A 95,025-nucleotide genomic window follows, 5' to 3' on the forward strand; every position below is an offset into this window, starting at 1 on the left:
GTTCCGGGGCGACGTGGGCGAGCGCCGGGTCGTCCGGTGCGAGGGTGGGCGCGGCGTGCAGGTGCGCGGTGACGTCACGCTCGCCCTTCTTGTCCTGCCACAGGCTGACCGAGCCGAGTTGTTCGAGGACCGCCTCCGTACCGAAGTAGCGGAAGCGTGACTCCTTGCCGATGTATCCGACCCTGCGGAACTCGTTCGTGCGGAAGCTGCCGCCACCGGCGACTTCGAACAGCGCGGTCGCGTTGGAGAAGTCGTTGTCGAACTGGCTGATCTCGCGGTCGAACACGCCGTCGCCGCGCTCGTCCGGAACGCCGATCGCCGAGACGCTCACGGCGTGCGTCTGCCAGGCGCCGAGGACTCCGCCGATCGAGTGCGTGGGGTAGAGCAGCGGCGGATAGCTGGCGGTGGACTTCCAGTTCTCGCCGCCGCTGTACTTGTACGCGTCGTAGAAGCCCCAGTCCATGTCGTGGACGTAGTCGCCCTCCGCGTAGAAGATCCGGCCGAACTCTCCCGCGGCGATCCGGGCTCGTGCGTAGACGGTCGCCGGGTGGTAGTAGCTCGTCTCGCCCATCATGTAGATCCGGCCGGTCTCCTCGACCGCCGCGATGATGTCCGCGATCTCGTCCTCGGTCACGCCCATGGGGACCGCGCTGTAGACGTCCTTGCCCGCGCGCAGCGCCTGCACGGCGAGGGGGCCGTGGGTCCAGCGCTGGGTGAAGAGCGCGACGGCGTCGAGGTCGGAGTCGAGCATGGACTCGAACGAGGGGAGCGTGCCGGCGAGGTCCTGCTCGGTGACGAGCCGTTCGGCGCGCTCGGGGAGCAGGTCGGTGACCTTGATGTCACCGACGTTCGGGTGCAGGCGCCAGAGTTTGGCGAACGAGCCGGCGAACTGGCCGGCGCCGACGATGCCGAGTGAGAACACGCGAAATCTCCATCGGGAAGGAGTGGGTGCGAGCTGGTGCCGGCCGCATGACGGTGCGGGCCTCGGCACTGCTCCACGACGATAGGATCCGACTCCACGCGATGTCTGCACCGTTTCGAAGCGAGAACTTCTTGGATCCTCAGGGTGCTCTGGTCGACGAACCCTCGTACCTGCGCGGCTGGTCCGGACGCCCGACGCTGATGGAGGCAGCGCACCGGCACGACGACCTGGAGATCAACTTCGTGTCCGGCGGTGGGTCGATGCTCTACCTCTACGGCGGCGAACTCCTCGAAGTCGCCGTGGGCGGCCTCGCCGTGTTCTGGGCCGCGATCCCGCACCAGTTGGTGGCGAGCCGGGCGACGCGCGCCCACTGGCTGCACGTGCCCTTCGACCGGTTCCTCGCCTGGGGACTGCCCCAACCGCTCCTCGCCCGTGTCCTCTCGGGCGTGCCGATGATCGCTCCCGCGGCCCGTGCCGACGCGAGCGATCCGGCGAAGTTCACCCAGTGGGCCGCCGATCTGGCCGCGGGCGACGACGAACTGCACCGCATCGCGATGCTGGAGGTCCAAGCGCGCGTCCGTCGCCTGGCGCTCGCCGCGGACGGCGATCCGGTACGCCGAGGCGTCGGTGCCGAACCGGCCCTGCGCCAGGCGGTGTCCATGGCGCGGTACATCGCACATCACTTCCGCGAGCCGATCACCGTCTCGGACGTCGCCGCGGCGGCGAACGTCCACCCGGCCTATGCCATGGCCCAGTTCCGCAAGGTCGTGCGTACCACGATCGGCGAGTACGTGAAGCTGTACCGGCTCGCCGAGGCACGCCGGTTGCTGGTGACCACGGACCTTCCCGCGACCCAGGTGGCCGTGGCCGCCGGCTTCGGGTCTGTCAGCCGCTTCTACCGGGTCTTCACCGACGCGTGCGGAACCACCCCGGCACGATTCCGGCACGGGGGAGCTGCGGCGACGGTGCCAACCAGAAGTGAACCGCCCTGACCGCCGGATGACCCCACGTCGTGGAGCTCGGTCGGAAGCGAGCTGTCGAAGCGCTTCACTCCAAGCCCTTGCCCGTCGGAGAACCGGTCCGTTAGCTTACGCCTGGAATGGTGAAGCGCTTCGACAACGAGGAACCGTCCGGCACCGACCTCGAAAGGGCCGCCATGACCGGGGACCAGGGGACCTTTCACTGGGGGCACGAGGCCCTGCGCCTCGACTTCGTCCTCGATGACGACGGCCGCCCCCGCCTCACGCACCTCGGACCGCCCGGCGAAGCGCGGGGAGTCCCCCGTGCGTCCCTCCCCCTGGTGGAGGTGACGGCCGCGGGTCACGGCCGCGACTGGTCGGGCAGCCGTCTGGTCGGGACCGCTCTCGGCGGGAGGCTGCGTTACCGGGCCCACCGCGCGGCCCACGACGGCGACTGGCACACGCTGTCCGTTCAGCTCCACGACCCGGAGACCGGGCTGGTCGCGGAGGTGACCTACCGGTCGCCGGACGGCATCCCCGTGCTCCGCAGCGAAGTGACGCTGCTCAACGAGGGGCAGACCACCGTGCACCTGGAGTCGGTCAGCTCGCTCGTGGTGGGCTGTCTCACCCCACGGGACCCGGCGTCCGTCGACGCCGCCGACCTGATGTGGGCGGACAACGACTGGCTCGCCGAGTGCCGTTGGCGGCGACAGCCGATGCGCCGGACCACACCCGGCGTCAGCGGTCGCGTGACGTACGGGCACGGGAAGGCCGGCTTCGCGCTGAACGGAAGGGGCACCTGGTCCAGTTGCGGACACCTGCCCATGGGAGGCCTGACGGACCGGCGCACCGGCCGCAGTTGGGTGTGGCAGATCGAGCACAACGGCGGCGGCTGGCGCTGGGAGTGCCAGGAGCACGACGAGGCGGCCTACGCCGCGCTGTTCGGGCCCACCGACACCCACCACGGCTGGCGGCACCCCCTGGAACCCGGCGCCTCCTTCCGTACCGTACCCGTCGCGCTGGCCTTCAGCGCCGACGGCGGCCCCGACTCCGCGTTCGCCGCGCTGACCCGCTACCGCCGCGCCCGGCGCCGCCCCCATGCCGACCACCAGCGCCTGCCCGTCATCTTCAACGACTACATGAACTGCCTGATGGGTGACCCGACCACCGACAAGCTGCTGCCGCTGATCGACGCGGCGGCCGAGGCCGGCGCCGAGCACTTCGTCATCGACGCGGGCTGGTACGACGACGGTGACGGCGGCTGGTGGACCAGTGTCGGCGCCTGGGAGCCGGCCGCCTCGCGCTTCCCCGGCGAGAAGGGGATCCACGAGGTACTGGATCACATCCGCCGACGCGGCATGGTTCCCGGCCTGTGGCTGGAGCCGGAAGTCATCGGCGTCCACAGCCCCCTGGCCGAGTCCCTGCCCGACGAGGCGTTCTTCCGCCGCGACGGCGTCCGCCTGACGGAGACCGGCCGGCACCACCTGGACCTGCGCCACCCGGCCGCCCGCGCCCACCTGGACCGGGTCGTGGACCGCCTGGTCGGCGAGTGGGGCGTCGGCTACCTCAAGCTCGACCACAACATCGACCCCGGCTCCGGCACCAGCGCCCACCCCGGCGAGGCCCCGGGCGACGGCCTGCTCGGCCACAACCGGGCGCACCTCGACTGGCTCGACGGCGTCCTCGACCGGCACCCGCACCTGGTGGTGGAGAACTGCGCCTCCGGCGGCATGCGCTGGGACGACGCCATGCTCTCCCGGCTGCAGCTGCAGTCCACCAGCGACCAGCAGAACCTCCACCTCTACGCGCCCATCGCGGCCTCAGCTCCCACCGCCGTCACCCCCGAACAGGGTGCCGTCTGGGCGTATCCCCGGCCGGAGGACTCCCTCGACGAGGTGGCCTTCACCATGGTCAACGCGCTGCTCGGCCGGATCCACCTCTCCGGCCTGCTTCCCGAGCTCGACCCAGAGGCCCGCGCCCTGGTCCACGAGGCTGTGGCGGTCTACAAGACGGTCCGCGCCGACCTGCCGCACGCCGTGCCGTCCTGGCCGTTGGGCCTTCCCGCCTGGGACGACCCCTGGATCGCCCTGGCCCTGCGCACGCCCGCCACCACCTACCTCGCGGCCTGGCGCCGCCCGGGAACCGCCGCCACGGCGACGCTTCACCTGCCCCATCTGCGGGACACCCTCGCCCGTGTCGACCCGCTCTATCCCTCGGCCGGCCGGGCCGACTCCGCCTGGCTGCCCGACGCGGCCGAGCTGAGCCTGACCCTGCCCACCGCGCCGTCCGCCGCCCTGCTCCGCATCACCCCCACGGCCCCCGGCGCGCCCTGACCCCATCCGACCCATCACGCCACGACTCCCCCCCCCCCCCGAATCGACGAGAGGACCCCTCGGGTGCCACTACCGCACCGGCCGGAGCCACGCCCCACCAACCCCGTGATCCCCGGCTTCCACCCCGACCCCAGCGTCTGCCGCGTCGGCGACGACTACTACCTGGCCTGCTCCAGCTTCGAGTACTTCCCCGGCGTGCCGCTCTTCCACAGCCGCGACCTGGTGCACTGGACGCAGATCGGCAACGCCCTCGACCGGCCGGGCCAACTGCGTCTGCCCACCTCCATGCCGTCCTCCGGCGGGATCTACGCCCCCACGCTGCGCCACCACGACGGCCGCTTCTGGCTGATCGTCACCAACTGCTCCGAGGGCGGCGGCAATCTGATCGTCACGGCCACCGACCCCGCCGGCCCGTGGTCGGACCCCATCCTGGCTGCGGGCGTCCCCGGCATCGATCCGGACCTGGTCTGGGACGAGGACGGCACCTGCTGGTGCACGGTCGCCGGGGTCTCGCAGGTCCGTCTCGACCCGTCCACCGGGCAGACGTACGGAACACCGCACCGGCTCTGGTCCGGCGGGCCCGGCGCCAAGGCCCCGGAGGCCCCGCACCTGTACCGGGTCGGCGACTACTGGTACCTCCTCATCGCCGAGGGCGGCACCGAGCGCTGCCACGGCGTCTCGATCGCCCGCGGCCGTACGCCTGCCGGGCCGTTCGAGCCGTGCCCGGCCAACCCGATCCTCACCCACCGCGGCACCGACCATCCCGTCCAGAACACCGGCCACGCCGATCTGGTCCAAGGCCCCGACGGCTCCTGGTGGATGGTGTTCCTCGGCGTCCGGTCCGGCGGCGGCACGCCGGGCTGGCACGTGCTCGGCCGTGAGACCTTCCTGGCCCCCGTGACCTGGGTGGACGGATGGCCGGTCGTCGGCGAGGTCGCCCTGGACCTGCCCGAGCTCCCTTGGCCGCTCTCCCCCGGCCCCGTCGAGGAGCAGCGGGACGACTTCGACCTCGCCGAACTGCGACCGTCCTGGATCTCCGTGCGCGACCGGCCGGCCGAACACTGCACCACCAAGGAGCGCCCCGGCTGGCTGACCCTCCGCGCGCGGGGAGGTTCCCTGGACGAGCCCGACGTGGTGTTCACGGGCCGGCGCCAGCAGCACCGCGCGTGCCGGGCACGCACCCTGGTCGATGCCGCGGAGGGGGACGGCGGCCTCGCCGTCCGGCTCGACGAGCGGCACCACTACGCGATCGAGGTGTCCGGCACGGAGGTACGGGCCGTCGCGCGCATCGGCTCCCTGCGCACGGTCGTGGCCACGCGGTCCGTGCCCACCGGGCCGGTGGGCCTCGCCGTCACGATCACGGAACCTGCGACTCCGCCCGGACCGTGCACGGGACCCGACCTCGTCTCCCTCGGCGTCGAGCAGCCCGACGGCACGTTCACCGAGCTCGCGACCCTCGACGGCCGCTACCTGTCGACCGAGGTCGCCGGCGGCTTCACGGGCCGGGTCATCGGCATGTACGCCGCGGAGGGCACCGTCCACTTCGACTGGTTCGACTACGAGCCCCTCGCCGGCTGAACGGAGGCCCCTCCCCTTGCCGGCAGGAGCAAAGGACGGCCCGTCCATCGAAGCGCTTCAATGCAGGGATGGACAACGAGCTGGGCTGGGGCTAGGGTCGGCGTACATTTCCCGCAGGAATGATTCACCCACATGATCGAAGCGCTTCATAGGGCTGGGAGAGCTGGATGGTAACCCTCGCCGAGGTCGCCCGGCACGCCGGAGTGTCGGCGAGCACGGTGAGCTATGTCCTCAGCGGCAAGCGGCCCATCTCCGCGGCCACCCGGCTGCAGGTCGAGCAGAGCATCCGCGAGCTGGGATACCACCCGAACGCGGGCGCTCGGGCCCTGGCCAGCAGCAGGTCGAACATCATCGCGCTGATGGTTCCCCTGCGCACCGACATGTACGTTCCGGTGATGATGGAGATCGCCATGGCGGTCGCCACGACGGCCCGGACTCACGGGTACGACGTGCTGCTGCTGACCGGTGAGGAAGGTCCCGAAGCCGTGCGCCGCGTCACCGGCAGTGGGCTCGCCGACGCGATGATCCTCATGGATGTCGAGCTCGACGACGAGCGGTTGCCGCTGCTGCGCGGCAGCGGCCAGCCGTCCGTGCTGATCGGCCTGCCGGCCGACACGTCGGGGCTGACCTGCGTCGACCTCGACTTCAGGGCGACCGGCGCGCTGTGCGTCGAGCATCTGGCGACGCTCGGCCATCGCGACATCGCCGTCATCGGCGAGGCCCCCGCGGTCTACGAACGGCACACCGGATTCGCCGAGCGCACCCTCGACGGACTCCGTTCCCGGGCACGGGAGCTCGACATCAGGGTGTTGCACCGGCCGTGCGGTGGCGGCTACGACGCGATAGCCGCCACCCTCACCCGCATCCTCGACGAGCGCCCGGGCACCTCCGGGTTCGTCGTACAGAACGAGCAGGCAGTCGAGCCCCTGCTCGCCCTGCTGCGCCGGCAGGGCCGCGCCGTCCCCGAGGACGTGTCGGTGGTCGCGATCTGCCCGGAACAGGTGGCCGTACAAGCCTCGGTGCGGCTGACGTCGGTCTCCATCCCCGCGCAGGAGATGGGCCGGCTGGCGGTGGAGCGTCTGGTCGCCAAGATCGACGGTCGCGAGACCGACGAAGTCTCGCTGATCAGCCCCGAGTTGACGGTGCGGTCGAGTACCGGATCGGCGCCCTGACAAACGGCCTCCCCAGCCCGTGAGAGCGGCTGGAGAGGCCGTGGACGTCTCCCTCGACGAGTCAGGGCCGGAGCACCGCCACGCCGTAGCGGCCGAGGGTGATCCGGTCGGTGACGGCCGTCCCCGTGAGGAGATCGTGGTGGGTGCCGGGCACCTCGACGGTCACCGGATCGCGGCCGTGGTTGAGCAGGAACAGCGCTTCGCCCCGGCGGACGGCCTCGACCTGCTCGGGGAGGCCGTCGAGCGCCGGCCGGACTCCCGCGGCGGAGGCGATCCGGGCCAGGAGGTCGCGCAGCGCCGCCGGCTCCGGGAGCGTGGAGACGTACCAGGCCCGGCCCTTGCGCAGGACGGCGGGCAGTCCGTCCAGTTCACCGCCCTTGTACGGCACGGTCTCGTCGGCGGAACCGTCGGCCTCCAGCTCCTCCGACCACAGGGACGCCCCGAAGCCCTCGCAGGTGACGGTCTCCCCCGCGTCCAGCGGCCACCACTCGTGCAGGGTGCGGATGCCGAACAGCTCACGCAGCCGGGGATCCATGCCGCCGGGACGGACCCGGTCATCCTCGTCGGCGACGCCGGTCTGGAAGCCGCAGACGAGGGTGCCTCCCCTGCGGACATGGGCGACGAGATGGTCGATCGCCGTGTCGGTCAGGGCGTAGAGCTGCGGCACCACGACCACGGAGTACGGCGTCAGGTCGTGCTCCGGGTGAGCGAAGTCGGTGGTCAGATGTGCCTGCCAGAGGGCCCGGTGCCAGGCGCCCAGGACCTCCGGGTAGTCCACCCGGCCGGACAGGCGGCCGTCCTGGTCGCCGGCCCACCAGGCGTGCCAGTCGTGCAGGATCGCGACGTCCGCGGTGACGGTCCTGCCGGTCGTCTCGGCGGCGATCCGTTCCAGCTCCGCGCCGAGTTGCTTGACCTCCTGGTACGTCCGGCCCTCCTCCCCGGCATGGCTGACCATGCCGGAGTGGAACTTCTCCGCGCCCTGCCGGGACTGCCGCCACTGGAAGTAGCAGACGGCGTCGGCGCCCCTGGCGACGGCCTGCAGGGACCAGAGCCGGTTGAGGCCCCGGGGCTTGGGGTGGTTCACGCCCCGCCAGTTGACGGGCCCGGCGGCCTGCTCCATGAGCATCCACGGCCCGCGTGCCTGGGAGCGGGTCATGTCCTGGATGAGGGCGCCGCTCTGGGCGCCCAGCGGGTCGCCCGGATCGGCGTAGATGTCGATGGAGACGACGTCCTCCTCCTCGGCCCAGCGCCAGGCGTCCTGGCCCCTCCACAGCGGCATGAAGTTGGTGGTGACCGGGGTGTCCGGGGTGTGGCGGCGGACGATGTCCCGCTCGGCGACGAAGCACTCCAGGAGCATGTCGGAGGTGAAGCGCCTGAAGTCGAGGACGTGGGTGGGGTTGGGCATGTAGTGGGGCCGGCGGGGCGGCAGGATGCCGTCCCAGGTGTCGTACCCCTGGCTCCAGAAGGCGGTGCCCCAGGCCTCGTTGAGGGCGCCGAGGGTGCCGTATTTCTCGCGCAGCCAGCGGCGGAAGGCCGCCGCGGCCTCGTCTCCGTAGTCGTAGGTGCAGTACTCGTTGTTGATGTGCCACATCGTCAGCGCCGGGTGGCCGGCGTAGCGGGCGGCGAGGTCCTCGGTGACGGCGGCGGCGTAGCGCCGGTAGGTGGCGCTGGAGTGCGAGAAGTGCTGCCGGCCGCCCCACCACTCGGTGCGGCCGTCCTCGGTGACGGGCAGGGTGTCGGGGTGCAGCCGGCCCATCCACGGCGGCGGCGAGGCGGTCGGGGTGGCGAGGACGACGCCGATGCCGTTGTCGTGCATCAGATCCATCACCGTGTCATGGAGGCCGAACTCCCGTGCGCCGGGCTCCGGTTCCAGCATCGACCAGGAGAAGACGCCGAAGGTGACCGAGTTGACCCCGGCCTCCTTCATCAGCCGGACGTCCTCCCGCCAGGTCTTCTCCGGCCACTGCTCCGGGTTGTAGTCGCCGCCGAAGAGAAGGCGGCCGCGGGTCGCGTCGCTCAGGCCGGGCATCAGACCGGGTCCCCGTACTGCACGCCGCGCCCGTTGGTGCCGAGGTAGACCCGGCCGTAGACGCGTGGGTCGCCGGCGACGACCCGGCCGGTCCAGCCCCACTGGTGCTGGTCGTCGTTGATCCGTACCCAGCTCTTCGCCTCGTCGTCGGAGCGGTGGACGGCGTTGAAGCCCTCGGTCGCGCCGACCATGTAGATCGCCGGGTAGGCGGCGCCCGGGGCGGCCTTGCCGAAGCCCAGGGTGTGCGAGGACCGGCAGCTGCCGACCCGGGTGAAGGTGGCGCCGCCGTCGGTGGAGCGGTGCAATCCTCCCTCCTTCGCGCTGAGCCACAGGTCACCGGAGCGTCCCGGTGCCGCGGTCAGCTGGAACTGTGCGTCGCCCGAGGGCAGGCCGGTGGCCGAGGGGGTGAAGGTCAGGCCGCTGTCGGCGCTGGCGTGGACGGTCCCGGTGGTCGTGTCGTAGGCGTAGAAGCGTGCCGGGTCCACGGGGTCCGCGACCAGGACGGCGCCCTGCGGGACGGACCCGGCCTCGGACCAGGTGGCGCCGTTGTCCGTCGAGCGGTACGCCGGGTTGACGGTGCCGTTCGAGGAGCCGAGGGACCACAGGAGCACGCTGCCGTCGGCGTTGGTGACGATCGGGCCGGGCGCGTCCTTGGCGGCGGCCGGCTGTGAAGCGAAGGGCGACCAGCTCTGTCCGCCGTCGTTCGACCAGGCGCCGTTGCCGCTCCCGCTCCAGCCGGTGCGCACGACGTACGAGGGGCGGGCCGCGGCCTGGGCGAGCCCCGTCGTCGTACCGAACACGGGGTTCGACGCCATGCCGCGCGAGGGGGATGCCGTGAGCGACTCGTGGTACATCACGCCGATGTCGCCGTTGCCGCTGATCAGATGCGCCTCTCCGTCAGGCGGGGAGATCAGCTGGAGGATGGCGGTCTCCTCCAGGCCGCGGATCTGCGGCGCCCAGCGCGTGAGGTCGCGGGTGCCGTACAGGGTCGCGCCGGTGCCGTAGACGACGTGCCCGGAGTCGTACGGATCGAGGCCGAGGGCCTGGATCCACCAGCCGAACTTGGGCTTGGCGTCACCCCACGTCAGGTAGGGGGTCTCGGAGACGTCGAACACGGCGTGGTCCTTCAGGGACGTCCAGCTGCGTCCGCCGTCGGTGGAACGGAAGACGGTGTCGATCTCGGACCAACGGTTGTTGGTGGACACGACGAGCGTCCCGGCCCGGCGGGCGTCGACGGCGACGCCGCCGTAGCCGAAGGCGTCGGTCCCGCCGCCGCTCGTCGTCCCGCCGGGCTTCACGGGGGTCACCTCCGTCCAGGTCCCGTTCGTCGTCGACAGCTTGTGCACGCTGCCGTCGGACTGACCGTTGGGGCCGGGGCCGTTGGCGTACGTGACATACAGCTCGCGGGTGAGGCGGTCGTACGCGGCACGGATCGGCACGGTCGCGGCCCTGCCGGTCGGCTGTCCCGGGACGGGTTCCCAGGTCCTTCCGTCGGACGTTCGGTACAGGTTGGGCCGGCCGGCGGTGCCGTCCGAGTCGCCCCAGCCGGCGTAGACGGTACGGCCCGCGGCGACCAGGAGGGTGATGCCCTGGCCGGTGGCGTTCGGCGTGGCCGGGAAGGCCGCGGGCGCCCATGTGGCGCCTCGGTCGGTCGACTTGAGCAGCCCGTCGTGCCGGGTGCCGAGCCACAGCGTGTCGCTGTTCCGCGGGTCGACCAGGAGCCGTTCACCGCATCCGCGCCCGTCCTCGTTGGCTCCGAGCTTCACGGTGAGGTCCGTGCGCCGCCAGGTGGCACCCCGGTCCTCGGACCGCAGTACGGCCCCGTTGCCGGCCCAGGGCTGCGTGTACGTGCCGAGGGCCAGGTACAGCCGGTTCGGCTGGGCCGGGTCGACGGCCATGGCCTCGACGCCGAGGAGGTTCCAGTCGTCCCAGCCGAGGTGGTCGGTCAGCGGGATCCAGCGGGCGGTGACGTCGTCCCAGCGGTAGGCGCCCCCGATGTCGGTCCTGGCGTAGGCGAGTCCGCGCACCGACGGGTGGAACAGCACCCCGCTGATGAAGCCGGTGCCTCCCATGGCGACGGTGCGCCACCGGTAGACACTCTCGGCGACGGACGGGCGGACGGCGGCCTGCGCCTGCCCCGGTGTGGCGGGTAAGGCGACGGCCGCGGCGGCGGCAGCGGAACCGGCGAGAACGGAGCGCCTGTTGAGACGGTACCTGCTCATGACATACCTCTGTCGTGTCGAAGGGGGGAGAGCACGCTGGGGACCGGGGCGCGGGGCCGTGTCGGCGTACGGCTCCGTCGCGTGAGGGCGACCGGAGCGTCAGCCCTTGATGGCTCCCGTGAGCATGCCCTTCTTGAAGTGCCGCTGGACGAACGGGGAGGCCACGGCGACCGGGATCAGCGCGAGGACCATGACGGCCATCTGAAGTCCGAGGGAGGAGAGTTGGCCGGTGCGGACGGCTTGCTGGAGGCCGGTCGGGGCCTCGGTGTTCTTCTGGACCAGCTGGATGAGCACGTTCTGCAGCGGCATCATCCGCTGGTCGCTGAGGTAGATGGACGCGTTGAACCACGCGCTCCAGTACCCGACCGCGTAGAACAGCGAGATGACGGCCAGCACCGCGCGCGACAGCGGCACGATGATGGTCAGCAGGATGCGCATCTCACTGGCCCCGTCGATGCGGGCCGACTCGGTGAGTTCGGGCGAGATTCCCATGAAGAAGGCCCGCAGGACGAGGATGTTGAAGACGCTGACGGCGCTCGGCAGGATCAGCGACAGGTAGGTGTCGGTGAGGCCGAGTGACTGCACCAGCAGGTACGTCGGAATGAGGCCGGCCCCGAAGAACATGGTCGCCATGATGGCCATCAGGAAGAACCGATGGCCCAGACTCCCCGGCCGCGACAGGCCGTACGCCGCAAGGACCGACACCGTCATCGAGAACAGCGTGCCGAAGAGCGTGACACCGACCGAGACCATGATCGCCCGGCTGACCTGGCCACCGCCGAGCAGTTCCGTGTAGTTGACGAAGGTGATGCCCTGGGGGATCACGACGAGGCCGCCGACCCGGTCGATCACGGGCTTCGGGGAGAGGCTGGTGACGATCACGATCCACAGCGGAACGAGCACCCCCAGACAGCAGAGCACGAGGAAGGCGCCCTTGGCGGTGAGTCCCGCCTTGCTCGGCGGCTCCTCCCACGCGGGGCGGGCGGGGGCCTTGAGGCTGCGGACGAGCTGCGTGTTGAGGCTCACTTCTTGTACACCCCCTGCTCGCCCAGCAGGTGGGCGAACTTGTTGGCGCCCAGGACGAGACAGACTCCGATGAGCCCCTTGGCCAGGCCGACCGCGGCGGCGTAGCTGAAGTCGCCGTTCTGGATGCCGATGTTCCACACGTAGGTGTCGAGGACCTCGCTGGCCCCGGCGCCGACCGCGTACCGCTGGAGCAGGAACTGCTCGAATCCGACGCTCAGCGCGTCGCCCACCCTGAGGACGAGGAGCAGGGCGATCACCGGGCGCAGCGCGGGCAGCGTGACGTGCCACATGCGTCGCCAGCGCCCGGCGCCGTCCATGGCGGCTGCCTCGTACAGGTCGGTGCTGACGGCCGACAGCGCCGCGAGGAAGACGATGATCCCCCAGCCGGCGTCCTTCCACACCGCCTGCGCGGTGACCAGGTACTTGAAGAGGTCCGCGTCGGTCATCAGGTCGAAACCGCTCCACCCGTGCTCCTCCAGGGTCTGGGCGATGATGCCCGCGCCGCCGAGGATCTGCTGGAAGACGGTGACCACGAGGACCCACGAGAAGAAGTGCGGCAGATACATGATCGCCTGTGCCACGGCCCGCACGCGGGGCCGGATCACGCTGTTGATGACCAGCGCGAGGGCGATGGGGACGGGGAAGAACAGGACGAGTTGGAGCACGAACAGGACGATGGTGTTCTTCGTGGCGCTCCAGAACAGCGGGTCGTCGAGCATCCGCGCGAACTGCTCCACTCCCACCCACGGGCTGTGGAAGATCGCCGTGATGCCGTTGCCGGCGGCGTACGGGTCGTAGTCCTGGAAGGCGACGACGTTGCCGAGCAGCGGGACGTAGTTGAAGATCACGAGCAGGACGATCACGGGCGCCGTCATGAGGATGAGGGCGCGGTCGCGGCGCCACCGGACCCGGAGGGGGACCTTGCCCGCCTTTCCGGCCCTGCCCGCCTTGCCGGCCCTGCGCCGCGCGCTCTCCTTCACGGTGGCCGCGGCGACCGCGGCCCTTGGCTCGTCGACGGCCGCGGGGAGACGCGTCCCCTCCGGCCTGCTCCCGGCCGTGAGCGACATCAGTTGCCGCTGCCGTTCTTGTCGAGGAGCTCCTTGTACCAGTCGCGCAGCTTGTCGCCACCGGAGGACTTCCAGGTGGAGATGGCCTGCTGGACGTCGGAGAGCGTCTTGTTACCGCGCACGAAATCGATCTCCAGCTGCTCGAACTGGCTGGAGAGGGTGGCGTACCGGGTCGGCTCGACGATGTTCATGCCGTAGGTGGACGTCTTCTTCACGAAGGTGCCCTGCCGCTGCTGCCACTCGACCTGCTTGCGGGCGATCTCGGGCAGGTCGGGGTGGGCGAGGTAGGGCGCCGGGGCCGCCAGCAGCACCCAGGCGTTGTTCACCTCCTGGATACCCCGATCGTTCTTGACCGGGACGCCGTCCTTGACCGCGTAGTGGGTGCCCTCGACGCCGTAGTCGACGAACATCCGCTCCTTGGTGCCGTAGGGCGCTGCCGCGAAGTCGGCCGCGGCCAGCGCGTTCTCGACCGTCTCCTTCGAGGCGCCCTTGCGGATCATCGACCAGATGGAGGCGGGCTGGCCGGCGTACAGCGTCGGGGTGCCGCCGTCGGCGCCGAAGTAGTCCATGCCGTCGACCTCGAAGTCGGGGTTGGACTTGGCCTGCTCGGCGGTCATGCCGTACCAGCCGGACATGTCGCTGTTGCCGACCAGGGTCTGCCCGGCGGTGAACCGCTGGGTGGCATCGCCCGTGTTCGCCTTGTCGTCGGGGTGTACCACACCCGCGGCGAACAGCTTGCGGACCCACTCCAGGTGTTCGAGGTACTCGGGATGCTCGATGCGGTACGTCAGCTTGCCGTCGCTCCCGATGTTCCAACCGAGCGACCCGGCGGGCTGGACACCGAAGAAGCCCGCCGCCGACCACCTCATGTCACCGCAGGCCCACACCTTGGCCTTGGCGCTGGTGGCCTCCTTGGCCCAGCTGAGGAACTCGTCGGCCGACTTGGGGACGGTGTAGCCCTTCTTGTCGAAGATGTCCTTGCGGTAGAAGGGCACGATGCCGGGCACGGAGGCGGCGGGCATCGGGATGCCGCGCAGCGCGCCGCCGAAGAGGGACATGCGCCAGGCGTCGGACGGGATCGCGGCCAGGTTCGGGTACTTCTTGACGTTGTCGCCGGCCAGGTAGGGGCCGAGGTCCATGAACTTCGCGGTGACCGCGCTGGAGATCTTGCCGACGAGTTCCCAGCCCGGCACGACCACCATGTCGGGTATGGAGCTGGAGGCGAGGACGGCACCCAGCTTCTCCCCGTAGGTCATGCCGTCCTGGTTCTGCCAGGTGATCCTGGTGCCCGCCGCGGCGTCGAGCGCCGTGTAGTACGCGCAGTCGGGCTTCGGCGGGGTGCCCCAGAGAGGGGCCATGATCTTGAGGGGCGCGCCGGTGCCCTGCTTCGTCGGGACCGAGGAGGCGAGGGCCGCCAGGTCGACCTTGCTCGTGTACCCCGCCGACGAGCCGTTCTTCGACGGGATGTCCGGCTTGGCGACCGTACTGGCGACATAGGTCGGGAGCAGCTTGTCCGCGGCCTTGCCCGACGTGGCGCCCTCTCGCGACCCGCCGCCCCCCGCGTCGCTGCAGGCGGTGAGGAGCGGCATCCCCCCGGCCACCGCCGCGGTGGCGACCGCGGTGGAGGCGAGGAAGCTTCTCCGGCTCAGTCCGGAGGAGGCGGCATTCGGCGTCATTGCGTCAACCCTTCGTGGCGCACCTGAACACCCGGCGGTGGGCCGTCGGCTGCGGTGTCGTGACTGGAACTGGCTGAGCTGAAAGCGGATATACGACTACTGCGACGCGATGCATAGTCGAAGCGCTTCAATATTGCAGTGAGGTTAAGTGAACACCCAGGGGCGCACAAGGGTCGCTTCCAAGATTCCTCCGAGGGGCGGGAGGCACCTCCCGACCGTCCCCTGTCCGCCCTCGTGGTGGTGATGGCGCTGCTCTCTTGACAGTCACCCCGGGGCCTGAAGAGCATCGAAGCGCTTCACGAGCACCCACCGCTCCGTCTCGAGGGGATCCCACGTGTCCGCACACACGCCGCACACACCACTTCCTTTCCGCGATCAGCAGCTGCCCTTCGCGAAGCGCGTCGACGACCTCCTGTCACGGCTCACCCTCGACGAGAAGATCGGATTCCTGCACCAGTTCGCGCCCGCCGTGGAGCGGCTCGGCCTCGCCGCGTTCCGCACCGGCCAGGAGGCCCTGCACGGCGTGGCCTGGATGGGTCCGGCCACCGTCTTCCCGCAGGCGGTGGGCCTGGGCGCGACCTGGAACACGGATCTCGTACGACGGGTCGGCGAGGCGGTGTCCAAGGAGGTCCGCGCGATGCGCGCCCGCGACGACCGCGTGGGTCTGAACGTCTGGTCCCCGACCGTGAACCTGCTGCGCCACCCTCTGTGGGGCCGCAACGAGGAGGGCTACTCGGAGGACCCGAAGCTCACCTCGGCCATCGCCACCGCCTACACCCACGGCCTGCGCGGCGAGCACCCGACGTACTGGCGCACCGCGCCCGTCCTCAAGCACTGGCTGGCCCACAACAACGAGACGGGCCGCGACGTCACGTCCTCCTCGGTCCGCCCGCGCGTCCTGCACGAATACGACCTGCGCGCCTTCCGCGAGACGGTCGAGGCGGGCGCCGTGGCCGGTGTGATGCCGGCGTACAACCTGGTCAACGGCCGCCCCAACCACGTCTCGCCCTATCTGCGCGAGCATCTGCGCACCTGGACCGACGAGGACCTCCTCGTCTGCTCGGACGCGGGCGCGCCCTCCAACCTGGTCGACTCCGAGCACTACTTCGACACCCACGAGGAGGCGACGGCCGCCGCGCTCCACGCCGGCGTCGACAGCTTCACCGACCACGGCACCGACGGCTCGCAGATCACCGCACGGGTCCGCGGCGCCCTGGAACAGGGCCTGCTGACGGAGCCGGACGTCGACGCGGCCGTCCGCCGCCAGCTCTCCGTCCGTTTCCGCCTCGGCGAGTTCGACCCGGAGCACGACCCGCACGCGCTCACCACGGCCTTCGACACCCCGGACCACCGAGCCCTCGCCCAAGAGGCGGCCGAGCAGGCGGTCGTCCTGCTCAAGAACAGCGGTGACCTGCTGCCGCTCGCGCCCGGCACCCGGCTCGCGGTGGTCGGCCTGCTCGCCGACGAGTGCAAGCTCGACTGGTACAGCGGCACGCTCCTGCACCGCAGCACGCCGCTGGCCGGCCTGTCCGAGCGGTTCGGACCGGAGCGCGTGCACTTCGCGGAGGGCGTGGACCGGATCCTCCTGAAGACCTCGGCCGGAGCCTTCCTGCACGTCCCCGAGACGGACGCCGACGACGAGGTGCGCGGCGCGGAAGGCGCCCTCGACCCGGCCCTGCTCGCGGGCCGGACGGACCTGCCCCCGCTCACCACCGCGGCGACCGGCACCGAACTCTCCCTCGTCGACTGGGGTGAGGGCGTGCTGACGCTGCGCGCCCCCGACGGCCGCTATCTCTCCGTCGCCGAGGACGGCCGTGTCCGAGCCTCCGCCGACCAGCCCGGAGGCTGGGTCGTCCAGGAGACGTTCCGACTCGAACCGCACGAGAGCGGCCACCTCCTTCGGCACATCGGTACGGGTCACCCCCTCTCTGTCGCCGCCGACGGCCTGAAGGTTGCCGCCGGGGACGGGGACGCCTTCGAGGTCTTCGAGGTCGTCGTCGTCGAGCGCGGCGAGTCCGCGGTGAGCAGGGCCGCCTCGCAGGCGGACGTGGTGGTCGTGGTCGCGGGCAACGATCCGCACATCAACGGCCGCGAGACCGAGGACCGTACGACCCTCGCCCTCCCCGCCCACCAGGAGCGCCTCCTGCGCGCGGCCCGCGCGGCCAACCCGAACACGGTGCTCGCGCTGGTCTCGGCGTACCCGTACGCGGTCGATCACGCGGACGTGCCGGCGCTGCTGTGGACGGCCCACGGCGGCCAGGCGGCCGGCAGCGCCCTGGCGCGGATCCTGGCCGGCGACGTCTCCCCCGCCGGCCGCCTCCCGCAGACGTGGTACGCCGACGACTCGGACCTGCCCGGTCTCCTCGACTACGACGTGATCGGCGGCCGCCAGACGTACCTCTACTTCGAGGGCACGCCGCTCTTCCCGTTCGGCCACGGCCTGTCGTACGCGTCCTTCTCCTACGAGGACCTCACGACCCGCGTCGAGGACGGGACACTGCACGTGTCCTTCACGGTCGCCAACACCGGTGATGTCGCCGCGGACGAGGTCGCCCAGCTCTACACCCGGGCCGTGGAGCCGTCGGTGCCACGGCCGCGCAGGGAACTGGCCGCGCACCGACGGGTGACGCTCGCGCCCGGCGAGGCCACGGAGATCGCCTTCCGGGTGCCGATGTCGGCCTTCGCCTTCTGGGACGTCGCGCAGGGACGTCCGCGCGTGGCACCGGGCCTCTACGAGATCCTCGTCGGCACGTCCAGCGAGGACATCCGCCTGACCCGGACCGTCGGCCTCGACGGCGACCCGTCCGTCCCCCGGCCGGTCATGGTGGGCGGCCTGGAGGCGGTGGACTTCGACGACCAGAGCGACACGGAGATCGTGGACCGCGCGAAGACCTCGGGCGACTCCGTCACCCCTGCGACCGGCCTGAGGGGCGAGCTGGTGTTCCGTGACTGCGACTTCGGAGAGGGAGCCGCCGCGATCACGGTGGAGGCCGCGGGTGCGGGCACGGTCGAGTTCTCGCTGGACGAAGGACCGGTACTGGCGGTGCTCACGCTTTCCCCGGCTGCGGCGGCCGGGCCCTACGACTACGCCACGGCGAGCGCCCCTGTCGTCGCGGCCGGTGTGCACGACGTCCGCCTCGGACTGCACGGCCCGGTGCGACTCGCGCGCGTCGCCTTCACCGGCTGAGGTCATCGAATCGCTTCATCTCCGCCAAAAGACGCTACCGTCTGGGGCTCTTCTCCCTCCTGGGCATTGACATCATGTCTCGCAGGATGACAGCGTCGAAGCGCTTCAACTACACCCATGGGCGAGCTCAGCGCGAATCCGGAACAGGCCGCTCCTCGCCGGCGGCCACCTACCTCTCGCTCACCCGAACGCCCGGGGACAGCCACCACTGACACCGGGGCCCGATCACCGCGCACCGCGCGCGGACGGAGGAAACCAGCCGATGAAGTTCACCGACGGCTACTGGATGATGCGTCCCGGAGTGACCGCGCGCTACGCCACCGAGGTCGCGGACGTCCGGGCCGACGAGCACCGGGTGACCCTCTACGCGCCGGTGAAGCACGTGGGCGGCCGCAGCGGCATGCTCAACAGCGAGCTGCTGACGGTCGAGTGCTGGTCGCCGGCCGAGGGCGTGATCGGCGTACGCGCCACCCACCACGCCGGCTCGGTACGCCGGGGGCCGGAGTTCGCACTGCCCGGCGCGCGACCGGATGCGGGAAAGGTGTACCGGGACGGCACGGTGGTCGAGCTCGGCGCGGGTGAGCTGACGCTGCGCGTGGACACCTCCCAGCCGTGGCGCCTGGAGTTCTCCGCCGACGGCCGGGAGCTGACCTCCGTGGGCGGGCGCGGCATCGGCTTCGTCACCGACGCCGCCGGCCGGCACCACATGCTGGGCCAACTCGGCCTGGGCGTCGGCGAGCTGGTCTACGGACTCGGTGAGCGTTTCACCCCGTTCGTCAAGAACGGTCAGACGGTGGACATCTGGCAGGCGGACGGCGGCACGAGCAGCGAACAGGCGTACAAGAACGTCCCCTTCCACCTCACCAACCGCGGCTACGGAGTCTTCGTCAACCATCCCGGCAAGGTGAGTTACGAGGTCGGCTCCGAGGCGGTCGGCCAGGTCCAGTTCAGCGTCGAGGACCAGTCGCTGGAGTTCTTCGTCGTCCACGGCCCGACCCCGAAGCAGGTCCTGGAGCGTTACACGGCCCTCTCCGGCCGCCCCGCGCTCCCGCCTGCCTGGGCGCTCGGCCTGTGGCTGACCACCTCCTTCACCACCGACTACGACGAGGCCACAGTCAACCGTTTCGTGGGCGGTATGACAGAACGCGGCATCCCGCTCAGCGTGTTCCACTTCGACTGCTTCTGGATGCGCGGCTACCAGTGGTGCGACTTCGACTGGGACTCCGACACCTTCCCCGACCCGGCCGGCATGCTCGCCCGCCTCAAGGAGCAGGGGCTGCGGATCTCCGCCTGGATCAACCCGTACATCGCACAGAAGTCGGCGCTGTTCGAGGAGGGCATGCGCGAGGGCCACCTGGTGCGCCGGCCTGACGGCAGCGTCTGGCAGTGGGACCTGTGGCAGCCCGGCATGGCCCTGGTGGACTTCACCAACCCCGCCGCCCGCGCCTGGTACACCGACAAGCTCCGCCCGCTCCTCGACATGGGCGTGGACTGCTTCAAGACCGACTTCGGCGAGCGCATCCCCACCGACGTCGTCTGGCACGACGGATCCGACCCCGAGCGGATGCACAACTACTACACCCACCTCTACAACGAAGCCGTCTTCGAGCTGCTGCGCGAGGTGCGCGGCGAGGGCGAGGCGCTGCTGTTCGCCCGCTCCGCCACCGCCGGCGGCCAGCAGTACCCGGTGCACTGGGGCGGTGACTGCGAGTCCCACTTCAACGCCATGGCCGAGTCACTGCGCGGCGGACTCTCCCTCGGCCTGTCCGGCTTCGGCTTCTGGAGCCACGACATCGGCGGCTTCGAAGGCACCCCGACCCCCACCGTCTTCAAGCGCTGGGTGCAGTTCGGGCTGCTGTCCTCGCACAGCCGCCTGCACGGCAGCAAGTCCTACCGGGTGCCCTGGGACTACGGCGAGGAGGCCGTCGACGTCACCCGCGAGTTCACCCTGCTCAAGCACCGCCTCGCCCCGTACCTCCAGCGCGCCGCGCAGCAGGCGCACGCCACCGGCGTCCCGGTGATGCGCGCGATGGTGCTGGAGTTCCCCGACGACCCGGCCGCGGCCACGCTCGACCGGCAGTACCTGCTCGGCGACGACCTGCTCGTCGCCCCCGTCTTCACCGACGACGGCACGGTCGACTACTACGTGCCAGAGGGGACGTGGACCAACGTCCTGACCGGCGCCCAGGTCACCGGCCCCCGTTGGGTGCGCGAGCAGCACGGCTTCCACACCCTGCCGCTGCTCGCCCGCCCCGACTCCGTCATCCCGCTCGCCGCTGACGACCAGCGCCCGGTCTCCGCCTGGGCGGACGGCGTCGAACTGCGGGTGCACGCCTTCGCCGACGGCGCCGAGCGCACCGTCGTGATCCCCGGCAACGACGGCCCCGGTGAGACGGCCCGCTTCCACCTGCGCCGCCGTGGGGGCCGCCTGCAGGTGACCACCGACAGCCCGCACCCGTGGCGGCTGCGGATCGGCGGCCCGAACGCGACGTTGCACACCCAGCCGGCCGGCACCTCGAAGGCCGACCTGCCGTACCCGGCCTGAACCCTGCAGTCGGGGTGGGGTCCCCCCGGGCCCCACCCCGATGCGGCTCCTCGCCGACGCCGCCGATGCCCACCGGCGGACCGGCGGACCGCAGGTCTTCCCGGCGGGGGTGCCGACAGCCGAACTACTCCACGCGAGCCTCGCCGAAGAAGCTCGGGTTTGCCGGGTGGGTGCGTTCGCCGATGTGGGTCTGGAGCATCCACAGTGTGCCGTGCTCGATGGTGAACTCGATGTCGCAGAGGTCACGGTGGTGGGCCTCCAGTTGGTCCAGGTAGCCGAGCAGCCGCGTGAACGAGATGGGGTCGAGGGCTGCCAGGTGCTGGAGGGGCACGGTGTCGCGGGTGCCGGATACGACGTCCTCACCCTGGGCGTTGGGCAGGTAGTCGCCGTAGATGCCCGGCCGTCCGGTGGCCGGATCGCGGGTGAGGACGACGCCGCTGCCGGAGTCGGGACCGAAATTGCCGAACACCATGGTCTGGATGGTGACCGCGGCACCCAGGTCGTCCGGGATGTGCTCACGGCGGCGGTAGAGGCGTGCGCGTTCGCTGTTCCAGGAGGTGAAGACCGCGAGGACCGCCCGCCGCAGCTGTTCGGCCGGATCCTGCGGGAAATCCTCACCCGTCCGCTCCCGGATCAGGTCCTTGAAGGTCTCGACGAGCCTGATGAGGTCGCAGGTGTCCAGCTGCGTGTCGTCGCTGCGGTGGTGCTGCTCCTTGACGGCGACGAGGATCTCCTCGAAGTGCGAGCTGTCGACCCCCATGACCGTGCTGCCGAACATCTGCACCAGACGCCGGTAGGAGTCCCAGGCGAAACGTTCGCGCTCAGGCGTCTTGGCGAGGCCCAGGACCGCGTAGTCGTTCAGCCCGATGTCGAGGATGGTCTCCATCATGCCCGGCACCGAGAACTCCGCCCCCGAGCGGACCGAGAGCAGCAGCGGGTCGTCCACCTGCCCCAGCCGCTTCCCCGTCACCCGCTCCAGCGCCGCGAGATGCTCGCCGATCTCGCGGTCGAGGCCGGCCGGAGGCCGGCCCGTGGCGAGGAAGACCCGGCAGGCTTCGGTGGTGACGGTGAAACCGGGCGGGACGGGCAGGCCCATGTCCGCCATCTCCGCGAGGCTCGCGCCCTTGCCTCCCAGGAGACCGGCCGTGTCCCGGCCGCCGTCGGCGAAGTCGTACACGTAGGTGGTCATGCTGTTCGCCTGTCTCTTCGGCGGATTTCGGGTCCCCCGGGGGCGGGGCGGGCCTGTGGCCCGGTGGTCAGGAGCGGTCGGTCCGGTCAGTCGTGCGGCACCACTGCCACGGGTGCCAGGGAGTGGTGGACGACGGCGTGGGTGACAGCCCCGATGTGGGTGCCGATGCGCGCGCGCCGGTTCCTGCGACCCACCACGACCAGCCGGGCGTCTCGCGAAGCCTCCGCGAGGTCCCGTGCCGGCCAGCCCTGGTGGCATTCGCGGACGACGCGGACGCCCGGGTACTTCTGCGTCCAGGGGGCCAGCGCCTCGTCGAGCGCCCGGCGCGCGTCCTGGGCGAGTTCGGACGTGAGCAGCGGCACGGTGGCGCCCAGGTCAGGTCCGTAGAGCGCCGGAAGGGCCCAGGTGTGCAGCACCCGCAGATCGCAGCCGTACCGGTCGGCTTCGGCGAAGCCGAAGCCGAGGACCTCGTCGCCCGGTGCGGACACGTCAAGGCCGACCACGACCTCTCCCGCCGGTCCGTCCTCGTCGCGCGTCGGGCGGTCGCTGGGGCGGACCAGCACGACGGGGCGCCTGGTGCGGGCCAGCACGGCCAGCGAGACGGACCCGGCGAAGAAGCCGGCCAGGCCGCTCAGGCCCCGGGAGCCGAGCACCAGGAGCTCTGCCTTGTCACCGGCGGCGCACAGGGCCTCGACCGGGTCACCGGCGGCCTGTTCCGTAGCGACGTCCAGGCTCGGGTGGCACCGGCGCAGTCGGCTCTCCGCCGTGGCGAGCACCCGCTCGCCCCAGCCGCGGGCCGTCACCGGGTCCACCACGCGGGTACGCGGGTCGTCGTCCGTGCTCCAGACCTGGAGCAGTCGCAGCGGCACCGCGCGGCGCGCCGCCTCCTCGGCGGCCCAGTCCGCTGCGGCGAGGCTCTCACGGGATCCGTCGACGCCGACGGTGACGGTGCGGGACATGAACGACTCCTTGACAGGACGGGGCGGGATTGCACCTCCACCTTGGTCTCCCCGCGACAGGCTGGGGAGGGGCCACTGGTCCCTGCCGCGGGACCTGTGGGCCCCAAGGGCGGGGGCGGCGTCGCGGCCGAGCGGTGCACCCGTGCGCCTGCGCGGTCGTGCCGCACATGAACGTGGCTCGGCCCCGAAGGCGGGGCAGGCACGCGGAAGCAGCCCCTGCCCAGCACCCGCGAAGGGCGCCGAGCAGGGGCTGCACCGTTGGCGTGGGAAGCCCCGTGCTCAGATCCTCGGAGCGGCCGAGCCGACTCGCTCGTCCTGGGCGGCCTGTGCCTGGGTGGCGATGACGGCGGCCTGCACCCGGCGCTCCACGCCCAGCTTGGCCAGCAGCCGGGAGATGTTGTTCTTCACCGTCTTCTCCGCCAGGTAGAGCCGCTTGCCGATCTCCCGGTTGGTCAGCCCTTCCCCGACGAGGGCGAGGATCTGGCGCTCGCGGTCCGTCAGACCGGGCAGGCCCTGCGGCTGTTCCTCCTGGGAGGCTCCGCTGCGCAGCCGCGCCATCACGCGTGCTGTGGCGCCGGGATCCAGCATGGACTGGCCCGAGGCGACCGTGCGCACGGCGTTGACGAGGTCGGTGCCGGTGATCTGCTTGAGAACGTAACCGGACGCGCCGGCCATGATCGCGTCGAGCAGCGCCTCCTCGTCGTCGAACGACGTCAGCATCAGACACGCCAGGTCGGGCATGCGCGAGCGCAGCTCCCGGCAGACGCTCACACCGTCCCCGTCCGGCAGGCGCACGTCGAGAACCGCGACCCGGGGGCGCAGCGCGGGGACCCGTACGAGCGCCTGCTCGGCCGTGCCCGCCTCGCCCACCACGGTCAGATCCGGCTCGGCTTCCAGGAGATCGCGCACGCCACGGCGCACCACCTCGTGGTCGTCGAGGAGGAAGACCCTGACCGGCTCCTTCTCGAGAAGGCCGCCGCTGCTGTCCGTCATCGCACACTCCGTGTTCTCCGAGTTGTTCCGCCAACTGCGGATGCGCCTGCATCATGCCGTGCACGCGGAACCGACGACAGGGCCGGGTGGCTCTCCTGCGCAGCCCGTCCGGACTGGCTCGCCTGCGACGCGTGCCGCCGGGAGGGACCTTCGGCCCTCGTGGAAGGGCCCGCCGGGCCTGTCGCACGAGGGCGCTCCCTTGGTGGACTCCATGCGTCGGCACAGCCGGGGTCGTCAGGACCTCGGGCTTTTCCTGGACGCAGAGAGGCTGCCGCCATGACGACGACCACGATCAGCCTGACCAGGATCAGCTCGCCGGAGGCACCGCCGGCCCGGAACACGGTGGCCGTCGCCCTGGCGGGGGAGCTCGATGTCCACACCGCTGCACGCATCGAGCCGACGCTGACCCACCTGACCCGGAACGCGCAGGCCGAGCTGACACTCGACCTGACGGACATCACCTTCTGCGACAGCTCCGGAGCGGCGCTCCTCCTCCGCGTGCACGAGCGCTCCCAGGCGGCCGGGGTGCGCTTGAGGCTGTCCGGCATCCAGCGGCTCCCCGCTCGCGTCATCCGTGCTCTGGGCGTGGATCGCGTCCTGTCCTGCTCCTTCGCCTGACCGCCGAAGAGTCCGCGCCGCGCCAGGACGGCCTGAATCGTGCGCCCGCAGGTGAGGTCCGTTCGGCCCTATTGCCGGTGGTCGGATCCAAGGGACGCTGGCTGAAGGCACGTAGGGCCCCGGGGCCGAGCCGGAGCAGAAGGTGGGCACGATGAAGGACGAAGCCACACAGCGGGCGGTGGACGACCGCCGTGAAGTGGTGGCGCCACGGCGCATGGCACAGCTCGACCGCGTCGAGGCGCTGCGCCTGCTCGGCACCGTCTCCCTGGGACGCATCGTCTTCACCCAGCACGCTCTGCCGGCCGTCCGCCCCGTCAACCACTTCATGGACGGCGACGACGTCATCGTCCGGCTCCACGACGGCGCGACGCTCGCTTCCATCGTCGCGCCCACTGATGCCGCAGGCGTCGTCGTGGCCTACGAGGCGGACGTCATCGATCCCGAAACGCACATCGGCTGGAGCGCCGTGGTCACCGGGTACGCCCGCAAGGTCACCGATCCCGGCGAGCTCGCGCACTTCGCCACCCGTCTGCGTCCATGGATCGACCACCCCGACATGAACGCCGTATTGCGCATCCGGCCCGACCTGGTCACGGGCCTGCAGCTCACGGCGGAACGCGCCGGCCTGGAAAGGTGAAGCGGGTCCGAGCGCGGCGTCACCCGGGGGTCGGCCGGGCGACCCCCGGGTGACGACCGGCGCCCTACGACGGCGGTGTCACGGGCCGTCAGTCAGCACAAGGCCCGCGGTGAGTGGCGCCCGCCACACGAGCCTGCTGCCGGACTCGTCCGTACGCTCGATCCGCAGTGTGCCGCCCACGCTCCGGGCTCGCTCGTCAAGGTTGCTCAGGCCACTCCGTCTGCCGTCGGCAGGGATGCCACGACCGTTGTCCGTCACCGTGAGAACGACATCGTCGCTGGTGGCCTGCAGGGACACCTCGACACGTGTCGCATGGGCGTGGCGGGCGGCGTTGCTCAGCATCTCGGTGAGGGACGCCATGACGTGTTCGGCGATCTGCGCCGGAACGTCCGTGTCGAGGAGCCCTTCCATGCTCAGACGGGGCGGGAATCCGAGCGTCGTGGCCGCTTCACCCACCGCCCGGGCCGCGCGAGCCCGCAGGCTCGGTCCCGTGTCCCCCTCGCGGGCACGCAGACCGAAGATCGTGGAACGGATGATCTTGATGGTTTCGTCGAGGTCCGCGACGGCGCGCGTGACGCGTTCGGCAGCACCCTCGTGCTGCACGAACCGCGCGGCGCTCTGCAGGGTCATACCCGTTGCGAACAGCCGCTGAATGGCGAGGTCGTGCAGGTCGCGGGCGATACGGTCACGATCCTCCAGGAGCGCGAGCTGCTCGGCGTCGTGCCGGCGTTCGGCCAGCTCCAGGGCGAGCGCGGCCTGTCCGGCGAAGGCCCGGAGAGGTTCCAGCTCCCCTTCGGTGAAGGCGGGTTCGCCGTGGAGCCGGGCCAGCAACAGGACGCCTCGGGTGCCCTCGGCGACGGTGCCCAGGGGGACGGCGACCGCGGGACCGAGCCCGTCGAAGCGGCAGGGGCCGGCCGCGTAGCGGTCGTCTTCCGCGAGATCGACCGTCGTCACGGGTTCGCCGGCCTTGTACGCGGCGCCGGACAGGGTGCCCACGACCGGGACCACCAGGCCGCGGCGGGTGCCGCCGTCCCCGCCGACGGCCAGTTCCACGACAAGGTCGTCCGTACCGACGACGGACACGAAGACGTCGGCGAGCGCTGCGTCCGTGATCTCCTGAGCACGGCGGGCGATGAGCTCGAGGACCGCCGGTCGCGGGCTCCCGGAGAGCAGGCTGTTGGTGATCTCCGCGTTCGCCCGCAGCCACCGCTGCTGGCGCTGCGACGCCTCGTACAGCCGCGCATTGTCGATGGCGACACCGGCTGCGACGGAGAGTGTGGCGATCACCGACTCGTCGTCGGCGTCGAAGTCCAGGCCACCGCGCTTGTCGGTCAGATAGAGGTTGCCGAAGACCTCGTCCCGCACACGGATGGGCACGCCCAGGAAGGTCCGCATGGGGGGATGGTGGGCGGGAAAACCGTACGACGCCGCGTGCGCGCCGAGTTCGGTCAGCCGCAACGGCCGGGGGTCGCGGATGAGTTCGCCGAGGATGCCGTGGCCTGCCGGCAGGGGGCCGATCTTCGCGATCTGCTCCTCCGACAGCCCGACGGTGAGGAATTGCGACAGGGTCCGGCCGTCCGGGCCGATCACTCCCAGGGCTCCGTAGCGGGCGTCCACCAGGAGCGCCGCGGCTTCCACGATGCGTCGCAGCGCCTGGGAGAGGTCCAGCTCGCGCCCCACCGAGACGACGGCCTCCAGCAGGTTGTGCACCCGGTCCCGGGTGCCCCGAGCCGCGTTGATGCGTGCCTCGAGCTCCTCCAGCAGCTCGTCGAGCCGCATCCGAGGCATCCGCGAAAGCGACTCCTCCACACCCACTGGGCCTCCTCTGTCGATCACCCGCTCAGCCTATCGGCCGTGCGGGGCGTCGGGAGGTCACTCGAATGGCAGCGGCCGAGGCGCGGGGTGGTGGACGGCCGGCGATCCGGGGGCGCTGATCGCCGGTCGTCCGTGTCGGGGAAGGCGTCCCTGGATGCGGGTGGCCTCCCGTTCCGGCACCAGAAGCCTCGCTTCGGGGCGGGCGGACAACGACGCGCCGAGGGTCCCCGGGCGAGGCCCGATGGTCTCCGCCCGTCCGCTCACGCGCTCCTGCGGTCCCACTCCGGGGCCACCCTGGCCCATTCCCGGGCCCACCGCGCGCCGTGGCTCCGCTCGTACGTCCGCCGGACGAGCCGATGGACGGTGAGCGCCGCGAGGCCGAGGCCTGCGGCGACGGCGACCGCGGCGACCACGGCGTCGAACCGTGCGGCGACCGGGCCGAGCGGCACGGAGGTCACCTCCCCGTCCTCGTCGGTCCACACCGGAACCCGCGCTCCGCGCTCCACACGACCTTCCACCGGTACACGGGCAGTCCGCGGGGTGCCGTCGGAGGCGGTCCACCGGGCCGTGGCACGCGCGCGCGTGCTGCCGCGGAACATCGGTACCGCGTCCTCCACCAGCGTGGCCGTGGTCAGGTGGCGCTCGGTCCGCTGCTGGGCCCTGCCCTCCAGCACGGCGTCCCATGCCGCCGCGCCGCCGAGGGTCGCGGCGACGAGCCAGGCTGCGATGAGCGCCAGGATGATCCAGCCCTCGGCCGCGTGGGCGCGCAGGCGCAGGGGATTGCATCGCCACCGCCACAGTCGCACACTCCCGGCGCTCACCGTCTCACCCTCCTTGTCGGCCGCTGTTCGCTCATCGGTTGTCGAGGAGGCCGGCGACGTACTGGGTGAGGTCGGCGAGACGGCTGGTGTAGCCCCACTCGTTGTCGTACCAGCCGAAGACCTTGACCAGGGTTCCGTGCGCTTGGGTGAGTGGGGCGTCCACGACGCACGAGGCCGGGTCGCCGATGATGTCGCGCGAGACGATCGGGGCGTGACTCACCCTCAGGATTCCCTTCAGCGGTCCTTCCGCGGCCTCCCGGAACGCGTCGTTCACGTCCTGTGCCGACACGGACTGCTCCAGGACGAGGGTGAGGTCGGTGAGCGAGCCGTCGTCGACCGGCACGCGTACGGCGATGCCGTCCAGGATGCCCGCGAGTCCGGGGAGCACCAGGCCCACCGCGCGGGCGGCGCCGGTGCTGGTCGGGATGATGTTCACCGCGGCCGAACGGCCCCGGCGCGGGTCCTTGTGCGGTCCGTCGAGCACGACCTGGTCGTTGGTGTAGCCGTGGATGGTGGTCATCAGTCCGTCGACGATCCCGAATCGCTCGTCGAGGACCTTCACCATCGGAGCCACGCAGTTGGTGGTGCAGGACGCGTTGGAGACCACGTCATGGCGGAGCGGGTCATAGGCGTACTCGTTGACCCCCATGACGACGGTGGCGTCGACGCCCTTGCCCGGCACCGAGAGCAGGACCTTGCGTGCTCCCGCCGTCAGGTGCCGGCCGGCGTCCTCCCGGGTGCGGAAGCGGCCGGTGGCCTCGATGACCACGTCCACGCCGAGGGCCCCCCAGCCCAGGTCGGCCGGGTCGCGCTCGGACGTGACGACGATGCGGTGCCCGTCCACGGTGATGGAGTCGTCGTCGTGCTCGATGGTGCGGCCCAGCCGGCCGTGGGTCGAGTCGTAGGCGAGCAGGTGGGCCAGCGTCCCCGGGGAGGCGAGATCGTTGACGGCCACCACTTCCACCGGGGTGCCGCAACCGGCCTCCGCGCGTTGCATGACGCAGCGCAGGTAGGCACGCCCGATGCGCCCGAAGCCGTTGATTCCGATGCGTGCGGTCATGTCCGCCGCCCTCCCGAGGGGTGCCGATGCAGGTGGTGCCAGCCTCGGGCTCCCACACTCCCCGGGACAGAGGCCCAAGGGGGTGCCCAGAGGGCCGTTGGTCCCTCCTCTGCCGCGCACCGTCAGCCGGCAGAGGGCGGGCCGAACGGCCCACGGTGCGGGTACTGACCGGTTCTGTCCCTGGCCTTCCCCACGGTCCAGGCTGGCAGCGCAGACGAACGCGAGGAGCGGGCCATGAAGGCGGCAGTGGTGAAAGCACTGGGAGAACCGTTGGTGATCGAGGAGCGTCCCGATCCCGTGCCGGGCCCCGGGCAGGTACGTATTCGTGTCGAGGCGTGCGGGCTGTGTCATACCGACATCCACGCGGCCCGCGGTGACTGGCCGGTCAGGCCCGTCCCTCCGTTCGTCCCCGGACATGAGGGGGTCGGCATCATCGAGGAGCTCGGCGACGGCGTCACGCATCTGTCGGTCGGCCGGCGCGTGGCGGTGCCGTGGCTGGGCTGGGCCTGTGGGCGCTGTGAGCACTGCCTCTCCGGCTGGGAGACGCTGTGCGAGAAGCAGATCAACACCGGTTACGGCGTCGACGGCGGGTACGCCGAGAAGATGCTCGCCCACGCGGACTTCGCGCAGCCCGTCCCCGACGGCATCGACCCGCGCGACGCAGCTCCGCTGACCTGTGCCGGCGTGACCACGTACAAGGCCCTGAAGGTCGCGGAGGTCGGACCGGCCGACCTCGTGGCGGTCTCCGGCGTCGGCGGACTGGGACACCTGGCCGTGCAGTACGCGAAGATCGCCGGTGCGACGGTGGCCGCGATCGACGTCTCCGACGAGAAGCTCCGGCTGGCGGCCGATCTGGGCGCGGACATCCTCATCGACGCCCGCAAGGAGGACCCGGCCGAGGTGCTCCAGCGCTACGGCGGAGCCCATGCGGCCCTGGCACTGGCAGTGAACGAGGAGTCCTTCGCGACGGCGCTGGCCGGTCTGCGGCGTGGCGGCAAGCTGGTGATGGTGGCCCTTCCCGCGGAAGGCACCGTCGAGGTGCCGGTCTTCTCGACCGTGCTCGGCGGAAAGTCCGTCATCGGCTCGATCGTCGGTACGCGGCAGGACCTGGCCGAGCTGTTCCAGTTGCATGCCGCCGGACGTACCCGCGTGGTCTACGAGACGCGGCCGCTGTCGTCCGTCAACGAGTGCATCGACGAGGTGCTGGAGGGCCGGGTCGAGGCACGCATCGTCTTCGAGACGTGAAGCCCTGCGGGGCCATCGCCCCGGGGAGAGGTCCGGGGGATCGCTCCGGCGGCTGCCGGGGCGTCCGCTCGAACGACTGGAGAGGAGAACCGTGGTCACTGCCCGGATGGTGGGAGAGGTGATGACCGGCGAGGTGGTGCAGGCGCACCCGGACACCTCCTTCGAGGAGTTGACACGGCTGCTCACCTCCCACGGAATCAGTGGTCTGCCGGTGGTGGACCACGATGACAAGGTCATCGGCGTGGTGTCCCGGACCGACCTCACCAGGCAACGGACAGCTCGCGGCCGGCCCGAGGACACCCCGGACCCGATCTTGCGGAGGGTGAAGCGGACGGCCCAGGACCGGCCGGCCCCGAGCCGCGCCCCGACCGCCGGCGAGCTGATGACCAGTCCGGCGGTCACCGTGCATCCCGAACAGCGCGTGGTCGAGGCGGCACGCATCATGGAACGCCGTCACATCGACCGGTTGCCCGTGGTGGACGAGGAGGACCGCCTCGTCGGCATCGCCACGCGCCGCGACCTCCTGCGCGTCTTCCTGCGCACCGACGAGGAGATCCGCGCGGACGTCGCCGAAGCTGTCTCGGTCCGTGTCCCGGCGCACGGCGCCGACCAGTTGCGTATCCATGTCCGGGACGGTGTGGTCACCCTGGCGGGCCGGCCGCGGCCCGACGCGGACACATCGGCGCTGATCCGAGCGGCGTGGCGGGTGGACGGAGTGGTCGGTGTGGTGAACCGGCCGGCGGACGGGCACGGAATCGACCACGCTCGACCGGGCGGGGTACCACTGCTGCCTTCCGCGGGCTCGGAGGGAACGCGAGACCACAGGACACCGTGACACCGGAGCCCGTCCGCGGCGGTGGACCGAACGGCCTTCACACGTGTCCGGGAGTCCCCGGCGGTGTCGTGGGTACGGGCGGCCCTCCGCCGCGTGCCCTGATGGCTCTGCCCCGGCAGGGCCGACGACGACGGGCTGAGAGCGATCAAGGAGGAGAACCCATGAGCGGTCTCAAGCCCAGTCAGTCAGTCGGCATCCAGGTACGGATCCGAGGACAGGTTCCGGACGGTGCGGAAACCTATGCGCGGGAGAAGGTGCTCGCGGCGATCAGCCACGTGAGTGAACCGGTGCTGGCCACCCGGTGAAGCTCGCTCAGGCCGCCCACGCTCCGGCGGGCCGCCCGGCACCCGGTGCTGGCGGTGCGGGCGGTGCTCGTGGTCCTCGGCCCGTGGGCCGGGACCGGGAGATCGGGGGCCTGCTGAGCGTCAGCACGGTTCCCGTCACCGCGGGCGATGTGGGCGAGGCCGTTCAGCGGCTCCAGCTCACCGGCCTGCCCTTCGTCTTCTTCAAGGACAGCGGCACGGGTCGGGGCACGGCTCCCGGGGTTTCCGCGGCGAACCCGCCCGGCACCCGGTGCCGATGCACCGGGCCGACCGCCCGACGGCTCGCGGTGATCCGGCCGGCGACCGGCCACGTGAGTTCCCCGGAACCAGTGACCGCGTCGACGCGGGCGCGGCTGCGGAGCCCCGCCGGTCCCGTCGTGCGGTGGACGGCCCCACGACGTCGTACCGGATCGAGTGACGGCTCCGATGGCAAGCGATCCGGGCACGGGGCCCGCCTCCTCGAGCGGTTGATGGGCGCCCTGCCCCCGCGGGGTCTCACTGTCGCGGAGCGACAAGGCGCCGCCCGGGGCCTGTCGGCCCCGGGCGGCACAGCCATGAAACCCGCGTCGCTCCGGCACAGCAGTGGGCGGGCGCGACCTGACTCAGTGCACGGCCGCACCGATGGCCAGGAACCCGGCGATCGCCACGAACAGTGCGCCCATGAGCGGCGCCATGAAGCGCAGGTACTGGTCGTAGCGCACCTTGGCGAGGGCCAGGCCGCCCATGATGACGGCCGACGTGGGCGTGATGAGGTTCACCCATCCGGAAGCCGACTGGTACGCGGTCACCACCAGGGCCCGGCTCACCCCGGCGAAATCCGCCAGCGGAGCGAGGATGGGCATGGCGAGGGCCGCGTGGCCGCTGGACGAAGGGACGAAGAAGGCCAGCGGGAGGTTCACCACGAACATCAGGGCGGCGAACGCGCCGGAGGACGTGCCGGACAGCGCGCTCTGCAGCGCGTCGAGGATGGTGTCGGTGACACTGGCGTTGTTCATGATCACCGTGACGCCTCGCGCCAGCATGACGATCATCGCCGCTCCGGCGAAGTCGCCCGCGCCGGCGGTGACGGCCTGCATCGTCCCCGTCTCTCCCAAGCCGCCGACCAGCCCGACGAGGATCGCCGCGACGATGAACAGGGCGGCGAGTTCGGGGAAGTACCACCCGAGCGTGGGCACGAAGGTGACGTGCAGATCGGACCAGGGGACCACCGCGAAGATCATGAAGAGGAAGGTGGCAGCGAACAGGCACAGGACGGTGCGCTGACGGCCCGTGAGCTCAGCTGTCTCGTCGCCCTCGTTCTTGACGAGGCGGTCGTCCTCGGTGAGTGGCGTCAGCGACCGCGAGGGGTCCTCGGTGATGCGCCGGGCGTAGCGCACGACGTACGCGGCGGCCAGCGCGGTCAGGCAGAACCACATCAGCAGGCGCAGGACGATGCCCTCTCCCGTGCCTATGCCGGCGCTGTCGGACGCCACTCCGGTGGCGAAGGGGTTGATGGTCGAGGCGAGGGTTCCGACCCCGGCGCCGACCATGATGACCGTCGCGGCGACCATCCGGTCGTATCCCAGGCCCAGCATCAGGGGGATCATGAGCCCGTAGAAGCCGAGGGTCTCCTCGGCCATGCCGTAGGTGGTCCCTCCGAGGGAGAACACCGTCAGAAGGACGACGAGGAGCAGGATTCTGTGGTCATGGAGGCGTCCCGTGAGCCGCGCGACGCCGGCGGTGAGGGCGCCGGTGCGCATCGTCACCGTGATGAAGGCGCCCACGGCCAGGATGAAGAGGAACACTCCGGCGGCGCCCGCGAAGGAACCGGTGCCCCCGGGCGCGGTGAGGCCGGTCCCGGCGTCGGTGACACCGTACAGACCGTTGACCGGTGAGAGGAACAGGTCCTTGAGCCGGTCCCAGAAACCCGTGGCGAGCTCCACGGGATGGTAGGTGCCCGGGACGGGGCTGCCGTCCTTCATGTCATAGCGGCCCGCGGGAATCACGAACGTGAGGGCCCAGACCGCCCCGGTGACGGCGATGAGAACGGTGAAGGCGGACGGGAACCGCAACCGCCGTCGGGGGCCGTGGGGTATGTCGGAGTCGGTTCTCTCCCCGGTCGACTCCGGAGGTGTGGGTGCACTGGCGAGGGTCATGTCAGGTCCTTGGGTCCGTCGTGGCCGGCCTCGCGGTGACGGCCGCCGGGGGTGACGACGGTCCCGGTGGCACCGTCGAGGATGGCGCGGGCGTCCTCCAGGGCGCCGATGGCCGCCATGCCGCCCGTGAGTTCGACGAACCGGCACACGGCGTCGACCTTCGGCCCCATGGATCCGGCCGGGAACCGGAGGGCTCGCAGGGCCGCGGGCGTGGTCCGTCCGATGGGCTCGGCGTCGGGGGTGCCGTAGCCGACCGAGACATGGGGAACGTCGGTGAGCAGCAGGAGAGCGTCGGCGTCCAGCGCCTCGGCCAGGAGAGCGGCGGTGAGGTCCTTGTCCACCACGGCTTCGACACCGGTCAGCTGCCCTTGTTCGTCGCGGATCACCGGCACGCCGCCGCCTCCGGCGCACACGGCCACCGCTCCCGAGGCCAACAGCAGCCGGATCAGCCGGGTCTCCACGACGCGTTGCGGGCGGGGGGAAGGCACGACGCGCCGCCAGCGGGTGCCGTCCTGCTTGACGGTCCAGCCTCGTTCGGCGGCCAGTCGCTCGGCTTCGGCCCGGCCGTAGACGGGGCCCACGAACTTGGCCGGGTCGGCAAAGGCGGGGTCGGCCGCGGAGACGAGGGTCTGGTTCAGCAGGGCACAGACCTGGCGCCCGGGCAGGGCGTTCTGCAGCGACTGGAGCAGCCAGTAGCCGATCATGCCCTGGGTCTCCGCCCCGAGGACGTCGAAGGGGTAGGGACTGCTGAGGGAGTGGTCGGCGGCGCTCTGCAGGGCGAGCACGCCGACCTGCGGGCCGTTCCCGTGGGTGATGACGAGTTCGTGCTCGTGCGCGAGGGGCGCGAGGGCGGACACGGCGGCGCGGATGTTGGTGAGCTGTACGGCGGCGTCCGGCCGCTCCTCGCGGCGCAGCAGGGCGTTGCCGCCCAGGGCGACGACTACACGCATGGTGGAATCTCCAGGTTCGACGGGCTGCCGGCTCAGTCGCCGAGGGTGGCGACGAGAACCGCCTTGATGGTGTGGAGCCGGTTCTCGGCCTGGTCGAACACGATGGAGTGAGAGGACTCGAAGACCTCGTCGGTGACCTCCAACGCGGTCATGCCGGTCCGCGCGGCGATCCTGGCGCCGACGGTGGTGTCGCTGTTGTGGAAGGCCGGAAGGCAGTGCATGAACTTGACCTTTGGGTTGCCCGTGGCGTGCAGCGTCTTCGCGGTCACCTGGTACGGCTTGAGCAGGGTGACGCGCGCGTCCCACATCTCCGGCGGCTCTCCCATGGAAAGCCATACGTCGGTGTAGAGGAAGTCGACTCCGGCGACGCCTTCCGCGACGTCCTCGGTCAGGGTGATCCGCGCACCGCTGCGGGCGGCCGCTCGCCGCGCCTCCTCGACGATGCCGGGGGCGTTGCGCAGGGAACGCGGGCCGACCATGCGTATGTCCATGCCGAGCATCGCCGCGGTGATCAGCAGTGAGTTGCCGACGTTGTTCCTGGCATCGCCCAGGTAGGCGAAGGACACCTGGTTCAGGGGCTTGTCGCTGTGCTCTTCCATGGTGAGCACGTCGGCGAGGGACTGGGTGGGGTGCCACTGGTCCGTCAGCCCGTTCCAGACCGGAACGCCGGCGTACTGGGCCAGCTCCTCCACCAGGCTCTGGTCGCTGCCCCGGAATTCGATCCCGTCGTAGTAGCGGCCGAGGACGCGGGCGGTGTCCTTGATGGACTCCTTGTGCCCGAGCTGCGAGCCGGCCGGGTCGAGGTAGGTCACGTGCGCGCCTTGCTGGTGAGCGGCCACCTCGAAGGCGCACCGGGTCCTCGTCGAGGTCTTCTCGAAGATGACGGCGATGTTCTTGCCGAGCAGCCGCTGCTTCTCGCGCCCCTCACGGTGGGCGGCTTTCACGGAGGCGGAGAGGTCCAGCAGGTGGCGGAACTCCTGAGGAGTGAAGTCGAGTTCCTTCAGAAACGGACGGTGGTGCAGGTCGACAGGCATGGTCGGGCTCCTTGACCCCTACAGGTGTACGGGACGGACGGGTGACGGGCTCGGTGTGCGGTCAGGCGGCCTCGCGCTCGATGGGACAGGTCATGCACCGCGGGCCGCCACGACCGCGGCCGAGTTCGCTGCCCCGTATGGTGATGACCTCGATGCCGCTCTTGCGCAGGTAGGTGTTGGTGGTCACGTTGCGCTCGTAGGCGACGACCACACCGGGTTCCACGGCAAGCACGTTGCAGCCGTCGTCCCACTGCTCCCGCTCGGCGGACCGGATGTCCTGGCTGGGCGTGAGGACGTTGACGGAGGGCAGGTCCAGGGCATCGGCTATCGCCTGGTCCATGGAGCCGGGGGCGTGGTCGGTGACCTTCAGTCCCTGCCCTCCGGCGCCGGGTTCGATCGTGGAGGCGGGCAGCAGGCCGAGACCCGCGTAGCGGGTGAAGGTGTCACCGCTGACCATGGTCATGACGGTGTCGAGGTGCATGAAGCTGCGGCTCTTCGGCAGGCTGACGGCCACCACCCGCCGGGCGGAGCCCGACGCGAACATGCGCAGGGCGAGATTCTCCACGGCCTGTGGCGTGGTGCGCTCGCTCATGCCGACGAGCACCGCCCCGTTGCCGATGACCAGGACGTCGCCGCCCTCGATGGTGGCGGGGTATGCCTCCTGCCCATCGGTCCACTGGTGGAACTCCCCCTTCTCGAACAGGGGGTGGTACCGGTAGACGGCTTCGAAGTGGACCGTTTCACGGCGTCGTGCCCGCTTGTTCATCGGGTTGACGCTGACACCGTCGTACACCCAGCACGATGTGTCCCGGGTGAAGAGATGGTTGGGCAGGGGCGCGAGGAGGAAGTCGTCGGGCGCCATGGCATGCAGTCGGACGCTCGGAACCGGGCCCATGCGGTCGAGCAGCTCATCCTTGGTGACGCCACCGATCAGGCAGGCGGTCAGTGCCGCCGGTTCCAGGGAGTCGAAGTACGCGCGAAGCCGGTCCGTTCCGAGGACACCGAACTCCCGCTCGTCGAAGACCCGTTCCAGGACGAGTTGTCGCGCGTCGATCACGGAGAGCGTGTCGGTGAGCAGGTCCGCCAGGAGATGCACGCGAACCCCCCGGTCCCGCAGGACGTCGGCGAAGGCGTCGTGCTCCTCACGGGCACGCTTGACCCACAGCACGTCGTCGAAGAGGAGCGCGTCCTTGTTGGTGGGTGTGAGGCGTTGCAGTTCCAGGTCCGGCCGGTGCAGGATGACCTGCTTCAGTCGGCCGGTCTCGGAGTCGACGTGAAAGGCCATGAGATCTCCCGAGAGAACGAAGGTGCGCCCAACGGGCGCCGCCGCACGCGGATGTGCGGTCGGCCGGGCGTCCGCTGGGGGCGCCCCGGGGGTGCACTTGAACCCTGTCACCGGCGTCCCCTTGGGTCCCCGCCGCGACAGTCCCTGGTGGCGGGCCGATCGGAACCCCTCTCGGCGGACCCGTTCGGTCGGTTCGAAGGGCCCTTCGGCCCTGCCGGCCGACGGCCGGGTGGCATGTGCGGTGGCGGCGCGTACCCGGCGGTCAGGCGCCCTCGTGCTGGGGGCTCCGGGTGGGGGCTCTGTTGTGCCAGGCGGGTGTGAGCCGACGGTCAATGACGGTCGTTTTCCCTTCGGCGCGCCCTCGACATCGCCCACCTGCGGCAGCTGATCGAGACCGGGCGGCTACCTCGTCACCGACGATGCCGAGGCCCTCGCCAGGAAGCCGTGGTCCACTGCGGCGGCTACGAGGGCCGCATGGCACGCCACTTCCCCGACGAGCCGCCCCCGGTCAGCGACCGCGACCACCCCCACCTCGCCTGACGGATGGACGAGATCCGCGCCGCGCTCGCCCACTCCATGATCGACCGGCTCCCCGAGCGTCTCGCCCGCCGCCGTCCCACCTACGACGCCCTCACCACCGCCCCCAGCGGTGTCGACGGGCTGCACCTGCTCACCCCGCCGCCCCGGGGGCGTACACCGGCCAGTTCCCCCCCTTCCGCCTCACCGACGCCGACGCCGCGCAGGTGGAGTCATACGTCGGCGAGCTGTGCGCCGAAGGGATCAAGGCCGTCGCGCTCGGCAGTACGCAGCGGCCCGACGCCCGCACCTTCTGGAACTGGTCCTACCTGCACGGCCCGAATGACGAGACCGCCCGGGCGCTGCTCCCCCACCCCGCTCGTCGCATCGGCCAGACCACCGACATCCCGCCGTCCGCGCACCTCACCGAATGCGACCGCAGCGACCTCCTGCCCGCCCTCGACAAGGTCAACACCGACCACCGACGGCGGCTCGGTACCACCGAGCACGTCTGAGAGCCGGAACCGCACACCACGACCGGCGCCTCGCTACCTGCTCGGCGTGCTGTCCCGCATGACCGTCTCCGCCGGGAGCAGGAGTCCGGTCGTCGGCGTGGGGGTGGTGCCCTCGACCACGGTGATCAGACGGTCGACGAGCGCGTGCGCGATCGTGGCCAGGGGCAGCCGGACGCTGGTGAGGGCGGGCTGGAGCAGGGTGCACAGGGGCATGTCGTTGAAGCCGGTGACGGCGACGTCGGCGCCCACGGTGAGGCCGGCCGCTCGGACGGCCTGATATGCGGTCAGAGCGAGCCAGTCGCTCGCGCAGACCAGGGCCGTCGGGCGGGCGGGGCCGACCAGCAGCCGCTGGATCGCCTGGGAGAGCGCGGCCGGGTCGTCTTCGGGGACGCTGACCTCGAAGGCTCCGTCGGGGGCGGCCGCCGCGGCCTGGAGCAGGCCGGCCCTGCGGTCGGCGAGCCAGGGCAAGGACGCTGCGGAGTTGACGTAACAGATCCGGCGGTGCCCCTGGCCGAGCAGCGTGTGGACCAGGTCGGCGGTGGCCGCGGCGGAGTCGATGTCGACCCAGTTCTGCGGGCGCCCGGGTGCCGTACGGCCGAAGGCGACGAACGGGAACCCCGCCTCGGTGAGCACGTCGACCCGGGGGTCGTCGTGGACGACGTCGGAGAGGACGAAGCCGTCGATCTGGCGGGCGGCGATCAGTCCGTTGAAGGACTTGGCGACCGCCCCGGAGCCCTGCTGGGGGTCGCAGCGGAACAGCAGGACACGGTGGCCCACGGCGTCGGCGGCGCTGACGAGCGCCTGGAGGAAGCCGCCCATCAGGGGGTTCGGGTCGGCGGGGTTGTCGGCGGGTGCGGGGTAGCCGATGACCTTGCGGGTGCCGGTGCGCAGGCTGCGAGCGGACTGGTCCGGCTGGTAGCCGAGCTCCTCGATGGCGGCGGTGACCCTGGCGAGCGTGGTCGCGCGCAGCCGGTGGGGGGCGTTGAGGGCGTTCGAGACGGTCTGGCGGGAAACTCCCGCCGTCCGTGCGACGTCCTCGATGGTCACCTGTTGAGCGGTCATCGTTCCTCTGTGGCTGTGGCTGTGGGCGGTGGGTCGGGGCGGTGTACGGCCGCCCCGACCCACCGTCCGTCGTCCCGTTCAGTCCTCGCGGGTCAGGGTGAGCAGGCCGCCCGTCGGCACGTGCACCGGGTTCACGCCGGCGACGAGGTCGAGGACGGTCTCGGACAGGATCTCACCACGGCAGTCCTGGACGAGGGCGAGGGCTTGTTCGGGCTCGGTGACGCCGATCAGGACGACGGCGTCGCTGTCCGCGTTGGCCACGAGGACGGTCTGCGGGGTGATCAGCGGCTGTCGGGGCGGCAGGGTGACCGGCAGCGGTGCGTAGCGCGCGATCACCGTCGTACGGGCGTCGTGGGCGCGGACCAGCGGGTAGCCGAGGTCGGGGCGCTCGGGTTCCAGGGTGCCTTGCTGGAGGACGTCGGCGTGGCGGCGGAAGACGCCCAGCCAGAAGCGCAGGGTCGACAGCTGGTCCTCGGTCTGGGTGCCGAGGTCCACGGAGATCTGCGGGACCGAGAACAGGGCGTTGACGAGGTGGACGGCCACCGCTTCCGGTGTCTCGGCGGAGTGCCACATGATCATGTCGGCGTGGACGGCGAGCGGGCCCGCGGTGAGGCGGCAGTCGACGGTGCGCTGGCGGTTCTCGGCGGGGCTGAGCGGGCAGTCGGTGGCGCGGACCATGGTGGCGTACGGCCAGAGGCCGGGGCTGACGTACGGCTGACGGTGCTCGATGATCACGTCGGGCCGGGTACGGCGCAGCCGGGCGTCGAGGTCGGCGACGAGCCGCCGTACGCCGTCGTGGACCTCGGCGTGGTCGGCGCCGGCCGGTGCGGGCGGGGGGTCGGTGACGGCGAAGCGGTCGACGAAGTCGATCTTCACGCCGTCCATCCCCCACTCCTCGACGGCGCGGGAGACCTTGTCGATCAGGTAGGCGCGCACCTCCGGGTGGCGGGGGTCGAGCACGGCCGCGTCCAGTTGGGGCTCCTCCCGCAGGATCAGGCCCTTGAAGTGGTCCCAGGCGTCGTTGTGACGGCCGATGAACGGCAGCGCGTACCAGAGGAGGTAGGAGAGGCCGAGACGGTGGACTTCGGCAACGTGGGCGGCGAGGTCGGGGAAGGCGCTCGGGTTGGGATCCCAGTCGCCGCAGTGGCCGTAGCCGCGCGTACGGTCGGAGGTCTGCCAGCCGTCGTCGACGATGATGCTCTCGCAGCCGATGGCCGCGGCCAGGGCCGCGTGGCGTTCGACGGTGGCGGTGTCGACGTTCTGGTGGAGGCTGTACCAGGTGGAGTAGGCGGGCATCCGTGCGGCGGGGGCGATGCCGGGGTGGCCCGCGGCCCCCTCGGCCCACCAGTCGGCGACGGCCCGGACGGTGGTGGCGAAGTGCCGGCCGGTGAGGTCGATCCGTACGCGCAACGGCGGCCCGGCAGGGGTGAGTTCCTGCTCGACGGTGAAGGCGAACTCGCCGCTCTCCTCCACCACGCCGGCGCCGACGCGCACGGGCGCGGCCGTCTCGCCCGCCGCGGCGGTGCACAGGGCGCGGTCGTCGGTGCCGACGAGGCTGGCGACGGGGGCGCCCAGGGCGAGCGAGACCGTTCGCGGGGCGATCCAGGAGGGCGGGAGCCAGCGGCTGGCGTTGGTGTCGGGGGTCCAGTAGGCGGTGGCTCCGACGCAGGGGACGCGCCATTCCGCGCGGACGGTGACCGCCTCCGCCGCCCGGACCTCGATCAGGACGACGCCGTCGGTGACCTCGGTGACGGTCGACTGCCACTGGTCGCTGCCGAGGGCGGTGAGGTGGACGGTGAGCGGGGTGCCGGTGGAGTGGAGCAGGCGGGTGGGGAGGGAGCGGTGGACGACGGTTCGGGGGGCGGTGGCGGGAGTGCCAGTGGTGGCCGAGCTGCTTCCGGGGTTGGGGCGCCAGGCGGGGACGGGCTGCTCGGTGGGCGTGTCCGAGGCGCGCGTGTCCGAGGCGATGGCGGCGGGGGCGTCCGGGGTGTTGGCGTCAGGTCCGGTCGGGTCCGGTGCGGTGGTCACGGGGTCACTCCTTGGTCGCCCCGGCCAGGAGGCCGGAGATGAACTGGCGTTGCAGGACGAGGAAGAGGCCCATCACGGGGAGGGCGGCGATGGCGCTGGCCAGCAGGAGCTGCGCGTAGTTCGTGGTCGAGAGGCCCTGGAGGGTGGCCGTGGCCACCGGGAGCGTGTACATCTCCGGGCTGCGCAGCGCGATCAGCGGCCAGACGAACTGGTTCCAGCCGCCGAGGAAGACGAACAGGGCCAGGGCAGCGATGATCGGGCGGTTGACCGGGACGACGATCCGCCACAGCACCCGCAGTTCGCCGGCGCCGTCGACGCGGGCGGCGTCGAGGAGTTCGTCGGGCATGGAGCGCAGTGCCTGCCGCATCAGGAAGATGCCGAACGGGGTGACGAGACCGGGCAGGATGATGGACTGGTAGGTGTCGATCAGGCCCAGTTCCATCATCATCTGGAAGATCGGGATGAGCATCACCGTGTCGGGGATGACCAGGGTGCTGAGCAGCAGGACGAAGAACAGGTTGCGCCCGCGGAAGTCGAACTTGGCGAAGGCGTAGCCGGCGAGGACCGAGACGACGACGGCCCCGACGGTCTGGACGCCGGCCACCACGAAGGTGTTGAGTAGGACACGGGCGAGGCCGACGGACTCCTGGAGCCCCTGGAGGTTGTCGAGGAGGTGGCCGCCCGGCAGCAGCTTCGGCGGCCAGGAGAACACGTCCTTGTCGTCCTGGGTGGCGGCGATCGCGAGCCAGTAGAACGGGCCGACGCAGAGCCCGAAGGCGCCCGCGAGCAGAACGGTGAGGAGGGGGCCGCGCATCTTCATCGGCGCTCTCCCATCAGGCGGACCTGCAGGATCCCGAGGACGGAGACGATCAGCGCGAGTGCGTAGGCGAGGGCCGAGGCGTAGCCGAAGTCGAAGTACTTGAAGCCGTTGTTGTAGAGGTACATGGTGACCGTGAGGGTGGAGTTGTCGGGGCCGCCGCCGGTCAGGACGTACGGCTCGTCGAAGAGCTGCAGGGTGCCGATCGTGGAGAGCACGACGGTGAGGAGCAGGATCGGCCGCATCTGGGGCAGCGTGATGGCGAAGAAGCGGCGGACGGGGCCCGCGCCGTCGACCATGGCCGCTTCGTACAACTCCTTGGGGATTCCCTGGAGTGCGGCGAGGTACATCACCGCGTTGTAGCCGGTGTAGTGCCAGGTGATGACGAGGACGACGCCGACGCGGGCCCAGAAGGGGGTGCCGAGCCAGTTCACCGGGTCGACGCCGACGAGCGAGAGCACCCAGTTCATGAGGCCGGCGTCGCGGTTGAGGATCACGGAGAACATCACGCCCGCCGCGACCAGGCCGGTCAGGGACGGGACGAAGACGCCGAGCCGCCAGAGGGGCCGCAACCACACCTTGGTGGAGTTGAGGCCGAGCGCGACGAGCAGGGCGAGGCCCAGCATCAGCGGCACCTGGACGACCAGGATGAGCGCGGTGTTCTGGAGCGCGGTCCAGAACAGCGGATCGGCCACGAGCCGCCGGTAGTTGGCGAGTCCGGAGAACTGGGTGGCATCGCCGTTTCCGGTGGTGAGACTGATCCAGAACGACGCGGCGATGGGGTACGCCTTGAAGACGGCGAAGCCCAGGACGGCGGGCATGATCAGGAGGTACGGGAAGGATCTCCGGGTCAGCAGTCCGCGGCGGGCGGGGCCGGCGCTCGGGCGGCGGGCGGGGTGGGCGGCCGCTTCGCTCCCGGGCATCGCCTCTTCACGGGAAGTCGCGCTGGTACGCGGAGTCGCGCTGGTACGCGAAGGCACGCCGTCGCGGGAGGTCGCGCTGTCGCGGGCTGCGTCGTCACGAACGCTTGCGGGGCCCGAGGGGCCGGTGCCGGCACCGGCCCCTCCGGTGGCCGCGGCCCCGCTGTCGGGGGCTCGGTCGGGAGGTGCGAGGGACATGGTCAGGCCGCCTGCTGCCGGCCGGTCTGCTGGGCGAGCTGCTTCGCCGCGGCCTTCAGGGCCTCGGCGGGGTCGGCACCCTTGACGAGGACCTGGCTCTGGGCGTCGCTCGCGAGCTTCAGGGCACGGCTGTAGTCGCCGGTGAAGTTGGTCGCGTCCGACCCGGAGGCGAGCGAGTCGACGAAGGAGCGCAGCACCTTCTGGCCGCCGTAGAAGGGGTTCGGCGCGCTGAACTTCGGGTCCTCGTAAGCCGCCTTGAGGGCGGGGAAGACACCGCCGGAGGCGAACATGCGGTTGATCTCGGCCGGCTTGGTGAGGGCGTACTCGATGAAACGCCAGGCGGCCTTGCGGCGCGGGCTCGTCGCGGAGACGGTCAGATAGGTGGAGTTCACGATGGCGCTGCGCTTGCCACCGGGCACGGCGGCGGGCGGCTGCATGACACGCCACTTCCCGCTCTGTGCCGGGAACTTGGTGGCGAGGTACTCGATGGCCCAGGCCGGGTACGGGGCGGTGGCGAGCTTCCCCTGGCTCAGCAGGCGCTTCCCGGTGCCCGTGCCGGCGGTGTCGGCCATGAGTCCGGCGTCGTTGATCCGCTTGATGACGGTGAGGGCCTGGATCGCCTCCGGGGAGGCGAGGGTGACCTTGCCCTCGTGGTCGAAGTAGAAGGCTCCCTGGAGCTGCATCAGGTTCTGGAAGAAGTCCATGTCCTGGGTGGTGCCGGGCTTGTCGAGGCCGATCAGCTGCGCGCCGGTGGCGGCGCGGATCTTCGGTCCTGCGGCAATCAGGTCGTCCCAGCTGGTGATCGAGGCGGGGTCGACGTCTGCCTTCTCGAAGTAGTCGCTCCGGTAGAAGAGCCCGAGGGGGTTGACCTCCCAGGGCAGGGCGTGGACCGCTCTGTCCTTGCCTATGACGGTCGGCCACAGGCCCTCGACGAAGGCGTCCTTGTGCTTGTCGGCGCCGAGCTTCGACAGGTCGGCAAGGCCCTGGGGGAACTTCTCCATGTAGCCGGGCAGGTAGTCGACGCCGATGTGGAGGACGTCGCCGAGCCCCTTCCCGCCCGCGGCGAGACCGACGGTGATCTTGTCCCAGATGGCGGGGTTGCCGAGGTCCTGGACGTCGACCTTGATACCGGGATTGTCGCGCTCGAAGGACGGGACGACTCCGCGCAGGGCCTCGGCCGCGGTGGTCCAGCTCCAGACGGTGATGGGACCGCTGTCGCCGTCGGCACCCGCGGAGCCGGCGCCCGAACCGCCGCCTCCGCAGGCGGTCAGGCCGAACCCGGCGGCGGAGGCGGTGGCGAGGTGGAGGATCTGGCGGCGGCTCAGGCGGTGGGACATGTCGGCTCCTGGCTACGGGGGGTGTGGGCGTGGGTGTCGGGGTTGACGGCTCTGCTCGTGCTGCTGGTACTGCTGGTGCTCGTGCTGCTGGTACTGCTGGTGCTCGTGCTGCTGGTACTGCTGGTGCTCGTGCTGCTGGTCCGGAGGTGGCTCGTGCGCTGGGTGAGCACGTGCAGCGCTTCGGCGAAGAGGTCCGCTGCGGCGGGCGGGGTGGAGACGTGCGGCGAGAGCCGGATCCACTCGCCGCGGCGCGTGGTGATCACGCCGGCCGCTTCCAGTGCCTGGTGGACGGCGAGGGGGTCGTGGCCGGGGAGTCGGAAGGTGCCGATGCCGGCACGGTCCCGCTCCCCCAGTCCGTCCAGCAGGACCTCGGCACCCGCCCGCCGCGCGCGGTCGAGCAACTCGGCGAGGGTGGCTCGGATGCGGGTGCCGACCGCGGCGGGGCCGCCCCGTTCGAGCAGACCGTCGACGGCGGCGCCGATGGCCGCCGCGGCCGGGAAGTCCGGGTTGGTGGCGAGGTGCGCTGCCGCGCCCGGCAGTGGCGGTGCCGGGTGCCGCGCCGCGAAGGGGTCCGTGACGCCGGCCCAGCCGCCGAGGCCTGGCCCCAGTCGCTCGGCGCACCGGTCGCGGATCAGCAGGAACGCGGCGCCCCAGCCGGCTCGTAGCCACTTCTGGCCTCCGCTGACGAGGACGTCGGCGGCGTCCACGTCGAGAGGGACGGCCCCAAGACCCTGGATCGCGTCGACGACCAGCAGTCGCTCCGGCCCGAGGATCTCCTTGAGGGCGGCGAGCGGCGCCACATGACCGGTGAGCGAGTCGACTGCGCTGACGGTGAGTGCGGTGACGTCGGGGGTGAGGTGCCGGCGCAGCAGGTCGGGCGAGATGTGCCGCGGCCCGTCCGGCTCGACGAGACGCACGTCGGGGCCGCCCCGGCCGGCGAAGCGGATCCAGGGGTAGACGTTGGCGGGGAATTCGCCCCGAGGGACGAGCACGGTGCCGGGCCCGCGCAGGGCGGCGGCCGCGGTGAACAGACCGTTGCTGGTGGAGGGGGCGAGCGCGATCTCGTGGGGCCTGGCGTCAAGGAGCCGGGCCGCCGAGACGCGGGCGGCGTCGCTGAGGGCGAAGAGCCGGTCGAGGTCGGCGGGCCCCGAACGACCGGCCAGCGCGGTCGCGTCGGCGAGCGCGGTGGTCGCCTCCGGGGCGAGCGGACCGACGCGGGCGTAGTCGAGGTAGCCGACGGTCGGACCGCCCCCCAGGGCCGCACCGGTGGCCGTTTGGGAGGCCGGTCCGGGGGCGGCGCGCCTGCTGGTCTCCGGCGCCCGCGCACGGATTTGATCGTTCAAAATGCATCCCTCAAGAAGCTAGGGTCATGGGTTCCCTGGAATTTGAAGGTTCACAGTAGAGACGAGAAGGCGCCCCGACAAGAGGTCGGACGATGTCGACATGAACAGGAAGCCGGGCGGCGCCCAGGAGATGAGGGACCGTCTCGACGCCGTCCGATCACCGACGGCGCCTCCGACGCAGGCACGAAGGAGGATCCCGTCGATCCTCACCCTCGATGCGGGCGGCGAACGCGAGGACGCGTACTGGTGCAGGCCCAGATCGAAGCTGCGTCGGATCGCCGATGGCGTGAGGACCACGACGCCGAGGGGTAGTTCCCCTACGGGCATCGGCACGGCGAGCCAGGAGCGCACATGGTCGCGTGCCATTTCAGCGGCCCGCTTGTTCTCACTGTCGGCGGTGGCCGAGGCCGGCTCCCCGCCGGTCAGGAGCACCGGACTCCGGCTCGCGAGGGCCCGCAGCACCGGCCCGCCCGGAATGGACGCGAACGAGTCGGCCTCCCCCACCTCCGAGACCGTCCGGGCGGCCGCCGGCCGACGGTTGCGGTCGCCGCTCCACGCGGCGTTCCGACGAGACGGAAGCGGAGGACCGCGGCGGCGACACGCTGCGTTCCTGCTCGCCACGGCGGCCCTCCCAGTGGTGGCGCTGGTGGTGGCCACGGCGACGACTGCCGCGGCGTCGCCCGTGGCCGTCACCTTCACGGCGGGCGCCGATCAGCCCTTCACCGTCCCGGCCGGTGTCACCCAGCTCGACATCACCGCCACCGGCGCCGCCGGCCAGAACGGGTGCGACGGCGGCGCAGGCGGGATCGGCGTCACCGTCAGCGGCACCCTCACCGCGGGGCCCGGCACCACCCTCTACGTCAACGTCGGCATTGGCGGCGGCACGATTGCCCCCGGTTCGGACTCGGGCGGCGGAGGAGGCGGGGGAAACGGGGAGGCCGGTCTGTTCGCTGTTCCCCAGGCCACCAGCGGAAACGCCGGAGACACCGCGCCGGCCGGCGGCGACCGGCCGAAAGCCCTGGAGTGGGCCGAACGCGGCCTGCGGGAGGCCGAGTCCGCCCGGGGACCGGACGAGGAACTGGCCACCTTCGTCTGCGAACGGTACGCGCGGGCCGGCCACCCGGCTGACGTGGTCGCCGTCCGCCATGACCTGCGGCGGGCCCGCCGGCCGCGTACCAGCAGCTGCCAAGACACACCGGGCTCGACGCCTCCTCAACGGGCGCGGCGGACGCGGGCGAGGACCAGAACCGCGTCGTCGGCCGGAGGGGCGGGCAGCAGGCTCGCGAGGATGCGGTCCGCCGTCGCTTCCAACGGGCCTGGTGCCCTGCCCAGTTCGGCGCGCAATGCCTTCAGACCGACCTCGAGGTCCGCGCCTCGTGTCTCGATGAGGCCGTCGGTGTACAGGGCGAGACTCGCGTTCCCGGGGAGTTCGATCTCGATCGTACGGAAAGGAGAGCCGCCGACGCCGAGAGGGATTCCCAGGACGTCGTCGATGCTCTCCACCGTGCCGTCCGGCCGGAGTACCAGCGGCGGGGGGTGGCCGGCGCTGGCGATGCGGGCTCCTCCGCTTTTCGGGTCGTAGACGATGTACAGGCACGTCGCCAACTCGATGCCGGCCTCCTGGGCGCATGCGTCGAGCTCGGTGAGGAGGTCGTCGGGCTCGCTGTCGTGCCTGGCCAGAGCCTTGGTGGTGATACGGAGGCGGCCCATGGCTGCGGCGGCCGACACACCGTGCCCCATCACGTCGCCCACCACCAGAGCGACTCGGCCGTCGGACAGGCTGATCACGTCGTACCAGTCTCCGCCGACCTCGGTGATCCGACTGCCGGGCACGTACCGGTGGGCCACGTCCACGTACGGGCTGGTCGCCAACGCGCTGGGCAACAACGCCCGCTGCAAGGTGAGGGCGATGTCCTGGACGCGGCTGTACAGACGGGCGTTGTCCAGGCAGATCGCAGCCCGTGAGGCGAGCTCACCGGCCAGGCTGACATCGTCCCGGGTGAAGGCCGGCCGGCCCGTGGACCGGCCGAACATGGCGATTCCCTGGACCGTACCCCTGGCGATGAGCGGGGCAACGAGGAGGGAGGCCAATCCACTCCCGGCGAAGAGCTGCGCGCGTGACTCGATGAGGACGGTCCGGGCCAGGAACTCCTCGTTCACCACGGCGGAGATGGCGCGGCCGGTCCTCAGCATGTCGTGGATGACCGAGCCGGGCGGATACCGCACCGTCTCCACCCCGCTCACGAGTTCGGTGGCCGGAGGGGGCAAGATCGTCCCGGAGGCGATCCTGCGGGTGAACAGCGGTCGCGCCGGGTCGAAGTCCTCCACCTCGTCCATCCGCTCCACGACTTCGACCACGGCGCCGTCGCAGAAGTCCGGCATGGAAGCGTCGACCAGCTCCTGGGCGGTGAGGTTCACGTCCAGGGTGGTCCCGATGCGAGTGGAGGCCCCGTCCAGCAGAGCGAGCCGTCGACGGCTGGCGGTGGCTTCGAGGATGGCCTGTTCCCGGTCGGTCACGTCCAGCATCAGCCCGCCCACTCCGGGGCGCGAGCCGACCGCCTGGCTCAGGGGAAAGAAACTCACCGACCGCACCTGATCACGGTCCGGATGCCCCCGCGGACGCATGCCCACCAGGGTTCCCACGACCGGTGCTCCGCCCAGGGCGACGCCGCGGAGCATGCGCTGGTACTCGCCGCCGTCGGACATGATCATGATTTCGTCCATGCGCCGCCCGAGGTGGGCCTCGATCGACAGACCGTCCATGTCGGCGAGCGCCTGGTTGAGGTGGACGTACCGGAGGTCCTGGTCGAGCATGACCAGACCGATGGGACACGTCTCGAAGAGGGCGTCGAGGAAGGCGAGGTTGGTCTTGACCCGATCGAGCTCGTCACTACGGCTCGCCAGGACCATCACCACCGAAGGTCCGCCGGATCCGGTCACGGAGAAGGCCCGGAAGCCGCAGTCGAAGACGGTGCGGTCACGATGCCGGGCCGGCAGCCGCCCCCTCCAGTAACCCTGGGTCCGGCCTCGCTCGGTCAGCCGGGAGCACGGATCGGGGGCGCCCGGGGGCCCGTCGGCGAAGAGAAGGGCGCCGGGCTTCGACAGGACGGCGGTGGCGTCATATCCGAAGAGGTCCCGCGCGCCCGGCCCCCAGTAACAGACGAGGTCCCCGTCGTCGAGGCCGAAGACGGCCACGGGCACGTGCTCGAGCAGCGTCCCCGGCTCGGACCAGAACGGGCCGTGGGTCTCCTCGCCCCCCGGCCGAGCCGATGGCACGAGATGTCCCCTTCCACTCGCCGATCCATCCATTATCCGGACACCACGGGCATTCCGCGGCGCGAAGTGCGCCGTGGAGAAGACCGAGCCGAGAGAAACGCTCCCGGCCGCCGGTGGCCGGCTCAGCGCAGCAGGGCGGAAACGGCGGCCGGCACGTCGTAGCGCTCGTCCGTCCACTTCTCCACTTCCCTGAACCAGCAGGACTTCCTGCACGGCGTGTGGGCGTGGGGGATCCACATCAGCGCGGCGGCGGCCCGGATCCCGCCCGCACCCCCCACGCGCCGCGCCACACCACGCCCTCGCTCTGCGGAGGGGACCCGGATCGCCGGCTCGGCGAACGCCGCTCCCCGCTGCCGACGGCCCAGAGAGGTTAGAAAATAAAGTATGAGCGACCTTCTTGGACACGTCCGACGTCGGCTGCTCGGCTCGACCACGAGCTCTTCCTCTCCCCCTCGGCGTCCCCGCTCAGGAAGCCACCAGGGGCGTCAGGAGCACGGCCAGCCCCCCAAGGGAGGGGCGCGGCAGCCGCAGCGTCTGTCCTCCCTTCTGAGCGTGCGCAGCGTGGCCGGCGAGGTGTTCCTCCTGCAGCTGGCCGTCGTGGTGCTGCTCGTCGCCGCCGCGGTGGTGGCGCTCGTGGTGCAAGCCCGCAGCGACGGCATGGCGGACGCCCGGCACCGTACGCTCGCCGCCGCCGGAACGTTCGCGGAATCTCCGGGAATCGTCGCGGCCCTCCGAAGCCCCCATCCGAGCGCGGTGCTACAGCCGAGCGCCCAGGCGGCCCGGAAGATCGCCGGGGTCGACGGCATCAACGTGTACACGCTCTCCGGGGTCACCCTCGCCCACAGCGACCCACGGCAGATCGGGAAGCACGTCGTCGGCCCCTTCTCCAAGGCGGCGGCCGGCCAGTCCTTCACCGAGACCTTCGAAGGGTCCCTGGGACAGTCCGTGGTCTCGGTGGTCCCCGTCAAGGACTCCGACGGCCGCGTCATCGCCGTCGTCTCCTCCCCGGTCACGATCCAGAACGTGCAGAGCATGGTGAACCGGCAGCTGCCGGTCGTCCTCGGCAGTGCAGCCGCGGTGCTCGCCCTGTCCGCGGGCGGAACCGCTCTGGTGAGCCGTCGGCTGCTGCGCCGGACCCATGGCCTGGGACCGGCCGAGATGACGAGGATGTACGAGCACCACGACGCGGTGCTGCACGCGGTGCGAGAGGGCGTGCTGATCATCGGCGACGGCGGACGGCTGCTGCTGGCCAATGACGAGGCGCGGCGGCTGCTGCGTCTGCCCGTGGACGCGGAAGGCCTCCCCGTCACGGACCTGGGTCTGGAGGAGGGAATCGCCGAGCCGATCGCATCGGGCCGTTCCGCGACCGACGAGCTGCACATGGCAACCGATCGGCTGCTGTCGGTGAACATCCGGCCCACCGCCCCCTACGGGCAGGCCGGGACCGTCGTCACGCTGCGGGACACCACCGAGCTGCGGGCACTCTCCGGCAGGGCCGAGGTGGCCCGCGAGCGGCTGAAGCTGCTCTACGACGCGGGGGTGCGGGTGGGAACGACGCTGAACGTCGAGCGCACCGCGGAGGAACTGGCGGAGGTGGCGGTCCCGCGGTTCGCCGACGTGGTCACGGTCGACCTGCTGGACCCGGTGCTGCGCGGCGAGGAGCCCCCCGAAGCGAGCACCGAGATGCGCCGCACCGCCGCCGTCGGCCTTCAGGGCGACCACCCGCTCTACCCTGTTGGCGAGCTGATCCGGTTCGTGCCCGCGAGCCCCATGGCGGCTGGGCTGGCCGCCGGCCGTGCGGTCCTGGAGGCGGACCTGCGCGTCACCCACGGCTGGCGGACCCAGGACCCGGCCAACGCACTGCAGATCCTGGACCGCGGCATCCACTCCTTGATCGCCGTGCCCCTGCGGGCCCGGGGGGTGGTGCTGGGGATGGCCGGCTACTGGCGGGGGCAGGACTCCCCGCCGTTCGACGAGGAGGACGTGTCCTTCGCCGAGGAGCTGACCGCCCGGGCCGCACTGGCCGTCGACAATGCCCGCCGCTACACCCGCGAGCACACCATGGCCGTGACCCTGCAGCGCAGCCTGCTGCCCCGGGGCGTACCGGAGCAGTCGGCCGTCGAGGTCGCGCACCGCTATCTGGCTGCCCAGGCGGGTGTGGGTGGTGACTGGTTCGATGTCATCCCGCTGCCCGGCACCCGGGTGGCCCTGGTGGTCGGCGACGTCGTCGGCCACGGTCTCCACGCAGCCGCCACCATGGGCCGTCTGCGCACCGCCGTGTACAACTTCTCCACCCTCGACCTGCCTCCGGACGAACTCCTGAGCCACCTGGACGAGCTGGTCGCCCACATCGACACCGACGAGCAGGAGTGGCAGGGGATCACCGGAGCCACCTGCCTGTGCGCCATCTACGATCCCGTCTCGGGGCAGGTGACGGCCGCCACCGCCGGGCATCCGGGCCCCGCTCTGGTCCGCCCCGACGGAACCGTGTCCTTCCCCGAGGTGCCCGTATCCCCGCCGCTGGGCCTGGGCGAGGGCCTGCCCATGGAGACCATGACGGTCACCCTGCCGGAAGGCTCCCGGCTGGCGCTCTTCACCGACGGGCTGATCGAGAGCCGCGACCGCGATCCGGACGCGGGCCTGACAGCGCTGCGCGCCGCCCTGGCCGGGCCCAACCGCACCCCGGAGGAAACCTGCACCGCGGTGATCGACGCGATGCTGCCCACCAGGCCCAGCGACGACGTCGCGCTGCTGGTGGCCCGCACCCGCCGACTGGACCCCGCGCGGATCGCCGAGTGGGACGTGCGCCCCGACCCTGCGGCGGTGTCGCCGGTGCGCAACGCCTGCGCCCGCCGTCTGGCGGACTGGGGCCTGGAGGAGATCGCCTTCACCACGGAACTCATCCTCAGCGAGCTGATGACCAACGCCATCCGCTACGGCACCGAGCCCATCCGGGTGAGGCTGCTGTACGACCGCAGCCTGATCTGCGAGGTCTCCGACGGGTCCAGCACCTCCCCGCACCTGCGCCGGGCCGAGGCCACCGACGAGGGCGGTCGCGGCCTGTTCCTCGTCGCGCAGTTCGCCGAGCGCTGGGGCACGCGCTACACCGCCCGCGGCAAGATCATCTGGAGCGAGCAGGCCCTGGTCGACGGGGCCGCACCGCCTGCGATGGATCTCGGGGAGGCGCTCCTGGCGGGGTGGGACGACGAGGGGTTCTGAGAACGCGCCGGTACGGCAGCCGCAGGGGAAGACGGCGGACACCACCGTCTGGGACTGCGCTGCCGAGGCCGCCGAACGTACGCTGGCCTCGATCAGTACGTGACCGCCCGTTATGGAGCCTTTGTGCCGGCACCTCGTCCCCGGACAGCCTTCGTCGCCGCCTGCCTGGTCCTCGCGGCGCCCCTCGGCGCCTGCGGAGACAAGCCCGCCACCGCGCCCAGAGCACCCGCGGTGGCCACATCCGCCGCGGACGCCGGCGGCATGGCAGCACTGACCACAGCGGCGAAGAAGGAGGGCTCGCTCCACACGATCGCGCTCCCGAGCGACTGGGCCAACTACGGCGCCATGATCGACGGCTTCGAGAAGAAGTACGGGATCAGGGTCACGGTGGAGAACCCGGAAGGCACCAGCCAGGACGAGATCAACGCCCTGAAGGAGCACAGGGACGGAGGCCGCGCCCCCGATGTGATCGACGTGGGGGACTCCTTCGCGCAGTCCGCGGCACGTCAGGGCCTGCTCGCTCCGTACAAGGTCGCCGCGTACGACGAGATCCCCGAGGAGCAGAAGGACGACCGGGCCCGCTGGTACAACAGCTACGGCGGTTACATCTCGATCGGCTGTGACGCCAAGCGCGTGAAGACCTGCCCCGCGACCTTCGCCGACCTGCGCAAGCCCGAGTACAAGGGCAAGGTCGCGCTCGACGGCGACCCCACCAAGTCCGGCTCCGCCTTCGCCGGGGTCTACGCGGCGGCCCTGGCGAACGGGGGTTCCTTCGACGACGTCCAGCCCGGCATCGACTTCTTCGCCGAGCTCAGCAAGAACGGCAACTTCATCCCGGTCGAATCCACCCCGGCCACGATCGCGAAGGGCCAGACCCCGATCAGCATCGACTGGGACTTCCTCAACCTCGGATACGCCGACGAATTCCGCGAGAATGGCACGGACGTCGACTGGCGGACCGCCATCCCCTTCGACGGCAGCTTCGCCCAGTACTACGCGAACGCGGTGAACAAAGACGCTCCGCACCCCGCGGCGGCACGTCTGTGGCAGGAGTACGTCTTCAGCCCGGAGGGCCAGAACCTCCGGCTCGGCGCCTATGCACGCCCCGTCCTCATGGACGCCATGGAGAAGGACGGCACCCTCGACAAGGCCGCCGCCGAGAAACTGCCGACGGTCGAGGGCACCCCGACGTTTCCGACGGAGGCGCAGCGGGAGAAGGCAAGAGTGACCGTCAACCGCGGCTGGGCCGAGGCCGTCTCGAGCTGAGGACCAAGGGCGCTCCTGACCAGGCGTGCACCCACCGGTCCCGGCCTCACACCGGTGGCCACGGCACTCGCGGCCGCTGTCCGGCCCGACGACAGGCCACGCTCACCGTTTGACGATCAGATCGAGGAGCTCGGCGAGCCGGTCCCTGACCGCTTCACGGTGGTGGGGCGTAAGTACCCAAATGCTGGTGCCGCATCAGGCAACGTTTGCCCTGTTGTCGGCGAGCGGTGCCAGCGCGTGCTGAGCAGCGCGGTTCACTCGGCGTCGAGCTGGTGGTCGGCCCAGACGTAGCTTTCGGGCAGCAGGTCGGTGATGAGGACGGTTCGGATGCGATCGCCTGCGCCAACGATGACCTTGAGGGCCGGGAAGTAGTCGAGGAGGACCTGGCGACACCGGCCACACGGGGGAACAACCCCTCGGTCTCGGTCGCCCACCGCGACGATCGTGTCAAGTTCGTAGGCGCCCTGGGCGGCTGCCGTGCCGATAAGGACCAGCTCGGCGCAGGGTCCTCCCGTGAAGTGGTAGGCGTTCACCGCGGTGACGATCCGGCCGTCCTGGGCGCGGGCCGCGGCTGCCATGGTGTGGTTGTCGCCCCGGCAGCGAGTGCGAGCAACGTGCGCCGCTGCCTGGATGAGCTCATGGTCGACGGGATGGGTCTGCATGGTCATTCTCTCTGCCTTCGTCAGGTGTCACGCGACGTTGACCCGAGTGACGAGGGAGCGCAAGCGAATATCGGCAGTGTGCCTGTTCCGCCAGATGATGTAGCGGCAGATCATGCTGCCCTGCTCCTTGTGGCTGACGTGGTCGGTGCCGTCCAGCGTGAAGTGGCGCAGAGCGGTGAACTGGGCCTCGATCCGGTTCAGCCAGGAGCTGTTGGTCGGGGTGTGGGCGATCTCGACGTTGTTCGCCCCGGCCCAGCTGCCGACCCGCTGGCACTTCTTCGTGTCAGGTGCGGGGAGAAGTTGTCACAGACGATCGCGATACGGACCCGGGACGGATAGAGGCTGCGCAGGTAGCGGCAGAACTCCAGGAACTGGGTCCGCTTCTTGATCGGCTTGATGTGGCCGTAGAGCTTGTCCTTGGCCAGGTCCAGTGCGGCGAATAGATGGCGTACTCCGCCGTAGCGGTTGTAGGGCGCCCGCCGCCTGCGGCGGGGTTCGCGGTCGGGGTCCTTGTGCTTGCCGGCGTGCTCGGCCCACCGCCGGCCCGGGTGGGGCGTCAGGTTGAGCGGTCCGAACTCGTCCATGCAGAAAACGACTTCAGGCTCGCCGTCCTCGGGTATGACGTCGCCGTCGGCGATCGCGTAGAGGCGCTCGACCCGGGCCTTCTCGGCCGCGTAGTCCGGGTCGCGGGAGGTCTTCCAGGTCTTCAGGCGTTGAAAGGAGACGCCTTCCTCGCGGAGCAGGATGCGCAGGCCCTCGTGGCTGATGTCGTCGACCCCCCACTCGGCGACCAGGAAGTCCGCCAGCTTGGTCAGGCTCCAGGTCGAGAACGGCAAGTCGTGCTCGGCCGGCTTGGACTTCGCGATCTTCTTGACCTCGCGCCGCTCGGGCAGGGTGAACGTCTTGGGCCGGCCGCCCTTGTACTTCGGGTACAGGGAGTCGAAGCCGTCGGCGTTGAAGTTGTGGATCACGTCGCGGACCCGGTCTGCGCTGGTGAACGTCACTTCGGCGATCTCCGCCACCAGCATGCCCTGCGCGGACAGCAACACCATCTGGGCCCGCCGCCAGGTCACCACCGACCCCGTGCCCCGGCGGATGATCCGCAGCAGCCGTCTGCCTTCGTCATCGTCGATCTCCCGTACACGTACCCGTTCTGCCACCCGGACAGGGTGACGGCCACGCGCCGTCCGGCACAGCACCGCGACGGCGCGTCACATCAAACAGGGCGAACGTTGCCTGATGCGGCACTAGATGTAGGACTTGTAAGGCCGACGCGGGACACTGTCGGCTGCTCGTTCAGTGCCTCGGGAACGCCAGTGCCGTCGGAGCCGGACCCAGCGTCGTCGTTCCCGGGGGCGAGCGATGGCCCAGACCCGTACGGTACGCGTCCAGGGCGGCCTCGGTGCGGCCGCCGCGGCGCAGAAGGTCGCCCAGCAGACGGCACAGATCGGCGAGGTCGCCGCTCGCGCCGCTGCGCTCCAGCAGTCCGAGCGCCATGACGTAGTGCTCCTCCGCGGTCTCGCTGTCCCCCCGCTCCTCGGCGATCAGCCCGAGCAGCCTGTGCGCACCCCCCGCGTGCACCGCCCCGTGCCGGTCACCCAGCTCAAGAAATGCAGAGAGCAGGTCCGACGCCTCGTCGTGCCGTCCGAGCCGCCGGAGGACATCGGCCAACTCCACCTCCACCTGCGCGGTGAACAGAGCGGCGCGCTTGGCATTCAGCATGTCCCGGGCAGCCCGCAACTCCTTTTCGGCCGAGACCAGTTCGCCTTTCTGAGCCTGAACGTAGCCGCGCATCCAGTGACAGTGCGCGAGATCGGTGCACAGGCTCAGCTGCTGGTAGATCGCCTGCGCCTTGGCCAGTGAGGCGTCGGCGTCGGCCGTGCGCCCCTCGGCGAGGAAGGTGCGAGCCACCTGCCGGTGCATGCCCGCCACCAGCGCAGGATCGTCGACCTGTGGAGCCAGTGCCAGGGCGAGCTCGGCGGCGTGCGCGGCACGGGCGTGTGCACCCATGTCGATGTACGGGCCGATCACGGCTGCGTACAGGATGACCAGCGCCTCGGGGTCGGCCAGGCCGCTCGCGCCGAGCTCGTCGATGGTGGATTCGAGCAGGTAGCAGGCGTAACGCAGCTCCCCCGCCAGGAGGTGTGCAACGGCACGGCCCCGGATCGCGCGTGCGCGGCGGGGCAGCGGTTCCTCGGCGAGGAGCCGCTCGGCGGCCTGGAAGTGTCGGCCCGCGTCGACCAGTTCACCGGTCTCCAGGGCACAGTCGCCGAGCCCGAGCAGCGCCTCGGCCTGCTCGGGAACGAGTCCGAGGTGCTCCGCGTCGGCGAGGAGCCGGCGGTAGCGCACGGCGGCCTCGTCGGCCGTCCCGGTGGCAAGCTGCTGGTGGGCGTCGGAGAGAGCGAGCCGCAGCTCGGTGGCGAGGTGTGCGGGGCGGCCGGTGGCCAGTTCTTCGTACGACGTACCGAGCCGCTCCGCAAGGAAGCGCAGTGCGGTCTCCGAGGGCCTGACCTTGCCCGACTCCAGCGTCGAGACGTACGCGGGGGTGTACGAGGGCTCGGCCAACTGCTTCTGCGTCAGCCCGCGTTGAGTGCGCAGGCGCTGTACTCGGTGGCCGATCGTGGCCGGATCGTCCATGCGGACCCCCTCGTTCGTGAACTCCCCAGTATCCAGGCGCAGTAGGCATTGCGCACCCCATGCCTTGCCTCTAGGTTAAGCAACTTGTTCAGCACATTTACTGAAGCGGTTAACTCGCCTGACAAGGGGCTGATTTGATGCGTTCAGCACGACGCGGAGCCACGGCGGCCGGAGTGGCCGTCGCCCTCGCGGCCGTCCTCGCCGCCGCACCCGGCAGCGCCGCCGCGGACCCGACGGCACCCCCCACGGCCGGAGTCGAGGTCGAGATACCCGGGCCGGAACACGGGACGCTCGCCGGATCCGGCCACACGCATGTGCCGCCGGAGGGCCGGAACCAGCAGACCTCCCGCCTGACGGCGACCGAGGCGGTCGCCGACGGCGAGGTGGCCAAGGTGGTCGACAACGGCCCCATCGCCGACCGGCTCGACATCGTCGTCGTCGGAGACGGCTACACCGTCGCCGAACTGCCCCGCTTCCACGCCGACGCCCAGCAGAAATGGGCCGAGCTGACGGCCGTCGAGCCGTACACCACCTACCGCAACCTCTTCAACGTCTGGACCGTCGACGCCGTCTCGAACCAGTCCGGCGTCTCCGGCGACCCCTCTCCCGGCACCCTCCGGGACACGGCTCTCGGCTCGTACTTCTGGTGCGACGGCGTCGAGCGGCTGCTCTGCGTCGACCAGGACAAGGTCGACGGATACGTGACGAAGGCCCCCGAGGCCGACCTGGTGCTCGTCCTCGCCAACAGCACCAAGTACGGTGGCGCGGGCTACAACGAGCCCAGCAAGACCCTCGGCTACGAGGGCATATCAACGGCCTCGGCGGGCAACGAGAAATCCGGCCAGGTCGCGATCCACGAGACCGGCCACTCCCTGGGCAAGCTCGCCGACGAGTACTTCTATCCCGACTATCCCGGCTACGAGCGCTACGTGGCCCCGAGCCCGCCGACTCCAACATCACGACCCTCACCGCCGACGACATGGCCGACCGGGGCACCAAGTGGCACCGCTGGCTCGGTGAGCAGTCTCCCGACGGCGGCGCCGTCGGCGCGTACGAGGGCGGCGGTTACTACGTCACCGGACTGCGGCGTCCCACCGAGAACTCCATGATGCGCTCCCTCGGCAAGCCCTTCAATCTGCCCGGAGTGGAGGCGATGATCGCCGGCTTCTACCGCGAGGCGCGCATCGCCTCCCCCGTCACGCCCACCGATCGCACCCTCCGCAGGGGCGACACCGCCAAAGCCCTCGTGCCCCGGCTGACGGGGGCGGACGGGCGTCAACTCACGATCCGCTGGTACCTGGACGGGCGGGAGATGAAGTCCCTCGCGGGCCGCACCGACGTACGGGTGTCCGACCCGGCCCTGCGGCTGCTCGACCTTCGGACCCACACGCTGTCCCTCACCGCCGAGGACCGCACGCCCTCGGTGCGGGACCGCGCCATCGCCCGGACGATGAGGACCACGGTCAGCTGGACGGTCCGGCTCTGACGGCCCCGGCGGGCACGGGCGTGATCACGGCCGCGCCGATGCCCATGACGACCCGCCACACGATCAGGTGGCCGGTGATGTCGGCAAAGGACGCTTCGAAGGCGGCGCTCGATCCTGAACGTGCTCAGGTGTGCCCGCTTTGGGTCAACCCTTCCGGCGGTAGGTTCCGGGCGGGGTGCCGTGCGCGCGTTTGAATGTGTGGGCGAAGGCGTACTCGGACGTGTAGCCCACGAGGGCGGCGACCGATCTCAGCGGCGCGTCCGTTGTCCGTAGCAGTCGTGCTGCCGTCGTCATCCGCCACCAGGTCAGGTAGGCCAGGGGTGGCTGGCCTACCAGCCGGGTGAAGCGTTTGGCGAAGGGTGCCCGGGAGAGCCCGGCTTCCGCGGCGAGCTTCGCCACTGTCCACGGCGCCGCCGGGTCGCGGTGGATGGCGTGGAGGGCAGCGGTGACCGGCGGGTCGTTCAGTGCGGCGGCCCATCCGGTGGTGTGGCCCCCTCTCAGGGGCCGTTCGTCGAACCAGATGCGCAGGATGTAGAGCAGCAGTGTGTCCAGAAGTGCGGGGACGGCCGCGTCCGTGCCCAGGCTCGGGGTCTCCAGCTCGGCGGCGAGCAGCTCCACCGCCAAGCCCAACTCGGCACGGCGGCCAGGGTGCGCGGGCAGGTGGATCAGATCCGGGAGGGACAGCAACAGCGGGTGGGCGCGGGACGGATCGAGCTGATAGGCCCCGCAGAGCAATACGGTGACCGGACCGCCTTCTCCGCTCCTATCGACGCTGTCCGATGCGTAGGCGTCGTACGGCTCCGGGTCGTCGGGGTCGCAGGCAGGGGTCGCCACCGGGGTCGCGGGGCTGTCGGCCAGGACGTGCCCTTTGCCGTGCGGCAGGAACACCACGTCTCCCGTGCCGAGGTGGACGGGTTCGGCGTCCTCGGGCAGGAGCCAGCAGGAGCCCTGCAGGACCACCTGGAAGCCAGCCGACCCTGGTACGGAGGAGAACTCCTGTCCCCACGGGGCATGCCATCGCACATACGCCGACCGGGGTCGACCGGTCCGCGTCACCGCGACCACATCGCTCAGTACATCCATGCCCCGAGCGTAGAGCGCGAGACGATCGCGTATGAATGAGGAAGTTTTTGCGCATGGCTCGTCCTCATCCTCCCTCGTAGATTCACGGCATGACGATGATGAAGGCCGCACGCATCCACGAGTTCGGCGATGCTTCCGTGATCCACTACGACGATGTTCCGCGTCCGCGCCCCGCCTCCGGTGAAGTGCTCATCCGTGTAGCCGCCAGCTCGTTCAATCCCACCGAGGCCGCGTTGCGTGCCGGACTGCTGCAGGCGTTCCTCCCCGTGCACTTGCCCTACGCGCTCGGCTGGGACGTCGCCGGCACCGTGGCCGAGATCGGCGCAGGGGCGGAGGGGTTCGCCGTGGGCGACCGTGTCATCGGACGGCTCGACGGCGGCGGCGCGGCTGCCGAATACGTCCGGGCACCCGCCGCCTTGCTGACCGCGGCACCGAAGTCCATCCCGCTCGCTCACGCCGCAGCGCTTCCTGTCGCCGGCCTGACGGCGTGGCAGGCGGTGTTCGAGCACGGGAAGGTGGCCGTGGGCCAACGGGTGCTGGTCAACGGTGCGGGTGGTGGCGTCGGCGGCTTTGTCACGCAGCTTGCCAAGTACGCGGGGGCCGAGGTGATCGCCACGGCCGGTCCCCGGAGTACCGAGGCGGTCCTGCGGCAGGGGGCGGACCACGTCCTGGACTACGCCGCTCGACCGGTGAGCACCGCGCTCGACGGCCCGGTGGACGTCCTGCTCAACCTGGCGCCGTTGAGCCCGCAGGACGCTGCGGCTCTGGCTCCTCTTGTGCGGCGGGGAGGGCGGATCGTGTCGATCGCAACCCCGATCGAGCCGCCTCTCGACGCCGGCGTGAGCGCGATGCACATGGTCGCCCGCAACGATGTTGCGGACCTGGGGGCGCTTGTGGACCTCGTCGACGCGGGCACGGTCAGCCTCGACATCAGCTCATCGCGTCCCCTGTCCGACCTCGCCGACGTCCACCGTCTCAGCCAAGCGGGCCGGACCCGGGGCAAGGTCCTCATCATCCCGTGAGTCCAGGTGGCCGGGCCCGGAATCCGAGTCTCGCAGACGCGCGGCCGTTGGGTCCGTTCCCCCGTACCTGGCTGAGCACGTTCACGTGTCGCCGACAGGCCAGCCGGTTCAGGCCATGACGGACCAGGATCCGGTGCACGATCCAGGCCGGCAAGCCCAGGATCGGGCCGAGCCGGGCCGGGCCGGGTTTGCGGGCCGCGTCAGGCAACGTTCGCCGCGTCGACGATGGCGCGTAGGTGCCGGTCGTCGGCCCATGTACCGACTCGTCGGCCCTTCTTCGTGGTCAGGTGCGGTGAAGCATCGACCGACAAGCTCATCCGCGCAGGGGACCACACCCTTGCCTAGGCGTTCCATCTCTTTCCCTCCACCAGGAAAGAGGCTCACAGCCCGTCACCATCGGCCCGAACACGATCGGCGCCGGCGGACGAGGCCGGCTCACGAGGCAGCCGAACCTCGAGCCGGCGTTCACGTGAGCCAGGTGCGGCAAGTCGGGTGCAAGTGCCATCTGCGACTTCTCGTCCGCGCAGGTTCGATGAAGCGACGCCGCCAGGTGCCGACCGTGCCGGATCAGCGAGTGCCTGCCGAGTCGGCAGTCCGGAGGTGCGCCGGCACCTCCGGCGGGTATTGCCGGGCAGGCCCTACGAACGGCGGGCCAGCAAATAAGCGTCGAGGAAGCCCCGTTCGGAGGCCGGATCGTGGAGCAGTCGGGCAACGGGAACGAGCCCGGCATCAGTCAGCAGTTCGGCGAGGTGGTCCGCCGCCCAGCTGTAGGCAGGTGCCACCTTGTGGTCGAACCGGACCGTCGGTCCCGAAGAAGGAGAGGTCCCCCGAACGGGTTGGGCCGGTGTCGCAGCGAGCAATAGGTAACGCTTTCAATAGAATTGACAACTACGTGAAGCATTGGCGCGCATTTCCCTGAGAGCGCATGCTGGAAACAGCGCACCCGAGTCCTACGGACATGCCTTCGATACCTCCTTGGAGGATTCCCATGGCCGCGCACAGGCTTTCGCTCTTTTCCAACAATTTCCCGGACTTCTTCATCATCGATCGTGACGGCAGTGTCGACATCGCCAAGATCGAGACCGACGGGGATCGTGCCGACGCCACCTTCGAGTGGGACGGAACGAGCCTGGACTTCGGGACGACGGGCCGTTTGCTGCGCGCCTTGCCGCCGCTGGGCTTCTGTTTGCGGTTCATGACGTTCGACGACTTCCGGATGGAGAGCAAGTTCTTCACGGGCATCATCGACCCCGCCGTCGCAGCCGAGGTACGCGAGGACTCGACCTTCGCCCTCGAAAGGGCGGAAATCGATCCGAACCAGGTCTCGTTCCGGTCGGTGAGATTCCCCGATCGCTTCATCCGGCACCGGGACTTCCATCTCTTCGCCGAACCGGTGAGCACTCCCGCAGAGCTCCAGTCCGCGTGCTTCAGGATCGCCGCGCCGCTCGCACCGGTCCCGTAAAGGGTCGCTCTGGCGATACGGAGTCGTCGACGAGTGACCGGAGGCCCGCCCCGACGTGGTCGGGGCGGGCCCGTACGCCGGTCAGGACAGCCCGCCGGGGGCGGCGGCGAGGACGCTGCCCCGGATCGTCGTGTCGCCGCCGGTCGCCATGTCGGCCCACGACAGGAACACGCTGCTGGGAGAGCCGTTGCCGAACACGGCCGCGGCACTGAGGTGGAAGCGGTTTCCCTCGGTGCCGGAGCTGGCCGCGACCTTCGGTCCGATTTCCAGCTGGCTGTCCGAGCAGAGCTGGGCCATCACGGTGGGCACCGTCTGGACGGTGTCCGCGCTCTTCTCCACCCAGGCCAGCACGAACTGCCCGCCCGGAAGGGCCGTCAGCGCCGGGGAGGTGCGGTTGAAGTGCTTCGGTGAACCCGCGGAGGCGCTGATGACGACGCCGTCCGCAGCCGGGTCGATGACGGCCGCCGAGACCGTGCTCTGCATGACTCCGAGGTCGCTATTGACCGTCGGTTTGACGTGTGCGGCGACGAAGCACCCGTTGTCGAGACCCGTCAGCGCGCCACGTCCCGTGAAGCCCGCGATATTGGGGCGCTTCTCGCCGGTCCGGGGGCTTCCGTCGAATGCGAAGACGCGGTAGATGAGCCCTCCGCCCCCTACCGGCTGGCCGTTCGTCCAGGCCACGACGTAGTCCCCGTTGCTCAGGAGCGTCACGGACGCGTCGGTGTGGAAGGCCGCGGTGGTGTTCACGGCGATCTCCGAGCCCGCCTTCTGCCCTTCGGGGGTGAAGCGCTGCGCGCGTACGCGCTTGTCGCTCGAGGCGCCCGTCCAGACGACCAGGCAGCCGCCGTCGATCATCCGGGTGACCGCGGGCGGGAACTGAGGGTCGATGTCGTCGGTGCTGACCTGGACCGGTGGCCCGGCCGGTTGCGCGCCGGTGAATCGGCGCAGCACCACCGCGGGGGTGGGCGGGGGCTGGTTGAAGGGTTGCTCGATCCATGCGGCGAAGGTGTCCGTCCCGACGGAGTCCAGGAAGGGCCACCGGCGGTTCGTGTTGCCGCCGGGCTGGGACGCCACGCTGGCGACGAACTCCGTACCGACCTTCGAGCCCGCGGAGTCGAGCCGCTGCCCCTTGATGCTGGCGTCGCCGTCGTCCGCCCACAGTGCGGTGAACAGGCCGCTGGTGTTCAGTGCGTCCGCGCAGGGCTGCGACTGGCCTCCTGCGAGGGACGTGTTCACGACGAAGTCACCCATGGTCGTCCTCCAGTGGTCGTGGTGAGCTTGAGGTGTTCGGTGCGGTGATGCACGCGGTGGCCCGGTGGCCGGGACGCCGCCGGCAGCGCGAGGCCGGCGACGTCCGTCAACCGCCCGTGAGATCGAAGACCGAGACGGTGTCGTCGGCGCTGTCGGCCGCGTACACGCGCTTGTGGAACGGCTCGTACACCAGGCCCGCCACCGCCCCGGATCCGACGGTGACGCCGGCGGTGACCCCATGGGTCGCGGCATCGATGATCCTCAGCGTGCCGTCCGCATGGCCGACGTAGGCGTTGCCCTGAGGATCCAGCGCCACGGCGACCGGGGGCGCGAGGACGTCGACGTCGAGGACGCCGCCGCTGGCCGTGTCGATCACGGACACGGTGTGGGAGGCGGAGTTCGCGACGTACACGCGCCCCCTCGTGTGGTCGATCGCGATGCCGGTCGGCCGCTGCCCGACGGGGATGGTCACGGGGAACTCACCGGTCTTGGGGGCCAGGACCGAGACGGTGTCGAAGTCGGGCTGGGTGACGTACAAGCGGTGCTTGAAGGGATGCAGTGCGATCCCGAGGGGACGGGGTACGTCGATGAAACCCTGCAGGTGGGGAGGAGTGCCGCTGGTGTGGATCACCGCGATGCGGTCGGCGGCGCGCAGGGTCGCGTAGGCACGGCTCGCGAAATGGTCGACGGCCACCCTTGTCGTGTCGGCTGGTGGAACGGGCGGGACGGGGCCCGTGCCGATCGTGGTGGTGACGGTGTTCGCATGGTCGATGACCGAGACGGTGGCGCCGCCGCCATTGGCGACGTACCCGCCGAACTGCGGGTCGACCGCCACGCTTTGCGGGGCGATTCCGACCTGGACGGTCTTCGTGACGGTGGCGGTCGCGGGATTGATCACCGATACGGTGTTGTCACCGCTGTTGGTGACGAATATCCGGTCGTTGCCGTCGGTGGCGAGCGCGACCGGCTCCGCTCCCACCGGGATGACGCCCACGACGGGGGCGTGCAGTGTGTCACTCATCGCATGACTCACTCGGTTGTGGTGGTCTGGGCGGTTCGGCCGTCCCGCGCGCCGCGCGCACGCGAAGGCGCCGGCGGCATCGAAAGCCCCGGAGTGCGCACCACGAGTCGAGCACCATTATCCCGCCCGCCGTCTCTCACGGCATCCCGGGGATCCGCGCGTCACCCCGCGGAGGACGCTTGGAACGACGGGAGCACGCTGACGGTGCTGAGCTTCACCGGCAGTTGCTGCGCAGTGACGTGCCGGGCCGGCACACTGCCCGACTGGCGCGACCTGGTCGACGCGGCCGACTGGGGTGACCGGCCCCTCGAACCCCTCGATGAGCGAGCTGTCGAATCCGGGTGATCGCGCCGGCACCGGCCGCGGGGCCGGGGCCGGCTCGTGCCGGTGTCGGCGGGCCCGGGCCAGCGGCCCCACGCGGCGCGGGGTGAGCTCCCGTCGCAGGACGGCACCCGTACCGGGCCGGCACCGGGCCGCGGCCAGGGCGAGCCTGAGGGCTCCGCGCCCGACCAGCGGCGGCGCCATCGGTCGTTCGCCCGTGTGCCCGCGTGGCTTCCCCCGTACGTGACCCAGAGGTACGGCTCGATCAGAGCTTGACCTCTGCGGCGGTGGTCACCGGCTCGCCGTCGCGGACGCGACGAGGGTGGGTGCGGACGTGACCTCGAGGTGGCGGGTGGTGGCGGTGGCAGCGGACGAGGTGCGTGCGAACGGCCGAGAGGCGGGCCGTCATACTCCCGGGCCCTGCGGGCAGTACTACGCCGTCGGTCGCGGTCGTTCAGGCGCGCCGCGTCGAGAGCGGTCCTGGTACCCATCCAGGAGACCACCGGACCGGCAGGACCGGTCCACTCGGTCCGCAACCTGTTCAGCGGCCTGTGCCTCTCGGCCGAGGCGGCCCGCACCACGAACGACGCGCCGGTCACCCAGTACCTGTGCGGCGACCGGCAAAGCCAGTTCCCCGACCAGTCTCTGCTCCCGCGGGAAGTCGACGCGGTGGCCGAGCCGTTCAAGGACCTCGACCACGGCCTTCCCAGTGCCGGGGAACATGGTGTCGTTGAAGCAGGTGCTGAACAGAGCGATCCGCATCAGCCCGTCCGCCCCGGGGTCGGTACGTCCTCGGGCAGCAGCCCGCGCTCCTTCACCTCCGCCCACAGTCCGTCGGGGACCGGGCGCCGGAGCATCGCCGCTGCGTGCCGTCGCCCGGTGCCCCGATCCGAAGCAACTTCATGTCGAGCGGTGAGGGACCAGTCCCATGCGGTGTGATCGGTTCAGCGGGGATATAGACGTGCTAGGCCTCGCGCTTTCACGAAGCGGTCTGTCCAGCACGTGATCAGGGATGCGGGAAGCGCCTCTGAACAGCGAGGATGGAGATTACTGAGGTTCTGGTTCCCGTACCAGGCGGCGACACTTTCCAGGTGAAGCGGTGCATCGCCCCGGCAGCTGCTCGCCATCCTCGACGCCGAAGCCACGTCTCTCTGTACAGGGCGGGCCGGAACAACGCCCTGGCCGAACTCCACTCATCGCTCATACGATCCCGGCATGACGAATACGGCGTGGCGCGTCGCTCTCGGCGTGGTGGCTTCCAGCGCGTTCTTCTGGGCAGTCGCCGGGGCCGTTGATTTGGGACTGGAGCGAACCCGTAAGGGCTACGCCCTCCCTGACGGCGGAGGATGGTACACATTCGCCCTGTTTGTCGGATTCATCGTCGCCCACTTCAGCGTGGCCTCTCTCACCGATACGACCGCCGGTCGGCACGCGCCCCTGGTCCCGGCAGCGGGTGCCTGCTTCGGTGCCGTCTCGTGCCTGCTCATGGGCCAGCAGACGCGGCACTGGGTCGCCGCCGTCGTCATGGCACTGATCGGATCTGCCCTGCCGCTCATTGTTCACCTACGGAATCGCACACGGCGTGCCCGGATTGGCGCAGACGCACCGGCCTAGCCTTCTTCTGTCGGGCAGACGGTCGTCCGAGGAGTGATCAGAAACGCGAAGAGTGCTCCTGATCAGCATTGATGAGACTTGTCTAGGGTCCAGGTCGTCGCGCGGAAAGAAGCACTCCTCATGTGGGAAGATCCTGCACCACGGCCCAGCTCGCCCTGGCCCAGCTACCGGAGAAGTACCGGCGCGGACGTCAGGCGCTGATTCGTACCGACTCCGGAGGCGGCACCCGCGAGTTCGTCGCCTGGCTCGCGAAGCGGGGCAGGTGGCTGTCGTACTCGGTCGGCATGACCATCACCGACGCCATCCACCAGGCCGTCCTCAAGGTCCCGCCCGCCGCGTGGGCGGTGGCAGTCGGGCCGGGGCGGCGAGATCCGCGACGGCGCCTGGGTCGCCGAACTCGACGGGGACGTTCTGAAGGGCTGGCCGAAGGGGATGCGGCTCATCGTCCGCAAGGAACGGCCGCACCCCGGCGCGCAGTTGCGCTTCACCGATGCCGATGGGCTGCGGCTCACGGCGTTCGCCACCAACACCACCGACGTCCCGATCGCCGCACTCGAACTGCGCCACCGCCAACGCGCGAGAGCCGAGGACCGCATCCGGGCCGCGCGGGCCACCGGCCTGCGCAACCTGCCCCCCTGCACGACACAGCGCAGAACCGGATCTGGCTGGAGATCGTCCAGATCGCCCTGGACCTGCTGGCCTGGATGCCATGCTCGCCCTGACCGGCGAACCCCGCAGGCGGGAGCCTCGTCGTCTCCGGCTCCGCCTGTTCTCCGCCGCCGCCCAGATCGTCACCACCGCCCGCCGCCACCTGCGATTTGCTCGCCACTGGCCCTGGACCAGCGTGATCACCGACGCCGCGGCACGCTCGAAGCCCTCCCGAACCCCGGCTGACCAGCACGTTCCCGTCCCTGCGAGAAGCACCACCCAGACCGGAGCAGTGGAACCCGACGCACACCCGACGCGACAGCCGGGCTATCGCCCTACCCATCACCGGCCCGAACAACCGAAACGACCCGCCGGATGAACCGACGGGCCGTCACGAAAGATCGAGGCTAGGGAATGTCGCCGGCGTACCACAGCTGGTTGTCCCCGTAGTGGCAGTCCCACTGGCGGGCCGCAGCACCGTTCGCGGTGCTCCAGTCCGCGATCTCAAGGCACTTACCGCTGTTCACGTTGATGAGAGCGATCACGTCGAGTCCGTCGTAGGTCGTGGTGCCGGCCCACTCCCACTGCTGGTTGGCCCCGCCGTGGCAGTCCCACTGCCGCGCCGCAGCACCGTTCGCGGTGCTCCAGTCCGCGATCTCGAGGCACCTACCGCTCTGGGCATTGATCAGCGTGCCGTTGCGCGCGAACCACCATTGCTGGCTGTACCCCAGATGGCAGTCCCACTGCCGGGCGGCAGCGCCGTTCGCCGTGCTCCAGTCCGCGATCTCAAGACACTTCGTCGCGTTCAGGTTGGTGAGTCGCTGCCAGTCGCTGCCGATGGCCGCCGACGCAGACGACGCGGGCAGGCACAGGAACATCAGCACACTCGCCGCCATGATTCCGACAGCGCGGCGAACCCACCCGCCCATTCCCGTCGGTATGCGCATTCTGCTCTCTCTTTCATCTCGGATTGGACAGGCGGGGTCAGGAGTAGACGGTCATCCAGTCACTGCTCCACTCGGTCGGGACCCACGCGATCGTGTCGCCGTAATACGTGGCGAAGGAGCAGGAGTTGTTCCTGTAGAAGGTGACGCTGACCTCTCCCTTCCACCACCATCCGCTGATCCAGGTGTCCCTGCTCGGCGTGAGGAAGCATCCCGACACCGGGTCGCCGTTCTGGTTGTAGCCCTCGATGCGGATCGAGTAGACGACGGTGCTGGTGTCGTGGAAGTGGATCTGCTGGCCGTTCGATCCGGCGAACGACTGACCCGCTGAGCCCACAACCCCGGCGAAGGCCAGGGCGCAGGCCGCGACAGTGGTGGCAGCCTTCTTGGTCACGCTCATTCATGTCCCCCATGAGATGGAGCTCGGACGCCCCCTCGCCGGAAGGCGAGGGGTGTGGAGACACGACTGTCACAGGCCGACGCCACCGTCGATGGCACGCCGGGCGGCGGGCCGGGTCTGTTGTCCCGTGGCTCCGCTCACGCTGTGGTGCTGTCCCCAACGGAGAATGTAGGACCGGGCGGCGCGCCGTGGTGTGCATGGCCTGCCGGGTTCCTGTCCTCTGCGTGCCGCGGGCCGGCCAGGGAGAGGGCACGGTGTTCGACAGGGCTGATTCCGTAGGCTTCGCGGAACGCCCGGCTGAAGCCGGTCGCACGGGGGAAGCCCCAGCGCGCCGCGATCGCCTGAACGGGCTCAGCGCTGCGTTCTCCGGATGCGAGGTCGGCGTGGGCGTGCTCCAGCCAGCTCTGACGGATGTGTGCCGCGACGGTCCGGGGCTGGTCGTCGAACAGGCGGTAGAGACCCCGCACGGACATGTTGTGCCACTCGGCTATCACCTCGGGAGTCAGGTCCGGGTCGCCGAGATTGCTCTCGATGAAGCGGTAGATCCGCTGCAGCGTCTCCCGCGCGCGCGCCTCGGCAGGCGCCTGACGCGGGTCACCGAGCCGCCGCGCGAGAAACGCCGTGGTCAGGTCGAGAGCGACGGCCCCCGCTCCGCGCAGCTCCTCCGGGTCACATTGCGGCCCTCGTGTGAGCAGTGTCTTCAGGAAGTCGGCGAGGATCGCCCCTGATCCCACATCCGTTGTCAGGTCCCGTGCGAGGAGGCGGTCCAGTCGGTCGGCGGTCAGTCCCAGCGACTGACGGGGCATCTGCATGACCACCGACTCGATCTGTCCCTCCGCGCAGACCCCCTCGCTCGGCCGTGAGGTGTCCGTGAGCACGAGTCCCCCCGCGACCACCGCTTCGTTGCCGTACTGGGAAATCCGCACCTCGCCTTGGGTGATGAGTGCCAGCTGCAGGCACTCGGGATCGCCGCGCCGGACATGAGTCGAGGTGCGGCGTGAGACCACCGGCGAGCAGGCCACGGCGGACAGCCGCACCACGCCGAGATCCACCTCCGTCATGCTCGCCCGGAAGTCGGCCGCATGGCGTGTACTGAGCATGACAGGCATGACCGTGCTGGACACCGTCTCGCGGAACCAGTCGAACCTGTCCTCCCCCGCCCCGGCGGCATCCGTCAAAGCCAGCAAACCCACGTGTTCCCCCCACACTTCGGCGCGCCCGCCCAACAGCCTCTCACCCGGCTGTCGCACGGCCGCCCTCCACCCCACCGGGTCGTGAGCCCCTGACAGGCTGCTATGAGGCCGAGTTCACCGAGGAGGGTGCGCTGCCGCCTGGCGCATGAACGGCACCGCCGCGACCTTCGCCGCTCCCAGTGGCAGAAAGACCAGGGCCAGCACGACGGCGAGGGTGATCCGCGCGGCTGTCATGTCGACCGGCCCCGGCGTTCCGCACCCAGGCGGGCGAAGTGGTCGATGAGGTCGGGGGCGTCCACGGCTGCCGGGTTGACGACCTGCTCGACCGGGGCGCCCTGAAGGAGGCGCTTGACGGGGACTTCGAGCTTCTTGCCGGTGCGGGTGTGCGGGATGCCGGGGACTTCCAGGATCTCGTCGGGGACGTGGCGGGGTGAGGCGCCGGTCCGGATCGCCTCCTTGATCTTCTCGCGGAGCGGGTCGTCCAGGGGCACACCGGCTGCGAGGGCCACGAACAGCGGCATCCAGTAGCCGCCGTCGGGTTCTTCCGCGCCGATGACGAGGGCCTCCGTGATCTCGGGGAGGCGTTCGACGACGTCGTGGATGTCGGCGCTGCCCAGACGTACGCCGTTGCGGTTCAGGGTGCTGTCGGAGCGGCCGTGGACGATCACGGAGCCGTGTCCGGTGACGGTGATCCAGTCGCCGTGCCGCCACACGCCGGGGTGGGAGGAGAAGTAGGCGTCGCGGTAGCGGGTGCCGTCGGGGTCGTTCCAGAAGTACAGCGGCATGGACGGCATCGGGCGGGTGACGACCAGCTCCCCGACCTGGTCCACGATCGGGACGCCCTCGGCGTCGTAGGCGGCCAGGGCCACGGCCAGCTGGGGGGCTGAGAGCTCTCCGGCCCACACCGGTGTGTTGGGGGCGCTGCCGGCGAAGCCCGAGACGACGTCCGTGCCGCCGCTGATGGACGCGAGCAGGACGTGGTCGCCGACGTGCCGGCGGACCCAGGGGTAGGCGGAGGCCGGCAGTGCGGAGCCGGTGCAGCCGACCACGCGGATCGACGACAGGTCGTGCACGGAGGGGTCGATGCCGTGCTTGGCCATGCCCAGCAGGTACTGGGGGCTGGTGCCGAAGACGGACACCCGGTGGCGCGCGGCCAGCTCCCACAGGACGTCGAGCTTCGCGAAGGGTGCCGGGCTGCCGTCGTAGGTGCATGTGGTGGCGCCGGTGAGCAGCGTGGAGGCGACCAGGTTCCACATCATCCAGTGGGTGGTGGTGTACCACAGGAGGCGGTCGCCGGGGCCGAGGTCGGAGTGCAGTCCGAGGGTCTTGAGATGTTCGAGCAGGACGCCGCCGTGGCCGTGGACGATGCCCTTGGGCAGGCCGGTGGTGCCCGAGGAGAACACGACCCACAGCGGGTGGTCGAACGGCACCGGTGTGCAGGTGAGCTCCTCGGTGCGCGTGGAGGCTTCCTCCCACGGCACCACGAGTGACGGGTACGCGTGTGACGGCCACGGCAGGCCCACGTGGTCCACCAGCAGGGTGGCCTTCAATGTCGGCAGCGCGCCGACGAGTTCGAGGGTGGCGTCGCGACGATCGTGGGTGGCGCCGTTGAAGAGGTAGCCGTCGGCCGAAATCAGAACGGTGGGTTCGAGCTGGGCGAAGCGGTCGGCGGCGGCCTTGGGGGCGTAGTCCTGCCCGCAGACCGACCAGACGGCGCCCAGGCTCGCGGCGGCGAGGAAGGCGACGATCGCGTGCGGGGTGTTGGGCAGGTAGCCGACGACCCGATCCCCCTTGCCGACGCCCAGGTCGCGCAGGGTGGCGGCGACGGAGGCGACCTGGGCGCGCAGCCGGCCGCCGGTCACCTCGCGGCTGGAGCCGGTCTCGTCGAGGGCGATGATCGCCACACTGTCGTCGGTGAGGTTGCGCAGGGCGTGGTGGGTGTAGTTGAGGGTGGCGCCGGGGAACCAGCGGGCGCCCGGCATCCGCTCCTCCGCCAGCACCTGCTCGTACGGGGAGTACGCGTCGATGTCGAAGTAGTCCCACACCGCGCCCCAGAAGCCTTCCAGGTCGGTGACCGACCAGTGGTGCAGGGCGGCGTAGTCGGTGCCGGCGAGCCCGGCGTGGCGGGCGAAGTCCGTGATGCGGCTGTCGGCGACGACCTGCGGATCGGGCGTCGTGAAGGGTTCCGGGTACGGCCTGGTCATCGTGCGGCGCTCCTCGGCAGGCTGTTCTCTACGGTCCGTGGGGAAGGGTCGGGGCTGCGCGTGGTGTGCAGGAGAGACGCCCAGGCGGCGGTGTCCGTGAAGTCGTGCCGGCCGGCCGGGACGACGTCCATGACGACGCGGTCGGGACGCAGCAGGACGGCGTCCGCCCGGCCGGCGCGCAGCCAGGCGGCGAGGGTGCCGTCGTCACGGAGGTCGCTCACGGGGATCGCCGGGACGCCGAGCCCGTGGGCCAGGGCGCGCAGCGAGGGCCAGGGTTCGGCGGCGGTCAGGACGGTGAAGCTGTCGCCGAGCAGTTCGTCGAGGCGGGTGCGCCGGCCGTCGAGTGTCACCCATGGTTGGGGGCAGTGGGTGCCCACGAGGCTCTTCCGCATACGGCGCCGGACGAGGGGCCCGGCGGTCAGGGGTGGGCTGAGGTCGCGGCCCGCCACCGCGGTGAGGCCGGGCATGCGGCAGGCCACGGCCAGGATCCTGCGGCGCAGCGCGGCGGCGCCGTCCTGGCCTCCGGTCATGGCCCAGCCCATGGCGACCGCGAGCCGGATCGCATGCCGTGCGTGCGGCTTGCGCTCGCTCTCGTACGTGTCCAACAGCCGCTCGTCGCCGCCCTGGCCCAGGACGCGGGCCAGCTTCCAGGTGAGGTTGTAGGCATCACGCAGGCCCGAGCACAGCCCCTGCCCGATGAACGGCGGGGTGAGGTGGGCGGCGTCGCCGAGGAGGAAGACCCGTCCGCTGCGCCACCGGTCGGCCACCCGCGCCCGGAAGGTGTACTGCGTCTCCCGTACGACGTCGAAGTCCCCGTCGTACGAGGGCGACAGCCACGGGGCGATCAGCTCGCGGACCGGTTCCTGCCCTTCTTGCAGCCGGAACTCCCAGCGGTAGCGGTCCTCACCGACGCGCATGAACGTCGCCGGCCGGTGAGGGTCGCAGACCTGGTCGACGCCTTCCCAGCAGCGGACGTCGGCCTTCGTGCGGACGTCGATGACGGTCCAGCGCTCCTCGAAGCGCAGGTCTTCCCATTCGGCGCCGATGGCGGCACGGGTGAGACTGCCCGCGCCGTCGCAGCCGAGGACCGCCTCGGCCCACAGATGATGCTCACCGTCGTCGTCGCGGTAGGTAACGCGCACGGGGCCGGTCGGGTCCGGGCCGACGCCTGTGACCTCGACACCGCCCCGCAGCTCGCACTCCGGGCGCTGGGCGAGGGCGTCGCGCAGCAGTCGTTCCAGCTCGGGCTGGTCGAACATGCTGGTCTGCGGGTAGCCGTGATGGCCGTGCTCGGAGCGCCGGAACTCGGCCATGACCCGGTGCCGGGCGTCAAGCAGCCGAAGTCCGTTCGCGGGGCGGGCGATCGCGGCGAACTCCTCCCCCACGCCTGCGGCCTGGAGGATGCGGCGCACCTCGTCGTCGGTCGCGACGGCACGCGGGAGCGGGTAGACGTCCTGGTGGCGTTCCAGGATGACGGTGCGAATACCGCGCCGGGCGAGAAGGAGGGCGGCGGTCACGCCCACCGGCCCGGCGCCGATGATCACGACGGGTGCGGGGGCTGTCTGTGCGGGGGCTGTCTGTGCGGGCCCGCGTACCGGGGCCGTCTGTGCGGGCCCGGGTGCGGTGTCCCGGGGTCCGGCCTGGTCGGCGGTCATGTGCGGCTCACCTCGGGTCTTGCTTCGTGTCCGTGACGGGCGTGCGCTGCTCGCCGAGGGCGATCCGCCCGTCCGCGGTCGAGATCGTCGCCGTGATCACGTCACCCGTGTGCAGGTAGTGCGGGTTACGCGCCTGGCTCCTGAAGAACGCCTTCCACTTCACGGCGGGCGGCAGCAGCGCGCCGATCTTCTCGACCGCCTTGGGCGGGGCCTTGAGGGCCGTGCCGCCGGGGGTCCCGGTGAGCAGCAGGTCGCCGGGGTCGAGGGTCTGGAAGCGGGCCAGCAGGGTCAGCGCCTGGGCCGGGCGGACGATCATGTCGGCGAGAGTGCGGTCCTGACGCAGCTCGCCGTTGACCGACAGCCGCAGCCGCAGATCGAGGAGGTGGACGAAGTCCTCGGGCTCAAGGAGCGCCAGGTAGGGCCCGGTCGGTGTGAAGGTCGGGTACGACTTGCTCTCGTAGAACTGCGTCTTGGTCAGCTGCACCTCACGGGCGCTGACGTCGTTCGTGATCACCAGCCCGGCGACGTACGACGGCAGGTCGCGCTCCTCGACCACGGTGCCGACGGGCAGGGGTGCGCCCATGACGAGCCCGAGTTCGATCTCGTAGTCGAGGAACTTCACGTGCGACGGCCGGACGATCGCCTCGCCCGGGCCGCTCACCGACCCGGACGCCTTGCGGAAGAAGGCGGGCGGGATGTCGCCGGTGAAGCCCGAGTCGCGGGCGTGGCTGCGGTAGTTGACCATCTGTGCGACCACGCGGCAGGGAGTGGTGACCGGCGAGAGGACGACCAGGTCGGCGACGGGCGTGCCCGCCTCCCCGGAGAGGGCGGCCTCGCGCACCGCCTCCCGGTCGGCGATCAGCTCGGCGGTGGTGGCGGCCTTGGTGTCGACGGGAACGGCCCGGTCGAATGGGGTCTCCCCTGCTCGAGCGGAGTCGAGAGCTTGGGGAAGGAGGACCCACCATCCATCGGCGGTGCGCAGGACGTTGGTGCTCATGTCAGTACCTTCGTGAGGGGGTTGGGGTTCAGGACTTGGCGGCTTTGAGCAGGCCGAGCAGGCGTGCCGGGTCCATCTCGTTGTCGCCTCGCAGGGCTTCGATGACGTCACGGACCCGCTGCGGGGTGGGGCTCGCGCCGAGGAAGTCGCGGGTGGCAGGAGGTCCCCACTGGGCGAGGCCGGTGGTCGACATGGGTGCCCAGCCGGGCTCCAGGTCGCAGGAGAACAGGTCGCCGTCGGCGAAGTGCTCCAGCATGAAGCGGTCGGGGTCGCGCCAGTAGTCGAAGAGCTGGCTGCCCTGGATGTGACGGCCGATGCCCCAGCTGCGCTGGTAGCCGCGCTCGGCCAGGTACTCGCCGCCAGCGGCGATCGAGTCCAGGTCGGTCACCTGGTAGGCGGAGTGGACGTAGCCGTTGCCCGGGCCCAGGTGCATGGCCAGCGTGTGGTGGTCGACGGCCCGGCTGCCCTGGTCACAGCGGATGAACGCCATCGTCGGGCCGCGGCCGCGCTGGCCGTCCAGGAACAGGAAGTCGGACACGATCATCCCGAGGGTGTCCAGGTACCAGTCGAGGGCTCGCCCGAACACCCGTGTCTCCAGGACCACATGCCCCAGACGCTGAATGCGGGAGGGTTCACGCGGCGGGCGCTGGGTGACGTTCGTGCGACGGGGTTCGGTGCCGAAGTTGAGCAGCAGCGGCTGCTGCTCGGGCAGCGCCGGCAGTTCCTCGGCGCAGTGCACGACCCGGACCGGGAAGCCGGAGGGGTCGAGCAGGTCGACCACCTTGCCGCCGCCGGGCACGTCCGCGTCCCGTACGGACGTGCCCGTGGCGCGGGCCAGCCGGTCCAGGTCGGCCCGCTCGGCGGCGCGGAACGCCGGGCCGATGAAACGGGAGGTCCGGCCGCGCCGGATCACCATGCACGGTGAGCCGGCGAAGGTGCCCCGCAGCCACAGCTCGCTCTCGCTCCGGGCGGCGATGCCGAAGCCGAAGTCCCGGGCGAAGACCTCGGCCCGGTCGAGGTCGGGCTTCTCGAACTCCAGCCAGGCCAGGTCGGCCACCTTGATCACGGGGTTGCGGGACCGCCCGGGATGTTCGCCGCGCAGGGCGCCCTGCGCGCTGTGGAGGTCCTGATGGGCCGTCCTGACGTCCGGGACGCCGACTGTGTCGACGCGGGTTTCGGACATGGTGTCCTCCAAGCGACATTGCTTAATGACGAAATCATCAACTGTGAGAGTTCCATCGTCAAGGCGTTCGCGGCAAGAAATGATGGATTCATCAGGACTGCGATGGTCATCGCCTCCGCGGTTAGAATCTGGGCATGCCTACGTCAGCACCGCCCAGTAACCGATTCGAGCGGCGTCGGGCCGAGACCCGCGGAGCTCTCGTACGCGCGGCCCGCCGGATACTCGCCGAGACCGGGGACACCAGCGTCAGCATCCAGGTGATCGCCGAGCGCGCCGACGTCGGCTTCGGCTCGTTCTACAACCACTTCGACTCGAAGACGGAGCTCTTCGAGGCCGCGGTGCAGGACGCGCTGGAGGAGTTCGGCCAGACCTTCGACGAGCACCTGGCCGGCATCGACGACCCCGCGGAGCTCGTCGCGACGGGCTTCCGGCTCAGCGCCCGCATGGCCGAGTCGCACCCGGAGCTGATGCAGGTGCTGCGCCGCCGGGGCCTGGGCCACATCCACTCGGACAACGGCCTGACCCGACGGGCCCTCCGGGACGTCGAGGTCGGCATGGCCTCCGGCCGCTTCACCGCCGTCGACCCGACAGTGGCCCTGTCCGCGCTGGGTGGAACCCTGCTGTCCCTGGTGGAGCTGCGATTCGCCCGCCCCGACGTGGACGGCGACGACGCCGCGGTGAACCTCGCCGAGATGGTCCTGCGCATGCTGGGCGTCCCGCCGGACGACGCCCACGAGGTCGCCCGGCGCCCCCTCCCCGACCTCGCCTGACCGACCCCGGCGCCCGCTCCCCCTACGCGGTGGACGACGAGCTCGGACGGAAGGTGACCGAGCGGCCGGTGAAGCGGGCGTCGATCCCGTTCTCCCTGGTGGTGACCGAGCGCAGGCCAACCTCCGCAAGCCCTACCTTGCGCTCGACCTTGACCGTCCTCGGGGCGGTGACGAAGGAGCAGGGCACGTACGCGTTCGACGGGGCGACGGGTTCACCGCCGGCGGAGGCGGGCGATGCCCAGGAGGGGCACCCGGATCCGGGACCCGATCTCCTGGTGGCGCCTTCGGGCCGGGATGCGGGGTCGATGAGATGCGGGCGTCGTGCCCTCCGGGCAGAGTGGGGAAGGACCTGTTCGTACCGAGGTGGTCCCCCGTGCTGGAGACGGGACGGAGTGATGCGAGGATTGTCGTGACGTCGGAGTGATCGATGTTCCGCAGACGGCCGGCCGACAACAGCGAGGACCTTCTGGTCCGGCTCGGGTCGCTGACCGCCAGGGCTCGGGAGCTGGCCGAGACGCAGCGTTCCCGTGTCGAGCTCGCCGTGGCCCTGCAGCGCGGCATGCTGCCCTCGGACCTGCCCAGTTTTCCGGGCGCCCGGCTGGCCGTCCGCTATGAGCCCGCCAACCACGGGCTCAACGTCGGCGGTGACTGGTACGACGCCTTCTCCCTGCCCGGCGGGCAGATCGGCATGTCCATCGGTGACGTGCAGGGGCACAACATCGAGGCCGCCGCCTTCATGGGACAGGTCCGCGTGGCACTGCGCGCGCTGGCCTCCGTCACCGGAGACCCGGGAGAGCTGCTCGGTCGCACCAACGACCTGCTGATCTCTCTGGGCGCCGACCTCTTCGCCACCTGCACCTTCCTGCGGCTCGACCCCGCTGCCGGCACCCTGGAGTGCGCCCGGGCCGGCCACATCCCCCACATCTGGGCCACCACCGACGGCCGGTCCGGCATCGACGACAGCGAGGGCGGACCTCCGCTCGGTGTGCTCCGCCACGTCGACTACCCGACCACGCGCCACCGGCTCACGTCCGACGGTGTCTTCGTCCTCCTGACCGACGGGGTGGTGGAGGGGCCCTCGCTCCACGTCGACGAGGGTCTGGACCGGGTGACGCGGCTCGCCGGGATCACCGCCGTCGCCGGGCTGGACGTGGACGCGCTCGCCACCGCCGTCATGAAGCTGGCGGCCACGGTGGGGCACGAGGACGACGCAGCCGTCCTGGTCGTCGGCCATGACGGAGGTCCGGCCCGGTCGACGGTCGAGGGGTGAAGTCGACGGTCGAGGGGTGAAGGGGGCTCGCCCCGGCTCGGCCCGCCCCGGTTCAGGCCAGACCTTCGAACCGGTCCGTACTCCACCAGCCGGTCCGGAATCCAGCCGGGCCGGAATCCAGCCGGTCCGGACTCGTGCCGGACGCGGCGCCCGACACGCAGGGGTCCTTGCCCGGTCATGGCGGCCCGGCCGGTGTCTGATGGCTGGCGTGTTGGATATTCGGCAGTTCCGGCCCCTTACCGAGGCGGCGCTGATTTCGCTGGCCGTGGCGGTCTGCTACTACGCGGCCGGACGGCTCGGCCTTCTGGGCCGCCTCGTCGTCGAAGGCGTGGTGGCCACCCCCATCTGGCCGCCCACCGGCGTCGCCGTCGCCGCCCTGCTGCTGTTCGGCGCGCGGGTCTGGCCCGGGATCGCCCTCGGCTCCTTCCTCGTCATCGCCTCCCTCACCACCCCTGGGCCCACCACAGTGGTCACCGTGGTGAGCAACACCGTCGCGCCGCTCTGCGCCTTCCTGCTGCTGAGACGGGTCGGCTTCCGGCTTGACATGGCGCGGCTGCGGGACGGAGTCTCGCTGGTCTTCCTCGGCGGGTTCGGCGCCATGCTGATCAGCGCGACCGCGGGGGTCGGGCTGCAGGTGGTGACAGGCTCCCTCGACAGGAGCGAGTTCTGGGCCGTGTGGCTGGCCTGGTGGGCGGGCGACACCATGGGGGTTCTGCTCGTCGCTCCGCTCCTGCTCGTACTCGCGGGGCCGGCCAGACGGTTCCGGCTGCGGCGCTGGAAGGAGGCGGCCTTTCTGGGCCTGACGACCCTGGTTCTCGTCCCCCTGGCCGTGCTCAGCCCGATGGGCCTGCTCTTCCTCGTCTTCCCCCTGCTGGTCTGGGCAGCGCTCCGCTTCCAGCTCGCCGGCAGCGTGCTGTGCGCGCTCTTCGCCTCCGTATTCGCCACCTTCGTGGCGACCTCCGACCGGGGCGCGTTCTTCCGCCTGTCGGACGTCGAGATCATGGTCAAGCTCCAGACGTTCAACGGTTCCGCCGCACTGACCGCTCTGCTCCTCGCCTCCGTCATCACCGAGCAGCGTGCGACCCGCCGTTCGGTGCGCCGCGCCTGCGAGGAACTGGCGGAGGTCCTGGAGCACCTCGCGGCGGGCGAGCCCTCGCCGGGTTCGCCCGCCGGGCCCCCTACGGAGCCCACCGAGAGCCGGGCGGCCCCACCCGGCGGAAAACAGGGTCCGCACTCATAGGCCCCGGCGGGGCGCCCAGGGTTACCGCCTCCGGCCCCTCCGGTCGTGGCCGGCAACGTGAGAGCGGTACGTTCCGCGCGGGCAAGGGGGCGCACGGCGGGTCTGGCGGCCCGGGGCAACGTCCCGGCGTCATGGTTCCGCCGTCACCGCCGTGCGTCTTGTTCCTGCCTGGGGCGAGGACGGGGAAGCGGAAGGCCGGCCGGCGTCGACCGGCGGGTCAGGGCGACGCCGGTGAGAACGACCGCCATTCCCAGGGCGATCCGGAGGCTGAAGTCCTCGTGGAGGACGACGGCGCCGAGGGCCACGGAGACCACGGGCAGCAGGTAGCCGACGGTGGCCGTGTGGGTGGCGCCTTCGGCCGCGATGTTCCGGTAGGTGAGGTGGAAGGTGACGCCGGTGGCGACGACGCCGAGGATCACCGTGGCGATCAGCTGTCTCGGGGTGATCTCGATCGGCGTCAGGCCGCCCGCCGCCAGGGTCGGCGCGGTGAGGACGGTCGCGGCGGTGAGCTGCGCCGCGGACAGCGCGAGGGTCGGGATGCCCTTGCCGACCAGGTGACGGCTCATGAACAGGAAACCGACCGCGTAACCGGCCGCCGCGCCCACGATGGCGAGGGCTCCCCAGCCGCCCGACTCACCGGCCTGCCACGGCGCGAAGATGAGTACCACCCCGGCGAATCCCAGCAGCAGGCCGACCACCCGTACCGGCCGCAGGCCCCTTTCGGTGCCGACGGCCGCGCCGAGGAGCAGGGACCACAGAGGGGTCGTGGCGTTCAGGACGCCGGCGACGCCGGAGTCGATGCTCTGCTGCCCGAAGCTGAAGAGGGCGAACGGCAGCGCGTTGCAGAAGAAGGCGGCGACGACGATCCGGCCCCAGACGGCCGGCCCGCGGGGCAGCCGCCGGCCGGAAAGCAGGCAGAGGGCCAGCAGGGTGACCGCCCCGATCAGGCACCGGCCGAACGTCACCTGCACCGGTGTCAGGGCCTCCAGGGCCACCTCGATCCAGAGGAAGGTCGAGCCCCAGAGCAGGGCGAGCACGCCGATGCGCACCCCTGTCCGGCTTCTGTCCATGACGCCGTTCACCGCTGCCTCCTGGTCGGTCCCGTGGACATGAACGCTGCCGGACTCTTCTCGGAAGGACAAGAAAAAGGTTCTGCACCTCTTTTAAGCTGTGCTACATGATCGACGTGAGACGCATGCAGGTCCTGCGGGCCGTGATCACCAGCGGCTCGGTGACGGCGGCGGCCGCGCATCTCGGCTACACCCCCTCCGCGATCAGCCAGCAGATCGCGGCCCTGGAGAAGGAGGCGGGGATCGCGCTGCTCGAACGGGCCGGCCGGGGTGTACGGCCCACGGAGGCCGGACTGCTGCTCACCCGGTACACGGCCGTCATCAGCAAGCACCTCGCCGAGGCCGAGACCGCGCTCGCCGATCTGCGCGCCGGGCGCGAGGGCCGGCTGACCGTCCGCTACTTCGCCTCCGTCGGGCCGACCCTGCTGGCGCCCGCCCTGGCCCGCGTGCGCCGCGAGCACCCGGGGGTCGCGATCGACCCGCGGCTGGCGGACCCTGACGACGCGGTGGCGCAGGTGTACGGGGGCGACGCCGACCTGGCCCTGGTCGTCCGGCCGCCGGCCGACGCGCCCCGGCGGGGCCTCCAGGTCGTGCACCTGCTCGACGACCCGTACCGCGCGGTGCTGCCCGCCGGACATCCGCTCGCCCCCAAGCGCGTGCTCGACCTCACCGATCTCGCCCGTGAACCCTGGGTCCGAAGCGAGCCCCCCGGCCCCTGCCTCGCCCCGGTCACCGACGCCTGCGCCGCGGCAGGCTTCAGCCCTGACTTCGCGGCCACGTCGCAGGACTACGCCACCGCACAGGGCTTCGTCGCCGCCGGTCTCGGCGTCAGTCTCGTCCCCCAGCTCGGACTGAGCGCCCGTCACCCCGGCGTCGCCGTCCGACGCGTCAGGCGCCCCGAGCCTGTCAGGGCGATCCACGCCGTGATCCGGGCCGGTTCCGTGGAACAGCCCGTCCTGCGCACGCTCCTCGACGCCTTCCGCGAGTCGGCCGGGGCAGGACGGGCGACGCCGGGTGCGGGGCACCGGTCGTCGGAGGCTCTTCCCGGACTCTGATTTTTCGCCGTGCGCCCGCGGAACCGCCGGCCGTCGTCACTGCCTGTTCGGCATGAGGTGCGCCACAGGGACTTTCGAAGGCAGGTCGGGCACTTCCGTGCGCGCCATGCGTTCTGGTAGACGTGGTGGCGTACTTGTTCGATTCATCCCGAAAGCACCCCATGAACCACGCCCCCCATCCTCGTTCCGACCTGGTCGGCTTCAGCATCGACCTCACCGTCGAGGAGGCACGTCGGCGTGCCGAGGTCGTGGCAGCCCTGGGGCCCGACTGGGACCCCGTGGCCGTGCTGCGTGAGGAGGAGGCGGCGCACGCCCTGCTGTACTCGGGCTTGGACGAGGAGCAGCAGAGCATTCACGCGATGCTGGTCGCGGCCGGTGTCCTGCCCGGGGAGGTGCCGGGCCGTGCGTCTTCCGCTTGACCCCCACGCAGACCCGGCTCGGCGGGCCTGGGCGTCCGGGCTGCGACGACGCCCGTGACTGCGCGACCTGTCTGGACCGCCGGAACTGCCGGAGCCACTGGCGCTACCTGATCGCGAACAAGGGGCCCCGGGTCCACCTGCAGTGCCCGAACTGCACCCACACGTGGACCCTCGACACCTCCCGTGAGCGACGCGGCCGCCGGGCCTGAGCTCAGCAGATCCGCGGCAACTGCTCTCCGAGTGGCATGTCCACGATGCGGGTGCCGCCGAGTCCGGTACGGGCCACGACCATGCCCGGGTGGGTCTCGACCGCCTCGCCGATCACCGCCGCTTCGGTGCCCATGGGGTGGGCGCGCATCGCGGCCAGTACGGCGTCGGCGTGCTCACGCGGGACGAAGGCCACGAGCTTGCCCTCGTTCGCCACGTACATGGGGTCGAGGCCGAGCACCGCACAGGCGTTGCCGACCGCTTCGGGGACCGGGACGGCGCGCTCCTGGATGACGACGCCCGTGCCCGACGCCGCCGCGATCTCGTTCAGCGAGGCGGCCAGGCCCCCGCGCGTGGGGTCGCGCAGCACGTGCAGGTCCGGCGTGACGGCGAGCATCGCCTCGACGAGGCCGCCGAGCGGTGCGCAGTCGCTGTTGATCTCGACACCGAATTCGAGGCCCTCCCGCACGCTCATGATCGCCACGCCGTGCATGCCGATCGGGCCGCTCACGATCACCACGTCTCCGGGCACCACCCGTTGCGGGCGCAGGTCGACTCCGTCGGGGATCAGCCCGATGCCCGAGGTGTTGATGTAGATGCCGTCGCCGTGACCGGCCTCCACGACCTTGGTGTCACCGGTGACGACCTGGACGCCGGCCACGCGCGCCGCCTCACCGAGGGCTTGCGCGACGCGGGCGACCACTTCGGTCTCGACGCCTTCCTCCAGGATGAACCCGCAGGAGAGGTGGCTCGCCCGGGCACCGCTCATGGCGAGGTCGTTCACGGTGCCGTTGACGGCGAGGTCGCCGATGCTGCCGCCGGGGAAGAACAGGGGGCGCACCACGAAGGAGTCCGTGGAGAACGCCAGGCGGGCACCGCCGATCCGGATCTCGGCCGCGTCCGCGGTGTGGGCGAGGGCCGGTCCGCCGTAGGCGGGGGCGAAGACGCCCTCGATCAGTTCGGCGGACAGTGCTCCTCCGCCGCCGTGGCCCATGACGATGCGCGGTCGGTCGCGCAGGGGCGCCGGACAGGTCCAGGCGAGCATGTCGGGTGCCGGTTGCGCGGCGTCGACCGCCGGGGTGGTGCTGACGGTGTCAGGCAAGGGGGCTGCCCTCCAGGGAAGCGGTGACCGGGGACGGGGTGCCGGAGGCCGTGCGGGCCGAGGCGGGAGGCCGCTGTCCCGGGGTTGCCGCGTCGAGCCGCCGGTAGAGGTAATAGGCGGCGCAGGCACCCTCGCTGGACACCATCGTGGCGCCGAGCGGGGAGCGGGGGGTGCAGGTGGTGCCGAACGCCTCGCACTCGTTCGGTTTCAGCAGGCCCTGGAGGACTTCGCCGCTGCGGCACTCGGCGGGTTCGCGGGTGTCGATCCCCTCGACGGCGAAGCGGTGCTCGGCGTCGTGGTCCCGGTAGCGTTCGGACAGGCGCCAGCCGCTGGCCGGGATGACGCCGATGCCGCGCCAGGCCCGGTCGGTGACCTCGAAGACGTCGCCCAGCATCGCCTGTGCCGCCGGATTGCCCGCGGCCGTCACGGCGCGCTGGTAGGCGTTCTCGACCGTGTGCTCGCCCCGCTCCAGCTGGAGCACGGTCCTGCGTACGCCTTCCAGGATGTCCAGCGGCTCGAATCCGGTGACCACGATCGGCACCTGGTGGCGTCGCGCGAGCTCCGGGTACTCGGCCGTGCCCATCACGCTGCAGACGTGGCCGGCGGCGAGGAAACCCTGGACGCGGCACTCAGGTGAACGCATGATCGCGTCGATCGCCGGAGGGACGCGGACGTGGGACACGAGCAGGCTGAAGTTGCGGATGTTCCGCTTGCGCGCCTGATGGACCGTCATCGCGTTGGGCGGCGCGGTGGTCTCGAAGCCGATGCCGAAGAAGACCACCTCCCGGTCGGGGTTCTGCTCGGCGATCCGCAGCGCGTCCAGAGGGGAGTAGACCACCCTGACGTCGCCGCCCTGCCCGCGGACCTGGAACAGGTCGCGGCCCGTGCCGGGGACGCGGAGCATGTCGCCGAAGGAACAGAAGATCACCCCTGGCCGTGAAGCGATCTCCAGGGCCTTGTCGATCATCTCCAGCGGAGTGACGCAGACCGGACAGCCCGGACCGTGGATGAGCTCGATCTCGGGCGGCAGGAGCTGGTCGATGCCGTGCCGGATGATGCTGTGGGTCTGGCCGCCGCAGACTTCCATCAGGGCCCAGGGGCGCGTCACCGTCGCGCGGATCTCGTCGAGCAGCCGGCCTGCCAGGCCCGGGTTCTGGAACTCGTCGATGTACTTCACGGCCGTACCTCCCCGCCGACGCCGTCCTGCGCCTGCCACTCGCCGCCCGCGGCCTCGGCGGCCTCCCACGGGTCTCCGAACTCCTCCTGGAGCAGGCCGAGGGTCTCGAACAGCTCCAGCGTCCGCCGGGCCGACTCCTCGTCGAGCTTCTGGAGGGCGAAGCCCACGTGCACGATGGCGTACTCACCGGGCTTCAGGTCCGGCAGGTACTCCAGGCACACCTCCTTGACCACGCCGCCGAAGTCGACCGTGGCCATCCGGGTGCCGTCCCGGACCTCGACGTCCAGCACTTTTCCGGGTACCGCCAGGCACATGGGTGTCTCCTCAGTTTCGCTCTCGTCGTGGCGTGCCGGGGGCCGCCCCGTCCGTGATCCGGGCGGCCACGACGAGCTGGCCCAGAGCCAGCCCGCCGTCGTTCGGCGGGATCTGACGGTGGCGCAGGACGGTGAAGCCGTCCTCCCGCAGTCCTTCGGCGCAGGCCGAGGAGAGCACCGTGTTGGCGAACACTCCCCCGGTCAGGGCGACGGTCTCCAGGCCGGTCTCGTCGCGGGCGGCGGCGCAGACCACACGCACCCATCGGGCCACGGCCCGGTGGAACCGCGCCGCGACGACGGCTGCGGGGGTCCCGTCCAGCACGTCGGCGACCATCGCCGACAGAAGGGGCGCGGGGTCGGCGGTGAGCGGGGCACCGGGCCCCGGCGAGCCGAGCCGGAAGGCATAGCGGGCGTCCTCGGCCACGACGGGTGCGCGCAGGGCCGCGGCCTCCAGCTCGATCGCGGCCTGCGCCTCGTATCCCGCGTGCTGGCAGATCCCCACGATCGAGGAGACGGCGTCGAAGAGGCGCCCCATGCTGGACGTGGGCACGCAGTTCAGCCCGCGCTCCAACTGCCTTCCCAGCAGGGGCAGTTCTCCGGGTCCACAGGCCCGCGTGCAGGGCAGCGCCCGGTCGGCGGCGAGGCCCGCGGCCCGCAGGTGGGACAGAGCCATGCGGTACGGCCGGCGTACGGCCGCGTCGCCACCCGGCAGGGGTACGTAGGCCAGGTGCGCGAACCGTCGGAACCCGGCGTAGTCCGCGAGAAGGAACTCACCGCCCCACACGGCGCCGTCGAGACCGTGGCCGGTGCCGTCGAAGGCCACGCCGATCACGGGACGCGTGCCGTCGAGACCGTTCTCGGCCATCGCCGCCGCGACGTGCGCGTGGTGGTGTTGTACGGGGACGACGGGCCGTCCCGCCGCGTGTTCGCGGGCCCAGCGGGTGGACCGGTAGCCCGGGTGGCGGTCGGCGGCGAGCAGTCCGGGCCGTACGCCCGTCACGGACTCGAGCCGGCGCACGGCGGAGGCGAGGGCGAGCTGGGTGGCGAGGTCGTCCATGTCCCCGATGTGGGCGGAGGGCCAAGCCTGACGCCCGGCGCCGAGACAGAAGGTGTTCTTCAGGTCACCTCCGACGGCGAGGGCGGGAGCGACGTCGACGGGCAGCGTGACCGGCAGCGGTGCGTAGCCCCGGGAGCGCCGCAGCGTCAGCTGTTCGCCGTCGCAGACGCGGACGACGGAGTCGTCGCAGGGCACATGGATCGGCCGGTCGTGCAGCAGCCAGGCGTCCGCCAGACCGGCGAGCCGGGTCAGCGCCTCCGCGTCGTCCGTGACGATCGGTTCGCCCGACAGATTGCCGCTGGTCATCACCAGCAGGCGGGGCCCTTCCCGGTCCCCCGAGCCGAGGCCGAGGAGGAGGTGGTGGACCGGGGTGTACGGGAGCATGAAGCCGAGGTCCGGGCTGCCCGGTGCCACCGCCCGTGCCGGCGCGGCCCCGTGGCGCGGCCGGGCGTCGTCGCGGCGGCGCAACAGGACGACGGGCCGGACGCGGCCGGTGAGGAGTTCGCGTTCGAGCGTGCCGAGGTGGACGAGGGGCACGACGTCGGCGAGGTCCGCGGCCATCATCGCGAACGGTTTGTCACCGCGCGCCTTGCGGCGGCGCAGTTCGGCCACCGCGTCGGGGTTCGTCGCGTCGCAGGCCAGGTGGTAGCCGCCGAGGCCTTTGACGGCGAGGATCGCGCCGGAGGCGAGCATCCTGCGCGCGGCGGCGACCGGGGCGTCGCCGGGGTCGGAGGTGGGGCGAACATGCGGCTCGGGGCCGGAGGGGGCCGGGCTGCCCGGCGCCGTGACCAGCCTCAGCCGGGGGCCACAGCGGGGGCAGGCGACGGGCTGCGCGTGGAAGCGCCGGTCGGCCGGGTCCGCGTACTCCCGGGCGCAGTCCGGACACATCGGGAAGCCGGCCATGGTGGTGTGGACCCGGTCGTAGGGCAGTCCCGTGACGATCGTGAACCGCGGGCCGCAGTTGGTGCAGGTGATGAAGGGGTGCAGATAGCGCCGGTCGGCCGGGTCGGCGAGCTCCGCGAGGCAGTCGTCGCAGGTGGCCGTGTCCGGCGGGACGAGGGTGCGGACGGCGCCGCCCTGGCGGGAGGGCACGATCGTGAATCCGCTGCCGCCGCTCGCGGTCACCTCGGCCGTCTCGACCGACTCCACCCGGGCCATGGGCGGGGCGTCGGGCGCGAGGCGTGCGCAGAAGGAGGCGACGTCCTCGGGGGCTCCCTCGACCTCCGCGACGACGCCGTCCGCCGTGTTGGTGACGTGACCGGACAGACGCAGCCCGGTGGCGAGGGCGTAGACGAAGGGCCGGAAGCCCACGCCCTGCACGACACCGCGGACGACGACACGGCTGCGCAGCGGGGCCGTGGCGGGTGCGGGTCCGGGTCGCGCCGTGCTCACGCGCCGGCCCGGGCCATCACCGGGGTATGGACTCGGTTCCCCTCGGTCGCGGCGAGGGCCCGGTCGAGGAGTGCCCCGGCGCCCCGGCCGTCACGCACCGAGCTGAGGACGACCTCGACTCCGGGGTTGACCTGCTGCACGTTGGCACGGAAGGCCGTCTCGTCGAACTCCGCGGCTTCGGCCATGTCGGTCTTGGTGATGATCACCAGCTGGGCGAGGCCGAACGCGGTGGGGTACTTGAGCGGCTTGTCCTCCCCTTCGGTGACCGAGGCGAGCACCACTCGGAGGGATTCCCCCAGGTCGTAGCCGGCGGGACAGACGAGATTGCCGACGTTCTCGACGAACAGCAGCCGGGTGGACTCGGGCAGCCAGTCGTGCAGGTGTCGGGCGACCATGTCGGCCTCCAGATGGCAGAGGCCGTCGGTGAGCACCTGCTTGACGGGGGCGCCCGAGCGGGCCAGGCGACGGGCGTCGTTCTCCGTGGCCAGGTCGGCGGTGAGCGCGGCGGCGGCGACGCCCCGTTCGCCGGCGAGGCGCAGTTCACGCTCCAGGAGGGCGGTCTTGCCGCTTCCGGGGCTGGAGAGCAGGTTGACCACCGTGGTGCCGCGGGAGGTCAGTTCGGTACGCAGGATCTGTGCCGCGGCCTCGTTCTTGGCGAGTACGGCGCGCTGGAGATCGACGGCTCGGCACATGCTCAGCTCTCCTCGGTGATCGGTTGACGACGTTCTTCGCGTGCCGCCTCGGGGCCGGCCCAGCGGACCTCCCGGATCTGGAGTTCACGGCCGGAGACCAGTTCCTCGGCTGCGCCGCCGCAGCCGGGGCAGAGCAGCCGGGGCGGCATGCCGACCGTCCAGTCCTCGGCGCACGGTGCGCAGCGCGCGGTGCCCGGGACGGTACGGGTGATCAGCTCGGCGCCCTCGACGACGGTTCCGGCGCAGGCGAGTTCGAAGCAGAAGGCAAGGGCGTCGGCGACGACGCCGGCCAGCTCGCCCACGTCCAGCTCGATGCTGCGGACACCGACGGCCCCGCGGGACTTCGCCGCGGCCTCGACCTGGTCGACGACGGCGACCGCGAGGGACATCTCGTGCATCGGTCTCCGTCCTGGCGCGGGTGGGTCTCGGGCGCCATTAGAGGCCGGGCGGCGGCGGAGTCCCGTCCGGCGCGCCGGGACCGCACGGCGGTGTCGTCCGTTCGGTGCAGCCGCCACCGCCGGACGCGCCGGCGCGTCACATCCTGCTGATGCGCAGATAGCGCCGGAGGTCGGGGAGGACTCCGACGACGACGGCCACGACGGCCAGGGCGGCGGTGGCGGCGACTGCGGCGCCGAGGACGTTCCTGTGCATGGTGCTCTCCGTTTCGGTCTTCATACGACGGCTTCCTGGCGGACCAGTTCGGTCACCATGCGCACGGCCTCGGGCACGGCCGCGGCGACCTGTGGGCTGAGCCCGATGCCCTCGTCGAGGCAGGCCGGTTCGCAGCCGACGACGAGGATCCGCCGTGGCGGCGCGGCCCCGGTTCCCGCGCACAGGGTGTCGAGCAGGGCGAGGACGGCGTCGGGCGTCATCCGGTGGCCGTCGAGCGGCGCGGGCTCCGTGCCGGGGCCGCGGTCGTCGGGCGCCGAGGCGTCGATGAGATAGAGCGTCCCCGGTTCACCGCCGCGGGCGGTGACGTCGACGAGGACGAGGGTGTCCCAGCCGTCGAGGAGTTCGTAGGCGAGGTGGACGCCCCGGACCCCGACGTCGGCCAGTTCGACGGAGGCGGGGAGTTCCTCGCGGGTGAGCCGCCGCAGGGTCTCCACGCCGAAGCCGTCGTCGCCGAGGAAGATGTTGCCCACTCCGGCCACGAGGGTGCGGGCCGTGCCGGGCGCCGGAGCCTCGGGTGCGGAGCCGTTCACACGTCCTCCAGGGCTTCGACCTCGTCGGGTTGGAAGTAGAGGAACCGGCCCTGTTCGCGGCGGATGTCGGCGCCCGGGTCGTCCTCCACGGTCACCGCGATGTGGACTCCGCCGTCGACGTCGTGGAGGACGGCCTCGACCAGGGCGCTGCGCCCGTCGAGGAACAGGTCCTGGGCGTCCGTGCGGCGCAGCCGGGGGCGCAGGAGGACCCTGCTGCCCGCGCGGACCGCGCGCCCGTCGACGAGGACGTGGTCGCTGCCCGGATCGACCGTGGTGTCGCCGCCCGGGTCCCACCAGGGCGTCTCCGGTTCGAGGACGTCTCCGGTCGGCTTCGGGGGCCCGGTGACGCTCTGCAGGCTTCGTACGGCTCCGTGCAGACGTTCGAGGACCTCGGGCGGCATGGTGTCCGCCAGCTCGATCACCGCCGCGGCGCGGGCGTCGGTCCCCCTGGCCTCGCGCTTCTCCTCGTCGGTGAGGGCGGCCGTGCGCAGGGCGAGGATCTCGTCGATCTCGGTCGCGTCGTAGAGGGCGCCGGGGCTCTCGGGCGCGATGGCCGGATGGTCCTCCAGGATGATCGGCGAGGAGAGCACCAGGTCGTCGCGGCCGGGTTCGCCGGCCAGGACGGGCCAGGTGTGCAGGTTGCGGCAGGCGGCGACGGCACCCTTCGCCCACTCCGGCGGGTCGGTCATCGACAGGAACGAGCCGCCGTCGATGCGGAGCAGCGTGTGGGCGGCGACGAGGGAGTACGGCAGTGCCGCGTGGCGGTCGTCGTCCCGCTCGGCGGTCCAGTCGCTGGTGTTCTCCACCGTGACCGAGAGGCGCTCGACGCGGTACGGGCCGTCGAGTTCGGCCGCCGAGATCCGCAGGGTGCCGCTGATCTCCTCGCGGCGGCGTACGAGCCGGCCGAGGACGCGTCCGTCGGCGTCGGTGACCTCCTCCGTCTCCTCGGCGGCGGGGCGGGTGAAGGGCAGGGCGGTGCCGTCGCCCCGCAGTTCGGCGACGGGGGCGACGAGGGTGACGCGCTCCTCGACGCCTTCGTCCCAGGCCACCAGGACCCGGTCGGCCAGCCGGAGTTCGCCGGTCGGTGCGAAGGTCCCGTCCTCGCGGAGTTCCTCGACGGTACGCCGCTGGGCACGCAGGAAGCGGACCTCCACGGCGAGTTCGGCGCCGGTCCTGGGCTCCATGAGGCATTCGGTGAGCTGGAAGTCGTGCTCCTCGGCGGCGGCGCTCCAGGACGGCGGCACCAGGACCCCGAACTGCCAGCGGAGCCGGTTCTTCGCGGCGGACGCACGGTACGGGTAGAGGACGTACCCCTCGAAGAGGACGGCGTCGGCGACGTGCCGGGCGACGGCGAACCGCGCCTCGGTGCCGGGGGTGAAGGCGACGGTGGTCATCGTGTCCCCTCCCCCGCCGCTTCGAGCAGGGAGTCGACGGTGGCCTCCCACGACGGGAGGGCCCGGCGCGAGCGGTAGGCGAGCAGGGCGTCCATCGCGTCGCCCGGGAGCCGGATCCATCCGCAGCCGGGGAAGTGCTGGTCGATCATCTCGCGCCACACCTTCACGGGCATGCGGTGGGAGACCTCCTTGTCCCAGGGGACGGGCTCGACGTGGAAGCCGCCGGCGCCGGTGAAGGCGGTGCCGGAGAAGAGCAGCAGCAGCGGGACATCACCGTCGGAGAGCGCCCGGAAGTAGCGGGACGCGGCGACGTCGGTGTCGTAGGTGCACGGCACGACGAGGTCGGTCTCGATCTCGCCGGTGAAGCCGGGCACCATGACGGAGGCCTGGGCGAACTGGACCGGGTTGAGGCTGCTGCCCCACCGGGAGCGTTCGCCGAAGAGGTCGGCCAGGGCCGCGGCCTCGTGGTCGTCGTAGCCGCGCCGTGCGGGTTCGACGCGGATCTGGCAGCGCAGGGCCATGGCGTGGACCCGGGTGCCGCCGGTGGCGGTGATCCGCAGCCGGAACACGAGCGTGGGTCCGGCCGCGTAGGCGTCGGCGCGGACGTCGGTGCAGTCGAAGGAGAACTCGGTCACGGCCGGCTCCCCTGCGGCTCGCGGGCCAGGCCGCGGACGTGGGCGAAGAGGGCGTCGAGGTCCGCCCGCGCCTCCGCGCCTCCGTCGAATCCCTGCCAGTGCAGTCGCATGCGGCCCACCAGTTCGTAGCAGAGGTCGATCGGCACGAGGAAGCACTCGGTCCGGCCCTCGTGCCGGCGCAGCAGCAGGGCCTCGACGTCGGGTTCGAGGTGGGCGGCGAGCCGGGTGGCGTCGAGGACGGACCGCCAGGCCTCGTCGTCCGGTTCGCTCTCGGTGGCGCCGGCGGGGCTCGGGTAGAGCACCACCGGCCGGTCGAGGGCGGAGTTGCGGAAGAAGAACGCGACCGAGACCGGGATCCGCAGCGACTCCCAGGCCCGGTCGTCGATCCGGTGGCCCGGGTCGCTCAGGAAGCGGCCGGGGACCGCCCGGAACCGCCCCGGGGAGGCGGCGGAGCGGTCCATGAGCTGCGCGCACGGACCGCAGGCGCAGACCAGGGCCCGCTTGTCCGTGTCGACGAGATGCGGGTGGCGCTCCTCGGCCGCCAGCGGGGCGCCGCACAGTTCGCAGCGCTCCTCGCGGGGCGGGCGGGGAGTGGTGAACCGGCGCAGGCCGGTGGGCGCCGGGGGCCGCACGGCGCTGTTCGGCGGCCCGTTCACCGGGCGGCCGATGAGCGGTTGTCAGCGCCCGCGGGCGACGGACGGGTGCCGATCTGGAGCAGCGCCGGTTCGCGCGGGGCGCGGCTCTCCAGCTCCACGCCGGTCACCTCGGGGGCGAAGCAGGCGAGGGCGTCCACGGCCGCCTGCCGGACGGACTCCTGGGTGCCGGAGCAGCCGCAGCCGGTCGAGGCGGTGACCCGCAGCCGCAGCACGCCCGTCGCCGGGTCGAATCCGGCGTTCTCCACGGGCTGCGGCAGGGCGGCCAGGGCGCGGTCGATACGGGTCGGCGCGTCCTCGGGGTGCAGTCCGTGCAGGTTGAGGAGGCTCGCGACGAGTTCGTCCGCGAGCAGCGGGCCCAGCGGGTCGGCAGGTGGACGGGCGGCGGGGCGCCCGAGGAGCTCGACGACGCGGGCGATGCCGCTGCCGTAGAACTCCATGAGGACGCGTACGACTTCCTCCGCGGCCGCGGAGGCCTCGGCGTCGCCGTTCTCGGCCAGCCGGTCCAGGACCTCCTCGACCCGTCGGCCCGCCTGTTCGGCGGTGGTCGCGCTCATCCGGCCAGACCGCTCAGGCCGGTGGGCACGTGCATCTGCTTCACGGTCCGGCCGTCGCCCGTGTACATGTGGACGCCGCAGGGCAGGCAGGGGTCGAAGCTGCGCACGGCGCGCATGATGTCGATGCCCTTGAAGTTCTCGGGCGTGTTCTCCTCGAAGATCGGGGTGTTCTGCACCGCGTCCTCGTACGGACCGGGCGTCCCGAACGTGTCCCGCGTGGAGGCGTTCCACGGCGTCGGCGGATAGGGGTGGTAGTTGGCGATCTTGCCGTCCCTGATGACCATGTGGTGCGAGAGGACACCCCGTACGGCCTCGGTGAAGCCGACACCGATGGACTGGTCCGGTACTTCGAACTTCTCCCACGTCTGCGTGCGGCCGGCGCGGACCTCCTCCAGGCCCTTCTCGGCGCAGTGCAGGGCGACGGCGGCCGCGTACGCCTGGAAGTAGGTCCGGGCGCGGTTGCGCTCCAGGGCGTTGCTCCACTTCGGGATCTTCCACTCGAAGGTGGTCTCCGGCTTGGTCATCGTCCGGGGCAGGTTGATGACGACGCTGTGCCCGGTGGCCTTGACGTAGCCGATGTCGACGAGGCCGGAGAGCGCGGTGGACCACAGGCGCGCGATGGGGCCGCCGCCGGTGTCCAGTGCCAGGTGGTCCTTGCCGTCGAACCAGCGCGGGGACATGACCCAGCTGTACTTGTCGTCGAAGTTCCGCTTCTGCGGGGCCGGGATCGTGTGCTGGTTCCACGGGTGGCGCGGGTCGACCGGGTTGCCCAGCGGATCGTGGGTGACGAACTGCTCCTGGCCCTGCCAGTCCTCGTAGTACGAGCTGCCGAGCAGGATGCGGATGCCGAGGTTGATCTCGGTGAGGTCGTTGGTCACCAGCTTGCCGTCGACGACGACACCGGGGGTGACGAACATCCGCCGGCCCCAGTCGGTCATGTTGGCGTAGGTGAAGTCGCAGTGCTCGGGGTCGTTGAGCGCGCCCCAGCAGCCGAGCAGCACACGGCGGCGACCGACCTCCTCGTAGCCGGGCAGCGCCTCGTAGAAGAAGTCGAAGAGGTCGTCGTGGAGCGGGACGACCCGCTTCATGAACTCCACGTAGCGCATGAGGCGGCTCATGTAGTCGGTGAACAGCTGCACGGACGCGACCGTGCCGACGCCGCCGGGGTAGAGGGTGGAGGGGTGGACGTGCCGCCCCTCCATGAGACAGAACATCTCCCGGGTGTAGCGGCTTACCTGGAGCGCCTCGCGGTAGAACTCGCCTTCGAGGGGGTTGAGGGAGCGCATGATGTCCGCGATCGTGCGGTAGCCGTGCTCGGCGGCGTGCGGCGCCTCGGTGCGCTCGGCCAGCTCCAGGACGCCGGGGTTGGTCTCGCGGACCATCTTCTCGCAGTAGTCGACCCCGACCAGGTTCTCCTGGAAGATGTTGTGGTCGAACATGTACTCCGCGGACTCGCCGAGGTTGATGATCCACTCGCCGAGATGCGGGGGCTTCACGCCGTACGCCATGTTCTGCGCGTACACGGAGCAGGTCGCGTGGTTGTCACCGCAGATGCCGCAGATGCGGCTGGTGATGAAGTGCGCGTCGCGGGGGTCCTTGCCCCGCATGAAGACGCTGTAGCCGCGGAAGACGGAGGACGTGCTGTAACACTCCGCGACGCGCTTCTGCTTGAAATCGATCTTCGTGTGGATGCCGAGGCTGCCCACGATCCGGGTGATGGGGTCCCAGGCCATCTCCACAAGGCCGGAGCCGTCACCCGTCGTCTTCGCCGGAGATGCCATGGTCGCTGTGGTGCCCTTCGTCAACTCTTCGTCTATTGCGAACAGTGGGTTGGATGGGGGGTCTTGCGGGGTGGCGCGATGGCGGTCACGGTCACCAGGGCGGCCGGTAGCCGGTGGTGATGCGCTCGCCGGTGTGCCGCCACTTCGGCTCCTTGTCCACGGTCTTGGACGTCATGCCCCGGAGCCGGCGGATCACCGAGCCGTACACACCGCTGGCGGAGACGGAGACCCTGGCACCGGGAGGTTCGTCCATGAACGGCATGAACTTGTCCGGGAATCCGGGCATGGTGCACGCGATGCAGATGCCGCCGACGTTCGGACAGCCTCCGACACCGTTCATCCAGCCACGCTTGGGGACGTTGCACTTGACGACGGGGCCCCAGCAGCCGAGCTTGACGAGGCACTTGGGCGAGTCGTACGTCGAGGCGAACTGGCCCTGCTCGTAGTAGCCGGCCCGGTCGCAGCCCTCGTGCACGGTCGCCCCGAACAGCCAGGTCGGGCGGAGCTTGTCGTCCAGCGGGATCATCGGCGCGGAGCCGACCGCCTGATAGAGCAGGTAGGTCAGCGTCTCCGCGAAGTTGTCCGGCTGGATGGGACAGCCGGGCACGCACACGATGGGAATGCCGGCGTGCGACTTCCAGTCCCAGCCGAGATAGTCCGGGAGTCCCATGGCGCCGGTCGGGTTCCCGGCCATGGCGTGGATGCCGCCGTACGTGGCGCAGGTGCCGATCGCGACCACGGCGAGGGCCTTGGGCGCCAGCCGGTCGATCCACTCGCTGGTGGTGATGGGCTGGCCGGTCTCCGGGTCGTCGCCGAAGCCGCTCCAGTAGCCCTCCTGCTTGATGGTCTCGTTCGGGATCGATCCCTCGACGACCAGCACGAACGGGTCGATCTCGCCCCGCTCCCCCTTGAAGAACCACTCGATGAACGTGTCGGCGCCGCCCACCGGACCGCACTCGAAGTCGATCAGTGGCCAGTGGACCGCGATCCGGGGCAGCCCCGGCAGCCCCGCGAGGGCGATCTCCTCGATGCTGGGCTGCATGGCGGCGGTCAGGGCCACCGAGTCGCCGTCGCAGCTCAGACCCGCGTTGATCCAGAGGATGTGGATCGGCTTCTCTTCGCTGCCGGGTGCGGCACCCTGGTCCTCGACCGGGGCCGGTTTCACTGCGCTCATGGGTCGCCTCCTGAGGAGGAATGGGGCGAAGGCCTCATGTCGGGCCTAGGTCTTGCTTAACAGTCGGCCGATGCGCCCGCGCCCGCACCTGGGCCGTTCGGGAGCGGCGCCCGGGGGGACTCTTTCCGTACGAAGGCCCGGCGCCGCGCGTGGTAGCTCGCGGCGGGATCGTCGAAGATCGTCCGCATCCGGGAGAGCTCCCGCTCACGGTGGGCCGCAAGGGGAGAGACGGACTCCCGGCGCTCGTGCTCCGCCTTCTTCGCCGCGATCCGCGGCTGGAGACCGCCACGGGACGCCAGGTGGAGGGCCAATCGGGTGACCTCGGCGGCGAACTCCCCGGGTCCGCAGTCGACGACCCGGTCGACGAGACCGATGTCGAGCGAGGCCGCCGCGGACACCGGCTGGGCCTCCTCGGTGAGCCGTGCGGCCAGGGCCTCGCCCACCTTCCCGGGCAGGGTGCGGGTCCAGTACTCCGATCCGTACAGGCCCATGCGTCGGTAGTGCGGATTGAGCACCGAACCGGACCGGCACCACACCTCGTCGGCGGCCAGGGCGAGCATCACTCCTCCGGCGGCGGCGTTGCCGCCGATCGCGCTGACGACGAGCCGGTCGGTCGTGGTGAGGACCGCCTCGACCAGGTCGTTCATGGCGTTGATGTTGGCCCAGGACTCGGCGGCGGGGTCGGCGGCGGCCTCGATGACGTTCAGATGGATGCCGTTGGAGAAGAAGTCGCGCTGCCCGCCGAGCACCAGGACGGAGGTGGGACGCTCACGGGCGGTCTCGTACGCGTCCAGCAGGCGGCGACACTGGTCGGTGCTCATCGCCCCGCCGGGGAAGGCGAAGGACAGGACACCGACCGGCCCCTGTTCGCGGTACGAGCCGACGACGCCGTCGCACCCAAGCTGCCCACGGGCAACGCCAAGGCGGCGCTCGGCGAGATGGTCCGGATCTGGGGCCGCCTGGACGCCC

76 protein-coding genes and 7 pseudogenes (1 of these 83 cut by a window edge) are annotated in these 95,025 nt (G+C 71.0%); 26 read left to right on the forward strand and 57 right to left on the reverse strand.

Features of this window, described 5'->3' with window-relative positions:
• Nucleotides 1–922, reverse strand: partial view of a Gfo/Idh/MocA family protein gene (locus tag ABT041_RS06230; RefSeq protein WP_351179777.1) — the 5' portion only. It extends 272 nt beyond the left edge of the window; only the first 922 of its 1,194 coding nucleotides appear in the window; it begins with the start codon at nt 920–922; the stop codon falls past the left edge of the window.
• A 131-nt stretch (nt 923–1,053) separates the two neighbouring features.
• On the opposite strand from ABT041_RS06230, the gene ABT041_RS06235 reads away from it, so the two are divergent.
• From ABT041_RS06235 to ABT041_RS06250, 4 genes are all read left to right on the forward strand, one after another.
• Entirely contained in the window at nt 1,054–1,914 is an 861-nt protein-coding gene (locus ABT041_RS06235; protein WP_351179780.1) for a helix-turn-helix domain-containing protein, read from the forward strand.
• Between the two features lie 164 nt (nt 1,915–2,078).
• Nucleotides 2,079–4,214, forward strand: coding sequence for an alpha-galactosidase (locus ABT041_RS06240; protein WP_351180025.1), 2,136 nt, complete (start codon nt 2,079–2,081; stop codon nt 4,212–4,214).
• A gap of 63 nt (nt 4,215–4,277) precedes the next feature.
• Nucleotides 4,278–5,792, forward strand: coding sequence for a glycoside hydrolase family 43 protein (locus tag ABT041_RS06245; protein ID WP_351179783.1), 1,515 nt, complete (start codon nt 4,278–4,280; stop codon nt 5,790–5,792).
• A 167-nt stretch (nt 5,793–5,959) separates the two neighbouring features.
• Nucleotides 5,960–6,964, forward strand: coding sequence for a LacI family DNA-binding transcriptional regulator (locus tag ABT041_RS06250; RefSeq protein ID WP_351179786.1), 1,005 nt, complete (start codon nt 5,960–5,962; stop codon nt 6,962–6,964).
• 61 nt (nt 6,965–7,025) lie between these two features.
• Here the strand turns inward: ABT041_RS06250 and ABT041_RS06255 are convergent, their stop codons facing one another.
• The 5 genes from ABT041_RS06255 to ABT041_RS06275 all read right to left on the reverse strand — a co-directional run bounded on the left by ABT041_RS06255 (nt 7,026) and on the right by ABT041_RS06275 (nt 14,984).
• On the reverse strand, nt 7,026–8,993 hold the full coding sequence (locus tag ABT041_RS06255; protein WP_351179789.1) for a beta-galactosidase: 1,968 nt from the start codon (nt 8,991–8,993) through the stop codon (nt 7,026–7,028).
• On the reverse strand, nt 8,993–11,215 hold the full coding sequence (locus ABT041_RS06260; protein WP_351179792.1) for a WD40/YVTN/BNR-like repeat-containing protein: 2,223 nt from the start codon (nt 11,213–11,215) through the stop codon (nt 8,993–8,995). Before ABT041_RS06260 ends, ABT041_RS06255 begins: the two co-directional genes overlap by 1 nt.
• Nucleotides 11,216–11,314: 99 nt before the next feature.
• A complete protein-coding gene (locus ABT041_RS06265) occupies nt 11,315–12,241 on the reverse strand; it encodes a carbohydrate ABC transporter permease (RefSeq protein ID WP_351179794.1) in 927 nt (308 codons plus the stop codon).
• Entirely contained in the window at nt 12,238–13,308 is a 1,071-nt protein-coding gene (locus ABT041_RS06270) for an ABC transporter permease (RefSeq protein WP_351179796.1), read from the reverse strand. The genes ABT041_RS06265 and ABT041_RS06270 overlap by 4 nt, the downstream gene beginning before the upstream one ends.
• Nucleotides 13,308–14,984: a type 2 periplasmic-binding domain-containing protein gene (locus tag ABT041_RS06275; RefSeq protein ID WP_351179799.1), complete on the reverse strand. Its 1,677-nt coding sequence runs from the start codon at nt 14,982–14,984 to the stop codon at nt 13,308–13,310. The genes ABT041_RS06270 and ABT041_RS06275 overlap by 1 nt, the downstream gene beginning before the upstream one ends.
• Nucleotides 14,985–15,318: 334 nt before the next feature.
• Here ABT041_RS06275 and ABT041_RS06280 point away from each other — a divergent pair, with 334 nt between their 5' ends.
• Both ABT041_RS06280 and yicI read left to right on the forward strand, forming a co-directional pair.
• The gene (locus ABT041_RS06280) at nt 15,319–18,171 is read left to right on the forward strand and encodes a glycoside hydrolase family 3 C-terminal domain-containing protein (protein ID WP_351179802.1); all 2,853 of its coding nucleotides are present in this window, start codon (nt 15,319–15,321) and stop codon (nt 18,169–18,171) included.
• A 262-nt stretch (nt 18,172–18,433) separates the two neighbouring features.
• The gene (yicI, locus tag ABT041_RS06285) at nt 18,434–20,716 is read left to right on the forward strand and encodes an alpha-xylosidase (protein ID WP_351179805.1); all 2,283 of its coding nucleotides are present in this window, start codon (nt 18,434–18,436) and stop codon (nt 20,714–20,716) included.
• 160 nt (nt 20,717–20,876) lie between these two features.
• Here yicI and ABT041_RS06290 read toward each other — a convergent pair.
• The 3 genes and pseudogenes from ABT041_RS06290 to ABT041_RS06300 form a co-directional block, all read right to left on the reverse strand.
• Nucleotides 20,877–21,905 (reverse strand): annotated as a pseudogene (locus ABT041_RS06290) (PEP/pyruvate-binding domain-containing protein); the annotation flags it as partial.
• Nucleotides 21,906–21,991: 86 nt separating this feature from the next.
• A complete protein-coding gene (locus tag ABT041_RS06295; protein WP_351179808.1) occupies nt 21,992–22,864 on the reverse strand; it encodes a universal stress protein in 873 nt (290 codons plus the stop codon).
• 279 nt (nt 22,865–23,143) lie between these two features.
• Nucleotides 23,144–23,857: a response regulator gene (locus ABT041_RS06300; RefSeq protein WP_351179811.1), complete on the reverse strand. Its 714-nt coding sequence runs from the start codon at nt 23,855–23,857 to the stop codon at nt 23,144–23,146.
• A gap of 276 nt (nt 23,858–24,133) precedes the next feature.
• Between ABT041_RS06300 and ABT041_RS06305 the strand changes: the two genes are divergently transcribed.
• Complete coding sequence (locus ABT041_RS06305; protein WP_351179814.1) at nt 24,134–24,475, forward strand: STAS domain-containing protein; 342 nt, start codon at nt 24,134–24,136, stop codon at nt 24,473–24,475.
• A 151-nt stretch (nt 24,476–24,626) separates the two neighbouring features.
• Nucleotides 24,627–25,112 carry a pyridoxamine 5'-phosphate oxidase family protein gene (locus ABT041_RS06310; protein ID WP_351179816.1) on the forward strand — a complete coding sequence of 162 codons (486 nt, stop codon included), beginning with the start codon at nt 24,627–24,629 and terminating at the stop codon, nt 25,110–25,112.
• Between the two features lie 78 nt (nt 25,113–25,190).
• Here the strand turns inward: ABT041_RS06310 and ABT041_RS06315 are convergent, their stop codons facing one another.
• The 3 genes from ABT041_RS06315 to gap form a co-directional block, all read right to left on the reverse strand.
• Nucleotides 25,191–26,900: a sensor histidine kinase gene (locus ABT041_RS06315; protein ID WP_502976394.1), complete on the reverse strand. Its 1,710-nt coding sequence runs from the start codon at nt 26,898–26,900 to the stop codon at nt 25,191–25,193.
• A gap of 287 nt (nt 26,901–27,187) precedes the next feature.
• Nucleotides 27,188–27,748, reverse strand: coding sequence for an Rv1733c family protein (locus tag ABT041_RS06320; RefSeq protein WP_351179822.1), 561 nt, complete (start codon nt 27,746–27,748; stop codon nt 27,188–27,190).
• A gap of 31 nt (nt 27,749–27,779) precedes the next feature.
• Nucleotides 27,780–28,808: a type I glyceraldehyde-3-phosphate dehydrogenase gene (gene gap, locus ABT041_RS06325; protein WP_351179825.1), complete on the reverse strand. Its 1,029-nt coding sequence runs from the start codon at nt 28,806–28,808 to the stop codon at nt 27,780–27,782.
• A gap of 234 nt (nt 28,809–29,042) precedes the next feature.
• Here gap and ABT041_RS06330 point away from each other — a divergent pair, with 234 nt between their 5' ends.
• The 3 genes from ABT041_RS06330 (at nt 29,043) to ABT041_RS06340 (ending at nt 31,193) form a co-directional block, all read left to right on the forward strand.
• Nucleotides 29,043–30,053, forward strand: coding sequence for an alcohol dehydrogenase catalytic domain-containing protein (locus tag ABT041_RS06330; protein ID WP_351179828.1), 1,011 nt, complete (start codon nt 29,043–29,045; stop codon nt 30,051–30,053).
• Between the two features lie 91 nt (nt 30,054–30,144).
• A complete protein-coding gene (locus ABT041_RS06335; RefSeq protein ID WP_351179831.1) occupies nt 30,145–30,888 on the forward strand; it encodes a CBS domain-containing protein in 744 nt (247 codons plus the stop codon).
• A gap of 161 nt (nt 30,889–31,049) precedes the next feature.
• On the forward strand, nt 31,050–31,193 hold the full coding sequence (locus ABT041_RS06340; RefSeq protein WP_351179834.1) for a hypothetical protein: 144 nt from the start codon (nt 31,050–31,052) through the stop codon (nt 31,191–31,193).
• Between the two features lie 620 nt (nt 31,194–31,813).
• Here the strand turns inward: ABT041_RS06340 and ABT041_RS06345 are convergent.
• The 4 genes from ABT041_RS06345 to ABT041_RS06360 form a co-directional block, all read right to left on the reverse strand.
• Nucleotides 31,814–33,346 carry a YfcC family protein gene (locus ABT041_RS06345; protein ID WP_351179836.1) on the reverse strand — a complete coding sequence of 511 codons (1,533 nt, stop codon included), beginning with the start codon at nt 33,344–33,346 and terminating at the stop codon, nt 31,814–31,816.
• Complete coding sequence (gene arcC / locus ABT041_RS06350) at nt 33,343–34,296, reverse strand: carbamate kinase (RefSeq protein WP_351179839.1); 954 nt, start codon at nt 34,294–34,296, stop codon at nt 33,343–33,345. The genes ABT041_RS06345 and arcC overlap by 4 nt, the downstream gene beginning before the upstream one ends.
• 32 nt (nt 34,297–34,328) lie before the next feature.
• A complete protein-coding gene (gene argF, locus ABT041_RS06355; protein ID WP_351179842.1) occupies nt 34,329–35,330 on the reverse strand; it encodes an ornithine carbamoyltransferase in 1,002 nt (333 codons plus the stop codon).
• Nucleotides 35,331–35,391: 61 nt separating this feature from the next.
• Nucleotides 35,392–36,615: an arginine deiminase gene (locus ABT041_RS06360; RefSeq protein WP_351179845.1), complete on the reverse strand. Its 1,224-nt coding sequence runs from the start codon at nt 36,613–36,615 to the stop codon at nt 35,392–35,394.
• Between the two features lie 743 nt (nt 36,616–37,358).
• Between ABT041_RS06360 and ABT041_RS06365 the strand changes: the two genes are divergently transcribed.
• Nucleotides 37,359–37,646 carry a hypothetical protein gene (locus tag ABT041_RS06365; protein ID WP_351179848.1) on the forward strand — a complete coding sequence of 96 codons (288 nt, stop codon included), beginning with the start codon at nt 37,359–37,361 and terminating at the stop codon, nt 37,644–37,646.
• Nucleotides 37,647–37,679: 33 nt separating this feature from the next.
• Here the strand turns inward: ABT041_RS06365 and ABT041_RS06370 are convergent, their stop codons facing one another.
• The 9 genes from ABT041_RS06370 to ABT041_RS06410 all read right to left on the reverse strand — a co-directional run bounded on the left by ABT041_RS06370 (nt 37,680) and on the right by ABT041_RS06410 (nt 48,917).
• On the reverse strand, nt 37,680–38,708 hold the full coding sequence (locus ABT041_RS06370) for a LacI family DNA-binding transcriptional regulator (RefSeq protein WP_351179851.1): 1,029 nt from the start codon (nt 38,706–38,708) through the stop codon (nt 37,680–37,682).
• Nucleotides 38,709–38,786: 78 nt separating this feature from the next.
• Nucleotides 38,787–40,736, reverse strand: a complete 1,950-nt coding sequence (locus ABT041_RS06375) for a glycoside hydrolase family 36 protein (RefSeq protein ID WP_351179854.1) — start codon at nt 40,734–40,736, stop codon at nt 38,787–38,789.
• Nucleotides 40,737–40,740: 4 nt separating this feature from the next.
• Nucleotides 40,741–41,556 carry a carbohydrate ABC transporter permease gene (locus ABT041_RS06380; RefSeq protein WP_351179857.1) on the reverse strand — a complete coding sequence of 272 codons (816 nt, stop codon included), beginning with the start codon at nt 41,554–41,556 and terminating at the stop codon, nt 40,741–40,743.
• Nucleotides 41,553–42,476 carry a carbohydrate ABC transporter permease gene (locus tag ABT041_RS06385; RefSeq protein ID WP_351179860.1) on the reverse strand — a complete coding sequence of 308 codons (924 nt, stop codon included), beginning with the start codon at nt 42,474–42,476 and terminating at the stop codon, nt 41,553–41,555. The genes ABT041_RS06380 and ABT041_RS06385 overlap by 4 nt, the downstream gene beginning before the upstream one ends.
• A gap of 197 nt (nt 42,477–42,673) precedes the next feature.
• Nucleotides 42,674–44,008 (reverse strand): ABC transporter substrate-binding protein, encoded by a 1,335-nt coding sequence (locus tag ABT041_RS06390; RefSeq protein WP_351179863.1) that lies wholly within the window; start codon nt 44,006–44,008, stop codon nt 42,674–42,676.
• Nucleotides 43,993–45,351 (reverse strand): aminotransferase class V-fold PLP-dependent enzyme, encoded by a 1,359-nt coding sequence (locus ABT041_RS06395; protein WP_351179867.1) that lies wholly within the window; start codon nt 45,349–45,351, stop codon nt 43,993–43,995. Before ABT041_RS06395 ends, ABT041_RS06390 begins: the two co-directional genes overlap by 16 nt.
• Nucleotides 45,352–45,375: 24 nt before the next feature.
• Nucleotides 45,376–45,855, reverse strand: a complete 480-nt coding sequence (locus ABT041_RS06400) for a hypothetical protein (RefSeq protein WP_351179870.1) — start codon at nt 45,853–45,855, stop codon at nt 45,376–45,378.
• Nucleotides 45,856–46,563: 708 nt separating this feature from the next.
• The gene (locus tag ABT041_RS06405; RefSeq protein WP_351179873.1) at nt 46,564–48,627 is read right to left on the reverse strand and encodes a SpoIIE family protein phosphatase; all 2,064 of its coding nucleotides are present in this window, start codon (nt 48,625–48,627) and stop codon (nt 46,564–46,566) included.
• Nucleotides 48,628–48,749: 122 nt separating this feature from the next.
• Nucleotides 48,750–48,917: a hypothetical protein gene (locus tag ABT041_RS06410; RefSeq protein ID WP_351179876.1), complete on the reverse strand. Its 168-nt coding sequence runs from the start codon at nt 48,915–48,917 to the stop codon at nt 48,750–48,752.
• Nucleotides 48,918–49,179: 262 nt separating this feature from the next.
• On the opposite strand from ABT041_RS06410, the gene ABT041_RS06415 reads away from it, so the two are divergent.
• Nucleotides 49,180–51,846: a SpoIIE family protein phosphatase gene (locus ABT041_RS06415; RefSeq protein WP_351179879.1), complete on the forward strand. Its 2,667-nt coding sequence runs from the start codon at nt 49,180–49,182 to the stop codon at nt 51,844–51,846.
• A gap of 123 nt (nt 51,847–51,969) precedes the next feature.
• The gene (locus ABT041_RS06420; protein ID WP_502976385.1) at nt 51,970–53,112 is read left to right on the forward strand and encodes an ABC transporter substrate-binding protein; all 1,143 of its coding nucleotides are present in this window, start codon (nt 51,970–51,972) and stop codon (nt 53,110–53,112) included.
• Nucleotides 53,113–53,366: 254 nt separating this feature from the next.
• Here ABT041_RS06420 and ABT041_RS06425 read toward each other — a convergent pair whose 3' ends face one another.
• The 3 genes and pseudogenes from ABT041_RS06425 to ABT041_RS06435 form a co-directional block, all read right to left on the reverse strand.
• On the reverse strand, nt 53,367–53,780 hold the full coding sequence (locus ABT041_RS06425; protein WP_351179882.1) for a cytidine deaminase family protein: 414 nt from the start codon (nt 53,778–53,780) through the stop codon (nt 53,367–53,369).
• A gap of 21 nt (nt 53,781–53,801) precedes the next feature.
• Nucleotides 53,802–54,934 (reverse strand): annotated as a pseudogene (locus tag ABT041_RS06430) (IS630 family transposase).
• A gap of 136 nt (nt 54,935–55,070) precedes the next feature.
• Entirely contained in the window at nt 55,071–56,411 is a 1,341-nt protein-coding gene (locus ABT041_RS06435; protein WP_351179885.1) for a helix-turn-helix domain-containing protein, read from the reverse strand.
• 137 nt (nt 56,412–56,548) lie between these two features.
• Between ABT041_RS06435 and ABT041_RS06440 the strand changes: the two genes are divergently transcribed.
• Nucleotides 56,549–57,520: a M64 family metallopeptidase gene (locus tag ABT041_RS06440; RefSeq protein WP_502976387.1), complete on the forward strand. Its 972-nt coding sequence runs from the start codon at nt 56,549–56,551 to the stop codon at nt 57,518–57,520.
• Entirely contained in the window at nt 57,493–57,897 is a 405-nt protein-coding gene (locus ABT041_RS06450) for a hypothetical protein (RefSeq protein ID WP_502976395.1), read from the forward strand. Before ABT041_RS06440 ends, ABT041_RS06450 begins: the two co-directional genes overlap by 28 nt.
• Before the next feature lie 144 nt (nt 57,898–58,041).
• Here the strand turns inward: ABT041_RS06450 and ABT041_RS06455 are convergent, their stop codons facing one another.
• A complete protein-coding gene (locus ABT041_RS06455) occupies nt 58,042–58,980 on the reverse strand; it encodes an AraC family transcriptional regulator (RefSeq protein WP_351179888.1) in 939 nt (312 codons plus the stop codon).
• An 89-nt stretch (nt 58,981–59,069) separates the two neighbouring features.
• Between ABT041_RS06455 and ABT041_RS06460 the strand changes: the two genes are divergently transcribed.
• A complete protein-coding gene (locus ABT041_RS06460; RefSeq protein ID WP_351179891.1) occupies nt 59,070–60,002 on the forward strand; it encodes an NADP-dependent oxidoreductase in 933 nt (310 codons plus the stop codon).
• A 97-nt stretch (nt 60,003–60,099) separates the two neighbouring features.
• Here the strand turns inward: ABT041_RS06460 and ABT041_RS06465 are convergent.
• Both ABT041_RS06465 and ABT041_RS06470 read right to left on the reverse strand, forming a co-directional pair.
• Nucleotides 60,100–60,198, reverse strand: a pseudogene (locus ABT041_RS06465) (IS481 family transposase); the annotation flags it as partial.
• A gap of 442 nt (nt 60,199–60,640) precedes the next feature.
• Nucleotides 60,641–60,802 (reverse strand): annotated as a pseudogene (locus tag ABT041_RS06470) (SAM-dependent methyltransferase); the annotation flags it as partial.
• A 188-nt stretch (nt 60,803–60,990) separates the two neighbouring features.
• On the opposite strand from ABT041_RS06470, the gene ABT041_RS06475 reads away from it, so the two are divergent.
• Nucleotides 60,991–61,464 (forward strand): AbfB domain-containing protein, encoded by a 474-nt coding sequence (locus ABT041_RS06475; protein WP_351179894.1) that lies wholly within the window; start codon nt 60,991–60,993, stop codon nt 61,462–61,464.
• Between the two features lie 81 nt (nt 61,465–61,545).
• On the opposite strand, the gene ABT041_RS06480 is transcribed toward ABT041_RS06475, so the two are convergent.
• The 3 genes and pseudogenes from ABT041_RS06480 to ABT041_RS06490 form a co-directional block, all read right to left on the reverse strand.
• Complete coding sequence (locus ABT041_RS06480) at nt 61,546–62,715, reverse strand: hypothetical protein (protein ID WP_351179897.1); 1,170 nt, start codon at nt 62,713–62,715, stop codon at nt 61,546–61,548.
• Between the two features lie 106 nt (nt 62,716–62,821).
• Complete coding sequence (locus ABT041_RS06485) at nt 62,822–63,736, reverse strand: YncE family protein (protein ID WP_351179900.1); 915 nt, start codon at nt 63,734–63,736, stop codon at nt 62,822–62,824.
• Nucleotides 63,737–64,684: 948 nt separating this feature from the next.
• Nucleotides 64,685–64,819 (reverse strand): annotated as a pseudogene (locus tag ABT041_RS06490) ((Fe-S)-binding protein); the annotation flags it as partial.
• Between the two features lie 453 nt (nt 64,820–65,272).
• On the opposite strand from ABT041_RS06490, the gene ABT041_RS06495 reads away from it, so the two are divergent.
• Both ABT041_RS06495 and ABT041_RS06500 read left to right on the forward strand, forming a co-directional pair.
• Nucleotides 65,273–65,671 (forward strand): hypothetical protein, encoded by a 399-nt coding sequence (locus ABT041_RS06495; protein WP_351179903.1) that lies wholly within the window; start codon nt 65,273–65,275, stop codon nt 65,669–65,671.
• Nucleotides 65,672–65,808: 137 nt separating this feature from the next.
• Nucleotides 65,809–66,565, forward strand: a pseudogene (locus ABT041_RS06500) (transposase); the annotation flags it as partial.
• A 161-nt stretch (nt 66,566–66,726) separates the two neighbouring features.
• On the opposite strand, the gene ABT041_RS06505 reads toward ABT041_RS06500, so the two are convergent.
• The 7 genes from ABT041_RS06505 to ABT041_RS06535 form a co-directional block, all read right to left on the reverse strand.
• Nucleotides 66,727–67,197 carry an RICIN domain-containing protein gene (locus ABT041_RS06505; protein WP_351180031.1) on the reverse strand — a complete coding sequence of 157 codons (471 nt, stop codon included), beginning with the start codon at nt 67,195–67,197 and terminating at the stop codon, nt 66,727–66,729.
• Between the two features lie 106 nt (nt 67,198–67,303).
• Nucleotides 67,304–67,663 (reverse strand): hypothetical protein, encoded by a 360-nt coding sequence (locus ABT041_RS06510; protein WP_351179906.1) that lies wholly within the window; start codon nt 67,661–67,663, stop codon nt 67,304–67,306.
• Between the two features lie 137 nt (nt 67,664–67,800).
• Nucleotides 67,801–68,856: an AraC-like ligand-binding domain-containing protein gene (locus ABT041_RS06515; protein WP_351179909.1), complete on the reverse strand. Its 1,056-nt coding sequence runs from the start codon at nt 68,854–68,856 to the stop codon at nt 67,801–67,803.
• 230 nt (nt 68,857–69,086) lie between these two features.
• Nucleotides 69,087–71,060, reverse strand: a complete 1,974-nt coding sequence (locus ABT041_RS06520; protein ID WP_351179912.1) for an acetoacetate--CoA ligase — start codon at nt 71,058–71,060, stop codon at nt 69,087–69,089.
• Nucleotides 71,057–72,715 (reverse strand): bifunctional 3-(3-hydroxy-phenyl)propionate/3-hydroxycinnamic acid hydroxylase MhpA, encoded by a 1,659-nt coding sequence (gene mhpA, locus ABT041_RS06525; RefSeq protein ID WP_351179915.1) that lies wholly within the window; start codon nt 72,713–72,715, stop codon nt 71,057–71,059. The genes ABT041_RS06520 and mhpA overlap by 4 nt, the downstream gene beginning before the upstream one ends.
• 7 nt (nt 72,716–72,722) lie before the next feature.
• Complete coding sequence (locus ABT041_RS06530) at nt 72,723–73,712, reverse strand: fumarylacetoacetate hydrolase family protein (RefSeq protein WP_351179918.1); 990 nt, start codon at nt 73,710–73,712, stop codon at nt 72,723–72,725.
• A gap of 28 nt (nt 73,713–73,740) precedes the next feature.
• Nucleotides 73,741–74,895 carry a VOC family protein gene (locus ABT041_RS06535; RefSeq protein WP_351179921.1) on the reverse strand — a complete coding sequence of 385 codons (1,155 nt, stop codon included), beginning with the start codon at nt 74,893–74,895 and terminating at the stop codon, nt 73,741–73,743.
• A 134-nt stretch (nt 74,896–75,029) separates the two neighbouring features.
• Between ABT041_RS06535 and ABT041_RS06540 the strand changes: the two genes are divergently transcribed.
• The 3 genes from ABT041_RS06540 to ABT041_RS06550 all read left to right on the forward strand — a co-directional run bounded on the left by ABT041_RS06540 (nt 75,030) and on the right by ABT041_RS06550 (nt 78,175).
• Complete coding sequence (locus tag ABT041_RS06540; RefSeq protein WP_351179924.1) at nt 75,030–75,665, forward strand: TetR/AcrR family transcriptional regulator; 636 nt, start codon at nt 75,030–75,032, stop codon at nt 75,663–75,665.
• Nucleotides 75,666–76,092: 427 nt separating this feature from the next.
• On the forward strand, nt 76,093–76,935 hold the full coding sequence (locus ABT041_RS06545) for a PP2C family protein-serine/threonine phosphatase (protein ID WP_351179927.1): 843 nt from the start codon (nt 76,093–76,095) through the stop codon (nt 76,933–76,935).
• Between the two features lie 199 nt (nt 76,936–77,134).
• The gene (locus ABT041_RS06550; protein WP_351179930.1) at nt 77,135–78,175 is read left to right on the forward strand and encodes an MASE1 domain-containing protein; all 1,041 of its coding nucleotides are present in this window, start codon (nt 77,135–77,137) and stop codon (nt 78,173–78,175) included.
• Between the two features lie 143 nt (nt 78,176–78,318).
• Here the strand turns inward: ABT041_RS06550 and ABT041_RS06555 are convergent, their stop codons facing one another.
• A complete protein-coding gene (locus ABT041_RS06555) occupies nt 78,319–79,245 on the reverse strand; it encodes a DMT family transporter (RefSeq protein ID WP_351179933.1) in 927 nt (308 codons plus the stop codon).
• 107 nt (nt 79,246–79,352) lie between these two features.
• Here ABT041_RS06555 and ABT041_RS06560 point away from each other — a divergent pair, with 107 nt between their 5' ends.
• From ABT041_RS06560 to ABT041_RS06570, 3 genes are all read left to right on the forward strand, one after another.
• Nucleotides 79,353–80,300, forward strand: a complete 948-nt coding sequence (locus ABT041_RS06560) for a LysR family transcriptional regulator (RefSeq protein WP_351179936.1) — start codon at nt 79,353–79,355, stop codon at nt 80,298–80,300.
• 161 nt (nt 80,301–80,461) lie between these two features.
• Nucleotides 80,462–80,719 (forward strand): DUF6400 family protein, encoded by a 258-nt coding sequence (locus tag ABT041_RS06565; RefSeq protein ID WP_351179939.1) that lies wholly within the window; start codon nt 80,462–80,464, stop codon nt 80,717–80,719.
• Nucleotides 80,716–80,928 (forward strand): hypothetical protein, encoded by a 213-nt coding sequence (locus ABT041_RS06570; RefSeq protein WP_502976389.1) that lies wholly within the window; start codon nt 80,716–80,718, stop codon nt 80,926–80,928. Before ABT041_RS06565 ends, ABT041_RS06570 begins: the two co-directional genes overlap by 4 nt.
• 2 nt (nt 80,929–80,930) lie before the next feature.
• Here ABT041_RS06570 and hypE read toward each other — a convergent pair whose 3' ends face one another.
• The 15 genes and pseudogenes from hypE to ABT041_RS06645 form a co-directional block, all read right to left on the reverse strand.
• On the reverse strand, nt 80,931–81,971 hold the full coding sequence (gene hypE, locus ABT041_RS06575) for a hydrogenase expression/formation protein HypE (protein ID WP_351180034.1): 1,041 nt from the start codon (nt 81,969–81,971) through the stop codon (nt 80,931–80,933).
• Nucleotides 81,972–82,020: 49 nt separating this feature from the next.
• Nucleotides 82,021–83,205 (reverse strand): hydrogenase formation protein HypD, encoded by a 1,185-nt coding sequence (hypD, locus tag ABT041_RS06580; RefSeq protein WP_351179942.1) that lies wholly within the window; start codon nt 83,203–83,205, stop codon nt 82,021–82,023.
• Nucleotides 83,202–83,519, reverse strand: coding sequence for a HypC/HybG/HupF family hydrogenase formation chaperone (locus tag ABT041_RS06585; protein ID WP_351179945.1), 318 nt, complete (start codon nt 83,517–83,519; stop codon nt 83,202–83,204). The genes hypD and ABT041_RS06585 overlap by 4 nt, the downstream gene beginning before the upstream one ends.
• A 10-nt stretch (nt 83,520–83,529) precedes the next feature.
• Nucleotides 83,530–85,968: a carbamoyltransferase HypF gene (gene hypF / locus ABT041_RS06590; protein ID WP_351179948.1), complete on the reverse strand. Its 2,439-nt coding sequence runs from the start codon at nt 85,966–85,968 to the stop codon at nt 83,530–83,532.
• Nucleotides 85,965–86,660, reverse strand: coding sequence for a hydrogenase nickel incorporation protein HypB (gene hypB, locus ABT041_RS06595; RefSeq protein ID WP_351179951.1), 696 nt, complete (start codon nt 86,658–86,660; stop codon nt 85,965–85,967). Before hypB ends, hypF begins: the two co-directional genes overlap by 4 nt.
• Before the next feature lie 2 nt (nt 86,661–86,662).
• Complete coding sequence (locus tag ABT041_RS06600) at nt 86,663–87,058, reverse strand: hydrogenase maturation nickel metallochaperone HypA/HybF (protein ID WP_351179954.1); 396 nt, start codon at nt 87,056–87,058, stop codon at nt 86,663–86,665.
• A 136-nt stretch (nt 87,059–87,194) separates the two neighbouring features.
• On the reverse strand, nt 87,195–87,335 hold the full coding sequence (locus ABT041_RS06605; RefSeq protein WP_351179957.1) for a DUF6893 family small protein: 141 nt from the start codon (nt 87,333–87,335) through the stop codon (nt 87,195–87,197).
• On the reverse strand, nt 87,332–87,862 hold the full coding sequence (locus ABT041_RS06610) for a hydrogenase maturation protease (RefSeq protein ID WP_351179959.1): 531 nt from the start codon (nt 87,860–87,862) through the stop codon (nt 87,332–87,334). Before ABT041_RS06610 ends, ABT041_RS06605 begins: the two co-directional genes overlap by 4 nt.
• On the reverse strand, nt 87,859–89,256 hold the full coding sequence (locus ABT041_RS06615; protein ID WP_351179961.1) for a hypothetical protein: 1,398 nt from the start codon (nt 89,254–89,256) through the stop codon (nt 87,859–87,861). The genes ABT041_RS06610 and ABT041_RS06615 overlap by 4 nt, the downstream gene beginning before the upstream one ends.
• Entirely contained in the window at nt 89,253–89,891 is a 639-nt protein-coding gene (locus ABT041_RS06620; RefSeq protein ID WP_351179964.1) for a DUF6084 family protein, read from the reverse strand. The genes ABT041_RS06615 and ABT041_RS06620 overlap by 4 nt, the downstream gene beginning before the upstream one ends.
• Nucleotides 89,888–90,547, reverse strand: a complete 660-nt coding sequence (locus ABT041_RS06625) for a DUF5947 family protein (protein ID WP_351179966.1) — start codon at nt 90,545–90,547, stop codon at nt 89,888–89,890. The genes ABT041_RS06620 and ABT041_RS06625 overlap by 4 nt, the downstream gene beginning before the upstream one ends.
• Nucleotides 90,544–91,101: a NifU-related iron-sulfur-binding protein gene (locus tag ABT041_RS06630; RefSeq protein ID WP_351179969.1), complete on the reverse strand. Its 558-nt coding sequence runs from the start codon at nt 91,099–91,101 to the stop codon at nt 90,544–90,546. Before ABT041_RS06630 ends, ABT041_RS06625 begins: the two co-directional genes overlap by 4 nt.
• Nucleotides 91,098–92,882, reverse strand: coding sequence for a nickel-dependent hydrogenase large subunit (locus ABT041_RS06635; RefSeq protein WP_351179972.1), 1,785 nt, complete (start codon nt 92,880–92,882; stop codon nt 91,098–91,100). Before ABT041_RS06635 ends, ABT041_RS06630 begins: the two co-directional genes overlap by 4 nt.
• A 91-nt stretch (nt 92,883–92,973) precedes the next feature.
• Nucleotides 92,974–94,056, reverse strand: a complete 1,083-nt coding sequence (locus tag ABT041_RS06640) for an NADH-quinone oxidoreductase subunit B family protein (RefSeq protein WP_351179975.1) — start codon at nt 94,054–94,056, stop codon at nt 92,974–92,976.
• 56 nt (nt 94,057–94,112) lie between these two features.
• Nucleotides 94,113–94,931, reverse strand: a pseudogene (locus tag ABT041_RS06645) (enoyl-CoA hydratase/isomerase family protein); the annotation flags it as partial.
• Nucleotides 94,932–95,025: the final 94 nt, after the last annotated feature.

Source organism: Streptomyces sp. NPDC002825, from assembly GCF_040295385.1.
Taxonomy (GTDB): Bacteria; Actinomycetota; Actinomycetes; order Streptomycetales; family Streptomycetaceae; genus Streptomyces.

Bases quoted from the DNA above. Each gene is read 5' to 3' on its own strand.
- ABT041_RS06640 (WP_351179975.1), bottom strand. From the start codon at position 94,056: ATGAGCGCAGTGAAACCGGCCCCGGTCGAGGACCAGGGTGCCGCACCC.
- ABT041_RS06295 (WP_351179808.1), bottom strand. From the start codon at position 22,864: ATGTCCCGCACCGTCACCGTCGGCGTCGACGGATCCCGTGAGAGCCTC.
- gap (WP_351179825.1), bottom strand. From the start codon at position 28,808: ATGACCGCACGCATCGGAATCAACGGCTTCGGGCGCATCGGGCGTGCC.
- ABT041_RS06585 (WP_351179945.1), bottom strand. From the start codon at position 83,519: ATGTGCCTGGCGGTACCCGGAAAAGTGCTGGACGTCGAGGTCCGGGAC.
- ABT041_RS06535 (WP_351179921.1), bottom strand. From the start codon at position 74,895: ATGTCCGAAACCCGCGTCGACACAGTCGGCGTCCCGGACGTCAGGACG.
- ABT041_RS06480 (WP_351179897.1), bottom strand. From the start codon at position 62,715: ATGGGTGACTTCGTCGTGAACACGTCCCTCGCAGGAGGCCAGTCGCAG.
- ABT041_RS06440 (WP_502976387.1), top strand. From the start codon at position 56,549: ATGCGTTCAGCACGACGCGGAGCCACGGCGGCCGGAGTGGCCGTCGCC.
- ABT041_RS06615 (WP_351179961.1), bottom strand. From the start codon at position 89,256: ATGACCACCGTCGCCTTCACCCCCGGCACCGAGGCGCGGTTCGCCGTC.
- ABT041_RS06270 (WP_351179796.1), bottom strand. From the start codon at position 13,308: ATGTCGCTCACGGCCGGGAGCAGGCCGGAGGGGACGCGTCTCCCCGCG.
- ABT041_RS06565 (WP_351179939.1), top strand. From the start codon at position 80,462: ATGAACCACGCCCCCCATCCTCGTTCCGACCTGGTCGGCTTCAGCATC.
- ABT041_RS06540 (WP_351179924.1), top strand. From the start codon at position 75,030: ATGCCTACGTCAGCACCGCCCAGTAACCGATTCGAGCGGCGTCGGGCC.
- ABT041_RS06455 (WP_351179888.1), bottom strand. From the start codon at position 58,980: ATGGATGTACTGAGCGATGTGGTCGCGGTGACGCGGACCGGTCGACCC.
- ABT041_RS06630 (WP_351179969.1), bottom strand. From the start codon at position 91,101: ATGAGCGCGACCACCGCCGAACAGGCGGGCCGACGGGTCGAGGAGGTC.
- ABT041_RS06345 (WP_351179836.1), bottom strand. From the start codon at position 33,346: ATGACCCTCGCCAGTGCACCCACACCTCCGGAGTCGACCGGGGAGAGA.
- arcC (WP_351179839.1), bottom strand. From the start codon at position 34,296: ATGCGTGTAGTCGTCGCCCTGGGCGGCAACGCCCTGCTGCGCCGCGAG.
- ABT041_RS06600 (WP_351179954.1), bottom strand. From the start codon at position 87,058: ATGCACGAGATGTCCCTCGCGGTCGCCGTCGTCGACCAGGTCGAGGCC.
- ABT041_RS06390 (WP_351179863.1), bottom strand. From the start codon at position 44,008: ATGTCCCACCGCCTGAGCCGCCGCCAGATCCTCCACCTCGCCACCGCC.
- ABT041_RS06475 (WP_351179894.1), top strand. From the start codon at position 60,991: ATGGCCGCGCACAGGCTTTCGCTCTTTTCCAACAATTTCCCGGACTTC.
- ABT041_RS06300 (WP_351179811.1), bottom strand. From the start codon at position 23,857: ATGACGGACAGCAGCGGCGGCCTTCTCGAGAAGGAGCCGGTCAGGGTC.
- yicI (WP_351179805.1), top strand. From the start codon at position 18,434: ATGAAGTTCACCGACGGCTACTGGATGATGCGTCCCGGAGTGACCGCG.
- ABT041_RS06340 (WP_351179834.1), top strand. From the start codon at position 31,050: ATGAGCGGTCTCAAGCCCAGTCAGTCAGTCGGCATCCAGGTACGGATC.
- ABT041_RS06255 (WP_351179789.1), bottom strand. From the start codon at position 8,993: ATGCCCGGCCTGAGCGACGCGACCCGCGGCCGCCTTCTCTTCGGCGGC.
- ABT041_RS06425 (WP_351179882.1), bottom strand. From the start codon at position 53,780: ATGACCATGCAGACCCATCCCGTCGACCATGAGCTCATCCAGGCAGCG.
- ABT041_RS06370 (WP_351179851.1), bottom strand. From the start codon at position 38,708: ATGACCGCTCAACAGGTGACCATCGAGGACGTCGCACGGACGGCGGGA.
- ABT041_RS06555 (WP_351179933.1), bottom strand. From the start codon at position 79,245: ATGGACAGAAGCCGGACAGGGGTGCGCATCGGCGTGCTCGCCCTGCTC.
- ABT041_RS06510 (WP_351179906.1), bottom strand. From the start codon at position 67,663: ATGAGCGTGACCAAGAAGGCTGCCACCACTGTCGCGGCCTGCGCCCTG.
- ABT041_RS06460 (WP_351179891.1), top strand. From the start codon at position 59,070: ATGACGATGATGAAGGCCGCACGCATCCACGAGTTCGGCGATGCTTCC.
- ABT041_RS06315 (WP_502976394.1), bottom strand. From the start codon at position 26,900: ATGCCTCGGATGCGGCTCGACGAGCTGCTGGAGGAGCTCGAGGCACGC.
- ABT041_RS06530 (WP_351179918.1), bottom strand. From the start codon at position 73,712: ATGAGCACCAACGTCCTGCGCACCGCCGATGGATGGTGGGTCCTCCTT.
- ABT041_RS06495 (WP_351179903.1), top strand. From the start codon at position 65,273: ATGACGAATACGGCGTGGCGCGTCGCTCTCGGCGTGGTGGCTTCCAGC.
- ABT041_RS06550 (WP_351179930.1), top strand. From the start codon at position 77,135: ATGGCTGGCGTGTTGGATATTCGGCAGTTCCGGCCCCTTACCGAGGCG.
- ABT041_RS06250 (WP_351179786.1), top strand. From the start codon at position 5,960: ATGGTAACCCTCGCCGAGGTCGCCCGGCACGCCGGAGTGTCGGCGAGC.
- ABT041_RS06305 (WP_351179814.1), top strand. From the start codon at position 24,134: ATGACGACGACCACGATCAGCCTGACCAGGATCAGCTCGCCGGAGGCA.
- ABT041_RS06360 (WP_351179845.1), bottom strand. From the start codon at position 36,615: ATGGCCTTTCACGTCGACTCCGAGACCGGCCGACTGAAGCAGGTCATC.
- ABT041_RS06505 (WP_351180031.1), bottom strand. From the start codon at position 67,197: ATGTTCCTGTGCCTGCCCGCGTCGTCTGCGTCGGCGGCCATCGGCAGC.
- ABT041_RS06485 (WP_351179900.1), bottom strand. From the start codon at position 63,736: ATGAGTGACACACTGCACGCCCCCGTCGTGGGCGTCATCCCGGTGGGA.
- ABT041_RS06545 (WP_351179927.1), top strand. From the start codon at position 76,093: ATGTTCCGCAGACGGCCGGCCGACAACAGCGAGGACCTTCTGGTCCGG.
- ABT041_RS06260 (WP_351179792.1), bottom strand. From the start codon at position 11,215: ATGAGCAGGTACCGTCTCAACAGGCGCTCCGTTCTCGCCGGTTCCGCT.
- argF (WP_351179842.1), bottom strand. From the start codon at position 35,330: ATGCCTGTCGACCTGCACCACCGTCCGTTTCTGAAGGAACTCGACTTC.
- ABT041_RS06330 (WP_351179828.1), top strand. From the start codon at position 29,043: ATGAAGGCGGCAGTGGTGAAAGCACTGGGAGAACCGTTGGTGATCGAG.
- ABT041_RS06560 (WP_351179936.1), top strand. From the start codon at position 79,353: ATGATCGACGTGAGACGCATGCAGGTCCTGCGGGCCGTGATCACCAGC.
- ABT041_RS06310 (WP_351179816.1), top strand. From the start codon at position 24,627: ATGAAGGACGAAGCCACACAGCGGGCGGTGGACGACCGCCGTGAAGTG.
- ABT041_RS06275 (WP_351179799.1), bottom strand. From the start codon at position 14,984: ATGACGCCGAATGCCGCCTCCTCCGGACTGAGCCGGAGAAGCTTCCTC.
- ABT041_RS06380 (WP_351179857.1), bottom strand. From the start codon at position 41,556: ATGAAGATGCGCGGCCCCCTCCTCACCGTTCTGCTCGCGGGCGCCTTC.
- ABT041_RS06435 (WP_351179885.1), bottom strand. From the start codon at position 56,411: ATGGACGATCCGGCCACGATCGGCCACCGAGTACAGCGCCTGCGCACT.
- mhpA (WP_351179915.1), bottom strand. From the start codon at position 72,715: ATGACCGCCGACCAGGCCGGACCCCGGGACACCGCACCCGGGCCCGCA.
- ABT041_RS06385 (WP_351179860.1), bottom strand. From the start codon at position 42,476: ATGCCCGGGAGCGAAGCGGCCGCCCACCCCGCCCGCCGCCCGAGCGCC.
- hypE (WP_351180034.1), bottom strand. From the start codon at position 81,971: ATGCTCGCCTGGACCTGTCCGGCGCCCCTGCGCGACCGACCGCGCATC.
- hypB (WP_351179951.1), bottom strand. From the start codon at position 86,660: ATGTGCCGAGCCGTCGATCTCCAGCGCGCCGTACTCGCCAAGAACGAG.
- ABT041_RS06635 (WP_351179972.1), bottom strand. From the start codon at position 92,882: ATGGCATCTCCGGCGAAGACGACGGGTGACGGCTCCGGCCTTGTGGAG.
- ABT041_RS06520 (WP_351179912.1), bottom strand. From the start codon at position 71,060: ATGACCAGGCCGTACCCGGAACCCTTCACGACGCCCGATCCGCAGGTC.
- ABT041_RS06605 (WP_351179957.1), bottom strand. From the start codon at position 87,335: ATGAAGACCGAAACGGAGAGCACCATGCACAGGAACGTCCTCGGCGCC.
- ABT041_RS06240 (WP_351180025.1), top strand. From the start codon at position 2,079: ATGACCGGGGACCAGGGGACCTTTCACTGGGGGCACGAGGCCCTGCGC.